Genomic DNA, 113,533 nt, shown 5'->3' with positions numbered 1-113,533 from the left:
CGGACCGTCGCACCGGGGCGTCGCACTGGTCCGTCGCACCGGACCGTCACACCGGGGCGTCGCTCCGGACCGTCACGCGGGCCGGAGCCGTACGCACGCGGTGTCCGTGCCGACCGCCAGGGAACCGTCGGGGAGCACCGCGACCGCCCGCACGGCCGGCCCCGGCCGGAACGGGCGCGCGGCGCGCGCCTCCAGGTCGCGGAGCTCCACCAGCCCGTCCGCCCAGGCGACCGCCAAGGCCGTGCCCCGCGCGTGCAGGGCGGCCACCGGGTGCGGGCGCCGGGCCACGACGGGAGCGTCGCCCGCGGCCCCGTCGGGCCGCCAGGCGCGTACGGTGCCGTCGGCGCCGCCGCTGTAGGCGAGGGGCCCCGCGGTCGCCGCGAGGGCGGTGACCCGGCCGGAGTGGAGCGCCGCCTGGCGCAGCCCGGAGAGGCTGAAGGCGTGCGCGGAGCCCATCCGGTCCCCGGTGAGGACCGTGTCGCCGACGGCCGCGAGCGCGGTGGCCGGGTGGGTCGCGAGGGTCGCCGCCACCGCCTCCACCAGGCGCGGCGCGGGCGCCGCCGGCGTGCGCAGCCGGCCCCGCTCGTCGAGGGTCAGCCGCGTGCCGTCCCCCAGGCAGGCCACCGCCCTGGTGCGCGGGTCGCCGCTCTCGACCGGCCGCCCGCCGCACACGGTCAGCGCCGTCACCCGGCCCTCCCGGACGTCGGCCACCGTCCAGGGCGCGCCCGCGGCGAGGGCGGCCAACTCGGCCCGCAGGGCCGCCGCGGCGTCCCCGGGCAGGGCGGCCAGCAGGGCCAGGGCCCGGTCGGCGGGGGTCTGGCCGTCCCGTACGAGCGCCTGGCCGGCCCGCAGCCACGCGGTGCGCAGCCCTCCGTGCGCGCCGGGCCCGTCCTCGTACGCGCGGGTCACCCGTACGGGGTCGGCGGCGCAGACCGCGCGCGGGTCGGACAGGCGCGGGCGGCCCCGCGGGGCGGCGGGCCGGTGCGGCGCGGGTTCTTCGAGGGCGACTTCGACGTGGCCCAGGACGCGCAGTTCGGCCGCCAGTTCGCGGACGCCGGGCGTGTCGGCGGGCAGGACGACGCGGTCGGGGCGGCGCGGGGCGTCCAGCAGGGCGGTGAGCAGCTCGCCGGGGGTGCCGGCGACCACGCCGAGCGCGTTGGCGACCGTCCATACCGTGGCGCGCACTGCCGTCCCTCTCCGCCGCCCGTCAGCCCCGGGCGCCCGTGAAGTGCTCACTGACCAGCGACTGGACGACCGTCAGGTCCCCGGCGGCCAGCGCGTCGAGGAGCGCGCCGTGCTCCGCGGCGTCCGCGACGAGGTCGGCGCGGCGGGTGGCGGGCGGGCTGACGAGGGGCCACTGCGAGCGGCGGTGCAGCTCGTCGGCGACGGCGACCAGCTGCTCGTTGCCGGCGAGGCGGAGCAGGGCGCGGTGGAAGGCGCGGTCGGCCTCCCCGTAGGTGGCGAGGTCGCCGTGCGCGGCGGCGACCGCGGTGGCCTCGGCCAGGGGGCGCAGCTCCGCCCACCGCTCGGCGGGGACGGTACGGGCGAGGCGCAGCATGACCGGGACCTCGATGAGGGCGCGGACCTCGGCCAGTTCGGCGAGTTCGCGCGGGGTGCGCTCGACGACGCGGAAGCCGCGGTTCGGGACGACCTCGACGGCGCCCTCGACGGCCAGCTGCTGCATCGCCTCCCGCACGGGGGTCGCGGAGACGCCGAGGCGCAGGCCCAGGGCGGGGGCGGAGTACACCCGGCCGGGGACGAGGTCGCCGCCGACGAGCGCGGCGCGCAGCGCGTCGAGGACCTGGCCGCGCACGGAGTGCCGCCGGACCGACCGGGGCGTGCCGGGCGGCGGCGGTTCGCCGTGGTCGTGCGCGCCGCGGACCTGTCCGGGGACGCGGTGGGCGGCGTGCGGGCGCCGCTCCGGCCGCTCCGCCGCCTCCCGGGCCCTGCCCTGCTCCACTCGGGTCCTCCTGCCGCTGTGCGCAAGGGCCCGGCTCGCTGGTGCGGGGGCCCTGTGTGCACGATAGGCGGACGGGGCGGGGGGGTACACATCGATCAGATCGGCTAAGGTAAGGCTAACCTGCAAACGATCGCGATTCGGTGGTCCTGCATGTCTCTCTCCGCACTGCTGCCCTCCGCTCCCGCGTCGCCCGTCGCGGCCTCGTACGCCCGTCTCTCCGAGGTCTTCCCCGGCCTGCGCGTGCACGAGCTCGCGGAGGGCGAGCCGGCGCCGCGCGGCGACGGCTGGGTCCGCGCGGACGAGCTGGCGGCCGGCGGCCCCGCGCTCGACGCGTTCCTCGCCTGGGACGAGGCGCAGGTGCTGCGCGACTACGGCGTGCCGGCCCGCCCGGACGTCGTCGCGAGCTTCGGCCTCCACCGGTACGCCTGGCCCGCCTGCCTGTTGGTGACGGTGCCGTGGTTCCTGCACCGCCGGGTGCCGCGGGTGCCGGTCGCCGACGTGGCGTTCCAGCGGACGCTGGGCCGGATGGCCGTGCGGGTACGGGAGTTCGCGTGCCTGCCGGGCGACCCGGCCGCCGCCCTGCCCGGCGCCCGGGTCGTCCCCGACGAGGAGGCGCTGCGGGCCGAGGTGCGGGCGGCGGTCGCCGAGCACATCGCCCCCGTGCTGGAGGGGTTCGGCCCGCGCATGCGGCGCCGCGGGCGGGCGCTGTGGGGCATGGCGACGGACGAGGTCGTCGAGGGCGTCTGGTACGTCGCGGGCCTGCTCGGCGAGGAGCCGCGCGCCCTGGCCGAGCTGGAGCTGCTGCTGCCGGGGACGGCGAAGCCGTACGTGGGTCCGGCCGGGTTCCGCGCGCTGACGGCACCCGACGGCCGGTCGCTGCCCACCCGCGACCGGGCGAGCTGCTGCCTCTTCTACACCCTCCGCCCCGAGGACACCTGCGTCACCTGCCCCCGCACCTGCGACGCGGACCGCGTCCGCAGGCTGACGTCGACGGCGGGCTGACGGCCGGTCAGGGCAGGCGGCCCGGCGTCACGGCAGGCGGCCCGGCGGCCGGGGGAGGTCCGCCGCCCAGGGCGGGTCGGCGCCGGGGACCGCGCAGGTGCGGGCGGCGACCAGGGCGGCGTACGCGCAACTCGCGGCGGTCTCGTCCAGGGTCAGCCCGTCGAGGCGTCCGCCCAGGCGGCCCAGGCCGGCCAGGGCGTGCAGGAGGCCCGCCGTGAAGGAGTCGCCCGCCCCGACCGTGTCGACGACCTCCGCGGGCGGGGCCGGGACCGTGACGCGGGCGCCGTCCAGCGAGGCGAGCGCCCCGCGCGCGCCGAGGGTGACGACGACGAGCCGGGCGCCCGCGGCGTGCCACCGGTCGCAGGCGTCCTCCGGGGCGACGCCCGGCAGCAGCCGGGCGAGGTCGTCCTCGCTGAGGCGCAGGACGTCGGCGAGCGCGCACCAGCGGTCGATCCGCTCGCGGTACGCGGCCGGGGGCACCAGCAGCGGGCGGACGTTGGGGTCGACGCAGACGGTGGCCCGCTCCCGCACCGAGGCGAGGAACTCCTCGACGCGACGGCCACCCGGCTCCCGGACCAGGGCGAGGGAGCCGGTGTGCAGGCAGACCGTGCCGTCCAGGGGCGCGGCGGCCAGTTCGGCGGCGGTCCACTGCCAGTCGGCGGCGCCCTCCGCGAAGAACGCGTACGAGGCGTGGCCGTGGACGTCCACGTCCGCGACCGCCAGGGTGCTCGGTTCGGCCGCCTCCACACAGCCCGTCAGGTCCACGCCGGAGGCCAGCAGGCGGTCCCGGAACAGCCTGCCGAACACGTCGCCGGAGAGCCGCCCGAGGAACCGGGCGGGCGTGCCGAGCCGGGCGAGGGCGACGGCGGTGTTGGCGGGGCCGCCGCCGGGCAGGACGCGCAGCGACAGGGCGTCGGGCCCGGCCGCGCGGCCGGGATCGGCGAAGGCGTCGGCGACGCACTCGCCGAGCACGGTGATCCGCTGACTGCCCATGTCCTCCGCCCTCGGTGCCCCGCGGCCCCGGAAGTGGCCGCCTCGGGTACCAGCATCACACCGATCGCCCCGATCCGGCGCCCGTCCGTGGCGCGTCCCACACCACCCGTCCGAGTGGCCTCATTCGAACCCTCGACACGTTCTTCGTACTGTCGTTCGATCGCACGGCGCCCGTTCGCGGCACCCGGGGCCCCGATGGCGTGCTCTTGCCCCGAAACCCCCTGCCGCGCCCCACCGTTCGGCCAGGATGGCGCACCAAACGCCCCACTGCGATACGAGGGACACCCCATGAGACTGACCGACATATCGCTGGACTGGCTGCTCCCGGGCGGTGTGGTGCTCGTCGGAGCCGCCGCGGCGGTGGCGGTGCTCGCGCGCGGCAGGCGCGCCGGGGAGAAGGCCGCGGCCGAGGACTCCTGGGAGCGCGGCGAGGAACGCCGCCGGCGGAAGGAGGCCGTCTACGGCATCGCCTCCTACCTGCTCCTCTTCTGTTGCGCGGCCGTCGCCGCCGCACTCTCCTTCCACGGCCTGGTCGGCTTCGGCCGGCAGAACCTGAACCTGTCGGGCGGCTGGGAGTACCTGGTGCCGTTCGGCCTCGACGGCGCCGCCATGTTCTGCTCGGTGCTCGCCGTGCGCGAGGCCAGCCACGGCGACGCGGCGCTCGGCTCCCGGCTGCTGGTCTGGCTGTTCGCCGGGGCCGCCGCCTGGTTCAACTGGGTGCACGCGCCGCGCGGCCTGGGCCACGACGGCGCCCCGCAGTTCTTCGCGGGGATGTCCCTGTCGGCGGCCGTGCTGTTCGACCGGGCGCTCAAGCAGACCCGCCGGGCGGCCCTCCGCGAGCAGGGCCTGGTCCCCCGCCCGCTGCCGCAGATCCGGATCGTCCGCTGGCTGCGGGCGCCCCGCGAGACCTTCGCCGCCTGGTCGCTGATGCTCCTGGAGGGCGTACGGACCCTGGACGAGGCCGTCGAGGAGGTGCGGGAGGACCGGCGCGAGAAGGAGTCGGACCGCCGCCGGCGGCGCGAGCAGCGGAAGCTGGACCGGGCGCGGCTGCGCGCCTTCAACCGGCAGCACCGGGCCTGGGGGGCCGGGCGGGGCGGGCGCCGGGTCGACGTACCGGGCCCGATCGCCTCGCCGGGCTCCGCGCCGGCCGCCGTGGGCGCCTCCGCGGCGGAGCCCGCCATAGCCGAGCCGGGACAGCCGCCGCACCGCTCCCGGCCCTCCCTGCAGGCCGTGAAGGGGGCTGAGCCGCACACGGTCGACCTGACGGCGGAGGACGACACCCAGGCGCTCCCCCGGCTGGACTCCCTGGAGCGGAAGCTCAAGAGCCTGGAGCAGCAGTTCGGCTGAGGTTCCGCCCCGGCACGCCGGTGGGCCCGCCGCGCGGAGCGGCGGGCCCACCGGCGTGTCAGCCGACCGGTTTCACCCCGGTCAGTTCGAACCACACGGACTTGCCGACGCCCTGCGCCCGCACCCCCCACGCGTCGGCGAGCGCCTGCACGAGGAGCAGCCCCCTGCCGTGCGTGCCGTCGTCCGACACGGGCACGTACGGGTCGGGGGGCTCGGGAGCGAAGTCCCGGACCTCCACCCGCAGCACGTCGCCGGCGAGCGTCGCGGTGACGACCGCGCCGTGCGCCGTGTGGACCAGCGCGTTGGTCACGAGCTCACTGGTGAGCAGCTCCGCCGCGTGCGCCGGGTCATCGGCGACCCGGTGGCCCCATAACTCCCGCAGCGCGGCCCTGATCCCGGCGACCGCGGTCAGGTCGCCCGCCCGGACCCGCCGGCGCAGCCACACCGCACCGGGTATGCCCTGGTCCCGCCCGTCCACCATGGGTCCGACCCCTGCCTGACGCCCACTCATAGCCCCCACCCACGTCATCGGCCCTCACATCGAACAGGCACACGGGATCCATGCCCCCGCACCGGTGGTGTCACGCGTCCGGAGCACCGACGGCGGGCGCACGGAGGGGAGCAGTGGGGCACGGCGGGGTGTCAAGGTCGCGGGATGTTCCGCACGTTGGAACGGGCCATCTGGAGCATCCGGCCCACCCCGCCCTCCAGCACGATCTTGCTGGCGGAGAGCGCGAACCCGGTCACCATCTCGGCGCGGATCTTGGGCGGGATGGACAGCGCGTTCGGGTCCGTCACCACGTCCACCAGGGCCGGACCCCGGTGCCGGAACGCGTCCTTGAGGGCGCCCGCGAGCTGTTTCGGCTTCTCCACCCGCACCCCGTAGGCGCCGGCGGCGCGGGCGAGCGCGGCGAAGTCCGGGTTGTGGTTGGTGGTGCCGTGCGAGGGCAGCCCGGAGACCATCATCTCCAGTTCGACCATGCCGAGCGAGGAGTTGTTGAACAGGACCACCTTCACCGGCAGGTCGTACTGGACGAGGGTGAGGAAGTCGCCCATCAGCATGGAGAAGCCGCCGTCGCCCGACAGCGTCACGACCTGGCGGCCGGGGTGGGTGAACTGGGCGCCGATGGCCTGCGGCAGGGCGTTGGCCATCGAGCCGTGGCTGAACGAGCCGATGATCCGGCGCCGCCCGTTGGGGGTGAGGTAGCGGGCCGCCCAGACGTTGCACATCCCGGTGTCGACGGTGAAGATCGCGTCGTCGTCGGCGAGCCCGTCGAGGACGGACGCCACGTACTCGGGGTGCAGCGGGGTGTGCTTCTCCACCTTGCGGGTGTACGCCCGGACGACGCCCTCCAGCGCCTCCGCGTGCTTCTTCAGCATCTTGTCGAGGAACCGCCGGTCCGTCTTGGGGCGGACGCGGGGCACGAGGCAGCGCAGGGTCTCACGGACGTCGCCCCACACGGCGAGGTCCAGCCGGGAGCGCCGCCCGAGTCGCTCGGGCCGCACGTCGACCTGGACGATCCGCACGTCGTCGGGGAGGAAGGCGCTGTACGGGAAGTCCGTGCCGAGCAGGATCAGCAGGTCGCACTCGTGGGTGGCCTCGTAGGCGGCCCCGTACCCCAGCAGCCCGCTCATGCCGACGTCGAAGGGGTTGTCGTACTGGATGAACTCCTTGCCGCGCAGGGCGTGGCCGACCGGGGCCTTGACGCGTTCGGCGAACTCCATGACCTCGGCGTGGGCGCCGGCCGTGCCGCTGCCGCAGAACAGGGTGATCCGGTCGGCCGCGTCGACCATGCGGGCCAGCGCGTCGATCTCGGCGTCGCCGGGGCGCACGGTGGGGCGGGTGGTGACCAGGTCGTGGGCGGTGGTCTTCTCGGGGGCGGGCTCGGCGGCGACGTCGCCGGGCAGGACGACCACGCTCACCCCGCCGCGCCCGACGGCGTGCTGGACCGCGGTGCGCAGCAGCCGGGGCACCTGCTTCGGGTTGGAGATCATTTCGCAGTAGTGGCTGCACCGCTGGAACAGCTGGTCCGGATGGGTCTCCTGGAAGTAGCCGAGGCCGATCTCGCTGGAGGGGATGTGGGAGGCGAGCGCGAGGACCGGGGCCATGGAGCGGTGCGCGTCGTACAGGCCGTTGATGAGGTGGAGGTTGCCGGGGCCGCACGACCCGGCGCAGGCGGCGAGCCGCCCGGACACCTGCGCCTCGGCCCCGGCCGCGAACGCGGCGCTCTCCTCGTGCCGTACCTGGATCCATTCGATGCCGCGGGTGCGCCGGACGGCGTCCACGACCGGGTTGAGGCTGTCGCCGACGACCCCGTACAGCCTCTGGACGCCGGCGCGGACGAGGGTGTCGACGAACTGCTCCGCCACGTTCTGTCTGGCCATGGGTCCATCCACGCACGGCCCGCGCGGTTACGCCTCCCAGAGGGCCACCGCCGTACGGTCATCGGCGTACCCCTCCGCCCCCAGTCGGGTGTCGGTGAGGAACGCGGCGAGCCCGGGCGGCGCGTCCGCGGACGCCCAGCGCGCGGCCAGTTCCCGCGCGAGGGCGGGCTCGTGGCGCAGGGGCTCGGCGAGGCCGCCGCCGGCGAGCAACAGGGTGTCACCCGGGCGGGCGACGGAGGCCCGGAAGCGGAACGGCACGGCGGGCGGCGGCGCCAGGTCCTGCCAGACGCCGCCGCGCAACCGGAACAGGCCGCCCGCGCCGGTGCCGAAGAAGACCCGCGTACGGTGGCCGGGGGTGCCGCCCAGCAGCAGGCAGTGCAGGCCGGCGGGGTGCGTGCCGGGGCCGGCGCCCCGTCCGGCGGCGCGGGCGCGGAGCCCGCCGTACGCGTGGTCGGTGAGCCGGCGCAGCCCCGGTCCGAGGTCCTCGCGGCGGCCGGCGGCGATGTCCCGGGCGAGCCGCTCGTGGTGGCGGCCCACGGCCTCCCCGAGCCGGCGGCAGGCGTCCCCTGCGGCGCGGTGCGCGTCCTCGGCGCCGGCCCGGGCGCCGGTGGCGACGGCCACCATCACCAGCAGGTCCTCCCCCGCGCCGAACCGGGCGGTGAGCAGGGCGTCCCGGCGCGGCTCGCCGCGGGACCGGGCCGCGTCGCCGCGCGTGGAGGCGGCGCGCAGCGTGAACGTGCCGTAGCGGGCGCCGTCCAGCACCGTGTCGGGGACCGGGTCGGCGGGCCCTCCGGGGCGGACCGGGGGCAGGGCGGTCGGCTCGGGGTCGTACGCGGGCGCCCCGCCGCGGGCGTGCGGCGGACGGGGCCCGGCGGGGCGGCCGTCGGGGGCCGGCCCGCCCGGCGCGGGGCGGGCCGAGCGGGGACCGCCGGGGGCGGTGCGGGGGCCCGGGGCGGGGCGGGCCTCCCGGGGAGCGGGGGCGCACGGGGGCGCATCGGACGGGGCGCGCCGGGGCGGCGGGGGCGCGGGGAGCGCGGGGGGTGGGGTGAGGGTGCTGGAGGCGGAGGCGTAGCGGTCGTCGAGGGTGTCGCCCGTCGCGGCCGGGGCCGCCTCCGCGGCCGGATCGCCGTACAGCCGCTCCCACCAGTCGTCGTCGGAGGGCTCGTCCCCCTGTGGGTTCATGGCCTTCATTGTCCTCGGCGGAGGCGTCCCGGGCACGGAACTCCGGCGGGGACACCCCGGAGGGCCCGCCGGGCGCGCCCTCCTTCCCCAATAAAGGAGGGAGCCCGGCGGGCCGCGTGGCCGCGCGCGCCGCGCGCAGAGTCGTGCGGCACGACGCCACGGCGCGGACCACGGTCGAGTGGCCGAGAGGCCGCTGGTGCGGCGGTGGCGTCACCTTGGCAGAGTGGCGGGTGGTGTGGGGATGATGGGCGCGGCGGGTTTGCGCCGTGGCCGTTTCCCGCCACGGCCGAGGGGAGGATGGGTCCGGGTGCTGAGCGCGATTGGGCTCGACGAGCGTCAGGAAGCCGCGTACCGGGCGCTGGTGGCGCTGGGCGCGGCGGAGGTCGCGGACCTGGCGCACCGGTTGGCGCTGCCGGAGCGGGAGACGGAGCGGACGCTGCGGCGACTGGAGGCGCAGGGCCTGGCCGCGCAGTCCTCGTACCGCACGGACCGGTGGGTGGCGGCGCCTCCGGCGGTGGCGCTGGGCGCGCTGCTGACGCAGCAGCGGCACGAACTGGAGCAGGCCGAGCTGGCGGCGGTGGTGCTCGCGGAGGAGTACCGGGCGGAGGCGGCGGCCCAGCCGGCGGTGCACGACCTGGTGGAGGTGGTGACCGGGGCGAGCGCGGTGGCGCACCGGTTCCGGCAGCTCCAGCTCGGCGCGGCGGAGGAGGTGTGCGCCCTGGTGACGGGCCGGCCGGTGGTGGTGACGGGCCCGGAGAACGACGCGGAGGAGCGCGCCGCGGAGCGGGGCGTGGCGTACCGGGTCGTGGTGGAGCGGGAGGTGCTGGAACAGCCGGAGGGGGTGGCGGAGCTGACGTCGGCGCTGCGCCGGGGCGAGCGGGTGCGGGTGGTGGACCGGGTGCCGACGAAGCTGGTCGTCGCGGACCGGTCGCTGGCGATGGTGCCGCTGACGGGCCGGGGCGCGGAGCCGGCGGCGCTGGTGGTGCACGCGAGCGGGCTGCTGGAGTCGCTGGCGGGGCTCTTCGAGGCGGTGTGGCGGGACGCGGTGCCGCTGCGGCTCGGCGCGGTGGACGGCGTTCCGGCGGAGGAGCGGGCGCCGGGGCCGGACGCGACGGACCTGGAGGTCCTGTCGCTGTTGCTGGCGGGCATGACGGACGCGAGCGTGGCGAAGCAGCTCGACCTGGGTCTGCGGACCGTGCAGCGGCGGGTGAGGGGGCTGATGGAGCTGGCGGGCGTGACGACCCGGCTCCAACTGGGCTGGCACGCCTACGAGCGGGGCTGGGTCACCCGCTGACCCGCCCGGACGGTGCCCGCGGCGCACGCTGGGCGGACGGGCGCGCGCCGGCGGCCGTCGGCCGCTTCGGTGGTGCTGTTCGGCCTCCTCGGGCACCGGCGCCGGGCGTTCCCGGGCCGTGGGCCCGCCCACGCGTGTTCGCGGCGTTCCGGCGGGCCGACGGCGAGCTGGGCACGACCGTCGTGATCGTCGCCCACGGCCGGGCGGTCGCCCGCGAGGTCCGCCGCACGGCCGCCCTCCGCGACGGCCGCACGTCCACGGAAGATCCCGCGCCGCACGGGGGTCGACGCGGCCACGGGCGAGGAGGAGGCGGTGGCCCGCGCGTACGCGATGCCCGACCGGGCCGGGCGGCTCCAGTTGCCCGCCGACCGCACGGAGGGCCTCGGGATGCGGGACCGCGCGATGCTCCGCCGGGAGCAGGGCCACGTCGGCGTACGGCCGGACGACGCCGACCCTGACGGGCGCCACACCCCCGACGACGCCCACCCCGGCGCACACCACGCCCCGGACGACGCGTCCCGGCGCACGCCGGCCCCGGCGGGCGGGTGCCGGGGAACCGCCCGCGGGGGGCGGGCGGCTCCCGTGCGGGCCGGGCGTCAGCGGGCCGGGCCGCCGCGCTTGGCCCGCAGGGCGGCACGGCCCTCCGCGCCCTTGCGCTTCCAGTCGCGCCGCAGCTCCGCCCGGACCCGGGCGTCGGTCTTGGCGACGATGTACTGGTTCTCCCGCAGCAGCTTGCGGTAGCTGTCCAGGCGCCGTTCCGGCAGGGTGCCGGCCTCGACGGCGGCGAGGACCGCGCAGCCGGGCTCGGCGCCGTGGGCGCAGTCGTGGAAGCGGCACGAGGAGGCCAGCTCCTCGATCTCGGAGAAGACCTGCCCGACGCCCGCCCCGGCGTCCCACAGGCCCACCCCGCGCAGCCCCGGCGTGTCGATGAGGACGCCGCCGCCCGGCAGGGCGAAGAGGTTGCGGGTGGTGGTCGTGTGGCGGCCCTTGCCGTCGACGTCCCTGATCTCCTGGACGGCCATGGCGTCCGTGCCGAGCAGGGTGTTGGCGAGGGTGGACTTGCCGGTGCCGGAGACGCCGAGCAGGACGCTCGTACCGCCGGCGACGGCCTCGCGGAGCGCGTCGACCCCCTCACCGGTGGCGGCGCTGAGGGCCAGCACCGGCACGCCGGGGGCGGCGGTCTCCACGTCGTGGACGAGGTGGGAGACCCCGGCCGCGTCCGGTACGAGGTCGGCCTTGGTGAGGACGACGAGCGGCTGCGCGCCCGACTCCCAGGCCAGCGCCAGGAACCGCTCGATCCGGCCGAGGTCGAGCTCGGCGGCGAGGGAGACCGCGACGATCGCGTGGTCGACGTTGGCGGCGAGGATCTGCCCCTCGGACCGCTTCGACGACGTGGAGCGCACGAAGGCGGTGCGGCGCGGCAGGTACGCCCGTACGTAGCGGGGCGTGCCGCCGGCCGGGTCGACGGCGGCCCAGTCGCCGGTGCAGACGACCCGCAGGGGGTCGTGGGGCGTCACGAACGCGGTGTCCGCCCGGATGACGCCCTCGGGGGTGATGACGTCGCACTGCCCGCGGTCGACGCGGACGACCCGCCCGGGCAGCAGGCCGCGCTCGGCGTACGGGGTGAACTCCGCCTCCCAGTGGGTGTCCCAGCCGTAGGAGGAGAGCGGGGAGGAGGAGGTGGTGGTGAACGAGGAAGACAAGGGGTGCCCTTCGCAAGGGTGGCCCCGGCGGCGCGCGCCTCGACGGGCGCGGCGGGAAAGGACTCGGGTCAGCCGGAGACCACGGGAGCGGGAATGCTGATCTCCTGAGGCCGGGTCAGCGCCCGGGCGGCGGCAGTCGTCAACGTCCTCACCTCCCTGGTTCGTCGCGTCGGGTCGTCGTCGGCGTTCACGCTAGCCGGGGCGCGTCCGGACGCGCCACCGGTTTTTCCACCGCAGCGCCCGTACGGCAGACGACGTATGACAAGGCCCCCCATTTCGCCGTATCCGGGAGCGGCGCCCGATGGCGATCCGTCGAGGTGTGCGTACGCCGGTCGCAGGATGTGGTCGCCCGCGACGGGCCCGCGCGCCTGGTCCTCGCGCCGGGGCGCGCCCAACGGCGCACCCCAGCCAGCCCACGGAACAACACCTTCCGTTTGCGCGGGATCGGTGCTGGACGCGGAGAACGCTTATGACAACCATTGTCGTTTGATGGCATGCTCGTCCTCCGTCCGTCCCGCCGCCACACTCGGGCCCAGCACGCAGTCCTGCCCAGTTCCACGCCCCGTCCCTTCGAACAGTCCGCTCGAGCAGTCCCTTCGAGACGACCTCACAGAACCTTCGAGAGGACCAGGACCAGACCCGCATGAGTGAACCGCTGTATCTCGCGCCACGCCTGGAGCCGCGGCTCGCGGCGCTGCTGGACTCCCCCGCCTTCCTCCACCCCCTGGTGACCGCCCTGGGCTCGCCCCTCAACATCGTCCTGCCGGACCAGATCGCCGACAACGTCCGCGGCTTCCGCGACGTGTACGCCCGGCACCGGCTCACCGGGCGGATCTTCTTCGCCCACAAGGCGAACCGTTCGAGCGCCCTGGTGCGCCGCCTGGCCGCCACCGGCCCCGAGGCCGCCGTCGGGATCGACGTGGCCTCGCTCGGCGAGCTCCAGCACGCGCTGGGCGGCGGCCTCACCCCGAACCGGATCGTCGCGACCGGCCCCAAGGACCCCGACTACCTGTGGCTCGCAGCCCGTACGCGCACCACCGTCGCCGTCGACTCCCCCGCCGAACTGACCGCCCTCGCCGCGCTGGTGGAGCGGTTCCGGCTGCCGCGCGTGCCCGTCCTGCCGCGGCTCTCGGAGTTCACCGCGCCGGGCACCCGCGTCCTCACCCGGCGCAGCCGCTTCGGCACCCCGGCCGACGACGCCGGCGCGCTGCTCGACCTGGCCGAGAAGCACCAGGGCAGCGTGGAGTTCACCGGGGTCTCGTACCACCTCGACACGATGGGCCTCGCCGAGAAGGCCGTCGCCCTCGAAGGCTGCCTGCGGGTCCTCGACGAGGCCCGCCGGCGCGGGCTGCGGCCCCGGGGCCTCGACATCGGCGGCGGATTCGGCGTCGACTACCTCGCGGACGGCGCCCAGTGGGAGCGGTACACCACCGAGCTGACCCGGGCCCTGCTCGGCCGGCGCGCCCCGCTCACCTGGGAGGGCCACGGCTACGGGCTGCGCGGCGAGAACGGCACCCTGCGCGGCGCCCTCGGCGTCTACCCGGGCCACCGCCCCGTCGCCGGCGCCCGCTACCTCGACGAACTGCTCGCGCAGACCGCCCCGTCGCTGGGCCGCCCGCTGGCCACCCTGCTCCTGGAGAACCTGTACGACCTGCACACCGAACCCGGCCGCGCCCTCACCGACCAGTGCGGACTCACCCTCGCCCGGGTGCTGGAGGTGCGCGTCACGGCGGCCGGCGAGCGGCTGGTGCGGCTCGCGGCGAACGCCCGCGACATCGGCCTGGAGGACCACGGGCTGCTCCTCGACCCCGTCCTCGTACCGGGCGCGCCGGAGGAACCGGGGCGGGGCGGCCCGCCCGTCGGGGTGTACCTCCTGGGCAACCTCTGCCTGGAGTCGGACCTGATCAGCCGCCGCCTGGTGTTCCTGGAGCGCGAGCCGCGCCCCGGCGACCTGCTGGCCTTCGCCAACACCGCCGGGTACTTCATGGACTTCACCGCCGACCACGCCCTGCACCAGCCGATCGCCCGGAAGGTCGCCGTGTACCGGAGCGGCGAGGACGGCCCCTGGAGCTGGTGCCTCGACGAACAGTACTGGCCACACCTCACCGCGGGGGACGACGAATGAGGTACGAGCACATCACCGACGCCATCGGCGACACCCCCCTCGTCCGCATCGACCCCGAGGTCCACGGACTGCGCCACATCGACCTGTACGCGAAGCTGGAGATGCTCAACCCGTTCGGCTCGGTGAAGGACCGGGCCGCCTGGCACATGGCGCGGCCCCACCTGGAGGAGGCCCGGCGGCAGGGCCGTACCGTCGTCGAGCTGTCCAGCGGCAACACCGCCAAGGCCCTCGCCGTCATCGCCGGCATGCACGGGCTGCCGTTCCGCAGCGTCACCAACCGGATGAAGGTCCCCGAGATCAAGGACCTGCTGCTGCTCCTCGGCGCCGAGATCGAGGAGCTGCCCGGCCAGGCCGAGTGCCTCGACCCGACCGCGACCGAGGACCCGCTCACCCGCATCCACCGGATGCTCACCGAGGACGACGGCCGCTACCTCCACACCGACCAGTACTACAACCCGGCCAACGCGGAGGCCCACGCCTCCGGCACCGGCCCGGAGATCGTCAAGGACCTGGGCGGGACGGCCCCCGACTGGTTCGTCGCCTGCGTCGGCACCGCCGGGTCGTCCACCGGCGCCGCCCGCGCCCTGCGCGCCCACGACCCGGCGACGCGCGTGGTCGGGCTCGTCGCGCAGAAGGGCGACTTCGTGCCGGGCATCCGCAACATCGACGAGGTCCACGAGGTCGGCCTGTTCGACCCGGAGACGTACGACGCGCTGGAGGCCGTCTCCGCCGACGAGGCCATCGACGGCATGCTGACGCTGGTCCGCCGCTGCGGCATCCTCGGCGGGCCGACCGGCGGGGCCGCGTACTTCGGCGCCGTACGCCACCTGCGCGAGCGGGACGCCGAACTCGCCGAGGCCGGCGGCGGGCGGCGCGCGACGGCCGTCTTCATCGTCTGCGACCGCGTCGAGAGCTACATGAGCTACGTGCGGCAGCGCCGCCCCGAGCTGCTGCGCCGCCCGCCGCGCCCCAACTCCCCCGCCACGCTCACCCCCCAGGAGCTGGCGGCCGTGCACGTCATCGGGGTCGAGGAGGCCCGGGCGTGGATCGCGACCGAGCGGCCCGTCGTCGTCGACCTGCGCGGCTCGTTCGCGTTCGCGGCGCTGCACATCGAGGGCTCCGTCAACATCGTCGACGAGCTGTTCGAGGAGCTGCTGCACGGCGGGCTGCCGTTCGGCCGGTCGCAACCGGTGCTGCTGGTCTGCCCGGTCGGCGAGCAGTCGGTGACGTACGCGGCGCTGCTCACCCGCATGGGGCACCGCAACGTGCGCAGCCTGGCCGGCGGGGTGATCGCCTGGCGGGACGCGGGCGCGCCGATGGTGCGGGACTGAGGGGGCCGCCGATGCGTACTTCTCCGACCGGCACCGCCCCGGCCGCCGGGCTGCGCGAGTGGCAGCGGCCGCTGCGGGAGCAGTTCCCGATCGTCACCGGGCACCCCGGCCTCGCCTACCTGGACAGCGCGGCCACGGCGCAGAAGCCGAAGGCCGTCCTCGACGCCGCGCAGGCGTACCTGACCGGTTGCAACGCCAACGCCGGGCGCGGCACGTACACGTGGGCCAACCGGACGACGGCGCTGATCGAAGAGGCCCGGGAGCGCGTCAAGGCGTTCCTGGGCGACCCGGACCCGGACCGGTCGACGGTGTGGTTCACCAGCGGGACCACGGAGGGGCTGCGGACCGTCGCCCGCGACTGGCTGGTGCGGGAGCTGGCGGACGGCGACGAGATCGCGGTGCCGTTCGCCGACCACGAGGCCAACCACCTGCCGTGGCTGGAGGCCCGGGACCTGCTCGCCGAGCGGGGCGTGCGGATCACCGTGCACCCCGTGCCGTACCAGCAGGACTCGGGCGACTACGACCTGGAGGCGCTGGCCGCGCTGGCCGCGGCGGCCGGGGAGCGCCTGCGGTTCGTGGCGGTGACGCACGTCCACCACGTGTACGGCGCCGACATGAACGTCCACCGGGTGCGCGAGGTGGTCGGGCCGGACGTGTCGCTCTGCCTGGACGCGGCGCAGAGCGTGGGCCACCTGCCGGTGGACCTGGGGGCCCTGGACGTCGACTTCGTGGTGTTCTCCGGGCACAAGGCGATGGCCCTGCCGGGCACGGGCGTCGTGTGGGCGCGCGGGCGGCGGGGCGGCCCGTTCCGGCCGGGCGGCTGGCAGGGCACGCCCAACACGGCCGGGATAGTCAGCCTGCGGGCCGCGCTGGACTGGCTGGACGCGGCGGGCCTGGCCCGGATCGAGGAGTGGACGGTCGGGCTCGGCGCGCGCCTCACGGACGGGCTGAGCCGCCTGGAGGCGTACGAGGTGCTGGGCTGCGGGCTCAGCCTGGCGGCCGACTCGACGGTGCAGCGCCGCCAGGGCCTGGTGACGTTCCGGCACCGCGCGATAGGCGCCAACGACCTGGGGTTCATCCTCGCCGCGCACGGGCTGCTGGTGCGGGCCGACGGGCTGTGCCAGGCCCGGGCGGGCGAGAGCGAGTCCTCGGTGCGGGTGAGCCTGCACGTCTACAACACGCCCGAGGAGGTCGACCGACTCCTCGGGGTGCTGTCCGACCTGGCCGACGACCGGCCCGGCGGGCGGCGGTAGCAAGGAAAAGAGCAAGGGAGCACAAGGGGACGATGTCTCGAGGATTGATGTCGCGCCGGCTGACGGCCGAGCGGGCGGGCGAGTGGATCCGCCGGTGGGACCTCCAGCAGCAGCGGTACGCCTGCGACCGGGAGGCCCGCTTCACGGTGATCGCCGATGTCGTGGAGACGGCGGTGGCGGGGGTGTCCCGCCCGCTCGTCGCCGACCTCGGGTGCGGCCCCGGCTCGCTGGCGGCCCGGCTGGCCGGGCGGCTGCCGCACGCCGAACTGGTCGGCGTGGACACCGATCCGCTGCTCCTGGCGCTGGGCCGGGCGCACCACGGCACGCACGTGCGGTTCGCGGACGTGACGATCGGCGCGCCCGGCTGGCTGGCCCGGCTGGACCTGGGCCGGCCGATGGACGCGGTGGTGTCGGCGACGGCGTTGCACTACCTGCCGGAGCCGGCGCTGCTGTCGGTGTACGAGCAGGTGCGGGAGTCGCTGCGGCCGGGCGGGGTGCTCGTCAACGGCGACCACCTGTTCCAGGAGCACCCGGCGGTGGCGGCGCTGGCCGAGGTGGTGGGCCGCCGCCACGCCGAGCGGCACGGGGCGGACGCCCACGAGGACTGGCGGGGCTGGTGGGAGGCGGCGGAGTCGGCGCCCGAGCTGGCCGGGCCGCTGGCCGAGCGGGCCCGGCGCGGGCCGGGAGCGGGCGGCGACAACGGGCTGACGCTCCAGCGCCACGTGGAACTGCTCCGCAAGGCGGGCTTCGACGCGGCCGGCCCGGTGTGGCAGTACGGGCCGAGCTGCGTGCTGGTGGCGGTGCGGGGCGGGTGAGGGCGTACCGCCGCGCACCGACACGGCCCCGGAGGCGGCGCCGTCTCCGGGGCCGCGCCGCGGTCAGCCGGCCGCCGGGACCTCGGTGCTCTCGGTGAGTTCCCCGTGCCCGGGCGGCGTGCCCCCGCGGCGGCGCCGTCCGGCGTGGACGACCAGGTCGCGCACCCCGTCGACGGCGGGCTGCGTCCAGCGGGCGGCGAACGGGCCGAGCATGACGAGGATCAGCACGTACGCGGTGGTGAGCGGGCCGATCCCCGGCTCCGCGCCGGCCGCCAGCCCGGCGATGACGACGGAGAACTCGCCGCGGGCGATCAGCGCCCCGCCCGCCCGGAGCCGGCCGCGCCGGCCGACGCGGGCGCGGCCGGCCGCGTACCAACCGGTGGCGATCTTGGTGAGGGCGGTGACGGCGGCGAGGAGCAACGCGGGCAGCAGGACGGGCGGGATGGACGCGGGGACGGTGGACAGGCCGAAGAAGAGGAAGAACACCGCGGCGAACAGGTCGCGCAACGGGGCGAGGATCCTGCGGGCGCCCTCCGCGACCTCCCCGGACAGGGCGATGCCGACGAGGAACGCGCCGACGGCGGCGGAGACCTGGAGCCGCTGGGCGACCCCGGCGACGAGGACCGTCATGCCGAGGACGACGAGGAGCAGCATCTCGGGGTTGTCGGAGGAGACGGCACGGCTGATGTGGCGGCCGTGGCGCAGCGCCAGGTAGAGGACGACGGAGACGGTGCCGAGGGAGATCAGCAGGGTGACGCTGCCGCCGGCGAGACCGACGCCCGCGATCAGGACGGTGAGGACGGGCAGATAGACGGCCATCGACAGGTCCTCCATGACGAGGACACCCAGGATGACGGGGGTCTCGCGGTTGCCCAGCCGTCCGAGGTCGGTGAGGACCTTGGCGATGACGCCGGACGACGAGACCCAGGTGACCCCGGCGAGGGCGACGGCGGCCAGGGGCCCCCAGCCGAGGAGGAGGGCGGCGGCGGCGCCGGGCAGGGCGTTGAGGACGAAGTCGACGGCCCCGGCGGGGTACTGGGTGCGCAGGCTGCTGACGAGTTCGCCGGCGCTGTACTCCAGGCCGAGGAGGAGCAGCAGCAGGATCACACCGATCTCGGCGCCGACCGCGACGAAGTCCCCGCTGGCGTCGAGCGGGACGACGCCGCCCTCGCCGAGGGCGAGTCCGGCGAGGAGGTAGAGCGGGATCGGGGAGAGCCCGACGCGTTCCGCGAACCGGCCGACGAGCCCGAGGGCGAGGATGACCGCCCCCAGTTCGATGAGGAGCGCGGTGGTGTCGTGCACGGTCACTCCCCGCCGATGATCGCGGTGAGCGCGTCGACGCCCTCGCGGGTGCCGACCACGACGAGGGTGTCGCCGATGGCGAGGCGGAAGTCGGGGCCGGGAGCGGGGTGGGCGCTGGTGCGCCGCAGGACGGCGACGACGGACGCGCCGGTGCGGGAGCGAGCCCCGGTGTCGCCGAGCAGCCGCCCCCCGTACGGGGAGCGGCGGGTGACGGGGATGTGCCCGGTGACGAGGTCCAAGCCGTCGGTGCGGATGCCGTCGGCCGGGGCGGGGTCGATGAGCCGGGCGAGAGCGGTGGCGTCCTGGGGGGTGAGGGCGACCGTCGCCTCGCAGGTGTCGGGGTCGTCGGGGCGGTAGAAGCCGAGGAAGCGGCGGCCGTCGTGGTGGACGACGACGGAGAGGTGCCGCCCGTCCTCGGTGGTGAAGTCGTACTGCGTGCCGACACCGGGCAGGGGGGTGCGCCGCGTACCCATGACCGCACCTCCGGGACGGCGGATGACGGGTGGAGCGAGGAGCCTCACCCTATCAACCCACGCCCTTTATGACCCCGTATGTCAGGATCAGTCCCCTCCGGGGCGGTGGGCGGGCGGCGAACCTCCGTGTCCGATCCGTACAAGACCGGGGCGGGCGGCGGCCCGTACGGTGCGGGCATGACCGTGACACCCCGTTTCGACGCGATCGGCCTCGTCGTCTCCGACATGGCCGCCTCCCTCGCCTTCTACCGCCGCCTCGGCCTGGACGTCCCGCCGGAGGCCGACTCCGCGCCGCACGCGGAGGCGACGCTGCCCGGCGGGCTGCGGATCATGTGGGACACCGAGGAGGCGGTCCGCGCCTTCGACCCCGGCCTGGCCGCCGGCGGCGGCGGCGACCGGACGGCGCTCGCCTTCCGCTGCGACGGCCCGGCCGGGGTCGACGCGCTGTACGGGGAGCTGGTGGCGGCCGGGTACCGGGGGCACCTGGCCCCGTGGGACGCCCCGTGGGGACAGCGCTACGCGGTGGTCCTCGACCCGGACGGGCGGGGCGTGGACCTGTTCGCCGACGTCGCGTAGGCCGCCGGGGTCCGGCCCGTCAGGGCGCGCACGTCGCGGGTCAGGTGCGCCTGGTCGGTGTAGCCCGCGGCGGCCGCGACCGCCGCGCACGGGGTTCCGGCACGGATCAGGGCGAGGGCCCGCTGGAGGCGGAGGACGCGGGCGAGGGTCTTCGGCCCGTACCCGAAGGCGTCCAGGGAGCGCCGGTGCAACTGCCGCGCGCCGATCCCCACCGCGTCGGCCGTGGCGGCGACGCTCCAGCCCGCGTCCAGCCGGGCGGCGACGGCGCGGAGCAGCGGATCGGGGCGGGGAGCGGCGGCGGCCACGCTCAGGGCCGCCTCCTCCAGGGCGGTGGCCGGGTCCCCGGGGGCGGCGGCCACGCGGGCGGCGAGCCGGCGGGCGCGGGCGGCGGGCCACAGGTCGGCCAGGTCGACGCGCCGGTCGCGCAGTGCGTGCGCCGGTACGCCGAGCAGGGCGGGCGCGTCGCCGGGCGCGAAGCGGACACCGGCCCAGGCGGCGCCCGCGCCGTCGGGGGCGTACGCGCGGGTGTCGGGGCCCGCGACGAGGAGCCGTCCCTCGGTCCACAGCAGGTCCATGCAGCCGTCCGGCAGGACCGGGTGGACCTCCCCGCCGGAGCGGGCCGCCCCGCCCGGGCGGGCTCCGGTCAGGGTCCACACGACCGCGCCGTCCAGCCGGGAGGGCCGCTCCCGGTAGCGGGGGGTCAGTCCGGCTCCCCGTCGCGGCCCCGCGGGACCGGTCCGCCCTGGGCGGGCCCCTCCTTCGACTGCCGGTCCTTCTCGGCCCTCTCCCGCTGGAGGCGGGCCCTCACGTCGTCCGGAGGGAGGAAGCGGGACCAGCGCTCCGGGAACTCCGACGGCATGTCCGGGTCGCCGTCGCCGGACTGGGCGCGGGCCAGCAGGGCGGCGACCTCCGCGGCGCGGGCCCGTTCGGTCTCGGCGCGGGCGGCGGCCGTGGCGACGGACGGCCAGACCCGGTCGACGGCCGCGTTGACGGCGGCGCCGACGAGGACCGCGAAGGCGGAGATGCCGATCCACAGCAGCACGGCGATGGGCGCCGCGAGGGAGCCGTAGATGGTGGGGCCCTCGACCGTGCTCGTCAGGTAGATGCGCAGCAGGAAGCTGCCCAGCACCCACATGGCGAGCGCCACCAGCGCGCCCGGCACGTCCTCGATCCACGGCGACCTGACCGGTACGGACACGTGGTACAGGGTCGTGAGGAACACGATGGACAGCAGGATCACGACCGGCCAGTACAGGACGGACACCACCTCCGTGCCGAACGGCACCACCGCCACGACCCGGTCCGGGCCGACGACGGCCAGCGGCAGGACGACCGCGCCGATCACCAGGGCGATCAGGTAGAGGAGGAAGGCGAGCAGCCGGGTCGCGACGATGCCGCGGTGCCCGTCGAGGCCGTACATGACGGTGATCGTGTCGATGAAGACGTTCACCGCGCGCGAGCCCGACCAGAGCGCTATGGCGAAGCCGATCGAGATGACGTCGGGCCTGCCGCCCCGGGTGACGTCCTCCAGCAGGGGCCTGGCGATCTCGTTGACGCCCCGGTCGGACAGGACCGTGCCGACCGCGGCGAGGCTGTTCTTCTCGATGGACGCGACGGTGGTGGTGTTCGTCCAGTCGTCGATGTAGCCGAGCAGGCCGAGCAGGCCGAGCATCAGCGGCGGCAGGGACAGGAGCGTGAAGAACGCGGCCTCGGCAGCGAGGCCGAGGATCCGGTACTCGATGCACGAGTTGACGGTGTCCTTCAGGAGGAGCCAGGCCATCTTCCGCTTCGACACGTTGCGGTAGAGGGCGCGGGCCCGGTGGAGCCGGCCCGGGGACGCGTCGGGGGCCGCGCCCTGTCCTGCGGGGCCCGGGGACCCGGCCGGCTCGGGTGTTTCCTTTGCTGCCTGCACCTCCTTACCGTATCCGCATGGCAGCCACCACCCACACCGTGACCAACCAACCCCCGCCCCTGGTCGGGTACGACGTCTTCACCGCGGACCGGGCCCTGGTCGAGGCGGTGGAGCGACACCTTCCGACCGGACTGCGCGAGGAGGCCCGCGAGGAGCTGTCGTCGCTGGGCACCACCGCCGGATCGGCGCAGGCGCAGTCCTGGGGCGCCCTCGCCAACGAGTTCCCGCCCCGGCTCCGCACCCACGACCGGTACGGCAACCGCGTCGACGAGGTCGAGTTCCACCCGGCGTGGCACCGCCTCCTCGGCCACGCCGTCACGTCCGGGCTGACCTCCGCCTGGGGCCGGCCCGGCGGGCACGTGCGGCGCGCGGCCGGGTTCCTGGTGTGGTCGCAGACCGAGGCGGGGCACGGCTGCCCGCTGTCGATGACGCACGCGGCGGTGCCCGCGTTGCGCACGGACCCCGAGCTCGCGGCCGTGTGGGAGCCGAAGCTGACCTCGAAGGTGTACGAGGGCGAGGAGTTGCTGCCGCCGGCCGCGAAGGCGGGCGTGCTGTTCGGGATGGGCATGACGGAGAAGCAGGGCGGCAGCGACGTCCGCGCCAACACGACGGCGGCGAAGCCGCTGGACGCGGCGGGCGAATACGTCCTGACGGGCCACAAGTGGTTCTGCTCGGCGCCCATGTCGGACGGCTTCCTGGTGCTGGCGCAGGCCCCCGGTGGGCTCACCTGCTTCCTGGTGCCGCGGGTCCTGGAGGACGGCACGCGCAACGTGTTCCGGATCCAGCGGCTGAAGGACAAGCTCGGCAACCGGTCGAACGCGTCCGCCGAGGTCGAGTTCGACGGGACGTGGGCGCGCCGGGTCGGCGAGGAGGGGCGGGGGGTGCGGACCATCATCGAGATGGTCGCCGCGACCCGTCTCGACTGCGTGCTCGGCTCGGCCGCGCTGATGCGCCAGGCGGTCGCGCAGGCGGTGCACCACACGGCGTACCGCAGCGCGTTCGGCGGGCCGCTGATCGACAAGCCGCTGATGCGCAACGTCCTGGCCGACCTGGCGCTGGAGTCGGAGGCGGCGACGGTCCTCGGGATGCGGCTGGCGGCGGCGTACGACGCGGTGGAGTCGGGCGCCCCCGCGGCCGGCGGCGGGTCCGCGGAGTCGGAGCGGGCGCTGCTGCGGCTGGCGGTGCCGACCGCGAAGTACTGGGTGACCAAGCGCTGCACGCCGACGGTGGCGGAGGCCCTGGAGTGCCTGGGCGGCAACGGGTACGTGGAGGAGTCGGGCATGCCGCGGCTGCTGCGCGAGTCGCCGCTCAACTCCATCTGGGAGGGCTCCGGGAACGTCCAGGCGCTGGACGTGCTGCGGGCGCTCCAGCGGGAACCGGGCGCGCTCGACGCGTTCCTGCGGGAGGTCGGGCAGGCGCGCGGCGCGGACCACCGGCTGGACGCGGCGGTCAAGGGCCTGCTGACGGAGCTGGCGGACCTGGACGGGATCGAGGCGCGGGCGCGGCGGTTGGTGGAGCGGATGGCGCTGGTGCTGCAGGGCTCGCTGCTGGTGCGGTGGGCGCCGCCGGAGGTCGCGGACGCGTTCTGCGCGTCCCGGCTGGGCGGCGACCGGGGGGCGGCGTTCGGGACGCTGCCGCACACCCTGGACCTCCGCGCCGTCGTGGAGCGGGCCCGGCCCTAGGCGGTGCCGCCGCGCGGTGCCGCCGCGCGGTGCCGGGCGCCGCGGGTGGGGTCCGCCGCCCCGGACCGGCCGGCGCCGGGGACGCGTCCACCAGTCGCCTCGGCCGGGGCGGGGCGGGGCGGCTGGGGCCCGAACGGGATCGTGCGGAGGCCCGGGGCCGGGCCGGGCTGCGGGGCGGGGCGGGGCGGGGCGGGGCGAACGGTTCAACCGTTGACCTGGTCGGCGCCTTTCGTTGTCCCGCCCTTCGGCATGGGATGGGATCGCCTCACGGGCGGAGGCGGAGGAGCCTCCGGCGACGAAGGGGGATCCATGAATACTCAGCGACTTCGCGTGAAGCGGGCTCTGGCCGGCGTGGTGGCGGCCGCCGCCCTGAGCGGCCTGCCGGTGATGACTTCGACCGCCCACGCCGACCCCAGCTGCTCCGTCAGCGCGTCGGGCTCCGTCGCGAACAACAACGCGCTGACGGTGACCGTCAAGAGCAACCCGTGCGGCCGCCAGGTGCGCGCATGGGTCGAGTGCGTCACGGCCACGGGGTACACCAGCCAGAAGACCAGCGGCTCCACGACGGGCACCGGGACGCTGAGGGTGGACTGCGGGACGGCGTACGTGAACCGCTCGGGCCACGAGGTCTACGTCTCCGGTCAGGGGTGGACCCGGTACGTCTACTGACGGCCGGCCGCCAGCGCCGCCGCGGCACGCCGGAGGTGGTCGACGCAGACCGGGAGACCGGCGTCGAGGACCGCCGGGTCCGCGGTGACGCCCAGCGCTCCGACGGCGATCCCGAACCGGAGGACGGGCGCGGCGATCATCCGCGTCCCCCGCACCGGCCCCGGGGAAGCGGCCCATCCCCGCGTGCGGACGCGGTGGCGCTCCTCGGGGCACGGGTGGGGAAGCGCCAGGTGCGCGAGGACGGCCCGGCCCGCGGCATCGGCGTGGAGCGGCCTGGGCCGGCCGACCGCGGACCGCAGGGACACGCCGCGGGGGGCCTCCGCGTAGCCCGTGCACATCTGCATCGGCACGTCGGCCAGGACGGCCGTGTGCAGGCTCACCGTGTGCCCCAGCCGGTCGGCGAGGGCGCGCAGCACGTGGTGGGCGGCGGCGGAGGGCTGCGGCGGGGCGCCGTCCGCGTCGAGCTGTGCGGCGAGCGCGTAGTGGCCGTGCCTGGGCTGCCGGATGACCCCGGCCCGCAGGCCGGAGGTGATGACCCGCTGGACCGTGGAGCGGCTGAGGGCGCTCCGGTGGACGATGCTCCTCAGCGGGTGGGGGCCGCGGCCCATCTCCCGCATGGCTCCCAGGACCCGGAAGGCCCGGTCGGAGACCCGCTCGGGCTCCTTGTCGTGGCGCAGTGCGGTCACCGCCGCCTCCCTCTCGTCACCGCCGCCTCCCCCTCGTCACCGCCGGGCGCCCCGGGGTGTGCCGGGGCTTTTGCGCCCCGAGTGCGCGCCCCCTCCAGGGCGCCCGTGTCCGCGGGCACCGGCCCGCACGGCCGGGCCCGCGCCGCCCGCGCGGCGGGCGAACGCGTCTCCGCCGCCGCGGGGAAGGGCCGCCCTCCCCCGCCGCGCGGGGCCCGTCAGACCGGCGCCGGCCGGCTCAGGGCCTCCCGTACCGCCGCCCGCGCCAGGACGGCCGTGGGGTCGACGACCGGCAGGCCGGCGCTCCGCTCGCCGAGGAGCAGCGGCAGTTCGGTGCAACCCGCCACGAGCAGGTCCGCGCCCCGGACCGCCAGTTCCCCGGTCGCGCGCTCGATCAGGCAGACCCCGGCCGCGCCGAGGTCGCCCGCCTTGACGCGGCGGATGGCGCCCGTCACGGCTTCGCCCTGGGTGAGCTCGCCCGGCACCACGACCCGCAGGCCCGCTGCCTCCAGGGCCCGTTGGTAGAGGCCGGCGCGCACCGTGCCGGTGGTGGCCAGGAGCCCGACCGACACCACCTCCGGGTGGTGGGAGCGGATCTCGGCGACCGTCTCCGCGATCATGTCGAGCATCGGGACGCGCACGCTGGTCCGCACCCCGTCGAGGAAGGCGTGCGCGGTGTTGCACGGGGTCGCGATGAGCCGCGCCCCCATCGCCTCGAGCCGGTGCGCGCCGCGTACCAGCCAGGGCGTCGGGTCGGGCCCGTGCCCGCTCAGCGCCGCCGAGCGGTCCGGGACCGTCGGGTCGGCCCACACGACGACCGGCACGTGCTCCTGGTCGGTACCGGCCGGGGTCGCGTCGATCACCTTCCGGTAGAAGTCGACGGTGGCCAACGGGCCCATTCCGCCCAGAATTCCGATGGACATCTCACGTCCCCCATTGATCGAGTGCGAGCTTGCCGACCAGCACGGTCACGACGACGAGCAACACGGCGCGCACGAAGCCGCTGCCGCGCTTGAGCGCCATGCGCGCGCCCACCGAGGCGCCCGCGAGGTTGAACACCGCCAGGAGCGGCGCGAGGGCCCACAGGACGGTCCCCTGGTACGCGAACATCGCGAGCGCGCCCAGGTTGGTCCCGACGTTGACGACCTTCGCGGTCGCCGACGCCGTGACCATGTCCATGGACAGGACCGCGACCAGGCCGATCACCAGGAAGGTCCCGGTGCCGGGCCCGAGCAGGCCGTCGTAGAAGCCGATGCCCGCGCCGACGACCACGACGGCGGCGAGGACCCGCTGCCGGGTCACGGCGCCCCCGGGCTTCTGCCCGAACTGCGGCCTCAGGACGACGAAGGCGGCGACGGCGAGCAGCAGCACCATGATCACGGGGCGCAGCACCTCGCTCTTCACGCCGGCCGCGAAGAACGCCCCGGCCACCGCCGCCAGGGCCGCGACGGAGCCGAGCCGGACCGCGAGCCGCACGTCGACGGGGGCCCTGCGGGCGTACGTCACCGCCGCCGCCGACGTGCCGACGACACCGACGGCCTTGTTGGTGCCGAGGGCGTACGCGGGGGGCAGGTGCGGGAAGGCGATCAGCAGGGCGGGCACCTGGAGGAGCCCGCCACCGCCGACCACGGCGTCGACCCAGCCCGCCAGCGCGGCGGCGACGCAGAGCAGCACCGCCGTGGTGAGGGTCAGGTCATGCACGGGCGTAGCTGTCCTTGCTGAGCACCCGGCCGCCGGCCCGCACCAGGACGTCGGGGCGCAGCTCGCCGGGGTACGGGTAGAACCGGCGCAGCCAGCGGTCCTCGCCGTCGTAGCGCGGCGTGAAGTCGCTGCGGCCGTGCACCACGATCCGGTTGTCCACCAGGAGCAGGTCGCCCCGGTCGGCCCGCACCGCCCGGTGCACCGTGTGCATGGCCCGGTTGAGGCGCTCCAGGGCCTCCTGTGCCGGGGCGTCCGTGCCGAAGGTGTTGTGCATGTTGAACCGGACCCTCGTACCGGGGGCGTCGGCCGGGCCGTCCGTGAGGACCGGGTGCGGATCGGTCACCGGCCGCTCGTCCTCGGCGAGGCCCCGCGTGAAGGAGAGCGGGAAGCGGCTCCGGTAGCGGTCGGTGCGCAGCAGCTCGCGGTCGGCGGCGGAGAGCAGCGGTTCGGCCTCCCGGACCGAGGCGACCATGGTGGCCGCCCGCCGGTCGTGGTCGGGGCGCAGGCACAGCAGGCCCAAGTGCGAGGGGCGCACCGGGTGGTGGACGTTCTCGGTGTGGAAGTCGAAGAGCGTGGAGCCGGAGTTCAGGGGCTTCGCCGCGTCGGTGGGGACCGGGTACACGTCGTGCACGAGCGCCCCGGACTTCTCGTCCTCGTAGCCGATCAGCCCGCCCAGCGGGTGGGCGAGCAGGGCGACGAGCAGGCTGGAGGAGTGCGTCTCGCCGAGGACGTTGGAGCCGTACACCGCCGGGGTCGCCGGGACGTCCCCGACGGGCAGCCCGCGCACCACGAGCAGGCCGTGGTCCGGCGGGGTGTCGCGGAAGGACTCGACGCCCTCGCGCAGCCGGGTCGGCAGGCGTGCGGCGAGCGCGGCGAAGGCCGCGGTCTGCAGGGTCTGTTCCAGGGGGCCCGGCAGCTTCGCCGCGTCGTGGAGCAGCTCCTCCAGGCGGGCGGTTTCAGCCGGGTCGAGGGTGAGCGCGTCAAGGTCCGCGCGGGGTTCCGCATACGTCGTCATGCCGACGATCCTGTGGCTCCGGCAAGCGCTGCGACCAGGGGTTTCGCCCGTCCGGAAGGGTCCATGACCCACACCGGTCACACCCCGGTCCTGTCCGGTAGGGGACGCGGCCTGAAGCGGACGCCCCCCGGCGCGCCACGGCCCCGTGCGGTACGGCAGCATGTGCGGCGCGGCAACGTCTTCGGGGGAGGTGTCGTGATGTCCGTTGTTCCTCTGTTCTCGTTCATCTGGGGCTGAATCGGTGCGATTGGTGCGGTCGGTACGGTCGGTGTCCTTCTCCGCCGTCAACGCGGGCGTGGTGGCGATGGCGGTCTCCTACGCGGGGCCGCTCGCCCTCGTCCTGGCCGCCGCCGAGGCCGCCGGCCTGAGCGCGGCGCAGACCTCGTCGTGGGTGTGGGCGATCTCCGTCGGCGCGGGCCTGACCTGCGTGGGGCTGAGCTGGTGGAGCCGCACCCCGGTGATCACGGCGTTCTCCACGCCGGGCGCGGCCATCCTGGTCACGGCCCTCGCGCAGCACGACTACGCCGAAGCCGTCGGCGCCTTCCTGTGCGCCGGCGTCGCGGCCACGGTGCTGACCGTCACGGGGGTGTTCACCCGGGTCCTGGCCCGGGTTCCGGAGGGGGTGGTCTCGGCGATGCTCGCCGGGATCCTCTTCTCGTTCGGCACCGCGATCTTCACCTCACTGCGCGCGGCCCCGCTGCTCGCGGGCGCCGTGGTCGTCGGCTACCTGCTCGCCAAGGGCCTGTGGCCGACGTACGCGGTGATGTGCGCGCTCGCCGTCGGGCTCGTCGTCGCCGGGGCGAGCGGCGGCCTCCACCTGGACGTCGCGGGCCCCGGCCTGGCCGTGCCGCACCTCACGGCACCGGACTTCTCGGTGGGCGCGCTCGTCGGCATCGGCGTGCCGCTGCTCGTCGCCACGCTCGCCGGGCAGTACGCGCCGGGGATGGCCGTGCTGCGCGCGGACGGCTACCGGCCGGACGAGCGCGTCGTGTGCGGGACGACCGGGGTCGTGTCGACGCTGCTCGCGCCCTTCGGCTCGCACGCGATCAATCCGGCGGCCATCACCGCCGCGATCTGCACCGGCCCCGAGGCGCACCGCGATCCGGCCAGGCGGTGGGTGGCCGGGGTGAGTTGCGGCGTCGGCTACCTGGTCGTGGGCTGCTTCGGCTCGACGCTCGTGGCCCTGTTCACCGGGTTGCCGGAGGCGCTCGTGGCCACCTTGGCGGGGGTGGCGCTGCTCGGGGCGCTCTCCGGCAGCCTGGCCCGTACGGTCGCCGACGAACGCCACCGCGAGGCGTCCGTCGTCACCTTCCTGGCGACCGCCTCCGGGGTGACGGTCGCCGGCATCGGCTCACCCTTCTGGGGGCTGCTCGCCGGTGTCCTCGCGCACCTCCTGCTCAAGGTCCGCAGGGTCGAGCCAGCCGGCGCGTTCGGCGAGGACCGCGACCTGGAACCGGCTGGTGGCTCCGAGCGCCGACGTCAGGTCGCCGACGATCCGGCGGACCGTGCGGTCCGAGATGCCCAGGCGCCGTCCGACCCCCTCGTCGGTCAGGCCCTCCGCGAGTAGCCGGAGGACCGCCCGCTGCCGCCGGTCGGGCTCGCCCCGCGAGCCGCCCTCCGCCGCGGTGCGCGTCCCCGTGCCGAAGGCGGTGGCCTGTGCCCACGCGTACTCGAACTGGCTGCGGAACACCTCGACCAGGGACGGGTCGTACACGACGACGGCCGCCTGCTGCCCGTCCGTTCCGGTCGCGGGCACGATCGCCAGGTGCTGGTCGACGATGATGAGCCGGTGCGGCAGCGTCACGGCGGTGCGCACCTGACCGCCCGCCTTGCGCAACTCCCGGAGGTAGGCGGCCATGTGGGGCAGCGCGGCGGACGAGGCGAGGTGGACGGTGCGCATCGCGACGCCGCGCCGCAGCGCCCGCCGGTCGCGCGCCAGGCCCTCCTCCACCATGTGCTCGGGTGCTCCGCGGCCCGGGTGCAGCGAGACGACCTCCTCGCGCGCCTGCTGGGCGGCGTCCTCCAGGGCGGTCGCGATGTTGGCCGTGCCCTCCACGAGTTGGGCCTGGGTGCCGGAGATGCGCACGGCGTGGATGGGGTGGAAGTCGGTGAGCATCCGCACCATCGCCTCGCGGGTGCGGGTGGTCTGCTCGATGAGTTCGTCGACGCGGCGGGCGTCGGCGGCGAGGAGGTGGTCGAGCGCGGACTCGGACGACACGCAGGCCCAGCCGCTGGGCGTGGCGGTGGTCCGCACCAACAGGCCGAGTTCGGACAGGACCTGGATGGCAGCGGTGTACTCCTCGCTGCTCCAGCCGAGCCGCCGGCAGACGGCCGCGGGCGTCCAGGCGGCGTCCTGGATGGCGATCGCGTAGAGGCTCTGCGCGAGCTTGTGCTCCAGCGCGGTGGTTCTGGTCAATGGGTCCCCCTTGTCGACGCTGCCCCGGGCGTGACGAAGGGCCGTCCCTCCCACCCGGGGAGTGACGGCCCTCGTCACACAGTACGACTCACCCTACGCCGAACGGCACCGGCCGACCCGCCGCGGCCGAGGCGTCCGCGCGTCCGCGGCATGTGGGGCGGCCCGTACGCGTGCGGTTCCGGCCCGGACCCCGCGCCGGTGCTCGACCGGCCGCCGGCACCGCGTCCTTCGGAGGGCGGAGCGGCGCTCCGACCGGCTCGGGCCGTGGCGCGGCACCGCCGGCGCGGGCGTGGCGTCCGGCGGCGGCTCCCGGGGCGCGGCGCTCGGGGGGCGGACGCTCAGGGGGGCGCGGGAGGCGGGACGTGGAAGGCGCGGGACGCGGGCGCGCGGGGGGACGTGCCGCGGGCGCGGGACGTCGCACGGCGTCCCGCGCCCGGAGCGCGGCCGGGATGGTGCTGCGCCGACACGGCACCATCCCGTCCCGTACCGGCGAACCGGTACCCGGCCACTCTCGTACGGGACGGGGTCCGGGCGCGAGGGTTGCAGGGGGTTGCGGCGGTGGCGCGTTCTGAGCGGCCCCGGGCCGGACGGCCGCCCGGGCGGGGGATGATGGGGGCTGTACGGGAACGGGAGGGCCCGGTGCGGAACGCCACAGTCGACATCACCCGGCTCGCCGCGATGAACGCGCGTGAGGCGACGCTGCTGCTGAAGAACATCAGGGACGCCGCCCTGCGCGGCGGCCGGGCGCCGCTGGCGCCGCGCGCCGAGATAGGGGCGTCGTGGCAGCGGATGCTCCGCGAGGGCGTCGACCCGGACCGCGACCGCCGCTCGGGGCTGCTGTCGCCGGCGGAGTTGGAGGCGCGGCGCGCCGGTTCGCCGCTCGCGGACCTGCTGCCGCTGCTCCGCGAGGGCCTCATGTCGGTGCCGGGCGCGAGCACCGGCGCGGTGCGGCACATCATGGTCGTCGCGGACGCGGACGGGCGGGTGCTGTGGCGGGAGGGCCACCCGTCGGTGCTGCGGATGGCGGACGGGCACGGCTTTGAACCGGGCGCGGACTGGCGGGAGTCGACGGTCGGGACGAACGGCGTGGGGACGGCGCTGGTGGTGCGGCGCCCCGTGCAGGTCCACTCGGCGGAGCACTTCGTCGCCACGCACCACGCGTGGACGTGCGCGGGCGCCCCGATCACGGATCCGCGCGACGGGCGGCTGATGGGCGTCGTCGACGTGAGCGGCCCGGTGACGACGGTGCACCCGGCGACGCTGCTGCTGGTCGGTTCGGTGGCGCGGCTCGCCGAGGCGGAGCTGCGCAACCGGCACCTGGCGGGTCTCGCCCGGCTGCGGGCGGTGGCGGCGCCGATGCTGTGCCGGGTGGGCGGCCGGGCGCTGGCGGTGGACCGGCACGGCTGGACGGCGGCGGTGACGGGGGTCGCCCCCGTGGACCGGGTGCCGGTGCCCCCGTCGCTGGAGGCGGGGCGGGGGTGGCTGCCGACGCTGGGCGAGTGCGACGTGGAGCCGCTGCCGGGCGGCTGGCTGGTGCGGCCGCTGGACGCCGCGGACGCGCGGGCCGGGGGCGTGGCGACCCGGCTGGTGCTCGACGTGAGCCGCCCCCGCGACTGGACGGTGCGGGTGTCGGGCGCGGTCGGCTGCTGGACGCGGGAGTTGAGCCCGCGCCACGCGGAGCTGCTGTACGTGCTGGCCGCGCGCCGGGACGGCCGTACGGCGGCGCAGTTGGCCGAGGACGTGTTCGGCGACCGCACGCGGACGGTGACCGTGCGGGCGGAGATGTCCCGGATGCGGCGCACCCTGGGGGGCGTGCTGGCGCACCGCCCGTACCGGTTCCGCGACGAGGTGGAGGTCGAGGTGGTCGCCCCGGCCGACGCGGGCGACCTGCTGCCGTACTCGACGGCGCCCGCCGTGGTGGCGGCGCGGCACGCGGACGGCGGCGACCGCGCCGAATGAGACGGCCGCCTCCGGCGCCGGTTCCGAGCGGTACGTCCCCCTGACCGGGTCCCGGGGGAGCCGGTTCCGCCCGCCCCCGTGCTCCTGGCCGCGCGGGAGTCGGGGCTGACGCCGCCGGGGCGGGCTCCGGGGCGCCCGCCGCCGCGCCCGTGCGTGTCCGCTCCCGGCCTTCCCCGCCGCCCCGGGCGCGGGACGGCTCCTCGATGCGCGCGCGTGCCGCGGTCGCGCGGGGCGGCTCCTAAGCTGGACTCCTTGTCGGGGCGGGGGAGGTACGGGCGGCCATGCGGGAACCGGGCACGTGGAACAGGGTGGAGGACAGCACGGTGACGGGTCCGCTCATCCAGGCCGGGCACATCGGCCGGGTGACGTTCCAGCAGGTGGCGCCGGAGCCGGAGGCCCCTGCCGCCGGGGACCCCTGGGTGGACCTCGTACGCGACTCGACCGTGTGGCGGCACGTGCCGGACGGGCGGGACCCGGCGCGGTGCCGGGACGCCGCCGCCGCGGTCGCCGCCTCGCTCGCCCGGCTGCGCGACGCGGCGGAGGAGCGGCTGGCCGGCGACCCGTGGCAGGACCCGCGCGGCCCGGAGCGGTTCGCGGAGCACCTGGAGTGGTTGCTGGGCGAACCGGACGGCGGCGCCGGCCTCGACCTGTACCCGGTGGAGGCGGCGCTGTTCGCGCTGGTCCCGCTGCTGGCGCGGGTGCACGACCTGCGGATGGCCGCCGACCGCCTGCACGTCGAGCCGTGGCGCCTCGACCCGACCGGGGACGGGACGCCGCCCTCACCGGAGCGGTCGGCGTTCGAGGCGTACGCGGACGGGCACGGGGTGCTGGTGCAGCGTGCGCTGCTGCGGCCCGGCACGGCGGAGCCGATCGGCTGGTGGCTGTTCCACCGCTGGCTGGTGCGGCACGAGGCGTACGCCGCGCCGGAGGCGGTGCGGGGGCTGCTGGACGCCGTCGGGGAGGCGGACGGCGGGGTGCTGGGCGACGCGCTCGCCCCGGACCGGGTCGGCCGGCTCCTGCACGGGCTGCGGCGCGGCCCCCACGTCTGCAACCCCGAGTTCCTCGGCACCCTCCCGCCCGACGACCTGCTGCGCGGGCCGGGCCGGCAGCGGGTGCGGGACCAGCGGCTGGTCCTGCTCACCTCCCTGGCGTACGCGCTGACCGCCGGGATGACGACGCTGCCCGACGTCGTCGCCGAACACCTGGGCGTCCCCCACCCGGTCGACCTGGCCGCGCTGCGCGCCACGCTGGAGAAGTCGTCGTGGGGCGGGTCCCCGGACCTGCCGGTGCTGCGGGCGGAGTGCTCCCACGAGGCGGTCGTGGAGGGGCTGCGGTCGGCGGTGGGCCGCATGGACGAACTGCTGCACGCGGTGACCCGTACGGTGCGGGAGCGGGTGACGCAGCCGATGCCGCACCTCCCGGTGCGGCTCTCCGCCGACGGCGTGGTCCCCGTCGAGGGCGCCTTCACCGGGTGGGCGAGCTTCCGGCTGGACGAGCGGCGGGTGCGCGACCTGCTGATGGGCGTCCAGCTCTACAAGGACCGGGACCTGGCGATCCGGGAGCTGTACCAGAACGCGCTGGACGCCTGCCGGTACCGGCGGGCCCGCACGGAGTACCTGGACCGCACGCACCCGGCGGCCACCTACGCGTACGAGGGCTCCATCGTCTTCGAGCAGGGCGTCGACGACGACGGCCGCGCGTACGTCGAGTGCCGCGACGACGGCATCGGCATGGGCGAGGCCGAGCTGCGCGGGGTGTTCTCCCACGCGGGCGCGCGGTTCGCGGAGCAACCGGACTTCCGCGAGGAGCGCGCCGACTGGGCCCGTCTCGACCCTCCCGTCCTCTTCTACCCCAACAGCCGCTTCGGCATCGGCGTGCTCAGCTACTTCATGCTCGCCGACGAAATGCGGGTGACGACCTGCCGGATGGACCGGACGGGCATGCCGGGCCCGGTGTTGGAGGCGTCGATCTTCGGGCCGGGGCACCTGTTCCGGATCGCGCGGCGCGCGGACCGGGGCGAGCGCCCGGGGACGACGGTCCGGCTGTACCTGCGGGACGCGGAGCCCGGCTGGTCGTGTCCCCAGGTGCTGGCCCGGCTGCTCGGCGTCGCCGAGTTCCCGACGGTGGCCCGGCACGGCACGGAGGTGGTGCGGTGGGCGCCGGGGTTGTTGCGGGAGCGGTGGCGGGCCGGGGGCCGGTTCGGCCCCAACGCGGACGGCCCCGTGGAGGAGTGGCCCGACGCCCCGCCCGGGGCCCAGGTGTTCTGGTGCCGGCGGGGCGGGGGGCTGCTGGTCGACGGGCTGACGGTGCGGCCGGCCGTCCGCGGGGGCGTGCTGTCCGGTGGGGAGTCGGGGCTCGTCGGCGCGGTGGTGAACCTGTCGGGGCCGCTCGCCCCGGAACGGCTGTCGGCGGACCGGGCCCTGATCCTGGACGACGTGCGCGACACGGTCGGGGAGCTGCTGGCCGGGGCGATGGACCACCTGCTGGGCGGGTCCCTCCTGGACTTCCCGTGGCTGCGCGAGGTGACCGACGCGAGCAAGGCGCTGGCGGACCTCGTCGTGGAGCGCTGCGTCGCGGTGGGCCACGAGATCCCGGGCGGCCCCGCCACCGGGATCTCCCGGGCGGGGTTCTTCCCCGACGACCTCCCCCTCCTCTTCCCGGACCTCCAGTCCCCCACCGCGTGGCGGACGTCCCGCGACGTCAGGGGGGTGCCCGACCACATCCTCCTCTGGCGGTTGATCGCCCACCGGCCCGAGCCGGTGTGGGCGGAGCTGCTGCGGATCTGTCCGGAGCTCGCCGCCGTCGGAGAGGTGGCGCCCGCCCTGCCGTCCGACCTCAGCGTTCTGAAGCTCGCGCGCCTCCCGCAGATCACCGACCCCCGTGTGGCATCCAAGCTCCTCAAGAGCTCCCTGAGGAACGATCAGGTCCTCCAGATCGCCGCCGGTCTGGGCCGCTCTCCCCGGGCGGTCGCCCTGCGCGCCAAGACCCTGGGGCTGTACGACGGGCCGTGTGACGGGTTCTCCGACACGCGTCCCGAGGAGAGGCCGTTCGGCAGGAGGAGACCGGCCGGGAACCGGCACGACAGGCGGGTCACCCCGAGCCTCCTCGTCCGGACGGCCCGCGAGGAGGGACAGTCGCTGGAGGCGCAGGCGGCCCGGTGGCGGCGGGCCGGGGTCGACGTGCCGGACGAGGTCCTGGCCATGGCGCGGGCCGGTGCGGCGGACGGGGTGCTGGGCCCCTACCTGAGTGCCGCGCCGTGCCCGTGGTTCCAGCCCGGCGCGCAGGTCCCGCCCGGTCTGCTGGTCGCCCTCTCCTCCGAGCTCGGCCGGCCCCTGTCCGATCTGTGCGCACGGCTCCGGGCGTGCGGGCTCGCGGTGGAGCCGTCCGTCCTCCCCGACCCGCCCCCGGCCCGTCTCGTGCGCGCCCTGAGCGAGCACCTGAGCGGTGCGTCCCCCTGGCTGGATCCCGAGGAGCCGGTTCCGCCCGCCCACGTGCTCCTGGCCGCACGGGAGCTGGGGCTGACGCCGCCGGAAGCCGCTGCGTGGTTCGAGCGGCTGGGTTTCCGCGCGCCGGAGACGCTCCCCGACGAGACGGAGTCCCACGATCTGGACATCCTGACGCCACCGGTCGAACCCAGGACCCTGCGGTTCTCCCCTCTGCGGCCGGGGAAGCCGGTCCTGTACACCCAGATCCTGGAGGTCGCCGCGCGCGGGGGGCTCAGCCCGGCGGTGGTCGCCTCCCGCATGAGGGCGTACGGACTGGCCGCGCCCCCCTTGCGTTCCGTGTCCCCGTCACAGGGGGACGACAGGCTGCTCGCGGTGGACGGCCCGTTGGGCTGGCGCGGACTGCGGTCGGACCGACCCGTCCCGTTCGCCCGGGTCCTGGAGGCCGCCGGCCACCTGCTGGTCCCACCGGCGGACATCGCGGCCCGGCTGGCGGAGCACGGCATCGCCTGCTCGTGCCCTGACCTGCCCGAGGGGCTGTCGTACGAGCGGGCGTCCAGGCTCGTCGCGGGGACCCTGTCACCGGACAGCGGACGCGTCGGCCTGCAGGAGCTGCTCGACCGGTCGCGCGCGCTCGGCGAGCCCGTCGGCCGGATCCACCACTGGCTCGTCGAGCTCGGCGTCGACGTCGTCGACCCCGCGCAGGCCGTCCGCGAGGCGCTCCCCCGCGTCCCCCGTCCGTAGCCCTCGTCCCCGGCCCGTCGGCCACCGGACCCCCGTCCGTGGCCCGGTGGGCCGGGGACCAGGACCGCGCTGGCCACAGGCGCACGCTCCGTGGTTCCCTGGCCGTCATGAGCATCGCCGTCACCACCTGGTACCTGGAGCAGACCTCCCCGGACGACCTGCGGCCCGCCGCCGCGCCGGAGGGGGACGTGGAGATCGTCCGCGCAGAGGTGCCCTCGCCCGAGTTCAGCCGCTTCCTGTACTGCGCCGTGGGGGGCGACGTCTCCTGGGTGGACCGGCTCGGGCTGACGTACGCGCAGTGGCGGGAGATCCTGGAGCGGCCCGGCGTCGAGACGTGGGTGGCGTACGAGAAGGGGACGCCGGCCGGGTACATCGAGTTGGACCCGCAGGACGAGGGCGTCGTCGAGATCATGTACTTCGGGCTGGTCCCGGCGTTCCGGGGGCGGCGCATCGGCGGGCACCTGCTGTCGTACGGCACGGCCCGCGCCTGGGACCTGGCGGACCGCTGGCCGGGGCGGACGCCCACCAAGCGGGTCGTGCTGAACACCTGCTCCCTCGACGGGGAGCACGCGCTCGCCAACTACCGGCGGCGCGGCTTCCGCCTCTACGACACGCGGGTCGCGCAGAAGCCGGCCGTCGAGACGCCGGGGCCCTGGCCGGGCGCCTCCGCCTGAGCCCGCGGCGCGTCACGGGGCCGCGGAGCGGTCCCGCGGACGTGACCCATACCACACTTGTCCACAATGCGGGACATCTTTGTCCGAGATATGGACAAAGGTGGACTGAGTCCAAACTCGCATGACACGCTTCCGTCATGTCTCGAGCTGGAATTGCCTTGGTGAGTCGGCGGCACGTCGACCTCGGCCGCATGTCCAGCGCCATGTGTCCGGCGCGCTGAGCGAACCAGCCACGCCGCGATCCCCGATCTTCTGAACCCGCCGCGCAATGTCGCGCAGGAGCTCTGCCCTGCGCGACATTGCGCAGGTCAGAGCCGCCCTCCTGCAGTCCCGAAGGACGTATAGCCATGGCCGCCACCCCGGAAAAGCCCGCACCCGCCACGCCACGCCGCAAGGTGGGGCGCCACCGTGGCGAGGGCCAGTGGGCCAGGGGCCACTTCACGCCCCTCAACGGCAATGAGCAGTTCAAGAAGGACGATGACGGTCTCAACGTGCGGACACGCATTGAGACGATCTACTCGAAGGCCGGATTCGACTCCATCGACCCCAACGACCTGCGCGGCCGGATGCGCTGGTGGGGCCTCTACACCCAGCGCAAGCCCGGGATCGACGGCGGCAAGACGGCCGTCCTGGAGCCGGAGGAGCTGGACGACGAGTACTTCATGCTGCGCGTCCGCATCGACGGCGGCCGCCTGACGACCCGGCAGCTACGGGTCGTCGGCGAGATCTCCCAGGAGTTCGCCCGGGGCACCGCCGACATCACCGACCGGCAGAACGTCCAGTACCACTGGATCCGCATCGAGGACGTCCCCGAGATCTGGCGCCGCCTCGAAGAGGTCGGCCTGTCCACGACCGAGGCGTGCGGCGACACCCCGCGCGTCATCATCGGCTCGCCCGTCGCCGGGATCGCCGAGGACGAGATCATCGACGGCACGCCCGCCATCGAGGAGATCCACCGCCGCATCATCGGCAACAAGGAGTTCTCCAACCTGCCCCGCAAGTTCAAGTCCGCGATCTCCGGCTCGCCGCTGCTCGACGTGGCGCACGAGATCAACGACGTGGCGTTCGTGGGCGTGGAGCACCCCGAGCACGGGCCCGGCTTCGACCTGTGGGTCGGCGGCGGGCTGTCCACCAACCCGAAGATCGGTGTCCGCCTCGGCGCCTGGGTTCCCCTCGACGAGGTCCCGGACGTCTACACCGGCGTCATCTCGATCTTCCGTGACTACGGCTACCGGCGGCTGCGCAACCGGGCCCGGCTGAAGTTCCTCGTCGCCGACTGGGGCGCCGAGAGGTTCCGTCAGGTCCTGGAGGACGAGTACCTCCAGCGCAAGCTCGTCGACGGCCCCGCCCCCGCGCAGCCCGTCCAGCAGTGGCGCGACCACGTCGGCGTCCACCGCCAGAAGGACGGCCGCTTCTACGTGGGCTTCGCCCCGCGCGTCGGCCGCGTCGACGGCGCCACCCTCACCAAGATCGCCGAGGTGGCGGAGGCGCACGGCTCCGGCCGCGTCCGCACCACCGTCGAGCAGAAGATGATCGTCCTCGATGTCGAGGAGGCGCAGGTCCCCTCGCTCGTCGCCGCTCTGGAGGCGCTCGACCTGCGGGTGAACCCGTCGCCGTTCCGGCGCGGCACCATGGCCTGCACCGGCATCGAGTTCTGCAAGCTGGCCATCGTCGAGACGAAGGCGCGCGGCTCCTCCCTCATCGACGAGTTGGAGCGCCGCCTGCCCGACTTCGACGAGCCGATCACCATCAACATCAACGGCTGCCCCAACGCCTGCGCCCGCATCCAGGTGGCGGACATCGGCCTCAAGGGCCAGTTGGTCCTCGACGACGAGGGCCGCCAGGTCGAGGGCTACCAGGTGCACCTCGGCGGCGCCCTCGGCCTGGAGGCCGGCTTCGGCCGCAAGGTGCGCGGCCTGAAGGTCAGCTCCGCCGAGCTGCCCGACTACATCGAGCGCGTCCTCACCCGCTACCGGGCGGAGCGCGAGGACGGCGAGCGCTTCGCCACCTGGGCCACCCGCGCGAGCGAGGAGTCCCTTTCGTGAGCGAGAGGGCCGCCCCGTTCTACTGCCCGTACTGCGGCGACGAGGACCTGCGCCCCGCCGAGCAGGGCCACGGCGCCTGGGAGTGCGCGGCCTGCAATCGAGCCTTCCAGCTGAAGTTCCTGGGCCTGCTGGCCCGGGGCCTCCAGCGCCACGACAGCGGAGGGGACCCGACATGACCGTCACGCGGACCGACGAGGAACTGAAGGCGCTCGCCGAGCGCGCCGGCCGCGAGCTGGAGGACGCCCCGGCGCTCGACGTCCTGAAGTGGGCCGCCGACACCTTCGGCGAGCGCTTCTGCGTCACCTCCTCCATGGAGGACGCCGTCGTCGCCCACCTCGCCTCGCGCGTCTTCCCCGGCGTCGACGTGGTGTTCCTCGACACCGGCTACCACTTCCCCGAGACCATCGGGACGCGCGACGCGGTCGACGCCGTGATGGACGTCAACGTCATCACGCTGACGCCGCGCCAGACCGTCGCCGAGCAGGACGCCGAGTACGGGCCGAAGCTGCACGACCGCGACCCGGACCTGTGCTGCGCGCTGCGCAAGGTCAAGCCCCTCGAAGAGGGCCTGACCAAGTACGCCGCGTGGGCGACCGGGCTGCGCCGCGACGAGTCCCCGACCCGGGCGAACACCCCGGTCGTCGGCTGGGACGCCAAGCGGCGGAAGGTCAAGGTGTCCCCGATCGCCCGGTGGACCCAGGACGACGTCGACGCGTACGTCGCCGAGCACGGCGTCCTCACCAACCCGCTGCTGATGGACGGCTACGCCTCCGTCGGCTGCGCCCCCTGCACGCGCCGCGTGCTGGAGGGCGAGGACGCGCGCGCCGGCCGCTGGGCGGGCCGCGCCAAGACGGAGTGCGGGCTGCACGCATGACGAACGACCACTCTTCTCAGGAGAAGCACGTGACTGGGGCCACCATCTGGCTCACCGGTCTGCCGAGCGCCGGCAAGACCACCATCGCGTACGAGCTCGCGGGCCGGCTGCGCGACGAGGGCCACCGCGTGGAGGTGCTCGACGGCGACGAGATCCGCGAGTTCCTGTCGGCGGGCCTCGGCTTCAGCCGCGAGGACCGGCACACCAACGTGCAGCGCATCGGCTTCGTCGCCGAACTGCTCGCGTCGAACGGCGTGAAGGTCCTCGTGCCCGTCATCGCCCCGTACGCCGACAGCCGCGAGGCCGTCCGCAAGCGCCACCAGCGGGAGGGCACCCCGTACGTGGAGGTGCACGTGGCGACGCCGGTCGAGGTGTGCTCCGTACGCGACGTGAAGGGGCTGTACGCCAAGCAGGCCGCCGGCGAGATCAGCGGCCTGACCGGCGTCGACGACCCGTACGAGGAGCCGGAGAGCCCCGACCTGCGGATCGAGTCCCACAACCAGACGGTGCGGGAGTCCGCGCAGGCGCTGCACGCGCTGCTGACCGAGAGGGGCCTGGCGTGACCACGACGCTCAACGTGACGGAGGAGCAGCAGGACAGCCCGTTCGCGCTGTCGCACCTCGACGCGCTGGAGTCCGAGGCCGTCCACATCTTCCGCGAGGTGGCGGGCGAGTTCGAGCGGCCGGTGCTCCTGTTCTCCGGCGGCAAGGACTCCATCGTCATGCTGCACCTGGCGCTGAAGGCGTTCGCGCCCGCCCCGGTGCCGTTCTCGCTGCTCCACGTGGACACCGGGCACAACTTCCCCGAGGTCATCGAGTACCGCGACCGGACCGTGGCCCGGCACCACCTGCGGCTGCACGTGGCGTCCGTCCAGGACTACATCGACCGCGGCGTCCTCAAGGAGCGCCCGGACGGCACCCGCAACCCGCTGCAGACCGTACCGCTGACCGAGGCGATCCAGCAGCACCGCTTCGACGCGGTGTTCGGCGGCGGGCGGCGCGACGAGGAGAAGGCCCGGGCCAAGGAGCGGGTGTTCTCGCTGCGCGACGAGTTCTCCCAGTGGGACCCGCGGCGCCAGCGGCCCGAGCTGTGGCAGCTCTACAACGGCCGGCACGCCCCGGGCGAGCACGTGCGGGTGTTCCCGCTGTCCAACTGGACCGAGTTGGACGTGTGGCAGTACATCGCCCGCGAGGGCATCGAGCTGCCCGAGATCTACTTCGCGCACGAGCGGGAGGTGTTCTCCCGCAACGGCATGTGGCTGACCGCCGGTGAGTGGGGCGGCCCGAAGGACGGCGAGACCGTCGAGAAGCGGCTCATCCGCTACCGCACGGTCGGCGACATGTCCTGCACGGGCGCCGTCGACTCCGACGCCACCACGCTCGACGCCGTGATCGCCGAGATCGCCGCGTCCCGGCTGACCGAGCGGGGCGCCACCCGCGCCGACGACAAGCTGTCCGAGGCCGCGATGGAAGACCGCAAGCGCGAAGGGTACTTCTAGAGATGTCCAGCACCACCGCCGCCGAGCAGCTCTCGGCCACCACCCTGCTGCGTTTCGCGACCGCCGGGTCCGTCGACGACGGCAAGTCCACCCTCGTGGGCCGGCTGCTGCACGACTCCAAGTCGGTCCTCGCCGACCAGTTGGAGGCCGTCGAGCACGCCTCCCGCTCCCGCGGCCAGGAGACCCCCGACCTGGCGCTGTTGACGGACGGCCTGCGGGCCGAGCGCGAGCAGGGCATCACGATCGACGTGGCGTACCGTTACTTCGCCACGGCCCGGCGCCGGTTCATCCTCGCCGACACGCCCGGCCACGTGCAGTACACGCGGAACATGGTCACCGGCGCGTCCACCGCCGAGCTGACCGTGATCCTCGTCGACGCGCGCAACGGCGTGGTCGAGCAGACCCGCCGGCACGCCGCGATCGCCGCACTGCTGCGCGTCCCGCACGTCGTGCTGGCCGTCAACAAGATGGACCTCGTCGGGTACGAGGAGGCCGCCTTCGCGGGGATCGCCGAGGAGTTCACGGCGTACGCGGCGGAGCTGGGCATCCCCGAGGTCACCGCGATCCCGATCTCGGCGCTCGCCGGCGACAACGTGGTGGAGCCGTCCGCGACGATGGACTGGTACGGCGGCCCGACGGTGCTGGAGCACCTGGAGACCGTGCCCGTCAGCCACGACCTGACCGGCTGCCACGCCCGGCTGCCCGTGCAGTACGTGATCCGCCCGCAGACCGCGGAGCACCCGGACTACCGGGGCTACGCGGGGCAGATCGCCGCCGGGACGTTCCGCGTCGGCCAGGAGGTGACCGTGCTGCCCTCGGGCCGTACGTCGCGGGTCTCCGGGATCGACCTGCTGGGCACGCCCGTCGACATCGCGTGGACGCCGCAGTCCGTCACCCTCCTCCTGGAGGACGACATCGACGTCTCGCGCGGCGACCTGATCGTGCCGTCCGGGGACGCCCCGGCGACCAGCCAGGACGTCGAGGCGACGGTCTGCCACGTGGCGGACCAGCCGCTGGCGGTGGGCCAGCGGGTGCTGCTGAAGCACACGACCCGTACGGTCAAGGCGATCGTCAAGGACATCCCGTCCCGGCTCACCCTGGACGACCTGTCCCAGCACCCCGCCCCGGGCCGGCTCGTCGCCAACGACATCGGCACCGTCAAGATCCGCACGGCCGAGCCGATCGCGCTGGACGCGTACGCCGACTCGCGCCGCACCGGCTCGTTCCTCCTGATCGACCCGGCGGACGGCACCACCCTCGCGGCGGGCATGGCGGGCGAGTCGTTCGCCGGGGAGAAGGCCGTGGCCGCCCCCGCCGACGACGACGGCTGGGACTTCTGATGGCGCGCGCCGCCTTCGCGGCCCCCGCCGGGCGGGGCGGTCGCGCCGGCGCGGGCACCGGGGGTGTCGCGCGATGCGCCCGATGACCCGCCACCCGCTCCCCCGCCGCCCCGGACCACCGCCCACCACCGCCCGCCCCACCGCCCCGCCCCTCCCGTACGGGAGGTAGCGGCCGGGCCGACGAGAGGAACCCCTCCCCGTGCCTGCCACCTCCCGCCCGCTGCCCGCGCCGCGCCGCGGCCTCGCCCTCGCCGCGGTCCTGCCGCTGCTGCTCGCGGCGCTGGTCTCGTGCGGGTACGGCTCGCAGGCGGTGGAGAACAAGGCGAAGGTGGTGGCCCAGGGGCCGAAGCTGTCCGCGGACACGGTGCGCGTCGGGTACTTCGCGAACCTCACCCACGGCACGGCCCTCGTCGGTGACCGGGAGGGCTTCCTCCAGAAGGAGCTGCGCGGCACGCGGCTGCGGACCGCGACGTTCAACGCGGGCCCGTCCGCGGTCGAGGCGCTCAACGCCGGCTCCGTCGACATCGCGTTCCTCGGCCCCTCCCCCGCCCTCAACGGCTACACGAGGTCCGGCGGGAAGAACCTGCGGATCGTCGGCGGCGCCGCGTCCGGCGGCGTCCGGCTCGTCGTGAACCCGGACCGGGTGAGGAGCCTCTCGGACGTCAGGGGCAAGCGGATCGCCACCCCGCAGCTCGGCAACACGCAGGACGTGGCGTTCCTCCACTGGGCCGCCGAGCAGGGCTGGAAGGTCGACCCGCAGAGCGGCAAGGGCGACGTGTCGGTCCTGCGCGTCGACAACAAGATCCTCCCCGACGCCTACCGGTCCGGGTCGGTCGACGGCGCGTGGGTGCCCGAACCGACCGCGTCGAAGCTGATCGCCGAGGGGGCGAAGCCGCTCCTCGACGAGGCGTCGCTGTGGCCCGGCGGGAAGTTCGTGATCACCAACATCGTCGCCTCGCAGGGCTTCCTGGAGCGGCACCCGGACGTGGTGGAGGCGGTGCTGCGCGGCTCGCTGAAGGCCAACGCGTGGATCAACGCCCACCCCCGGGAGGCCAAGGCCGCCGCGAACGCCCAGATGAGGGCGCTCACCGGCAAGGCGCTGCCCGACGCGGTCGTCGACTCGGCGTGGCCGACGCTCCGGTTCCTCGACGACCCGCTGGCCGGGACGCTGCGCGAGCAGGCCGGCCACGCCGTGGCCGCCGGGCTGCTGGAGGACCCCCGGCTGGCCGGGATCTACGACCTGCGCCCGCTGAACAGGGTCCTCGCCGCCGCGGGCCGGGCGCCCGTCCCCGACGCCGGGCTCGGTGTCCGTTGAGTCCGCGTCAGACCAGCTCCCAGGAGGTGACGACCATGGCCATCACGATCGGTACGGCGGCCCGCGCCGAGGACCGCAAGGCGGCCGAGTACGCCGCGCGGATCGAGCGCGTCTCGAAGTCCTTCGCCGGCCCCACCGGGCAGCAGCTCGTCCTGGACGACATCAGCCTCGATGTCGCGCCGGGTGAGTTCGTCACCCTCCTCGGGGCCTCCGGCTGCGGCAAGTCGACCCTGCTCAACCTGGTCGCCGGGCTCGACCGGCCGTCGTCGGGGACGATCGCCACGGACGGGCGCCCGGCCCTGATGTTCCAGGAGCACGCGCTGTTCCCGTGGCTGACGGCCGGCAAGAACGTCGAGCTGGCGCTGAGGCTGCGCGGCGTGCCGAAGGCCGACCGCCGCGACGAGGCGGAGCGGCTCCTCGAACTGGTCCGGCTGGGCGGCGCGTACGGCAAGCGCGTCCACGAGCTGTCCGGCGGGATGCGGCAGCGCGTCGCGATGGCCCGGGCACTCGCCCAGGACAGCCGGCTGCTGCTGATGGACGAGCCGTTCGCCGCGCTCGACGCGATCACCCGCGACGTGCTGCACGGCGAGCTGACCCGGATCTGGGCGGAGACGGGCCTGTCGGTGCTGTTCGTCACCCACAACGTGCGCGAGGCCGTACGGCTGGCGCAGCGCGTGGTGCTGCTGTCGTCCCGGCCGGGGCGGATCGCCCGCGAGTGGACGATCGACCTGCCGCAGCCGCGCCGCATCGAGGACGCCGCGGTGGCGGAGCTGTCCCTGGAGATCACGGAACGACTGCGGGGGGAGATCCGCCGACATGGCCAGCACTGACACGAGGGCCGGCGCCGGCAGGACGGACGACCTGGCGGGCCTGGAGGCCGGACTCGACGCGCTCGACGCCGTCGAGACGCGCCGGACGCCGCTGCGCGAGACGCTGGTGGGGAAGGTCCTGCCGCCCGCCGTGGCGGTGGTCCTCGTCCTGGTCGTGTGGCAACTGCTGGTGTGGGCGGAGGTCACCGACGCGTACAAGCTGCCCGCGCCGTCCGCGGTATGGGACAGCCTGTCCGAGATGTGGTTGCAGGGGACGCTGTTCGGCGTCATGTGGACCAGCGTGTCCCGCGCCCTGTTCGGTTTCGTGTTGGCGCTCGCGATCGGTACGCCGCTGGGCCTGCTCGTCGCCCGCGTGAAGGTCGTGCGGGCCGCGATCGGGCCGATCCTGTCGGGCCTGCAGTCGCTGCCGTCCGTCGCGTGGGTGCCGCCCGCGGTGCTGTGGCTGGGCCTCAACGACCGGATGATGTTCGCGGTGATCCTGCTCGGCGCCGTGCCGTCCATCGCCAACGGGCTGGTCGCCGGCGTCGACCAGGTGCCGCCGCTGTTCCTGCGCGCGGGCCGCACGCTCGGCGCGACCGGGTTGCGGGGCGCCTGGCACATCGTCATGCCGGCGGCGCTGCCGGGCTACCTGGCGGGCCTGAAGCAGGGGTGGGCGTTCTCGTGGCGGTCCCTGATGGCCGCCGAGATCATCGCGTCGTCGCCGGACCTGGGCCTCGGTCTGGGCCAGTTGCTGGAGAACGGCCGCAACAACGCGGACATGCCGGGGATCTTCCTGGCGATCCTGCTGATCCTGCTCGTCGGCATCGCCGTCGACCTGCTCGTGTTCAGCCCCGTGGAGCGCGCGGTGCTGCGCCGCCGCGGACTGCTGGGCCGGGGCTGAGCGCCGTGGCCGGCCCCGTGCTGCTCGTCGTCGCCCACGGCAGCCGCGACCCGAGGCACGCCGCGACCGTCCACGCCCTGGTGCGGGTGGTGGCCGCGCTGCGCCCCGGCGTCCGGGTGGAGACCGCGTTCCTCGACTTCAACGTACCGTCCGTGCCGGCCGTCCTGGCGTCCCTCGCGGCCGGCGGCGTACGGGACGTGGTGGCCCTGCCGCTGCTGCTGAACCGGGCGTTCCACGCCAAGGCGGACATCCCGGCCGTGTTGCGGCAGGCGCCGCCGGTACTGCGGATCCGCCAGGCGGAGGTCCTCGGCCCGTCGCCGCTGCTGCTGCGCGCGGCGGAGCGCCGCCTGTACGAGGCGGGCCTCACCCCCGCCGACAAGCCCGCGACCGGGGTCGTCCTGGCCTCGGCGGGCTCCACCGACCCGGAGGCGAGCGCGGTGTTCGCTGAAACGGCGCGGGAGCTGCGGCGTGCCGGTTGGTGCGCCGTGCGGCCCGCGTTCGCCTCCGCGGCCCTTCCCCGCACCGAGGACGCGGTGCGGGAGCTGCGCGCCGCGGGCGTCCGGCGGGTGGCCGTCGCCCCGTACGTGATCGCCCCCGGTCGGCTCCCCGACCGGATCGCCGCAGGCGCGGCGGACGCCGACGTCCTGGCCGACGTGCTCGGCCCGGCCCCGGAACTGGCCCGGCTGCTGCTGGAGCGGTACGACGGGGCGCGGGCGGCCCACCCGCTGGCCGCGGCGGTCTAGGCCCCGCCCGGCGGCCACGCCGACTCCGGCGCCCGGCCGCGCCCCCGCCCGCGGGGGCGGGGGTCCGCGGTGGGCGGGCGGTCCGCGGTTCTCGCGGGCGTCCTCCGACGGCCCGGCGGGCGGGGGCCTTCAGCGGCGTTCCGGGGCGGCCGGCGCGTGGGCCGCCGGGACGCGTTCGAGGACGCCGCCCGCGAACACGTCGTACAGCGGCAGCGTCTCCAGGTGCACGTACCCGATGTGGCAGTCGCAGACCGCCAGCGGGCAGGGGCGCGGGGCGAGCGCGGCACGGTACGAGCCGTCGTAGAGGTTGCCCAGCTCGGTGCGGACGAAGTGGCAGCGGCGGACCGTGCCGTCGCCGTCGACGGAGACGACCGACTCGCCCGTGCGGCACGGCAGTCCGCGCGAGCGGTGCGGGTGCCGGCTGTAGGGGAACAGCGGGTCGATGGCCGTCCAGGCGGCGGCCTCGTCGTCGGTGTAGGTGCGGCCCTCGGCGGCGTTGACCCACAGGTAGACGTGGGCGGGCAGGGCGGCGCGCAGCCGCCGGGCGTCCTCCAGGTGTTCGGGCAGGCCGACGACGCCGACGCTGTGGCGCACGCCCCGGTCGGCGAGGTCGCGGGTCTTCGCGAGGAACCGTTCGTAGGGCGTCTGGCCGGGGTGGTAGGTGCACCACAGGGCGACGGTCTCGGGGTCGGCCTCCGCGAGCCAGTCGGTGCGGCAACTGAGGTTGGTCTGGATGGCGACGCGCCGGACGTGCGGCCGGTGCGACAGCTCGACCAGGGCCCGCCGGTACCAGGAGCGGACCAGGCCCTCCCCCCAGGGCGTGAACAGGACCGACAGCCGGTCACCGGTCGGGGCGCCGGCCCAGCCGGTGAACCGTTCGAGCGCGGCCCGGTCGGCGCGCAACTGCGCGGGGGTGTCGCGGCGCTTGGCGAAGGGGCAGTACGGGCAGTCGTAGTCGCAGGAGGCGAGCGGCCCCCGGTACAGGATCGTCAGGTCCATGGCGGGCTACTTCGGCTCGTACGCGGCCATCGCGGCCCGTACGGCGGGTGAGAACAGCTCGGGGCCCAGCGCGTCGGAGTGGGCCAGGCCCTCCGGGGAGAGCCGCAACCGGGCGCCCGCGCCGCCGGGGTCGCCGCCGGGGCCGTCGTCGAGGAGCCAGCCGCGCTCCGCGAAGGCGGTGAGCTCGGCGGGGAAGTCGTCGTACGGGTCGGTGCCGAACCGGTCGCGGTAGTCGGCGAGCGGCATGCCCTGGGCCTGGAGGAGCGACTGGAGGAGGTGGCGGCGGCGCGCCTCGTCGCCGTCGACGGGCCGGCCGTGGACGGCGCGGCCGAAGTCCTCGGTGGCGGTGTAGTCGTCGATGATCGCCCGTATCTCCCCCATGTCGACGGCGTAGTCGAAGGAGTAGTGGAGCGTGGAGGTGTAGGAGCGGGCGCCGCAGCCGAGGCCGATCATGCCGTCGGTCTGGCAGGCGTGGTCGTCGGGGCCCTGCGGGGCGGCGTCGGCGCGGCGGAACATGCGCATCGACACCTGCTCGTAGCCGTGCGCGAGGAGGTGGTCGCGGCCCTGCCGGTAGAGCGTCAGGCGCTGTTCGTCCCAGGCGCGGTCGGTGTGGGCGGTGCGCCGGGCGAGGCCGGTGAGGGGGCGGACGTACAGCGGGTACAGGTACAGCTCCTCGGGCCGCCAGGCGAGGGCGGCGTCCAGGGAGGTGCGCCAGGTGGCGGGGGTCTGGCCGTCGATGCCGTAGATGAGGTCGATGTTGAGGACGGGGATCCGCGCGTCGCGGACGCGGCCGAGCGCGGCCTCCACGTCGGCGCGGCGCTGCGGCCGTACCGCCGCCCTGGCCTCCTCGTCGACGAAGCTCTGCACCCCGACGCTGAGGCGGGTCGCGCCGCGCTCGGCGAGGACGGCGAGCCGGTCGGCGGTCGCGGTGGCGGGGGACGCCTCGACGGAGAGGGGGACGGCGCGCAGGTCGGCGCCCATGCGCTTCTCCGCGATGTCGCAGAGGCGGTCCAGTTCGCCGGCGGTCAGGAAGGTCGGTGTGCCTCCGCCGAACGCGGCGTTGGCGAAGCGCACGGGGCCCGTGCCCCCGTCGCCCGGCGCGTCGAGGGCGTCGCGGACGGCGGTGGCCTGGCGGTCGAGGGCGTCGAGGTAGCGGCCGGTGAGCCCGTCGGGGGCGCCGATGCGGGTGAAGAGGTTGCAGAAGCCGCAGCGGACCTCGCAGAACGGAACGTGGAGGTAGAGGGAGAGCGCGTCCCTGCGCTCGTCCCGCCACAGGTCGCGCAGGGCGGGCCGGTCGGGCAGCGGCCGGTACGCGGTCTTGTGCGGGTAGGCGTAGACGTACGCCTGGTACGGGCGGACGGGGGTCGCGGCGGGCGCGGTCATGCGGACGGCTCCAGGAAGAAGTGGGCGTACGGCACGGTCCACACGGCCTCGTGGCCGAGGCGGTGGCCGGTGTAGCCGTCGTCGCCGTAGGTCGTGCCGTGGTCGGAGCAGACGACGGCGAAGCAGCGGCGGCGGGAACTCATCGCGGCGAACAGCCGGCCGACGTGCCGGTCGACGTACTCCAGGGCGGCGGCGTGGGTGGCGCGGCTGTCCCCGGCCTCGCGGGTCGCGCCGGGCAGGTGGAACCAGTTGGGCTGGTGCAGTGCCGAGACGTTGAGGAAGAGGAAGAGCCGCTGCCGCGGGGGGAGCGCGGCGACGATCCGCTCGGCCCGGCCGACCTGCGCCTCGAAGGAGGTGGGCGACGCCACGCCGAACTCCGGCTCCCAGTGGCTCTCCTGGAACAGACCGGGCAGTACGCCGCCCAGCGCGCCCCGCTTGTTGAAGAAGCCGACGCCGCCGACGCACACCGTGCGGTACCCGGCGGCGGCGAGCCCGGAGACCAGGTCGGGCGTATCGAAGACGTACGTGCGCCCGGCGGTCGTCTCGCTGCCGGCGAACCGGGCGGCGAACAGCCGCGGGTGCGGCCCCGGTTCGGCCGGTGTCGGCAGGAAACCGGCGAACATCGCCTGGTGGGAGGCGTAGGTGAAGCTGCCCGGCGCGTGCCGCTTCTCCCAGGCCCCGCCGGGGAGGTGGCGGGCCAGGTGGGGGATGCGTCCGGCGGCGGCCAGTTCGGCGGCCACGTCGTAGCGGAGGGTGTCCAGGGTGAGCAGGAGCAGGTCGTCGCGGCCGACGACCTCGTTCATGTCGGGGAGCTGGGTGCTGTCAGAGGGGTGCACGGAGGGTCCTCGTGTGGTGGTGCCGCTGTACGGCCGCGACCTGGGCGGCGTAGGTGTCCAGGCCCTCGGCGCCGCTGCCGGGGAGTCCGGTGAGGCCGGGCAGGAGGTCGCCGAAGGCGTTGACCTCGGCGACGGCGAACCGGCGCCAGCCGACCGCCGGGAGCAGGTCGACGCCGACGCACAGCGTGCCGGGGAAGCAGGCCGCCGCCCGCTCGCACGTCTCCAGGGCGTCGGCCCAGTGCGGCCCCGCGGCGGCGACGGCGGCGGCCAGGTCGCCGCGCCGGCCGCCGAGGTGGAGGTTGGTCATGGGTGAGCGGCTGGAGCGGACGACGGCGTGGGTGGCCCGGCCGGCGACCACGACGACGCGCAGGTCCGTCACCCCGCCGTCCAGGGACGCCTTGGGCCACCACCGCTCGATGTGCAGTCCGTCCGGGGCGAGCGCGTCGACCAGGGCGGCGACCTCCCGCTCGCTCGTGCTGCGGCGGACGCGCAGCGAGTTGTGGAGGCGGCCGTCGCCGGTGCTCTCCACGGAGGTGGTCGCCCTGATCCGGCCGCGGCCGGCCGTCTCGACGGCGACGATGCCGGACGCGGAGGACCCGTGGGCGGGCTTCAGGAACGCGCGCGGCATGCCGCGCGCGTCCATCAGGGCCCGTACGTCGTCCCAGCCGCGCACCGGGGTGCCGCCGCCGGACGTCGGCGACTCGGGGACCGGCACCCCGGCCCGGTCCAGGGCTCGGTGGCAGCGCCGCTTGTCGAAGAGGACGGCCAGCTCGCCGGGGTCGTCGAGGCGCACGCCGCCGGTGAGGGACCGTACGGCGGTGGTGAACCGCGCGTACCAGCGGGCGCCGCCCTCGACGCGGGTCGGGTCGTCCACTCCGCGCAGGAGGCGGTCGACCTCGGCGTTCTCACCGGGCGACTCCAGCCGTACGACCTCGTCGGGGGCGAAGCCGGCGCCGCCGTCCCGCAGGACCTCCGTCCACGGCACGACGCGCGGCGCGGGCAGCCCCGCCTCGCGGACCGCCCGGCCGAACAGGGCGACGCGGCGGTTCTCGGGATTGCCGACGACCGCCCAGCGCGTCGGTGCTTCCTCCGTCACGGCCCGTCCGTCACTCGCCGACGGCGACGTAGCGCCAGACGCGGCCGTCCCACTCGTCCTCGTCGGCGTGGCCGCGGTCCAGGTCGAGGGTGACGCCGGCGCTCTCCAGCGTCTCCCTCAGTCGCTGCCGCAGCGGCTCGCCGAGGTAGTTGTGGTGGAGGTCGAGCTTCTTCAGGTGCGTGAGCGGCTGGCCGCCGAGCAGCGCGGTCGCGCCCTCGTCGGTGAGGACGCCCATCGAGAGGTCGAGGGTCTCCAGCCGGGCGACGACGGGCGCGGACGCCACGGCCGCGGCGATCCCGTCCTGGATGTCGCTGTTGCGCAGCGCCAGGTGGCGCAGGCTCGGCAGGCGGGACCCGTCGAGGATCGGCGCCACGTCCTCGACGGAGCAGTCGCCGCCGTAGCCGTCCGTGCCCAGCCACAGGTCGAGGTGGACCAGCGCGGGCAGGTCGCTCGCGGCGACGCCGCGCACGGCCTCGGCGGGCATGCCGCCGGTCTGGACGGTCAGGGAGCGCAGCCGGCCGTGGGAGACGGCGGGGAAGCGGAGGCCGGTGCCGCCGCGGACGCCGAACTCCTCCAACTCGGGGAAGCCGTCGAGGAGCGGGGTGACGTCGCCCTGGTTGATCCAGGAGATCTCGCACTCCTCGGACTCCATGTCGCCGAGGAACAGGGCGCGCAGGGCGGTGAGTCCGCTCCGCGCGTCGAGGAGCGCGGCGATGACCGGCTCGGGCCCGGTTTCGTACGCCTCCTCCCAGGCGCCGACGACGATCGCGCGGACCCGGCCGAGGTCGACGGCCGCGGCGAACCGGGCGAACGCCTCCGGCCAGCTCTCCTCGCTGTCGTACGTGTCGGACGAGACCCGCCACGCGACGGTGTCCGCCTCGGGCAGCGGCGTCTTCCCGCCGTCCTGCGGGCCCGGGAAGTCGAAGACCGGAAGCCCGTACGACTCCCGCAGATGCGCCACCATGTTCTCCCCGCCGTTCCTCGCCTGTTCGCTGTCGATGTGCCTGCAAGTTGTAGCAAGCGCCACTGACAGCGCCCGGGGCGGGGCCGGTCGGGAGGCGTTGTCAGACCCTCCGCCTACGGTCGGACACGACGCGGCGCACCGGGCGGCGCGGGGGAAGGGGACAGGTATGTACCGGCAGGGGGACGTGCTCGTCGTGCCGCTCGACGAGGCGGCCGTTCCGGCGCACGTCGCGGACGCGCCGGCGGAGCCGCGGGACGGGCGGGGCCGGATGGTGCTGGCGCTGGGCGAGGTGACCGGACACGCGCACGCCGTGGTCGGTCCGGGGCGGCTGGTGCGGGAGCCGGGCGCGTCCGGGCCGCTGCTGCTGCACCTGCCGGACGGGGGGCGGGTGGTGCACGAGGAGCACGCCGCGATTCCCCTGCCGAAGGGCTGGTACCGGGTGGTGCGGCAGCGGGAGTACGTGCCGGGCTCGGTGCGGATCGTGGCGGACTGAGGAACCGGCGGCCGAGGGACGGAGGGGGACGGCGATGAGCGGTGTCGACGCGTGGAGGGCCGTCGCGGCGGCCACGGGCCCGGCGGACCGGGCGGCGGCGGAGGCGGGGGTGCGCCTCGCGTACCGCCGGGCGGGGCTGCGGGAGCCGGAGCGGATCGTGTGGGCGGGCTCGCCGCGGGAGGCGGTGCGGCTGCTGCGGGACGCGCCGGACGGCCCGTGCGGGCCGCGGGCGCGCGGCCGCGGCGTGCGGGACGCGGTGCGCAGCGCGCCGTGGGCGGCCGAGCGGAGCCGGCTGCACGAGCTGATCGGCCCGCGCGGCTGGGGCCGGCGGTGGAACGCGACCGGCGCCCGCCTGTGGGAGGCGACGGAGCGGCTGGTGGACCGTGTCCGGGCCGGGCTGGTCGAGGAGCTGGCGGACGGCCGCGCCGAGGAGGCGGAGATCCGGTTGCTGCTGCTCGACGCGGTGCTGGGCCAGCACGACGCGGCGTGGCTGTGCGCGTTCGGCGCGCAGGAGGGCACTCCGCTCGACGGGCTCGCCGCGGTGGCCCGGTCGGCGGGCTGGTGGTGGCCGTACGAGCGGCTGGCCGTCGTGTGCGAGCGCCCCGTCGAGCTGCACCGGGACGAGGCGGGCCGGCTGGACCGCGGTGACGGCCCGGCGCTCGCCTACCCGGACGGCTTCGCGCTCCACGCGTGGCGCGGCATGCCCGTTCCCGCCGCGTTCCTGGCGGAGCTGCGGACCCTGACGCCGCAGCGGATCCGGGGGGAGGAGAACGCGGAGCTGCGCCGGGTGATGCTGGAGTTCTACGGCTACGACCGCTACCTGCGCGAGTCGGGTGCCGAGCCGGTGCACCGGGACGGGACGGGCGTGCTGTGGCGGATACCCCTGCCGGACGACGAGGACGTCGTCATGGTGGAGGTCGTCAACTCGACGCCGGAGCCCGACGGCACCAGCCGTACGTACTGGTTGCGGGTGCCGCCGGAGACGCGGACCGCGAAGCAGGGGGTGGCCTGGACGTTCGGGTTGGACGCCGAGGTGTACGCGCCGCTGCGGGAGACGTGACGGGCGGGCCGGTCAGTCGTAGTCGAGGCCGCCGGTGCGGGCGCGCTTCAGCTCGAAGAACCCGCTGTGCCCGGCGAGGGTGCGGAAGGCGTCGAAGAGGCGGGCGGCCTCCTCGCCGCGCGGGATCGCGTTGAGGACGGGGCCGAACCAGACGGCGCCGTCGACGTGGAGGGTCGGCGTGCCGACGTAGCCGCCGGCGGCGGGGTCCCTGCCCGCGTCGTGGCTGCGGCGCACCGCCTCGTCGTACGCGGGGTCGTGCGCGGCCTTCGCGAGGTCGGCGGGCAGGCCCAGTTCGGCGAGGGCCTCGGCGACGACCGCGTCGAAGTCGTCGTTCCCCTCGCGGTGGATGCGGGTCCCGAGGGCCGTGTACAGGTCGCGGAGCACGCCTTCGCCGTGGTGGTGCGCGGCGGCGGCCGCGACCCGGACGGGGCCCACGGAGCGGTCGACGAGGTCCCGGTACCAGTCGGGCAGCTCGTTGCCGGTGTTGTGGAGGTGGAGGCTCATCACGTGGAAGCGCACCCGGAGGTCGCGGTGGCGTTCGACCTCCAGGATCCAGCGGGAGGTGATCCAGGCGAAGGGGCAGGCGGGGTCGAACCAGAAGTCGACGGTGGCGGTGGGTTGTCCGGTGTTCATGCTCGTGACGCTAGTCGGCGGGTGGTCCGGGTGAGCGGGCCAATCACGGGACGGGTTCCTGGGCCATTTCGGCGAGCTTGAGGACGGTGTTCCAGTTACGGGTGGTGGCGACGAGGCCCCTGAGGACCGTCGGGCGGGCGAGGGCCTCGGCCAGTTTGGAGCGCCCGAGGCCGTCCGGGACGTACAGGTACAGCGCCCGGTCCCCGAGGCGGAACTCCTCCGGGAGGCGGGCGGCCCGGTCGACGGCGGCGAACCGGTCGACGCTGACGGGCGCGGAGAAGTAGGTGACGTGGAGCTGCCTCGGTTCCAGCTCCGCGGCGGGGAACGGGCAGGCGTCGACGACGGCCCGCAGGTACGGGCCGCCGCGGACGAGGCAGTCGACACGGAACCCGAAGCGCTCCTCCAGCGCCCGCTCGATCGCGGCGGCGAGCGCGTCCTCGTCCGCGTCCGACGCGGTGGTGAAGAAGGCGTTGCCGGACTGGAGGTGGGTCCGCACGGCGGTGTGGCCGAGTCCGGTGAGGACGGCGCGCAGTTCCGCCATGGGGACCTTCCGGGGGCCGCCGACGTTGACGCCGCGCAGCAGGGCTGCGTATCGGGTGGTCGTCATGGCCGCCACTCTAGGCCGCCGCCCTGCCCCGCTGCCCCGCCGTCCCACCGCCGGGCGGGCGCGGCGGTGGGGAAGGCCAGCGGCTCGGGGTGCGCCCCGCCGCGCGGGCGGGCGGCCCGTCCCGTGGGCCCCGGCGGGCGCCGACCGCGCCCGGTCGGGGCACGCGAAAGCGCCCGGGCGGGGCGTACGGGGGCGTGTGCCGGCCGGTCGGGCCCGGTGGTCCTCCCCCGGCGCGGCGCGCCCCGCGCCGGGTGCGAGACTGGCCGGCGACGAGGTCGGCGGCGCGAGCGGCGGACCGGCGAAGGGCGGAGGGCGAGACGGCGGCATGGACGAGGCGAGGGCGCGGGAAATCCTGGACGCGGCCGGGTACGCGGCGGGCGGCGCGGACGCGGCGCTGCTGGCGCTGGGCGAGAACGCGGTGTTCGCCGCCGGGGACCTGGTGGTGAAGGTGGGCCGGGACGCCGGGCTGCTGGACCGGGCGCGGCGCGAGGTGGCGGTCGCCGACTGGCTGGCCGAGGCGGGGGTCCCGGCCGTGCGGGCGGCAAAGCCCGGGGCGCGGCTGGTGGAGGGGCACCCGGTGACCGTGTGGCGGCGGTTGCCCGACGCCGTACGGCCGGCCGAGCCGCGTGATCTGGCCCCGCTGCTGCGCCGGGTGCACGAGCTGCCCGCACCGCCGTTCCCGCTGCCCGGCCGGGACCTGCTGGGCGGGGTGGAGCGGTGGCTGCGGCTCGCCGGGGACGCGATCGACCCGGCGGACGCCGCGTTCCTGCGGGAGCGGCGGGACGGTTTCGCCGAGGCCGCGGCGGCGCTCGTACCGCACCTGGAGCCGGGTCCGATCCACGGCGACGCGCTGCCGCGCAACGTCCACGTGGGCCCGGACGGCCCCGTCCTCGTCGACCTGGAGACGTTCTCCCTGGACCTGCGGGAGCACGACCTGGTGGTGCCGGCCCTGTCGCGGGACCGCTACGGCATGGACCCGGCGGCGTACGACGCGTTCACGGCCGCGTACGGCTGGGACGTGCGGGAGTGGGAGGGCTGCGCCGTGCTGCGCGGGGCGCGGGAGACGGCGAGCTGCGCGTGGGTGGCCCAGCACGCTCCGGCGAACCCGAAGGCGCTGGCCGAGTTCCGCCGCCGGGTGGCGTCGCTGCGGGACGGCGACCCGGGGGTCCGCTGGTACCCGTTCTGACGTGCTGTCATGATGACCGCGTCAGGACGTGTGCGGCCCACCGGACATCGGAGACTCGCGGATGCGTGTGGAACTCACCGAGGTGACCCTGGAAGTCGAGGACAGCGGGGGCTCCGGCCCCGCGGTGCTGCTGGTGCACGGCTTCCCGGACACCCACGACTGCTGGCGCCACCAGGTGCCCGCCCTCAACGCGGCCGGATACCGGACGATCGCCCCGGACCTGCGGGGCTTCGGCGGCTCCGACCGGCCGACGGAGACCGCGGCGTACGCCCCGGCCCGCTCCGCGGCGGACCTGCTGGAGCTGCTCGACCGGCTGGGCGTCGGCCGGGTCCACCTCGTCGGCCACGACTGGGGGTCCGGCATCGCGCAGGGCCTGGCCATGGCCGCGCCGGACCGGGTGGCGAGCCTGTCGCTCCTGTCCGTGGGCCATCGGGGCGCGCTCGCCGACGCGGGCTGGGAGCAGCGCAGCCGCTCCTGGTACATGCTGCTGTTCCAGCACGAGGGCGTCGCCGAGGAGTGGCTGCTGCGGGACGGCGCCGCGCACGCCCGGGAGTTCCTCACCGAGCACCCGGACGCCGACGAGGTCGTGGAGCGGCTGTCGGAGCCGGGCGCGCTCACCGCGGCGCTCGCCGTCTACCGGGCGGGGCTGCCGCCGCGGGCGCTGTTCGGCCCCGAGGTGCCGCTGCCGTCGCTGCCGGGGCCCGTGCTGGGCATGTGGAGCACCGGTGACCGGTTCCTCACCGAGCGGGCGATGACGGGCACGGAGAAGTACGTGGCGGGCTCCTGGCGGTACGAGCGGGTCGAGGGTGCGGGCCACTGGCTCCAGTTGGAGGCGCCCGAGCGGGTGAACGCGTCGCTGCTGGGCTTCTTCGCCGACCACGCCTGAGCGGTCCGGGTCAGCCGGTGGCCACTGTGGACGCGGAGGCCGGATCCGGTTGCCGGAGCGGCCACCGCGGGTCCACGACCGCGTCCGGGCTGCCCTTGCGCCGCAGGAAGTCCTGGAAGTCGGCCGCCCACTGCGCGTACCACTCCACCTGGCGGGCGTGCAGCTCGCGCGGCGCCAGCCGGGCCACCAGCGCGTGCCGCTCGGCTATCGCGCAGGCGACGAGGACGGCGGCCAGCGCGTCGGCAGCCGCCTCGTGCGCCCCGTCGAGCGCCACGCCGTACTCGGCGCAGACCGCCTCCAGGTTCCGCTTGCCGCGCCGGTAGCGGTCGACGGCCCGGTCGATGGTGTACGGGTCGACGACGGGCCCGACCGGCGCGCCGTCCAGCCGCTCGCCGAGCGACGGCAGACCGTGCCGCCGCAGCTCGGCGGCGAGCAGCGTCAGGTCGAACGCGGCGTTGTACGCGACGACGGGCACGCCCCGGGCCCAGTACCCGGCGAGGGCGCCGGCGACCTCGTCGGCGACCTCGCGGGCCGGGCGGCCCTCGGCGGCGGCGCGCTCGCTGCTGATGCCGTGGATCGCGGACGCCTGCGCGGGTATGCGGACGCCGGGGTCGGCGAGCCATTCGCGGCGCGCCAGGGTGCGCCCGTCCCGTACCTCCACGACCGCGGCCGTGACGATCCTCGCCTCGAACGGCTCCGTCCCCGTCGTCTCCAGGTCGAAGCCGACGAGGGTCTCCCCGTGCCAGTGCATCCCGAACCTCCTTCGCGGCGCCGCGGTCCGCGCGGCACCCTCCCCCAGTGGGTCTTCACCCTCGCACGCGGCACTGACAACGCACCCCGGGACCCCCGCAAAGGTATCTTCAGGACACCGGGCGCGAATCCGCCCAGAACGACTCGAACTCCTCGCGGTACGTCTCGAACAGCCCGTGGTCGCCGTCCGGCGCGGAGGCGACGACGGACCGCCGCCCGCCCCGCAGGACCAGGACGGGCGCCTCCATGCCGCGGGCCCGCCGGAGGTAGGACTGGACGACGCCGACGCCGTCGGGACCGTCGCCGTCGACCAGGTAGGCGGTGAAGCGGGGCGTCTCGTCGAACACCTGGATCTCGAAGGCCCCGGGGTCGCGCAGCTTGGAGCGGACCCGCCGCATGTGCAGGATGTTCATCTCCACGGAGCGGCTGAGCTCGCCCTTCTTGATGCCGAGCTCCCGCTCGCGCCGCTTGACGGCGCTGCTGGCGGGGTTGAGGAACAGCAGCCGTATCCGGCAGCCGGACTCGGCGAGCCGGACGAGCCGGCGGCCGGAGAAGTTCTGGACGAGCAGGTTGAGGCCTATGCCGATGGCGTCGAGGCGGCGGGCCCCGCCGAAGAGGTCCTCGGCGGGCAGCTGCCGCTGGAGCCGCACCCGGTCGGGGTGGACGGAGACCACGTCGGCGTACCGGTCCCCCACGAGGTCCTCGACGGCGTCGACCGGCAGCCGGTGCGCGGAGGGCACGCCGGCCCCGCTGCCGAGGATCTCCAGGAGCCGGGCCGAGGCGCGCTCCGACTGGTCGAGGACGGTCCGGGACAGGGCGCGGTTGCGGGAGACGACGTTGCGGGTGACCTCCAGCTCGTCGAGGGCCAGCTCCAGCTCTCGGCGGTCGTCGAAGTACGGCTCGAAGCAGGGCCAGTGCTGGACCATCAGCTCGCGCAGCTGGGGCAGGGTGAGGAAGCTGAGGACGTTGTCGTCGGCGGGGTCGAGGAGGTAACCCTTGCGGCGGGAGACCTCGCGGACGGCGACGGCGCGCTGCACCCACTCCTGGCCGGCCGGTCCGGCCGCCGCGACGACCCAGTCGTCGCCGTGCATGGGTTCGTACACGGGCCGCAGCACGGCGGCGACCACCGCGCGCAGACGCTGTTCGACCAGATTCAGCCAGATATAGGCCCGTCCGGCGCGCTGGGCGCGGGTGCGCACCTCGCTCCAGTCCCGGGCGTCCCAGTCCAGCTCCGCACCGATCTCCATCGGCCGGGCGAGTGAGACCGCGCCGGGCGGGACATCTGCGGAGTCAGTGGAGTCCCCCTCATGACCCGAGTCACCTGGGGGCAGCTCCAGCCCTCCCGAGCTCACCCGCGCACCGCCTTTGGTTCCGAACGCACGTCTCCAACGATCAAGGAAGGGTACTCCGGGAGGGCGACGCGGTGCAGCCGGATGGACAGGCTCGTTCCCCCACCCCCCTTGTTCCCGGCGGCGGTTCCGGGGTCCGGTGCGGGCGGAGCGGGCCGATTCGCGGGGGCGGGCCGCCCGTCACCCGCCCCGGCGCGGACCACCCGTGCGGGTGAGGGGCGGACGGCCCGTGCCGCCCGCTCCGGGGAACGCGGGGGGCGCGGGGTTGACCCGTCCGCCCGTACGGCCGCGCGACGCGGCGGCCGTACGGGGCCGCGAGCGCCGCCGGTCCCGCCGCCGCCGCGCGGCCACGGCACGCCAAGAAGGACGATTTCCGGCCAGACCACCGCACCGGACCCGGCCCCGGTCACCCGGTAGGACCGTCCGGCGTCCTAGGCGGGCGGGCGGATTTCGTGGAGGATCGGATGAAGTGACCCCATCAGCCGGAGAAGTGACCCCATCAGCCGGATCAGAATGGAAGAGTCTTATCTATGCAGGTCTGGCCGGGACAGGCGTATCCCCTCGGTGCCACCTACGACGGCGCCGGTACCAACTTCGCGGTCTTCTCGGAGGCCGCCGACCGTATCGAGCTGTGCCTGCTGCACGACGACGGCTCGGAGACCGCGGTGGAGCTGCGGGAGACCGACGCGTTCGTGCGGCACGCCTACCTGCCCGGGGTGATGCCGGGCCAGCGGTACGGCTTCCGGGTGCACGGGCCGTACGCGCCGGAGCGCGGGCTGCGCTGCAACTCCGCGAAGCTGCTCCTCGACCCGTACGCGCGCGCGGTCGCCGGGACCGTCGACTGGGGCGAGGCGGTGTACGGCTACCACTTCGGCAGGCCGGACTCCCGCAACGACCTCGACTCGGCGCCCCACACCATGTCGTCCGTCGTCGTGAACCCGTACTTCGACTGGGGTGACGACCGGCCGCCGCGCACCGACTACCACCGCACGGTGATCTACGAGGCCCACGTGAAGGGCCTGACGATGCTCCACCCGGCGCTGCCCCAGGAGTTGCGCGGCACGTACGCGGGCCTCGCGCACCCGGCGATCATCGAGCACCTGACCGAGCTGGGCGTGACGGCCATCGAGCTGATGCCCGTCCACCAGTTCGTCCACGACCACCGGCTCGTCGACGCGGGGATGGCGAACTACTGGGGCTACAACACGATCGGCTACTTCGCCCCGCACAACGCCTACGCCTCCTGGGGCGACCGCGGCCAGCAGGTGCTGGAGTTCAAGTCGGCGGTGCGCGCCCTGCACAAGGCGGGCATCGAGGTCATCCTCGACGTGGTGTACAACCACACGGCGGAGGGCAATCACCTGGGCCCGACGCTCTCCTTCCGGGGCCTGGACAACCCCTCGTACTACCGGCTCGTGGAGGACAACCCCCGGTACTACATGGACACGACCGGCACCGGGAACTCGCTGCTCATGCGCTCCCCGCACGTCCTCCAGCTCATCATGGACTCGCTGCGGTACTGGGTGACGGAGATGCACGTCGACGGCTTCCGCTTCGACCTGGCGGCAACGCTGGCCCGCCAGTTCCACGAGGTGGACCGGCTGTCGTCCTTCTTCGACCTGGTGCAGCAGGACCCGGTGGTCAGCCAGGTCAAGCTGATCGCCGAGCCGTGGGACGTGGGCGAGGGCGGCTACCAGGTGGGGAACTTCCCCCCGCTGTGGACCGAGTGGAACGGCAAGTACCGCGACACGGTCCGCGACCTGTGGCGGGGCGAGCCCCGGACGCTCGCGGAATTCGCGTCCCGGCTGACCGGCTCCTCGGACCTGTACCAGGACGACGGGCGGCGGCCGCTCGCCTCGGTGAACTTCGTGACCTGCCACGACGGCTTCACCCTGCGGGACCTCGTCTCGTACAACGAGAAGCACAACGAGGCCAACGGCGAGGGCAACCGCGACGGCGAGAACCACAACCGCTCCTGGAACTGCGGGGTCGAGGGGGAGACCGACGACGCCGGCGTCCGGACGCTGCGGGCGCGCCAGATGCGCAACTTCATCGCCACGCTGCTGCTCTCCCAGGGCGTGCCGATGCTCAGCCACGGCGACGAGTTCGGGCGCACCCAGCACGGCAACAACAACGCCTACTGCCAGGACGGCGAGCTGTCGTGGGTCCACTGGCCCGGCGCGGACGAGGAGGAGGCCAGGTCGCTGCTGGAGTTCACCCGGTCGATGGTGTGGCTCCGCCGGGACCACCCGGTCTTCCGGCGGCGCCGCTTCTTCCACGGCCGGCCGGTGGAGGGCACGCACGACGATCTGTCGGACATCGCGTGGTTCACCCCGGGCGGCCGGGAGATGACCGCGCGGGACTGGCAGGCCGCGCACGCCAAGGCGCTGTCCGTGTTCCTCAACGGCCACGCCATCTCCGAGCCGGGCCCGCGCGGCGAGCGGATCTCCGACGACTCGTTCCTGCTGATGTTCAACGCCGGTGCCGACGACCTGGACTTCGTCGTCCCCGTCAACCACGGCCGCCAGTGGCAGGTCGTCGTGGACACCGCCGTGCCGGAGGGCACCCCGCCGGGCCAGGGCGACAAGGTGGCGGCCGGCGACCGGCTCACCCTGGTCGGCCGGAGCCTGGCCGTACTGCGTCGCCCGGCGTAGCGGCCGGGCCGTGCGTCCACCGAACGAGGTGTTCGGCGGGTGCGAGGGGAGAGGCGCCGCGCGGGCGGGTACGTACGTTCGCATGACGTCTCACGCGCCCGGTGCCCCGCTCGCCACGTACCGGCTCCAGCTCCAGCCGGACTTCCCGTTCGGGGCCGCCGCCGAGGCGGTGCCGTACCTCGCCTCCCTCGGTGTCACCCACCTGCACCTGTCGCCGGTGCTGGAGGCCGTCCCCGGCTCGACGCACGGCTACGACGTGACCGACCACGGCCGGGTGCGGGAGGAGCTCGGCGGCGAGGCGGGGCTGCGGGACCTCGCCCGCACCGCGCGGGCGCACGGCCTCGGGCTCGTCGTCGACCTGGTGCCCAACCACATGGCGGCCGCGCTGCCGCACAACCGGGCGCTGTGGGAGGTGCTGCGCGACGGGCCCTCCTCGCCGTACGCCCGGTGGTTCGACATCGACTGGGAGGCGGGGGGCGGCAAGGTGCTGCTGCCGGTGCTCCCGGCCCGGCTCGGGGACGTGCTGGACGAGCTGCGGGTCGACGCGGACTCCTCCGTCCTGCGGTACGGCGCGCAGGTGTTCCCGTTGCGCGCCGGGACGGCCGGGCTGCCGCTCGCCGAGCTGCTGGACGCCCAGTGGTACCGGCCGGCGTGGTGGCGGCTGGCCCGCACGGAGCTGAACTACCGGCGGTTCTTCACCGTCTCGGACCTCATCGGGGTGCGGGTGGAGGACCCGGAGGTGTTCGAGGCGACCCACGCCAAGATCGTGGAGCTGGTGCGGGACGGGGTCGTCGAGGGGCTGCGGATCGACCACCCGGACGGGCTCGCGGACCCCGAGGCGTACCTGCACGCGCTGGACCGGGCGACGGGCGGGGCGTGCTGGACGGTCGTCGAGAAGATCCTCACCGGTGACGAGCGGCTCCCGGCGGGTTGGCCGGTGGCGGGCACCACCGGGTACGACGCGCTGCGCCGCGTGGACGGGCTGTTCGTCGACGGGGCGGGCGCGGAGGAACTGGGCGGACTGTACCGGCGGTTCGCGGCCCCGCCCGGCGACCGGGGCGGCCACTGGGAGGCGACGGCGCGCCGGGCGGCGTACAAGGTGGTGACGCACGAGCTGGCGGCGGAGGTGGCGTTCCTGACCCGGACGGCCGGGCGGATCTGCGCGGCGGACACGGGGCTGCGCGACCACGCGCCGTGGGCGCTGCGGGCGGCGGTGCGGGAGCTGCTGATCCGGGTGCCGGTCTACCGGCCGTACCGGATCGGTGCGGAGGAGGTGCTGACGGAGGAGGCGGCGGCCGAGGCGCGGGGGACGTTCGCGGTGCCGGAGGAGGCGGCGGCCGTGGACGTCGTCCGGGAGCTGGCGCTGGGGCGGCTCGGGGAGGGGCCCGACGCGGCGGCGTTCCGGACGCGGTTCGCGCAGACGGCGTCGGCGCTGCGGGCGAAGTCGGTGGAGGACACGGCGTTCTACCGGTACGTGCCGCTGCTGTCGGCGAACGAGGTGGGCGGCGACCCGGGCAGGCCGGCGGTGTCCCCGGCGGAGTTCCACGCGTACTGCGCGCGGATCGCCCGGGACTGGCCGACGACCGGGACGGTGCTGTCCACGCACGACACGAAGCGCAGCGCGGACGTGCGGGCGCGGATCGCCGTCCTGTCGGAGTGCCCGGGCCGGTGGGCGAAGCTGCTGGGCGACGTGGCGCGGGTGCCGGCGCCGGACGGGCAGCTGGCGTGGGCGGCGTGGCAGACGGCGCTGGGGCTGGGCCGGCCGTCGCGGGAGCGGCTGGACGGGGCGCTGCTGAAGGCGGCGCGGGAGGCGGGCCTGCACACCGGCTGGACGGAGCAGGACGCGGCGTACGAGCGGGCCGTGGCGGAGTTCGTGGCGGAGGGCCCGGCGGGGCCGGTGTGGCACCCGGTCGCGGAGCTGGCCCGCGAGCTGGAGCCGCACGTGCGGGCCAACGTGCTGGGCGCGGCGCTGCTGCACCTGGCGATGCCGGGCGTGCCGGACCTGTACCAGGGCACGGAGGCGGTGTACGAGGCGCTGGTGGACCCGGACAACCGGGCGCCGTTCCGGGAGGCCCGGCCGGACGAGAAGACGGCGGTGACGCGGGCGGCACTGGGGCTGCGGCGGCGGTACCCGGAGGTGTTCGGCGCCTCGGGGACGTACACGCCGCTGGCGGCCCGGGGCCCGGCGGCGGACCACTGCGTGGCGTTCCTCCGGTCGGACCGGGTGGTCGCGGCGGTGACGCGGCTGTCGCTGCGGCTGGCGGAGGCGGGCGGCTGGGCCGGTACGGCGCTGACGCTGCCCGAGGGCCGGTGGGTGGACGCCCTGGACGGGGCGCGGGTCGTGGACGGGGGGCGCGCGGTCGCGGTGGCGGAGCTGTTCGGGGAGCGGCCCGTGGCGCTGCTGAGCCGCGCGGAGTGAGCGCGCCGCGGCGGGGGCCGGGGCCGGGCGGCCGGGCCCCGGCGGCTCAGCGGGCTCCGGCGGCTCAGCGGGCCGCGAGGCTCAACGGGCCGCGAGGCGGAAGGCCATCCGGCCGAAGGAGACCATGTCGCCCGGCTGGACGACGACCGTGCCGGTCACGCGCCGCCCGTTGACGGTGGTGCCGTTGGTGGAGTTGAGGTCGCGCAGGACCCACGACCCGCCCTGCATGCCGAGTTCGGCGTGCAGCCGGGAGACCGTCTCATGGCTGAGCCGCAGCCCGTTCACCGGGTCGCGCCCTATCCGCAGCGGGTACGGGCCCGGCTCCGGCAGCAGCAGCTTCGGCAGCCGCTCGGCCTGCCAGGCGTGGCCCAGCCGCACCGTGAACGCGGAGATCCGCTCGACGGCGCCGAACAGCCGCCGCGACCAGCCCCCGTCCCGCTCCCGGAGGTCGTCGGTGAGCACCGCCAGCTCCTCGAAGTGGCGGGCGGCCAGGGCGAGCTCCGTGCGCCGCAGGAACGTGTCGTGGGACAGCTTCCCCTGCACCGCGCCCTCGCGGATCAGCTCCAGCGCCCGGTCCCGCTCGGCGTCCGACAGCCGGGCGGGATGCGTCTGGGGATCGAAGGGCGACGTCACGGAGGGATTGTCGGTCGCCGGGGCCCGGGGTGTCCAGACGGGTCGCCACCGGACGGCCCGCCCCGCCCCGGCGGTGAAGTGCCGTGCTTCCCGGCTCCGGTCTTGCCAGGATGGGGCGCGGTGACGGGACCTGGCCGACGACGAGGGGATCGCCAGTGCTGTTCGAAGTGTGGGCGCCGAACGCGCGCGAGCGGGTGGAACTGGAACTGGAGGGTGCCCGGCACCCCATGGAGCGCGATCCGCTGCGCGACGGCTGGTGGACGGCGAAGGCCGGCGGCGACGTACCGGACGGGGCGCGGTACGGGTTCTCGCTGGACGGCGGACCGGTGCTGCCCGACCCGCGGTCGCGGCGCCAGCCCGACGGGCCGGACGGGCGGAGCGCGGTGGTGGACCAGGCGGCGTACGCCTGGCGGAACGAGCCGCCGCGGCGCGGGCTGCGCGGGGCCGTCCTGTACGAGCTGCACGTGGGGACGTACACGCGCGAGGGCACCCTCGACGCGGCGGCGAAGCGGCTGGACCACCTGGTGCGGCTGGGGGTGACGCACGTGGAGCTGATGCCGCTGTGCCCGTTCCCCGGGCGGCACGGCTGGGGGTACGAGGGGGTGTCGCTGTGGGCGGTGCACGAGCCGTACGGCGGGCCGGCGGCGCTGAAGCGGTTCGTGGACACGGCGCACGGGCTGGGCCTGGGCGTGGTGCTGGACGTGGTCCACAACCACCTGGGGCCCTCCGGCAACCACCTGCCGGCCTTCGGCCCGTACTTCACGGACACGCACCACACGCCGTGGGGCGCGGCGGTGAACCTGGACGCGCCGGGCTCGGACGAGGTGCGGGCGTTCCTCCTGGGCAGCGCGCTCGCGTGGCTGCGGGACCACCGGATCGACGGACTGCGGCTGGACGCGGTGCACGCGCTCGCCGACACGCGGGCGCTGACGTTCCTGGAGGAGCTGTCGGCGGCGGTGGACGAGCTCGCCGCGGAGCGGGGGCGGGAGCACTTCCTGATCGCCGAGTCGGACCGGTGCGACCCGTGGACGACGACGCCGCGCGCGGAGGGCGGGCTGGGGCTGCACGCCCAGTGGAACGACGACTTCCACCACGCGCTGCACACGGCGCTGACCGGCGAGTCCCAGGGCTACTACGCGGACTTCGCGCGGGCGCCGCTGGCCGCGCTGGCGAAGGTGCTGGGCGAGGTCTTCTTCCACAACGGCACGTTCTCGACGTTCCGGGGCCGTACGCACGGCCGCCCGGTGGACCCGGAACGGACACGGGCGCACCGCTTCCTCGGGTACGCGCAGACGCACGACCAGGTCGGCAACCGGGCGCAGGGCGACCGGCTGTCGGCGTCCCTCTCCCCCGGCCTGCTGGCGTGCGCGGCGGTGCTCGTCCTGACGGGCCCGTTCACGCCGATGCTGTTCATGGGCGAGGAGTGGGGGGCCCGCACGCCGTGGCAGTTCTTCACCGACCACACGGACCCGGAGCTGGCCGAGGCGGTGCGGCGCGGCCGGCGGCGGGAGTTCGCGGCGCACGGCTGGCGGGAGGAGGACGTCCCGGACCCGCAGGACCCGGCGACGCGCGACCGCTCGTGCCTGGACTGGGAGGAGCCGGCGCGCGAGCCGCACGCGCGGCTGCTGGACTGGCACCGGCGGCTGATCGCACTGCGGGCCGCGCGGCCGGACCTGACCGATCCGGACCTGGCGGCGACGCACGTCGTGTATGACGAGGAGGCCCGCTGGATCGCGTACCGGCGGGGGGACGTGCGGGTGGCGGTGAACCTGGCGGACCGTCCGGCGCGGATCCCGCTGGGCCCGGACGGGGGGCGGGTGCTGGCCGCGTGGGAGCCGGTGGAGGCGCCGGGGGCGGAGGGCGGGGAGCTGGTGGTGCCGGCGGAGTCGTGCGTGGTCCTCTCCCTCTCCTGAGGGCCCCTGAGCGGCTCCTGAAGGCTTTTAAGGGCCCGGGGGCCGGTTCCGGGGCGGGCCGCGCGGCTGCCGCGGCCGGCCCCTCCCCGCCTGCGGCAGTCGCGCGGCGGCCGTGCGCCCCGCCGGCTCACCCGCCGGTGAGCCGGGCGGTCAGCTCCGCGGCGGGGCCGGCTGGTTCGCCCGCGTGGAGCAGTTCGACGCGGTGGACGAGGCGCGGTTCGACGAGGGGGACCGCGGTGGCGGCGGGCGCGGCGGGGACGGTGGCCGGGAGGAGGGCGAGGCCCTGCCCGGCGGCGGCGAGCGCGGTCAGGGTGTGCACGTCGGTGCCCTCGTAGCGCAGGGCGGGGCGGAAGCCGTACGTGCCGTGGGCGGCGCGCAGCTGGTCGAGGGGGAGGCCGGCGGCGGGGGCGTCCAGCCAGCGGGCGGCGGTGAGCTCGCCGATGCGCAGGCCGGGGCGGTGGGCCAGCGGGTGGCCGGCGGGCAGGTGGACGGCGAGCGGCGCCTCGGTGACGCGGAGGGCCGTCAGCGGGGCGGTGCCGCCCGTCGGGGCGGTCCCGGACAGGGGCAGCGGGTCGCCGGTGACGGCCAGACCGTCGACGAGGCCGAGGTCGGCGGTGCCGTCGGCGAGCGCGGCGGCTATCGCGTCGCGGGGCCGGACGCGCAGGGTGACGCGGGCGGTGGCGGCCGGGAGGGCGGCCAGGAGCCGGGGGCCGACGGCGAGCGGGGCGGCGGCGACGGCCAGTTCGCCGGCGGGCGCGGCGACGAGGCGGGCGAGGTCGGCGCGGGCCGCGTCGAGGCGCAGCAGCAGCGGTACGGCGTGCTCCAGGAGACGCGCGCCCGCCACGGTGGGGACGACGGGCCGCCGGGTCAGCAGCGGCAGGCCCAGCTCTCTCTCCAGGGCGGCGACGTGCCGCGCCACGGCGGCCTGGGTGCACCCGAGTTCGCGCGCGGCCGCCGGGAACGAGGCGAGCCGGCTCACCGTCACGAACGTGCGCAGGAGGCGGGGGTCCATGACGCCCAGTCTGGACCGCCGGGCCCGGCCGTGACCGGCGTCCGGCGCAACTGGCGGATCGTCAGTCGACGGGGACGACGAGGTCGGCGCGGGCCCGGCCGGGGGCGATCAGCCTCGCGTTGGCCTCGTCGGAGGCCCGGACCCAGCGCTCGGCGTCGGCGCGGCCCTTGCCGTACCGGACGTGCCGGTCGACGAGGCGCCGGATCCGCAGGTCGTCGTCGGCCTCCACGTACCAGACCTCGTCGAGGAGGGCGCGGACCGGGACCCACGCGGGGTCGTCGTGCAGCAGGTAGTTGCCCTCGGTGACGACGAGCGGCACGTCGGGCGGGACGGGCACGCTGCCGGCGACGGGCTCCTCCAGGGCGCGGTCGAAGGCGGGCGCGTACACGGTGACGCGGGGGTCGGCGGCCCGCAACCGGGCCAGCAGGGCGGCGTACCCGGCGGCGTCGAAGGTGTCGGGGGCGCCCTTGCGGCCGGCCCGGCCGAGGCGGTCGAGCTCGGCCCCCGCGAGGTGGAAGCCGTCCATGGGGACGAGGACGGCGAGCCCACCGAGCCGGTCGACGAGGCGCGCGGCCAGGGTGGACTTGCCCGCGCCGGGTGGGCCGGCGAGGCCGAGGACGCGCCGCGTGCCGGGGGTGGCGAGGCGGCGCGCGCGGGCGGTGAGGGCGTCGAGCTGCTGCGCGTCCATGGTCTCGATTGTCCCTGTCCGGACGGTCTCTCGACTCGTGGCTACCGACCAGTAGAAGGAACGCCTCATTCCGTCCACCATGTGACACGAGCATGGCACCTCACGGCTCGCACCCCCCACAGAGGAGTGACCCCATGCGCGGACGCAGCGCCTCCCGGCACCGCACCCTCACCGTCGCCGCCACCGCGGCCCTGGCCCTGGCCTGGCCCGTCCAGGCGGACGCGGCGGCCCCGGCCGCGGTCCCCGACCGGCCGGCCGCCGCCGTCGCGGCCGGAGCCGCCCGGTCCACGGACGTGGACTACGCGACCTGGCAGCGCGACGTGGCGGCGGCCCTCGCCCCCGCCCGCCCCTACGTCGAGCAGCGCACGGCGAACGCGTCCGGCGAGAAGCTGGCGATCGTGCTGGACGTCGACAACACGTCCCTGGAGACGGACTTCCACTCCTTCTGGGAGTACCCGACCCCCGCCGTCCGCCCCGCCCTCGACCTGGCCCGCTACGCCGACTCCCGCGGCGTGGACGTCTTCTTCGTCACCGCCCGCCCCGGCATCCTGCACGGCCTCACCGCGCGCAACCTGCGGTCCGCGGGCTACCCGGTGGACGGCCTGTACGTCCGCGACCTGCCCGACCTGTTCGGCGAGGTCGCCGCGTACAAGACGGAGAAGCGCGCCGAGATCGAGGCGAAGGGCTACCGGATCATCGCCAACATCGGCAACCGCCCGAGCGACCTGGCGGGCGGTCACGCGGAGCGCGTCTTCAAGCTCCCGGACTACGACGGCGAGCTCTCCTGACCCCGGCGCACCGGCGGAACAGGGGGCGCGGCGGCCCGGCGCCGTGGAGGACGGACCCGCACGGCGAAGGCGCGGGAAACGGCGTCCGGCCCGCGGCTCGCACGACGCCTCCCAGATCGGAGACGTGATCGGCCCGGGGCGCTGACGGCGGCGCCGGCCGCACGGCCGGGGGCGGGTCGAGGACCGCGCGCCGCCCCTTCCTCCGCCCGACGGCGGGGGAAGGGGCGGCCGGGTCGTGCTCAGTCCGCGGCCGGGGCCAGGCGGAGGGAGACGGAGTTGATGCAGTAGCGCTGGTCCGTGGGGGTCGGGTAGCCCTCGCCCTCGAAGACGTGGCCCAGGTGGGAGCCGCAGCGGGCGCAGCGGACCTCGGTGCGGACCATGCCGTGGGAGCGGTCCTCCAGGAGTTCGACGGCGTCGCTGTCCTTCGGGTCGTAGAAGGACGGCCAGCCGCAGTGGGAGGCGAACTTCGTGTCGGACGTGAACAGTTCGGCACCACAGGCCCGGCAGGAGTAGACGCCCTCTGTCCTGGTGTCGGTGTACTCGCCGGTGAAGGGCGGCTCCGTGCCCGCCTCGCGCAGGACGTGGTACTCCTGCGGCGTCAGCTCGGCGCGCCACTGCTCGTCCGGCTTCTCGACCTCGTACGGCATGGTCTGCTTCAGCTCCCTCTGCTCGGTCAGCGCGCCAGGCGGTCGAGGATCCTCGGGCCGAGGTCCGTGACGTCGCCGGCGCCCATGGTGAGAACGAGATCGCCGGGCCGGGCCATTCCCGCGACCAGTTCGGGCACGGCCTCCTGGTCGGGCGCCGGGGTGACGTCGGCGCCCGCCGCGGCGGCCGCGTCGGTGATCAGGGCGCTGGTGACGCCCGGGACCGGGTCCTCGCGGGCGGGGTAGATGTCGAGGACCAGCGACCGGTCGGCGAGGGCGAGGGCCCGGCCCATCTCCGCGCCCAGCTCCTGCGTGCGGGAGAACAGGTGCGGCTGGAACACCACCAGGAGGCGGCGGTCGGTGCCGGCCGCGGCGCGCATCGCCTCCAGGTCGGCGGTCATCTCGGTGGGGTGGTGCGCGTACGAGTCGATGACCTGGACGCCGGCGGCCTCGCCCTTGAGCTGGAGGCGGCGCCCGACGCCGGTGTACGCGGTGAGGGCCCGGGCCAGGTCGGCCGGGTCGACACCGGCGCGCGCGCCGGCGGCGAGGGCGGCGGCGGCGTTGTGGGCGTAGTGGCGGCCGGGCACGGAGACCGTGAAGGTGTGCTCGCGCCCGTCGAGGACGACGGTGACCTCGCTGGTCATGCCCTTCGGGGTGATGCGGCGGATCCACACGTCGGACGACTCCGACTCGCCGACGCGCAGGATGTCCAGGCCCGGCCGGCCGGAGACCCGCGCGGCCAGCTCGCGGGCGCCCGGGTGCTCGCCGACGACGAGGGTGCCGCCGCGGGGGACCTTGGCCACGAACGCCTCGAAGGACTCGTAGATCTCTTCCAGGGAGGCGTAGTTGGCGTGGTGGTCCAGCTCGACGTTGAGGACGAGGGCGACCTCGGGGTCGTACTTCTGGAAGCTGCGGTCGCTCTCGTCGGCCTCGGCGACGAAGAGGTCGCCGCCGCCGTGCCGGGCGTTGGTGCCGGGGCCCGCGAGGTCGCCGCCGATGGCGTACGACGGGTCGAGCCCGAGCTCGGTGAGGGCGACGGCGAGCATCGACGTGGTGGTGGTCTTGCCGTGGGTGCCGGCGACGGCGATGGCGCGCAGGCCCTCCATCAGCGCGGCCAGCGCGTCGGAGCGGTGCACGACGGGGATGCCGAGCTGCTGCGCGCGGGCCAGCTCGGGGTTGTCGGCGCGGATGGCGCTGGAGACGACGACGCAACTGCTGTCGTCGGCGAGGTGGTGCGCGGCGTGGCCGATGTGGACGGTCGCGCCGAGGACGCGCAGCGACGCGGCGGTCTCGGAATCGCGCGCGTCGCTGCCGGCGACCTTGGCCCCGCGCTGGGCGAGGATCTTCGCGATGCCCGACATGCCGGCGCCGCCGATGCCGATGAAGTGCGGCCGTTCCATTGCGGCAGGGATGGCGGGTGCCATGCGGTTCTCTCCCCGGGGTGTGGCGTACGTGCGGGGGCCCAGCCTATTCGTTGTGCGCGAAGAGCTTGAGCACCGGGACGCCGACCTTGTGGCGGGCGCGGGACGCCCAGTCGCGGTGGAAGAACTCCTCCACGTAGTGCGGGGCGGTCAGCACGATCACCTCGTCGGCCTCCGCCTCCTCCACGACGGCCCTCATCTTGTCCAGCGGGTGGTCCTCGACGACCTGGCCGACCGCCTCGCAACCGGCGTCGCGCAGGGCCTGCACCGACTGCTCCAGGGCCACCTCCGCCGGGCGCCGCGCCTCCGCGCCGGACGGCTCCTCGCCTTCCTTGGCCGCGTCCTTCAACGCGCCGACGGCGACGTCGTCGATGGCGCGCAGCAGCGCGTCGGTCTGGTCGCCGCGGGGCTGCATGAGCACGATGAAGGAGACCGTCTCGTCCCCGTGCAGGGTCGTGACGAAGTCCACGTCCACGGACGACAGCGGTTTCTCGATCATCAGAACGCTTGTGAACACCTGGTGAGCCCTTCTGCGGAAACCATCCTGCCCCGTGCCCGCACGGGGTCTGCGAGGGTAAGTCTGCCCAGCGCGAGATAAGCGGAACGACTAATTCCGATCCTTCGCCGGATCGGCGTGTCCCTCCGTGTGTCCGCCATCGGGCCGGTTCACACCGGGAGGGACCGCCGGTACCGCGTGAAGAGGAACCCGTCCTCCTCCAGCACGGACGCCAGGGCGAACCGCGACGGCACCGCCAGGGACGGCCCGCCCGCGATGCGCTGCGCGTCCCCGGCGGTGAGCACCGGGGACACGGTCAGGCACAGCTCGTCCAGCACCCCGGCGGCCACGAACTGGCCCAGCAGCCGCGGCCCGCCCTCGGTGAGCTGCCGGGTCAGCCCGCGCCCGGCCAGCGCCCGCACGGCGCGCTCCGGCTCCACGCCCGGCCCGTCGCCCGCGACGACCACCTCCGCCCCGGCCCGCTCCGCCTCCCGCACCCGGGCGGGCGGCGCGGCGGCGCCCGTGAGGACCAGGGTCGGTACGAGCGGCGAGGTGAACAGCGGCAGCGAGAAGTCCAGGTCCAGCGAGGCGCTCACCACGGCGATGGCGGGCGCGGGCCCCTGCCCGGCCGCCTCCCGGCGCGCGGCGAAGCCCTCGCGCGCGCGGGCCGGGCGGTATCCCTCCAGGCGTACGGTCTCGGCGCCCACGACGACCACGTCGGCGAGCGCCCGCAGCGTGCCGAAGATCCGCATGTCGGCGGCGGAGGAGATCGGCTCCGAGCGCCCGTCGTGCTGGGCGGCGCCGTCCAGGGACGACACCATGTTGGCGCGCAGCCACGCGCCGCGCGGCGTCCCGGCCGCGGCGGGCGGGTAGGCGTACGCGTCGGCCAGCTCGTCGAGGGACCACTCGCGGCTCTCCCCCGCGGTGGGCGCGGCGGGCGCGGCGGAGCCGGCGGGAACGGGCGGTGTCTGGTCGGTCACAGGGAACAGGCGTCGCATGTCGTGCAGTCTGGCACGGCGCTTACAGTGGGGAGCGTGTCGACGAGTGCCCTGACCGAAGCGGTCCCGCTGTCCCTGTGCGCCCGCGAGCCGCACGTCCCCGCCGATCGCCTGGTCGCCGAGATGGTGCCCCCGCCGCGCTTCGACGGCGTGCGCTTCGACACGTACATCCCGGACCCCAACCAGCCCAGCCAGGCCGAGGCCGTCTCGGTGCTGGCCGGTTTCGCCGCCGGCCTCGGCGGGGCGCACGGGGGCGGCACGGGCAGGCGCCGCTGGTTCTCCCGGAAGCCCGCCGCCCCCGTCGGGCCGCGCGGGGTGTACCTGGACGGCGGGTACGGCGTCGGCAAGACGCACCTGCTGGCGTCGCTGTGGCACGCCACCCCGGCCGAGCCCGCGCTCAAGGCGTTCGGCACGTTCGTGGAGCTGACCAACCTGGTGGGCGCGCTCGGCTTCCAGCAGACCGTACGGACCCTCAGCGGGCACCGGCTGCTGTGCATCGACGAGTTCGAGCTGGACGACCCGGGCGACACGGTGCTGGTGTCCACGCTGCTCGGCAAGCTGGTCGAGGCGGGCGTCGCCCTGGCCGCCACGTCGAACACGCTGCCGGGCAAGCTGGGCGAGGGCCGGTTCGCGGCCGCGGACTTCCTGCGCGAGATCCAGGGCCTGTCCGCGCACTTCCGGCCGCTGCGCATCGACGGCGAGGACTACCGCCACCGCGGGCTGCCCGAGGCCCCGGCGCCGTACGCCGACGAGGAGGTCACGAAGGCGGCGCACGCGACACGAGGCGCCTCCCTGGACCACTTCCCGCAGCTCCTGGAGCACCTGGCGCGGGTCCACCCGAGCCGGTACGGGGCGCTGACCGAGGACGTGACGGCGGTCTGCCTGACGGGCGTGAGCGCCGTCCCCGACCAGTCGACGGCGCTGCGCCTGGTGGTCCTCGCCGACCGGCTGTACGACCGGGAGATACCGGTGCTCGCGTCCGGGCTGCCCTTCGACCGGCTGTTCAGCGACGAGATGCTGAACGGCGGGTACCGGAAGAAGTACTTCCGGGCGATCTCGCGGCTCACCGCCCTGGCCCGGGACGCCAAGGGGCTGGTGGCGCAGTAGGTTGGGGGGTCGTAAGCCCCCACCGTCCACCGTCCTGGCGCCGTACGGCGTCGGAAGGGAATTCGGCATGGCCACCACGCGTCACGCGCACACCGTCTGGGAGGGCAACCTCACCGAGGGCACGGGCACCGTGACCCTCGACTCCTCCGGCATCGGCTCCTACCCGGTCTCCTGGCCGGCGCGCGCGGAGGAGCCGGGCGGCAAGACGAGCCCGGAGGAGCTCATCGCGGCCGCCCACTCCAGTTGCTTCTCCATGTTCCTGTCGGCCGTCCTCGGCAAGGCCGGTACGCCGCCGACCCGGCTGACCACGAAGGCCGACGTCACGCTGCAGCCCGGCACGGGCATCACGGGCGTGCACCTCACCGTCGAGGGCGAGGTCCCCGGTCTGGACGAGGCCGCCTTCGTCAAGGCCGCCGAGGAGGCCAAGGCGGGTTGCCCGGTCAGCCAGGCGCTGGCGGGCACGGAGATCACGCTGACCGCGCGTCTCGCGAGCTGAGCGGCACCGCCGCCCGGAGGTCCGGCCGCCACCCCGACGGGGGTGGCGGCCGGACCCGTTCGTACGCCGGCACCGGCACCCGGCGACTCCGGGGACGCCACCGGGCGGGGGCGACGCGGACGAGGGCGATGCGAGCGGAGGTGACACGGGCAGGGGCGACACGGGCGACCGATCGGTGACGCTGGGCAATCGATCGGATACTTTCCGATAGTGAGATTTTCTGTACGCCGCCTGTCGGTGTCGGCTGCCCTGTGCGCCGCCCTGGCCGGCTGCGGGGCTCCCCCCGCGAGCGCCCCGGCCCCGCCCCCCTCCCCCGAGTCGTCCCCCGCGGCGTCGCCCCGGACCGGGGCGGCGGCGTCCCGGCGCACCCCGCCGACGATGGCGCCGGGACCGAACGGCCTGACACCGGTCTTCGAGCGCCGCGCCGACGACGCGGGCGCGGGGGCCGCCGAGAAGACCGTCGCCCTCACCTTCGACGCCGACATGACGGCCGACCAGGGGCCGCGCGCAGCGCGCGGCGAGCGGTTCGACAACCCCGCGCTCATCGCGACGCTCCGCCGGCTGGAGGTCGACGCGACGGTGTTCATGACGGGCCGGTGGGCGGAGGAGTACCCCGACCAGGCCCGGTCGATCGGCACGGACCCGCGCTTCGAGATCGCCAACCACTCGTACAGCCACCACGCCTTCCGCTCCCCCTGCTACGGCCTGCCGGCGCTCTCCCGCCAGGAGATGGCGGCGGACGTGGGGCGGGCGTTCACGGCGTTCCGCGAGGTGGGCGCCCGCAACGTCGTGCCGTACTTCCGCTTCCCTGGCGGCTGTTACGACGACGACGCGCTGCGCGCGCTGGCACCGGCGAAGGTCACCGCCGTGCAGTGGGACGTGGTGAGCGGCGACGCCTTCGCGACGGACGCCGACGCCGTGGCCGAACAGGTGCTGGACGGCGTGCGGCCGGGCTCGGTCGTGGTGCTGCACTGCACGCTGAGCGCGGCGCCGGTCACCGAGCAGGCGGTCCGCCGCATCGTCCCCGAGTTGCGGGCGCGCGGCTACCGCTTCGTGAAGGTGTCGGAACTGTTGGCCGCGGGCTGAGGCGGGACCTCAGCCGGAACAGGCGGTGCGCTGGGCCTCCTGCCACTCGCACACGGGGCACAGCGTGGCGCCCCTGGTCGACTCGGGGTACTCCGTGGGCTCCCCGCAGAGCACGCAGTCCGCGAACGGCCCGGCGCTCCCGGTCCCGGCTTCGGTCCCGGCCGCCGGGGAGGTGCGGGTCGCGTCGTCCGGCGCACCGCGGTGGGCACCCTCGTGACTCTCGTTCATGCATACGACTGTAGTCCCGTGCGCCCGCATCCGGCTCCCGGCGCCCGGGCGGCCCCGCCGGGCTGGCAGACTGGGGCCGTGAGCAGCGAAAACGTCATCGAGACCGACGAGCGGGACGCCGCGCCGCAGTTCGTCCTGCCGCTCGTCGTGCGGATCGAGAAGGCCGCGCCGCCCAGCCGCACCGACGCGCTGGAGACCGCCGCGCGGGCCGTGCTGGTGATGCTGTCGGACGACCGCTCGACGGGCGACGGCGCGTGGGCGCGGGCCGTGCGCGACTGGGAGGACGCCCGCATCCGCAAGGTCGTCCGGCGTGCCCGGGGCGCGGAGTGGCGGCGCGCCGAGCGGCTCCCGGGCATCACGGTCACCGGCGCGGACGCCGAGGTACGGGTCTTCCCGCCCGTCCCGCTCGACGGCTGGCCCAAGGACCTGGCCCGCCTCCAGGTCTCCGGCACCGAACTCGCCGACCCGACCGCCCCTCCGCCCCCCGCGCCCGGCGACGCCGTGCTGTGGCTCAACCCGGGGCTGCGCATGTCGACCGGCAAGGAGATGGCGCAGGTCGGCCACGGGGCACAGTTGCTGTGGTGGGCGCTGGACGACGCCGCCCGCGTCTCGTGGCGGGAGGCGGGCTTTCCCCTCGCGGTCCGCACCGCGAAGCCCGCGCGGTGGGCCGACCTGGCCGTGAGCGGGCGCCCCGTGGTCCGCGACGCGGGTTTCACCGAGATCGCCCCGGGCTCCGCCACGGTCGTCTCCGACTTCTCCCCCGCCGCCTGAACGGGACGGCCGGGGGCCCGAAGCTCAAATGAAGCTCTGAAAGCGGGGCGCGGGGATTCGGCCCCCGGTGGCGGGGCCATGACCCCTCCAGCGGCACGGAGGAGGGGGATTATGGCGGAACTCGGTACGGGCATCGGTTGGCGGCCGGAGATCGCGGACGCGGTGGAGCGGCTGCCCGGCGTCGACTGGGTGGAGGTCGTCGCGGAGAACGTGTGCGCCGACCACGTCCCCGCCCCGCTCCTCCGGCTGCGCGAGCGGGGCGTCACCGTCGTCCCGCACGGCGTGTCCCTCGGTCTCGGCGGTGCCGGCCGCCCCGACGAGGCGCGGCTGGCCCGACTCGCCGCCACCGCGACCGCGCTGGGCGCGCCGCTGGTGACCGAGCACATCGCGTTCGTACGGGCCGGGGGGTCGCTCACCGCGTCGCCCGCGCTGGAGGCCGGGCACCTGCTGCCGGTGCCCCGTACCCGGGAGGCGCTGGACGTGCTGTGCGAGAACGTCCGCGTCGCGCAGGACGCGCTGCCCGTGCCGCTGGCGCTGGAGAACGTGGCGGCGCTGTTCTCCTGGCCGGAGGACGAGATGACGGAGGGCCGGTTCCTGGCGGAGCTGGTCGACCGCACCGGCGTACGGCTCCTCGTCGACGTGGCGAACCTCCACACCAACCGGCTCAACCGCGGCGACGACCCGGTCGAGGCCCTCGCCGGGCTGCCCGCCGGGGCGATCGCGTACGTGCACGTGGCGGGCGGCGTCGAACGCGACGGCGTCTGGCACGACACGCACGCCCACCCCGTACCGCCGCAGGTCCTCGACCTGCTGTCGGAGCTGGTGGAGCGGGCGGCGCCGCCCGGGGTGCTGCTGGAGCGCGACGACGACTTCCCGCCGGAGGAGGAGCTCGCGGCGGAGCTGGCCGCGATCCGGGAGCGGATGACGGGGACGGGGGCGGCGACGGGGGCCCCGAACCGCCCGGCGGGCACGCGGCGAGGCCGGGACACGGCACCGGAGGGGGTACGACGAGTCGGGGGCGCGACACCGGAGGGCGCGCGGCGGGACGGGGACGCGACACCGGAAGGCACACGGCGGGACGGGGACGCGACACCGGAAGGCACACGGCGGGACGGGGACGCGACACCGGAAGGCACGCGGCGGGACGGGGACGCGGCGCCGGAGGGCGCGCGGGAGCGGCTGGGGCTCGCCCAGACCGCGCTGCTGTCGGCGCTCGTCGCGGGGACCCCCGCGCCCGGGGGCTTCGACGGGGCGCGGCTGCGGCTCCAGTCCCTGGCGCTGGCCCGGAAGCGGGCGGGGATCGTCGCGAAGCTCGCGCCCGAGCTGCCGGAGCTGCTCGGGGAGGGTTACCGGGACGCGTTCGCGGCGTACGCGCGGACCCGTCCGATGCCGGGCGGCTACCGGCAGGACGCCCTGGCCTTCGCCCGGTACCTGCTCGACTCGGGCCGGCTCGGGGACGGCCGCGCCCGGCGGCGGCTGTACCTGTGGTGGGCGGAGCGCTCGGGCCCGCGCCCGCCGGGCAGGGCGGCCCGGCTGGTGCACGCGGCGCGCGCCGCGTTGATGCGGTGACGCCGGTGCGGCGCGCAGGGGCCCTGCGCGCCGCACCCGGAGCCGGACCCGGTGTCGCTGGAGCGGCGGACGGGGCGTGCCCGCCGTCTGATCTTCCGGGTCGAGGGGTGGCGGCCGGTCGTGCCGGACGCCACCGGGTCGTCGGGCCGGTGGCCCGCCGTCCGCTAGGCCAGCCCCGCCACCAGGTCCGCCACGTCCTTGCGGCGGCCGGTGAAGAACGGGACCTCCTCGCGGACGTGCATGCGGGCCTCGCTGCCGCGCAGGTGGCGCATGAGGTCGACGATGCGGTGGAGCTCGTCCGCCTCGAAGGCGAGGATCCACTCGTAGTCGCCGAGCGAGAACGAGGCGACCGTGTTGGCGCGGACGTCGGGGAAGCCGCGGGCCATCTTGCCGTGGTCGGCGAGCATGCGGCGGCGGTCCTCGTCGGGCAGCAGGTACCAGTCGTACGAGCGCACGAACGGGTAGACGCTGACGTAGTCGCGCGGCGTCTCGTCCGCGAGGAACGCCGGGATGTGCGACTTGTTGAACTCGGCGGGGCGGTGCAGCGCCATGTTCGACCACACCGGCTCCAGCGCCCGGCCGAGCCGGGTGCGGCGGAAGAGGCTGTACGCCTCCTGGAGCTGGTCCGAGGTCTCGGCGTGCCACCAGATCATCACGTCGGCGTCGGCCCGCAGCCCGGACAGGTCGTAGGTGCCGCGGATCGTGACGTCCTTCGCCGCGAGCTGGTCGAAGAGCTCCTGGACCTCCTCGGCGTAGCCGCTGCGGTCCTGCGGCAGAGCCTCGCGCAGCTTGAAGACGGACCACAGGGTGTAGCGGATGACCTCGTTGAGGTCCTTCGCCTTCTTACCGGCGTTCGGGATCTTTTCGGGCGCACTCATACGGCTATTCTCACTCGTCACTCCGCGTGCTCCGCGCCGGGGTCGGCGTGGCGAGGATCTCGTCCGCCGCCCGCCACCCGTCCGCGACGACCGCGGGGATGCCGACGCCGTCGTAGGCCGCGCCGCACACCCGCAGCGCGGGCAGCTCGGCCACGGCGTCGCGGATGCGGGCGACGCGCGCGGGATGGCCCACCGGGTACTGCGGCAGCCCGTCGGTCCAGCGGGTCACCTCGGCGGCGACGGGCTTCGCGGCGAGCCCCACGGCGTCGCCGAGGTCACGCAGGGAGAGCGCGACGAGGTCGGCGTCGTCCCGCCCCAGGTGCTCCTCCTCGCCGTACCGGCCGAGGGAGGTGCGCAGCACGAACAGGTCGCCGGCGCCGTCGTCGACCCAGCCCCACTTGCGGCTGGAGAACGTGGACGCCTTGATCGCGCGGCCGTCGACGGGCGGCACGAGGAAGCCCGACCCGGCGGGTACGGAGGCGGCGTCGGCGCGCCGGAAGGCGAGCGTGACGAGGGCCATCGAGGCGTACTCGACGGAGGCGAGCTCGGCGGAGGCGGCCGGGGACTCGGGGGCGAGGAGGTCCGCGGCGGGCCGGGCCGGTGTCGCGAGGACCACCGCGTCGGCGTGGAGGACCTCGCGGTCGGTGCGGACCTCCCAGCCGTCGGGGCGGCGGGTCAGGCCGCGGACGGGCGTGTCCGTGCGGATCTCGCCGCCCGCCGCCGTGATCGCCCCGGCGACGGCGAGCGGGAGCCGCCCGATCCCGCCCGCGATGCCCGTGAACGCGGGGCCGGCCGGCGCCTGGGCGGCGGCCTGCACGGCCCGGACGGCGTCGGTGAGCGTCGCGTGGCGGCGGGCGGCCTCGAACAGCTTCGGCACGGCGGCCTTCATCGAGATCCGGTACGAGTCGCCGGCGTAGACCCCGCCGAGGAGGGGTTCGACGAGCCGGTCGACGACCTCGCGGCCCATGCGCCCGGCCACGTACGCGCCGATGGCGACGTCGTCGCCGAGCTCGGCGGGCGGCAGCGCGCGGTCCCGTTCGACGGCGCTCAGGCCCTCGCCGGACAGCAGGCCGGCCAGGGCGCGCGGGTCGCCGGGGACGCCCATGACGTGCCCCTTCGGCATGGGCCGCAGCGCGTCGCGGGTCCAGACGGAGGCCGTGGTCGTGGCGGGCGGCTGGAGGCGGTCGCCGAGCCCCACGGCGCGGGCGAGCTCGACGGCCTCGGGGCGGCGGGCGAGGATCGACTCGGCGCCCAGGTCGACGGGGACCCCGGCGATCTCCCCCGCGCGGAGCTTGCCGCCGATCCGGCCGGTGGCCTCCAGCAGGGTCACGCTCCGGCCCGCCCGGAGCAGGCGGTGCGCGGCGGCGAGTCCGGCGATGCCGCCGCCGACGACGACCACCCGTCCCGGGGCCCCGCCCGCGTTGTCCGTGTTCATGGGTACCACTGTCTCAAATCCCGAGCCGAGTCCCGAACGTGACCCATCCGCAACCGGAGGGCGCAACCGGCACGCCGCCCCCTTACGTCGAACCCCCGTCACGGCACCGAATCCTTGGGGGGAACATCCATGCCGATCCCGACACGCTCGCGCCGCGCGTGCGCGGCCGTCCTGCTCGGCGTCTCGCTGGCGCTCGCCGGCTGCTCCGGTACGGGCGGCTCCCAGGCGAAGGAGGCCGCCGCCGACCGCGGCGCGGCGGCCCCCGAGGCCGCGGCGGGCGCCCAGGGGCCCGACTCCGCCTACGGCAGCGGCTCGTCGCGGGCCGGGCAGGACGGCTCGAAGGCGGCGAAGCCCGACGCCGTACGGCAGCACGTCATCAGGACCGCGGAGCTGTCCGTGGAGGTGGAGGACGTCGACGAGGCGCTGGCGCGCGCCCGCGACGTCGCCGCGGCGGCGGGCGGCCACGTCGCGGACGAGTCGACGACGCGGGAGGACGGCGGCGGCCTGGCCTCCCGGATCTCGCTGCGGGTCCCGCAGGCCGCGTACGAAGAGGTGCTCGGGAAGCTGGCGGGCACGGGGAAGCTGCTGGCGCGGCGGGTCGACGCGAAGGACGTCACCGACCAGGTGGTGGACGTGGAGAGCCGCGTCGCCACCCAGCGGGCGAGCGTCGCGCGGGTCCGGGAGCTGATGGACCGGGCGACGCGGCTGGCCGACGTGGTCGAGCTGGAGCGGGAGCTGAGCTCCCGCCAGGCGAACCTGGAGTCGTTGCTGGCCCAGCAGGCGTCGCTGAAGGACCGCACGTCGCTGGCGACGATCACGCTGGAGCTGAGCGAGCCGGAGGCCGCCGGGGCGCGGGACGACGACGAGCCGGGCGTGGTGGACGCGCTGCGCGGCGGCTGGGACGCGCTGGTGACGTCGCTGACGTGGTTCGTGGTCGTCCTGGCGGCGCTGGCGCCGTGGCTGGCGCTGCTGGCCGCCGGGTACGCGGTGTGGCGGCGGGTGCTGGGGCCGTGGCGGGCGCGCCGCCGTGCGCGCCGGCCGCAGGCTCCGGCGGCGGGCGCCCCCGCGCCGCGGCCCTCGGCGTCCGACGCCCCGGCGGCGGGCGCCCCGGCGGCCGGTGCCCCGGGGGAGGAGCGGGACTGAACGCCGGTGTCCCCGTAGCGTGTCCCCCATGGGACGAGGCGCGAGGCGGGGTACGGGACGGCAGCGGCTGGTGGTGGTCGGCGGTGACGCGGCGGGGATGTCCGCCGCGTCGCAGGCCCGCCGCCTGAAGGGGCCGGACGAGCTGGAGATCGTGGCGTTCGAGCGGGGCCGCTTCACGTCGTACTCGGCGTGCGGCATCCCGTACTGGGTCGGCGGCGAGGTCACCGACCGGGACCGGCTCGTCGCGCGGACGCCCGAGCAGCACCGGGCGCGGGACATCGACGTGCGGCTCCGCACGGAGGTCGTCGAGCTCGACCTCGACCGCGGCCGGGTGCGCACCCGCGACCTGGAGTCGGGCGCCGAGGCGTGGACCGGGTACGACCGGCTGGTCCTGGCGACCGGGGCGCGGCCCGTGCGCCCGCCGCTGCCGGGCATCGACGCGCCGGGCGTGCACGGCGTCCAGACGCTCGACGACGGGCAGGCCCTCATCGACCGGCTGGACGGGTCGCCGGGGCGGCGGGCCGTCGTCGTGGGCGCCGGGTACATCGGCGTGGAGATGGCCGAGGCGCTGCTCGGCCGGGGTTACGAGGTGACCGTCCTGAACCGGGGCGAGCAGCCGATGTCGACCCTCGACCCGGACATGGGGGAGCTGGTGCGCGCGGCGATGGACGGCATGGGCATCACCACCGTCGGCGGCGCCGAGGTGACCGAGGTGCTGACCGGCCCCGACGGGGACGTGCGGGCCGTGGCCGCCGGCGGCGCGGAGTACCCGGCCGACGTCGTGGTCCTCGGGGTCGGCGTCGAGCCCGAGACCACGCTGGCCCGGGCGGCGGGCCTGCCCCTCGGCGCGTACGGCGGGCTGCTCACCGACCTGGCGATGCGCGTGCGCGGCCGGGAGGAGGTGTGGGCGGGCGGCGACTGCGTGGAGGTGCTGGACCTGGTGTCCGGCCGGGAGCGGTACGTCCCGCTCGGCACGCACGCCAACAAGCACGGCCAGGTCATCGGGGCGAACGTGGCCGGCGGCTACGGCACGTTCCCCGGGGTCGTGGGCACGGCCGTGAGCAAGGTCTGCTCGCTGGAGATCGCCCGCACGGGCCTGCGCGAGCGGGACGCCCGCGAGGTCGGCCTGCGGTACGTGGCGGTGACGGCCGAGTCGACGAGCCGGGCCGGGTACTACCCGGGGGCGGCGCCGATGACGGTGAAGATGATCGCCGAGCGGCGGACGGGCCGGCTGCTGGGCACGCAGATCGTCGGCCGGGAGGGCGCGGGCAAGCGCGTGGACATCGCGGCGGTCGCCCTGACGGCGGGCATGACCGTGGAGCGGGTCGCCGCGCTGGACCTGGGGTACGCGCCGCCGTTCTCCCCGGTGTGGGACCCGGTGCAGGTCGCGGCCCGCAAGGCGGTCGCCGCGGTGCGGGAGGCGGACTGACCGGGACGGCGGACTGACCGGGGCGGCGGGCCCGGGGGCCGTGGAGGCGTTCGGCGCGCCGGGCGGCCCGCGGTGGCGGGCCCGGGCCTCGCGGGGACGCCGGTGGACGCCGCGGCCGGGGCGCCGCGCGGGTCCGGCGCCGAGCACGGGGCCGGGGCCGGTCGGGCTTCGACGATCCGCGCGTGGTGGTGGAACAGCCTGCACCCGCGGCCACGGCCGTACGGGACTGCGGCCGTACGGGGCGCAGTGGTACGGGACCGCGGTCGTCGGGGCGGCCCGGGCGCCGGCTCGGCGAACGGCCCGTCGGCGGGCGCGGCGCTCGACGCGACCGGCCGCAGGACCCGGGGGTGACCGCAGGGCCGGGGCCGCAGGCCCCGGGGATGGCCCGGGGCCCGGGCGCTGCCCGGCGGGCCCGGGGGCTAGCGCGCGGTCCGCGTGTGGACGTCCTCGACGAGGCGCGTCAGCGCGTCGGGGTCCGTCGTGGGCAGCACGCCGTGGCCGAGGTTGAAGACGTGGCCCTCCAGTCCGGAGGCGGCGTCGAGGACGCGGCGGGTCTGCTCCTCCACGGCCTCGCGCGGGGCGAACAGGACGGCCGGATCGAGGTTGCCCTGGAGCGCCTTGCCGGGGCCGACGCGGCGGGCGGCCTCGTCGAGCGGGACGCGCCAGTCGACACCGACCACGTCCGCGCCCGCCTCGCCCATGAGGCCGAGCAGCTCGCCCGTGCCGACGCCGAAGTGGATGCGCGGCACGCCGTACCCGGCGACGGCGTCGAAGACCTTCGCCGACGCGGGCATGACGGAGCGGCGGTAGTCGTCCGGGGAGAGGGCGCCGACCCAGGAGTCGAACAGCTGCACGGCGGAGGCGCCGGCCTCGATCTGGACCTTCAGGAAGGCCGCGGTGATGTCGGCGAGCCGGTCCAGCAGGTCGGCCCAGAGCCCGGGGTCCCCGTACATGAGGGCCTTGGTGTTCTCGTGGTTGCGCGACGGGCCGCCCTCGACGAGGTAGCTCGCGAGGGTGAAGGGCGCGCCCGCGAAGCCGATCAGCGGGGTGGCGCCGAGCTCGCCCGTGAGCATGCCGATGGCCTCGGTGACGTACGCGACGTCGTCGGGGGTCAGGTCGCGCAGCCGCGCGAGGTCCTCGCGGCGGCGGATCGGCTCGGCGACGACGGGGCCGACGCCCGGCTTGATGTCGAGGTCGACGCCGATGGCCTTGAGGGGGACGACGATGTCGCTGAAGTAGATCGCCGCGTCGACCTTGTGGCGCCGCACGGGCTGCAGCGTGATCTCGGTGACCAGGTCGGGCCGCATGCAGGACTCCAGCATGGGGACGCCCTCGCGGACCTTCAGGTACTCGGGGAGTGAGCGCCCCGCCTGGCGCATGAACCAGACCGGCGTGTGCGGCACCGGCTCGCGGCGGCACGCCTTGAGGAAGGCGGAGTCGTACGTCTGCGTCGGGGAGCCCGAGGGGCGGGTGTTGGCACTCACGTCCTGCATCTTCGCACGTGCGGGCGCGCGGCCACGCGGGGCGGGCCGCACGGCCCGGGTGTCCCTCCCTGCGCACGGCCCCCGTTCCGCCTACTCTTCCCCGCATGGCTGCGGCTCAGGAACAGTTCTCCGGTCACTCCGACGGCACCGAGGGCACGGGCGGCGGGGAGGACGGTCCCGTCCCGCCCGCCTTCCGGGCCGCGGTCGACGCGCTGCGGGCGGCGCGCGTCCGCCCGGAGATCGAGCTGGAGCCGACGCGGCCGCCCCGGCGGCTCGCCCCGTGGGCGTACGCGGTGGAGGCGACGGCCGTGGAGGACGGCGAGGACCTCGCGGACGGCCGGCTGGTGCTGCTGCACGACCCGGCGGGCCACGAGGCGTGGCGGGGGACGTTCCGGCTGGTGACGCTGGTGCGGGCGGAACTGGAGCCGGAGATGGCGGCGGACCCGCTGCTGCCCGAGGTGTGCTGGTCCTGGCTGACGGGCGCGCTGGAGGCGCGGGGCCTGTCGTACGGGGAGGCGAGCGGGACGGTCACGCGGGCGGGGTCGTACTACTTCGGCGGGCTGGCGGAGCGCCGGCCCGCGACGCAGATCGAGATCCGGGCGTCCTGGACGCCCGGGGAGGACCGGGGCGGGGTGCCGGAGACCGCGGCGCACCTGGCCGCGTGGGGAGACCTGCTGTGCCAGGTGGCGGGGCTGCCGCCGTCGGGCCCCGGCCTCCCGGAGGGCGGCGGGGCGGGCGTCGTGTCGCTGCCGCAGCGGCGCGGGCCGCACCGGCCGTAGCACCCTCGCTCACGCGTCCGAATTGCCCCAATTGTTACCCAGTAATCCGTGATCTCCCCCTAAAGGAGGACGCGATTGCTGCCGAAGAGGTCTGTGACCCTATCTGCACGGTTCGCCCCGGCTACTTCCCCGAGCCGGCAGTGTCCCGCACCTTCCCAGGAGGCCTGGTGTCCGTTCTCCTCGAGCAGCCCGCAAGCCTGGTCGCCTACCGCCCGAACAAACCGACGGCCATGGTCGTCGTGGCCGACCCGCGCGTCCGCTCCACCGTGACCCGCCACCTGTGGGCGCTCGGAGTGCGTGACGTCATCGAGGCGTCGTCCATCGCGGAGGCCCGCCCCCGTATCGGCAACCCGCGCGACATCTGCGTCGCCGACGTCCACCTGCCCGACGGCTCCGGCCTCACCCTGCTGTCGGAGACCCGCGCCGCCGGCTGGCCCAACGGGCTGGCCCTCTCCGCCGCCGACGACATCGGCGCGGTGCGCAACGCGCTCGCCGGCGGCGTCAAGGGCTACGTCGTCACCGGCACCCGTACGAACATCGGGCACCCCACCCGCCCGGGCGCCGCCCCGATCGGCGCCGCCGCGGCCCGCCTCCACCGCCGCCCCCCGGGTGCCCCGAGCCACCCGGGCGGCTACCGCGAGCTGTCCGGCCGCGAGGTCGAGGTCCTCCGGCTGGTGGCGGAGGGCCAGTCGAACAAGGCCATCGGCGTCTCCATGGGGCTGTCCGCCCTGACCGTCAAGTCCCATCTGGCCCGGATCGCCCGCAAGCTGGGCACCGGCGACCGGGCGGGCATGGTCGCGGTCGCGCTGCGCACCGGCATCATCCACTGACCTCCCGCACCCTGCCCGCCCGTCGACGGAACGTTCCGTCGGCGGGCGCCTCCCGTTCACCGATACCCTTGACAGGTGACCGACGCCCAAGACACCGCAGCAGAGACACCACTGCGAACCCCCGGGGGCGGCCCTCCGGACGACGGCGTCGCAGCCGACGGGGCGGCGGCCCCGGAACCGATCCCCCTGCTGGAGCCCCGCGAGGGGGTCCCTCCCGTCGTCGCCGACGCCGAGGCGCTGGCGCGGGTCGTCGAGGCGTTCGCCGCCGGCACCGGCCCGGTGGCCGTCGACGCCGAACGGGCCTCCGGCTACCGCTACGGGCAGCGGGCCTACCTGGTCCAGTTGCGCCGCGAGGGCGCGGGTACGGCGCTGATCGACCCGGTCGGCTGCCCCGACCTGTCGGCCCTCGGGGAGGCCCTGGACGGCACGGAGTGGATCCTCCACGCCGCCACGCAGGACCTGCCGTGCCTGCGGGAGATAGGGATGGTGCCGTCCGAGCTGTTCGACACGGAGCTGGCCGGCCGCCTCGCGGGCTTCCCGCGCGTCGGGCTCGGCGCGATGGTCGAGTCCGTCCTCGGGTACGTGCTGGAGAAGGGCCACTCCGCGGTGGACTGGTCGACCCGTCCGCTGCCCGAGCCGTGGCTCCGGTACGCCGCGCTCGACGTCGAGCTGCTCGTCGACCTGCGGGACGCGCTGGAGAAGGAGCTCGACCGGCAGGGCAAGCTGGAGTGGGCCCGCCAGGAGTTCGCCGCGATCGCCGCCGCCCCTCCCCCGCCGCCCCGCAAGGACCCGTGGCGCCGCACGTCCGGGATGCACAAGGTGCGCCGGCGCCGCCAGATGGCCGTCGTACGGGAGCTGTGGATCGCCCGGGACCGGATCGCGCAGCGCCGCGACGTGTCGCCCGGCAAGGTGCTCAGCGACGCGGCGATCGTCGAGGCCGCGCTCGCCCTGCCGCCGAACGTGCAGGCGCTGACCGCGCTGCCCGGCTACGGGGCGCGCATGGGACGCCGTCAGTTGGAGCAGTGGCAGGCCGCCGTCGACCGGGCCAGGGCCCTGCCCGAGGCGCAGCTCCCGCAGCCCGGCCAGACCGTCGCCGGACCGCCCCCGCCGCGGGCCTGGGCGGACAAGGACCCGGCGGCGGCGGCCCGGCTGTCGGCGGCGCGTACGGCGATCTCGGCGCTGGCCGAGTCGCTGAACCTGCCGCAGGAGAACCTGATCACCCCGGACACGGTCCGCCGGGTCTGCTGGGAGCCCCCGCAGGAGCCGACCGCGGAGTCGGTGGCCGAGGCGCTGGCGGGCCACGGCGCCCGCCCGTGGCAGATCGAGCAGGTGACCCCCGCCCTGGTCGCCGCCCTGCGCACCCCGCAGCCCTGACGCGGCGCCGCCCCTGACGGGTCCCGCCCGGAAGGCCGCCCCTGACGGGCCCCCGGACGGGGCCCGTCAGGGAGCGCCGGTCAGAGGGTCGCCGGGAAGCGGTCCCAGACCCGGTGGGCGGGCAGGAGCGCCAGGACCTCCGCGAGCGCCCGCTTGCCGGACTCCGCCACGGCCACGCCCGGCGCGTCCAGCGGCACCCCCGCCGCCTGGAGCGCGCCGTCCGCCCCGGCCCAGGCGGCGATGGCCTTCGCGTGGCGGAACGCCTCCGAGACCATCAGCAGCACCCGGGGGTCGACGCCCCGCGCCGCGGTCGCCGCGTCGCCCGCCTTCGCGTCGCGGGCCCCGTTCGCGTCGGCGCCCCGCCCCGGCACACCCGCCAGCAGCAGCGCGTCGAACTCCGTCGACCGCGCCGTGACGAAGGTGCGCTGCACGGTGATCGGCTCGCCGTCCGCGTCCAGGACGCCGCCCACCGGGGCGACGACCAGCGGCACCAGGCCGGCCTCCAGCGCGGCGCGGCGGACGGCCCGTACGCCGTCCAGGTCGCCGTCCGGCGCGGTGACGATGCCCACGATCCGCCCCTGGACCGGCCATGTCCGGCCGACCTGCGACAGCGCGGGGCTCGGCGTCACGTCCGCGAGCGGCACGGTCGGCTCCGGCGCCGGCAGGCCCAGCCCCTCGGCGACCCGGCGGCACAGCTCGGGGTCGATGTTGGCGAGGACCCGCAGCCCGCGCTCCTTGATCGCCTGCTCGTAGCACTTGCCGAGTTCGAAGGTGTACGCGCCGACGATGTGCTCCCGCTCGACCGGCGACATGCTCAGCCAGAAGCGGCGCGGCTGGCTGAAGTGGTCGGCGAAGGTCTCGGGCGCCTCGCGGACCTTCGCCGCCGCCGGCACCCGCACGGGCGTCTCGACGTACGCGCCGGTGTCCGCGCCCGCCAGGAAGGGGCAGCCGCCGTCGAGGGAGTTGGGGTGGTACGGCGCGACGCCCCGGTGGACCGCCGTCTGGTGCATGCCGTCGCGGAACATGTCGTTGACGGGGGCGTGCGGGCGGTTGATCGGGAGCTGCGCGAAGTTCGGGCCGCCGAGCCGGGTGATCTGGGTGTCGAGGTACGAGAAGAGGCGCCCGCCGAGCAGCGGGTCGTCGGTGATGTCGATGCCCGGCACCAGGTGGCCGGGGTGGAAGGCGACCTGCTCGGTCTCGGCGAAGAAGTTCGAGGGGTTGGCGTCGAGGGTGAGCAGCCCGACGGGCTGTACGGGCGCCAGCTCCTCCGGGACGATGTTGGTGGGGTCCAGCAGGTCGATGCCCTCGAAGGTCTGCTCGGGGGTGTCGGGGAAGGTCTGGATGCCCAGCTCCCACTGGGGGTACGCGCCGGCCTCGATGGCGTCGGCGAGGTCGCGGCGGTGGAAGTCGGGGTCCACGCCGTTGACGATCTGGGCCTCCTCCCACACGAGCGAGTGGACGCCCAGCCTCGGCTTCCAGTGGAACTTCGCCAGGGTCGTGCCGCCGTCGGCGTCGACGAGGCGGAAGGTGTGGACGCCGAAGCCCTCCATCATCCGGTAGGAGCGCGGAACGCCCCGGTCCGACATGTTCCACAGCGTGTGGTGGGTGGCCTCGGTGTGCAGGGTGACGAAGTCCCAGAACGTGTCGTGGGCGCTCTGCGCCTGCGGGATCTCCCGGTCGGGGTGCGGCTTGCCCGCGTGGATGACGTCGGGGAACTTGACCGCGTCCTGGATGAAGAAGACCGGGATGTTGTTGCCGACCAGGTCGAAGGTGCCCTCGCTCGTGTAGAACTTCGTCGCGAAGCCGCGCGTGTCGCGCACCGCGTCGGCCGAGCCGCGCGAGCCGAGGACGGTGGAGAAGCGGACGAAGACCGGTGTCTCGACGTCCTTGCCGAGGAACGCCGCCCGGCACACCCCGGCCGCCGTGCCGTATCCGCGGAAGACTCCGTGGGCGGCGGCGCCGCGGGCGTGGACGACCCGCTCGGGGATGCGCTCGTGGTCGAAGTGGGTGATCTTCTCGCGCAGGTGGTGGTCCTGGAGCAGGACCGGGCCGCGCGCGCCCGCCTTCAGGGAGTGGTCCGTGTCGTACAGGCGCGCGCCCTGCGCGGTGGTCAGGTACGCGCCGGACTGGGCGACCCGCGCCCGGTCGGCGCCGGTGGGCTGCCCGGTGGGGCCGACGGTCTCGGGACCGGTCTGGTCGGGTTTGGGCGGCAGTGGCTCGCGCACCGCGGTCGGCTCGTCCAGGGACGGGGGCTCGGGGGCGGGTGCGCCGGGGATCGGGGGGGTCGTCATGGGGCCTCCTGCTTCGCGACGGGGACGCCTGAGCCTTGACCGCCGAGGTGGCCGGGATAACGCCGATCCCGCGGACGTCCGCCCATCGGCACACACGGCGGTGGCGTCCGGCCGGGTGCCCGCCCCGCCCGCCTCCCGACCGCCCTTCGCGCCGGGGGCGGGCGGCTCAGCCGTCGATCAGGTCCAGGAGCAGCACGGCCGTGACGACCAGGACGGCGACCAGGCGCAGCGCGACCACGCCGTCCACGGCGTGCCGGGTCACGTGCCCGGGAACGAGCCGGAGCAGCCAGGTGACGGCCACCGACCCGAGGACCCCGCAGGCGCCCCAGGCGAGTCCCCCGTGCCCTTCCGACCCCGGGGCTCCGGGAGCGGGGTCGTACGACTCCGGGCGCGTCGCGAGGGACAGCGCCAGCCAGCCCAGCGCCAGCGCCGTGGTGACGACGGTCTCCACCACGACGAAGAGGAACGGAGCCGATCCGCGCTGTCGTGCCCGCGCGGGGTTCTGCACGCCGGTGTCGTCTGCCATGTGAGGCATCCTGCCGCCTCCCGCGCCCCGCCGTGGGGCCTTCGTACGGATCACGCGGGGGCACGCCCGTGCACCGGGCCGTTTCCCGGCACGGGGAACGAGCGGTCCTCCGAGGCGGGGTCCCCGTCGCCGACGGCGGGAACGCCCGCGGTGTCGCCGGTGGGCGGCCCCACCCGGCACGGCGCCGGGGTCCGCCGCCGGGAGGCGCGGGCGTCGGGGCTCTCCGTACGGCAGGAGGCGCCGGGCGGTCGGGGGCGCCGGGCGGTCGGGGGCCGCGCGCCGTCCCCCAGGTCCCGCACCGGCCGGGACCACGCGCTGTCCCGCGGGTCCCGCACCGGCCGCGCCCCGGCGGACGCCCGCCCGGCGGGGCCGCGCGGACGGCCCCCGGGCCCGGTGCGGCGCGTTCCGGGCGGGGCGGTTCGCGCCCCGGCGCGCGGAGGTTCCCTCCGGGCACCCGGTGTGACCTTCGACGCTCCGGGCGGGGGGACTGTGCAGCCTGGTTACCCGTAAGTAGCATGGGGGAGAGCAAGCGCGCGCTTAGCCGCGTGCGCCGCAGCAGTGCCATCCCGCACCCTGGAGGAGAGCCATCGTGCCTCGTACCGTCAGGGACGTCGTCTTCGTCGACGGCGTCCGCACCCCGTTCGGCAAGGCGGGCCCGAAGGGCATCTACCACGAGACCCGCGCCGACGACCTCGTCGTGAAGGCCATCCGGGAGCTGCTGCGCCGCAACCCCGGTCTCGACCCGCACAAGGTCGACGAGGTCGCCGTCGCGGCGACCACGCAGATCGGTGACCAGGGCCTGACCATCGGCCGCATGGCCGGCATCCTCGCCGGTCTGCCGCAGTCGGTGCCCGGCTACGCCATCGACCGGATGTGCGCGGGCGCCCTGACGGCCGTGACGACGACCGCCGGCTCCATCGCCTTCGGCGCGTACGACGTCGCCATCGCGGGCGGTGTCGAGCACATGGGCCGCCACCCGATGGGCGAGGGCGCCGACCCGAACCCGCGCTTCGTGTCGGAGAAGCTGGTCGACGAGTCCGCCCTGTTCATGGGCATGACGGCGGAGAACCTGCACGACCGGTTCCCGCACATCACCAAGCAGCGCGCCGACGAGTACGCCGTGCGCTCCCAGGAGAAGGCCGCCAAGGCGTACGCCGACGGCAAGATCCAGCAGGACCTGGTGCCGATCTCCGTGCGCCGCACCAACGCCGAGGCGGGCGAGACCGGCTGGGGCCTGGTCACCGCCGACGAGCCGATGCGCCCGGGCACCACGCTGGAGAACCTGGCCAACCTGAAGACGCCGTTCCGTGTCCACGGCCGGGTCACCGCCGGCAACGCCGCGGGCCTCAACGACGGCGCCACCGCGTCGATCATCGCCTCCGAGGACTTCGCGCGCGAGAACGGCCTGCCGGTCAAGATGCGCCTCGTGTCGTACGCCTTCGCCGGTGTCGAGCCGGAGGTCATGGGCTACGGCCCGATCCCGGCCACCGAGAAGGCCCTCGCCAAGGCGGGCCTGTCCATCGACGACATCGGCCTGTTCGAGATCAACGAGGCGTTCGCCGTCCAGGTCCTGGCGTTCCTGGACCACTACGGCATCGCCGACGACGACGCCCGCGTCAACCAGTACGGCGGCGCCATCGCCTTCGGCCACCCGCTGGCCTCCTCCGGTGTCCGGCTGATGACCCAGCTGGCCCGGCAGTTCGAGGACCAGCCGGAGGTCCGCTACGGCATCACGACCATGTGCGTCGGCTTCGGCATGGGCGCCACGGTCATCTGGGAGAACCCGAACCACAAGGACGCCGGAGGCAGCAAGTGAGCACCACCGCCGAGCTTTTGAAGGGTGCGGCCGAGCTGTTCCCCGACGAGGTCGTCACCACGGCGCACGTGCGCCACTTCGACCTGCCGCTGGGTGCGGGCCGGTTCGCGCTGATCACGCTGGACAACGGCTTCGACCACACCAAGCCGACCACGTTCGGCCCGCAGTCGCTCGCCAACCTGAACGCGGCGATCGACCAGGTCGAGAAGGAGGCAGCCGAGGGCGGGATCGTCGGTGTCGGCATCACCGGCAAGCCGTTCATCTTCGCGGTCGGCGCCGACCTCAAGGGCGTCGAGCTGCTGAAGAGGCGCGAGGATGCCCTGGCCATCGGCAAGGGCGGCCACGACGTCTTCAAGCGGCTGTCCGCCCTGGCCGTCCCCACCTTCGCGTACTACAACGGCGCGGCGATGGGCGGCGGTGTCGAGGTCGGCCTGCACTGCACGTACCGCACCGTGTCGAAGGCCCTGCCGGCCTTCTCCCTCCCCGAGGTGTTCCTGGGCCTGGTCCCGGGCTGGGGCGGCTGCACGATCCTGCCGAACCTGATCGGCGCGGACCGCGCGGTCTCGGTGATCATCGAGAACTCGCTCAACCAGAACAAGCAGCTCAAGGGCGCGCAGGTCTACGAGCTGGGGATCGCCGACGCGATCTTCGAGGGCGCGGACTTCCTGGAGCAGTCGCTGCTGTGGACCGCGTCCGTCCTCAAGGGCGAGATCGTGGTCGAGCGCGCCGGCGTCGACCGCGGCGAGGCGTGGGACGCCGCCGTGGCCCGCGGCCGGTTCATCGCGGACGCCAAGGTCCACGGCGCGGCCCCGGCCGCGTACCGGGCCCTCGACATCATCGAGGCGGCCAAGGACGGCGACCTGCAGAAGGGCTTCGACGCCGAGGACGCCGCCCTCGCCGACCTGATCATGGGTGGCGAGCTGCGCGCCGGCATCTACGCCTTCAACCTGGTCCAGAAGCGCGCCAAGCGCCCGGCCGGCGCCCCGGACAAGGGCCTGGCCCGCCCGGTCACCAAGGTCGGCGTCGTCGGCGCCGGACTGATGGCCTCGCAGTTGGCGCTGCTGTTCCTGCGCCGCCTGGAGGTCCCGGTCGTCCTCACCGACATCGACCAGGAGCGCGTCGACAAGGGCGTGGGCTACGTCCACGCCGAGATCGACAAGCTGCTCGGCAAGGGCCGGATCCACCAGGACAAGGCCAACCGCCTCAAGGCGCTGGTCACCGGCGTCCTGGACAAGGCCGAGGGCTTCGCGGACGCGGACTTCGTCATCGAGGCCGTGTTCGAGGAGATGTCCGTCAAGCAGAAGGTGTTCGCGGAGGTCGAGGCGGTCGCCCCGGCGCACGCGATCCTCGCGACCAACACCTCGTCGCTGTCGGTCTCCGAGATGGCCTCCAAGCTCCGGCACCCGGAGCGCGTGGTCGGCTTCCACTTCTTCAACCCGGTCGCGATCCTCCCGCTGCTGGAGATCGTCCGCGGCGAGCAGACCGACGACGCGTCGCTGGCCACGGCCTTCGCCGTCGCCAAGAAGCTGAAGAAGACCGCGGTGCTGGTGAAGGACGCCCCGGCGTTCGTCGTCAACCGCATCCTGACCCGCTTCATGGGCGAGATCCAGAACGTCATCGACGAGGGCACCCCGGTCGAGACGGCGGAGAAGGCGGTCGAGCCCCTCGGCCTGCCGATGTCGCCGCTGGTCCTGCTGGAGCTGGTCGGCCCCGCCATCGGCCTGCACGTGTCGGAGACCCTCAACGGCGCCTTCCCGGACCGTTTCACGGTGTCCCCGAACCTGAAGGCGGTCGTGGAGGCCGGCAAGCGCGGCTTCTACGTCTACGACTCGGGCAGGCCGGAGCTGGACCCGGAGGTCGCCGCGCTGCTGAAGCAGGGCGACGTCGTCCTCACCGAGGAGCAGGTCCGCGACCGCGTCCTGGACGCCGTGGCGCAGGAGATCGGCCTGATGCTGGAGGAGGGTGTCGTCGCCGAGGCGCAGGACATCGACCTGTGCCTGATCACCGGCGCCGGCTGGCCCTTCCACCTGGGCGGCATCACGCCGTACCTGGACCGCGAGGGCGTGTCGGAGCGCGTGAACGGCAAGCGGTTCCTGCCGCAGGGCGTCGCGAGCGTCCCGGCGTGACGGACCGGTGAGACGGCGGACGGGCCGTACGGGAGGGCATCCCGTACGGCCCGTCCGGCGTTTCCGCCGCCGCCTCCGCGCCGTCCCCGTCCACCGCCCCGGCCCGTCCGGGGCCGGGGCGGGTGGGGCGGACCGGGGGGCGCCGGTGGCGGCTTCAGTCCTCGGCCAGGGCGTCCAGGAGCGCCTGCCCGTACTTGGCGAGCTTGTTCTCACCGACGCCGCTGACGCCGCCGAGGTCGGCGAGGGTCGCGGGCGGGGCGGCGGCGATCTCCCGCAGCGTCGCGTCGTGGAAGATCACGTACGCCGGGACGCCCTGCTCCTTGGCCGTGGCCGCCCGCCAGGCGCGCAGCCGCTCGAAGACGGGCAGCGCCTCCTCCGGCAGGTCCACGGGCGCGGCCTTCTTCCTGCCGCCGCCGGACTTCGCGGAGGTGCGGGAGGGCTTCTCCGGCTCGGCGCGCAGCAGCACTTGGCGGCGGCCGGCCAGCACGTCGGCGGATTCGTCGGTGAGGGCGAGCGTGTTGAACTCGCCCTGCACGGCGAGGAGCCGCTGGGCGAGCAGCTGCCGTACCACGCCCCGCCACTGGGCCTCCGTCAGGTCCGTGCCGATCCCGAAGACGCTGAGCGCGTCGTGGTCGAAGCGGATGACCTTGTCGGTCTTGCGGCCGAGGAGGATGTCGACGATCTGGCCGACGCCGAACGACTGGTTGCGCTCCCGCTTCAGCCGTACGACCGTCGACAGGACCTTCTGGGCGGCGATGGTGCCGTCCCACGACTTGGGCGGCGTCAGGCACGTGTCGCAGTTGCCGCAGGGGCCGCTCTCCTGACCGAAGTAGGCGAGGAGCTGGACGCGGCGGCACTCGACGGTCTCGCACAGCGCCAGCATCGCGTCGAGGTGCGCGGCGAGCCGGCGGCGGTGCTCCTCGTCGCCCTCACCGGTGTCGATCATGCGGCGCTGCTGCACCACGTCGTTCAGCCCGTACGCCAGCCAGGCCGTGGACGGCAGGCCGTCGCGGCCGGCGCGGCCGGTCTCCTGGTAGTACCCCTCCACGGACTTCGGCAGGTCGAGGTGGGCGACGAACCGGACGTCCGGCTTGTCGATGCCCATGCCGAACGCGATGGTCGCGACGACGACGAGGCCGTCCTCCCGGAGGAACCGCGCCTGGTTCTCGGCGCGGGTCCTCGCGTCGAGGCCCGCGTGGTACGGGACGGCGTCGATGCCGTGCTCGACGAGGAACGCGGCGGTCTTCTCGACGGACGCGCGGGACAGGCAGTAGACGATGCCGGCGTCGCCCTCGTGCTCCTCCCGGAGCAGGGCGAGGAGCTGCTTGCGCGGCTCGTTCTTCGGGGCGATGCGGTACTGGATGTTGGGCCGGTCGAAGCTGGCGACGAAGTGCCGGGCGTCCCCCAGGTTCAGCCGGGCGGCGATCTCCGCGTGCGTCGCCCGCGTCGCGGTCGCGGTCAGGGCGATGCGCGGCACGTCGGGCCAGCGCTCGTGCAGCTGGGAGAGCTGGAGGTAGTCCGGCCGGAAGTCGTGGCCCCACTGGGCGACGCAGTGCGCCTCGTCGATGGCGAACAGCGAGATCGTGCCGCGCTCCAGCAGCCGCAGCGTCGACTCGACGCGCAGCCGCTCGGGTGCCAGGTACAGCAGGTCCAGCTCGCCCGCGGCGAACTCGGCCTCCACCAGCCGGCGCTCGTCCAGGTCCTGCGTCGAGTTGAGGAACCCGGCGCGCACCCCGGCCGCGCGCAGCGCGTCGACCTGGTCCTGCATGAGGGCGATCAGCGGGGAGACGACCACGCCGACGCCGGGGCGGACCAGCGCGGGGATCTGGTAGCAGAGCGACTTGCCGCCGCCGGTCGGCATGAGGACGAGCGCGTCACCGCCGCCTATGACGTGCTCGATGATCTCCCGCTGCTGTCCGCGGAACGAGTCGTAGCCGAAGACCCGGCCGAGGACCCGCAGGGCCTCGTCCGCGTCGGGTGCGTGCGGGGAAGTCATTCGGCAATAGTACGAGCGCCGCGCGCGACCCGGAGCGGACCGCCCGGAGTCTGTGGATAACGTGGACGGCATGACCTCTCCCCTGCTGATCGTCGACGCGGCGAACGTCGTCGGCTCCGTGCCGGACGGCTGGTGGCGCGACCGCCGGGCCGCCGCCGAGCGGCTGCGGGACCACCTCGTCCGGTACGCCGCAGACGGCGTGCCCGGACTGCTGCCCGGCCCGCTGGACGTCGTCCTGGTCGTCGAGGGCCGGGCCCGCGGCGTGGAGCCGGTGGACGGCGTGCGGGTCGTGGCCGCGCCGGGCGACGGCGACGACGCGGTCGTCGGCCTCGTCCGGGCGACGGCGGGGCGGCGCTGCGTGGTGGTCACCGCCGACCGCGAGCTGCGCCGCCGCGTCGGCGAGCTCGGCGCCGAGTGCGCCGGGCCCCGCACGGTGCGACCCGGGTAGGCGCGGGCGGGCCGAGGACGCCGGCGGGGGCGCCGCCGCCCCCTTGGCGCGGCCCGGGTGGCGCGGTGGGTCAGGGGGCCCCGGGGCCGGCGCCCGTGCGCCCGGCGCGGGGGGCGGGTTCGGTGGCCAGGCGGCTGTGGCTCCGGCCGTACAGGAAGTACACGACGACCCCCAGCGCCATCCAGACGGCGAACCGGAGCCACGTCTCGGCGGGCAGGTTCAGCATCAGCCACAGCGAGGCGGCCACCGACGCCGCGGGCAGCCACGGCACCAGCGGCGTGCGGAAGGCGCGCGGCAGGTCGGGGCGGGTGCGGCGGAGGATGACGACACCGGCGGCGACGACGACGAACGCGAACAGCGTCCCGATGTTCACCAGGGTCGCCAGCTCCTCGATGCTGGTCAGCCCCGCGATGACGGCGATCACCACCCCCAGCAGGACCGTCGCCCGGTACGGCGTGGAGAACACCGGGTGGGTGCGGGAGAAGAACCGGGGCAGGAGCCCGTCGCGGCTCATCGCGAAGAAGACCCGCGTCTGGCCGAGCAGCAGGATCATGCAGACGGTGATGAGGCCGACGGCGGCGCCGAAGCTGATGAACCCGGCGTACCAGGGGTGCCCGGTGGCCTTGAAGGCGTCGGCGAGGGGCGCGTCCACGGACAGCCGGCTGTAGTGCTGCATGCCGGTGACGACGATCGACACGGCCACGTACAGGGCGGTGCAGATGAACAGCGACCCGAGGATGCCGCGCGGCATGTCCCGCTGCGGGACCCGGGTCTCCTCGGCGGCGGTCGCGACCACGTCGAAGCCGATGAAGGCGAAGAAGACGATGGACGCGGCGGTGAAGATGCCCATGACGCCGAAGTTCGTCGGCTCGTATCCGAAGAGGACCTGGACGAGTGGCGCGTCGAGGCCGCCGCCGCCCGTCTGCTGCTGGGCCTTCGGGATGAAGGGCCGGTAGTTCGCGGCCTTGACGAAGAAGGCGCCCGCGACGATCACGACGAGGACCACCGTGACCTTGATGACGACGATCACCGTGGTGAGCCGGGCGGAGAGCTTCATGCCCAGCACCAGGACACCGGTCAACAGCAGCACCAGCAGGAACGCCAGCAGGTCGAAGCCGAAGCCGTGCGCCTCGTCCGTCCCGGACAGGGCCTGCGGGAGGTGCCAGCCGACGTTGTCGAGCAGCGACCGCACGTACCCGGACCAGCCGACCGCGACGACCGCCGTGCCCAGCGCGAACTCCAGGACCAGGTCCCAGCCGATGAACCAGGCGGGCAGCTCGCCCAGCGACGCGTACGCGAAGGTGTACGCCGATCCGGCGACCGGGACGGTCGAGGCGAACTCGGCGTAGCAGAGGGCGGCCAGCGCGCAGACGATGCCGGCGACGACGAAGGCGAAGGCCGTGGCGGGACCGGCCGTCTCCTTGGCGACCTTGCCGGTGAGGACGAAGATCCCGGTGCCGATGATGACGCCGACGCCGAAGACCGTCAGGTCGAGCGCGGACAGCGTCCTGCGCAGCGCGTGCTCGGGCTCCTCGGTGTCCTGGATGGACCGCTCGACCGTCTTGGTGCGGAACAGTCCGCCGCTCCGGCGTGCCGCCGGGTCGCTCTGTGGGGTCACCCCGTCATGATCCGGACATCCGGCGGGCCCCGCGCGCCCGCGGGGGGTGGTGTTCACACGAACGGGCCGGTGGGACCACCCGAACAGGTGTCCCGCCGGCCCGTCCGCGGCGGCGTCAGTCGCGGGCCGGTTCCGTGGCCTTCCCGGTACGGGCCGCGGCCCCGGCGGGGGTCTCGCCGTCCGCGTGGACCCGCCCCTGGTCCAGGCCGTCGAGCTTCGAGACGAGGCCGGTGACCTGGCGGGCGATGTCCGGGGCGGTCAGCCCGATCTCGGCGAGGACCTCCGCGCGGGAGGCGTGGTCGAGGAACCTCGGGGGGATGCCGAAGTCGCGCAGCGGCACGTCGACGCCCGCGTCGCGCAGCGCCTGGGCGACGGCGCTGCCGACACCGCCGGCACGGCCGTTGTCCTCGACGGTGACGACGACGCGGTGCCGGTCGGCGAGCGGCGCCATGGCCTCGTCGACGGGCTTGACCCAGCGGGGGTCGACGACGGTCGTGGAGATGCCCTGCTTGTCGAGGAGGTCGGCGATCTCCAGGCACATCGGGGCGAGCGCGCCGATGGACACCAGCAGGACGTCCGGCCGGTCGGTGCCCGGCTCACGCAGGACGTCCATGCCTCCGACGCGGCCCACGGCCTCGACGGCGGGGCCGACGGCGCCCTTGGAGTACCGGACGACGGTCGGGGCGTCCTCGACCGCGACGGCCTCGCGGAGCTGGGCGCGGACCTGGTCGGCGTCGCGGGGCGCCGCGATCCGCAGGTTGGGGACGACCTGGAGGATCGACATGTCCCACATGCCGTTGTGGGAGGCCCCGTCCGTGCCGGTGACGCCGGCCCGGTCCAGGACGAACGTCACGCCGCAGTCGTGGAGGGCGACGTCCATGAGGACCTGGTCGAAGGCGCGGTTGAGGAAGGTCGCGTAGACGGCGACGACCGGGTGGAGGCCGCCGGCGGCGAGTCCGGCCGCGGAGACGGCGGCGTGCTGCTCGGCGATGCCGACGTCGTACACGCGGTCGGGGAAGGCCTTGGCGAACTTGTCGAGGCCGACCGGCTGGAGCATGGCCGCGGTGATCGCGACGATGTCCTCGCGCTCCTTGCCCAGGGCGACCATCTCGTCGGCGAAGACGGAGGTCCAGTCGGCGCCGGAGGAGGCGATCGGCAGGCCCGTGTCGGGGTGGATCTTGCCGACGGCGTGGAAGCGGTCGGCCTCGTCCTGGAGGGCGGGCTGGTAGCCGCGGCCCTTCTCGGTGAGGCAGTGGACGATGACCGGGCCGTTGAACCGCTTGGCGCGCTGGAGGGCGGACTCGACGGCGGCGATGTCGTGGCCGTCGATGGGGCCGACGTACTTCAGGCCGAGGTCCTCGAAGAGGCCCTGCGGGGCGATGAAGTCCTTCAGGCCCTTCTTGGCGCCGTGCAGCGTTTCGTACAGCGGCTTCCCGACGACCGGGGTGCGGTCGAGGATGTCCTTGGTGCGGGCCAGGAACCGCTCGTACCCGTCGGTGGTGCGCAGAGTCGCCAGATGGTTGGCGAGGCCGCCGATGGTGGGCGCGTAGGAGCGCTCGTTGTCGTTGACGACGATGACGAGGGGGCGGTCCTTGGCGTCGGCGATGTTGTTGAGCGCCTCCCAGGCCATGCCGCCGGTGAGGGCGCCGTCGCCGATGACGGCGACCACGTGGTCGTCCCTGCCGAGCAGCTCGTTCGCCTTGGCGAGGCCGTCCGCCCAGCCCAGGACGGTGGACGCGTGCGAGTTCTCGATGAGGTCGTGCTCGGACTCGGCGCGCGCCGGGTAGCCGGAGAGGCCGCCCTTCATCTTCAGCCTGGAGAAGTCCTGGCGGCCGGTGAGCAGCTTGTGCACGTACGACTGGTGGCCGGTGTCCCAGAGGATCTTGTCCTTCGGGGACTCGAAGACCCGGTGCAGGGCGATGGTCAGCTCCACGACGCCGAGGTTCGGGCCGAGGTGGCCGCCGGTCTTGGAGACCGCGTCGACGAGGAAGGTGCGGATCTCCGAGGCCAGCCGGTCAAGCTGCTCCGGGGAGAGCCGGTCGAGGTCGCGCGGTCCCCTGATACGGGTCAGCAATGCCACCCGTGCCTCCTTGCGTGTTGGGCTGGTCGAGGTTGAGCCGGTCGAGCGTGCCGATCCGCCGAGTCTAATGTTCCGTCCCGGACTGTGGACATCGGGCCATGCTCCGGGAGGCGCTCCGAGGGTCGCACCGAACGGCCGACACGGCGGGGCGCCGGTGCACCCGGGCGGGACCGGCGAGGCGGTGGCGCCGGCCACGTTCCTCCAGACGCGGCGGTGCCCGGCGCCGGTTGCTCGACGCCGGGCACTGCGGGGGTGATCTGCGCCGCTACGCGCGGCCCGCGTCCTTCTGGGTGCGGCGGGAGATCGAGTCGATCACGACGGCGGCGAGGAGCACCGCGCCGGTGATCATGTACTGGATCTCGCTGGCCATGCCGAGCATGTTGAGGCCCTGCTGGATCGACTGGATGACGATCATGCCGAGCAGGGCCGACCAGACCTTGCCGCGCCCGCCGAAGAGGCTGGTGCCGCCGATGACGGCCGCCGCGATGACGAGCATCAGGGTGTTGCCGCCGCCCAGGCTCTTGGTGGCGCCGCCGGAGAGGCTGGCGACGAAGAGGCCGCCGAACGCGGCGAGCAGGCCGGAGAGGCCGAACACGGTGATGCGGACGCGGTCCACGTTGATGCCGGCGCGGCGGGCCGCCTCGGCGCTGCCGCCGACCGCGAAGACCTGGCGGCCGAAGGTGGTGCGGCGGGCGACGAAGTCGGCGACGACCAGGACGGCCAGGAACAGGACCAGGGCCAGCGGCAGGCCGCGGGCGCCGGCGGGCTCGTTCAGGACGTACGCGACGGCGAAGCAGAGGACGGCGACGGCGCCGGCGCGCAGCAGGATCTCGCTGGTCGGGCGGGACGGCAGGGCCGCGGCACGGCGGCGCTTGACGTCCAGCAGGAGCGATCCCGCGTAGAGGAGGACGGCGAAGAGGGCGAGGCCGTAGGCGGCGGCCTTGTCCTCGAAGTAGTAGCCGGTGAGGTTCTCGACGATGCTGCCGGTCGGCGTGTTGATGGAGCCTTCCTTGCCCATCAGCCAGATCTGCAGGCCGCTCCAGCCGAGGAAGCCGGCGAGGGTGACGACGAAGGCGGGCACGCCGACCTTCGCGAAGAAGAAGCCGTGCAGCAGGCCGAGGGCGAGGCCGGCGAGGACGGAGAGCAGGACGGCGAGCCAGTCGTTGAGGCCGTTGCTGACGCTGAGGACGGCCCACACGGCCGCGCCGACGCCCGCGACGGAGCCGACGGACAGGTCGATCTCGCCCAGGATGAGGACGAAGACGATGCCGACGGCCATGATGCCGAGGCCGGAGCTGTAGACCGCGATGTTCGCGACGGAGCTGGCCGACAGGAAGTTGCCGTTCTGCGACTGGAAGACGATCGCGATGACGATCAGGCCGACGAGGACCGGCAGGGAGCCCAGCTCACCGCCGCGCACCTTGCGGGTGAACTCGCTCCAGTAGCCCTTGAGGCCCTCCTCGCGGACGAGGAGGCGCGGGTCGACGGCCGGGGCCGGCGCGGCCGGCCGATCGGCGCCGTCCGCGGCCCGGGGGTCGCGGCCGGGGGTCTTGGTGAGGTCGCTCACTTCGCGTCCTCCTTCGAGGCCGTACGGGCCTGGCGGCGCGTGACGGCGTTGTCCGTGGCGCCGGTGATCGCGGCGATGATCTCTTCGTGCGAGGTGTCCTTGACGCGGAAGACACCGTTGTTGCGGCCGAGGCGCAGGATCGCGGCGCGGTCGGCGACGGCCCTGACGTCGGCCATGTTGTGGGTGATGAGGATGACGCCGTGGCCGTTCTCGCGGAGGCGCTCGACGAGGTCGAGGACCTGCGCGGTCTGCTCGACGCCGAGGGCGGCGGTCGGCTCGTCCAGGATGACGATCTTCGGGTCGCCGATCAGGGCGCGGGCGATGGCCACGACCTGGCGCTGGCCGCCGGAGAGGGAGGCGACCGGGATCCGCACGCTGGGGATGCGGATGGAGAGGGTGTCGAGGAGTTCCTTGGCGCGCTTCTCCATCGCGATCTCGTCGAGGACGGAGGCGCGGCGCACCTCGGTGCCGAGGAAGAGGTTGGCGACCACGTCGAGGTTGTCGCAGAGCGCGAGGTCCTGGTAGACGGTCGCGATGCCGAGTTCCTGGGCGTCGTTCGGCCGGGTGACCCGGACCGGGCGGCCCTGCCACTCGATGGCGCCCTCGTCGATCGGGTGGACGCCCGAGATCGTCTTGACGAGGGTCGACTTGCCGGCGCCGTTGTCGCCGAGGAGGGCGACGACCTCACCGGCGTGGATCTCCAGGTCTACGTCGGTGAGCGCCTGGACGGCGCCGAACCGCTTGGAGACTCCGCGCAACGCCAGCACGGGCGTAGCGGACACGTGAATCATCTCCTTCACCCGCCCGCGGGCGGGGATGGTGGTGCGTGGGCACAGGGGTGCGAGGGGAGTCCGGCGCCCGCCCGCCGCTGCGGGGCGTGTGGCGCGGGGTGGGCGCCGGACCGGCTGCGGGGGCCCGGGTCGAACGGGCCTCACCCGAGGGCCCGGAGCGAGGGGCCCTGTGCGCGGTGGGGGGGGAGGGGAGGGACCGGCTACTTGATGCCGGCGGCCTCGCACGCGGCCTTGTACTCGGCCGTGCAGATGTCGGCGGCCTTGTAGACCTTGTCCATGACGACCGTGTCGGCGATGTTGTCCTTGGTCACGATCTGCGCGTCGTACAGCTTCGCCGGGATGTTCGTGAACTCGCCGGTGAGGCTGGTGACCTTGGTCGGCGTGAGGTGGTCGAACTTCTCGCCCTTGAGGAGCGCCACGGCGATCTCGGCGGTGGTCTCGGCCTCCGGCTTGATCTGCTTGTAGATCGTGAAGGACTGCTCGCCCTTCAGGATGCGCTGGAGACCGGCGAGCTCGGCGTCCTGGCCGCCGACCGGGACCTTGACGCCCTGCTTGTTGAGGGCGGTGATGATGCCGCCGGCCATGCCGTCGTTGGCGGAGTAGACGCCCTGGAAGCCGTCCTTGCCGAGGGAGTCGATGGCGGCGCCCATCTTCTTGTTCGCCTCGTCCGGGGACCAGTCCGGGATGTCCTGCTCGTAGACGATCTTCCCGACCTGCTTGTCGAGGACGCTGTGCGCGCCCTTCTTGAAGAGGGGGGCGTTCGGGTCGGTCGGCGAGCCGTTGATCATGACGACGTTGGCGTCCTTCGCCTTGTCGCCCAGGGCCTTGACGAGGCCCTCGCCCTGGAGGCGGCCGATCTTCTCGTTGTCGTAGCTGACGTACGCGGCGATCGGGCCCTCGGCGAGCCGGTCGTACGCGACGACCTTGACGCCCTTCTTCTCGGCCTGCTGCACCCAGGACTTGGTGGCCTTGTAGTCGACCGCGTCGAGGATGATCACCTTGACGCCCTGCGTGACGAGCGCGTCGAACTGCTTCTTCTGGGTCTCGGTGTCCTGCGCGGCGTTGTTGTACTTGACCTCGCAGTCGGAGCACAGCTCCTTGATCTTCGCCTCGATGATCGGGCGGTCGAAGGTCTCGTAACGCGTGGTCTTGTTCTCCGGAAGGAGCAGACCGATCGTCTTGCTGTCGCCGCCGGCGGCGGCGTCGCCGTCTCCCGCCTTGCCGCAGGCGGTGAGGGACACGGCCATGGAGACCGCGGCCGTACCTATGACGACGCGACGCGTCATTGCGTTCATTGGGGTTGCCTCCCTGACGAGGCCGCGACACTGCGGCCGAGGTGGACGTGAGTCAACTCGGCCGCCACGCTGTCGTCAAGGAGTAAATTCTTAACGAGATGACAACGGTGCCATGCGTTATCTAAATGAACGCAGGCGTAGTCACCCGGCCGTGCGCCGGGGAAGCGTTGTCCAGAAGGGTCGAATCGCCCATTTCGCTCAGTACGAGGGCGAGGGCGCCCAGCACCTCGGCGCGTCCGCCGAGGGCGCCCGGAGCCACCGCGAGGTGGCGGGCCGCGCTGGGGATCGCGTACCGCGACACGGATTCGCGGATCGGCGCCAGGACCAGCTCGCCGGCCTCCGCGAGGTCGCCGCCGAGGACGACCCGGCTGGGATTGAGCAGGTTGCAGAGGTTGGCGACGCCGCTGCCGATGTGGCGGCCCACGTCGGCGACGACGCGGCGGCAGCCGGGGTCGCCCTCGCGGGCGAGCTGGACGACCCGCTCCATGGTCAGGTCGGGGCCGTGCCCGGGCCGGAGCAGCGGCAGGACGTACCGCGCGGCCGTGAAGGTCTCCAGGCAGCCGCGGTTGCCGCAGCGGCAGACGGGGCCCGACTCGTCGAGGGTGATGTGCCCGATCTCCCCGGCGGTGCCGCCGGGCCCCCGGTAGATCTGCCCGTCGATGACGAGGCCGGCGCCGACGCCGCTGGCGACCTTGATGTACGCGAGGTCGCGCACGCCCCGGCCCGCCCCCCACACGAGCTCGCCGAGGGCCCCGAGGTTGGCGTCGTTGTCGACGTAGACGGGGACGCCGAGGCGGGCGGAGAGCTCCCGGCTGGGGTTGATGCCGGTCCAGCCCGGCAGGATCGACGTGGAGCCGAGCGTGCCGGAGGAGACGTCGATCGGGCCGGGGACGCCGAGGCCGACGCCGATCACCTTCCCGGGTCCGATGCCGGTGGTCTCGATCAGCCGCTTGACCAGCTGCTCCGCCCGGTCGAAGCCCTCGGCGGACGAGGCGTCGACGTCGAGCGGCTCGGACTCCTCGGCGAGCACCTGGTGGGCGAGGTTGCCGACGGCGACCCGCAGGTGGGTGTGGCCGAAGTCGACGCCGATGACGATCCCGGCGTCGCCGCTGAGCGAGACGCTGCGGGCCCGGCGCCCGCCCGCGGAGGTCGGGGTGACCTCGACCGTGCCGCCGTCCTTCAGCTCCCGCACGATGTTGGAGACCGTGGCGGCGGACAGCCCGGTGGCCCTGGCGATCTCCGCCTGGGTGAGCGAACCGGCCATGCGGACGGCGCGCACGACCCGCTCGAGGTTGGCGCGATGCAGAGACGTCTGCGACCCCGGAGTCTCCATCGACTCTCTCACTCCTGCCGTTTTCTCCAACATGTGAACTCTAAGCTGAGCGTTTCGCGTTGGCCTCCGTCAAGACCTTGAGCATCACGAAGCTCCGATGAGCGGCTAATGTCGCTGGAAATCCGATATGTCGGAAACCTGGCACAAAGAAACCGCCCGCCGGGGCCGCTGCGTCCCGGCGGGCGGTTCACGATCCGTAGCTACTTCAGGGCGCCGGCCGTCAGCCCCGCCTGCACCTGCCGCTGGAAGACCGCGTACACCACCAGCACGGGCAGCATCGCGATCACCATCCCGGCCATCAGCGCGCCCCAGTCGTTCTCGTACCCCTGCTGGAGCGCGATCATCGCCAGGCCCTGGGTGAGGACGTACATGTCCTCCTGCTGGTTCAGCACCATCGGCAGCAGGTACTGGTTCCACTGCCCCAGGAAGTTGAAGATCCCGATGCTGATCAGTCCGGGCTTGGCCATCGGCAGCATGACCTGGAAGAACGTCCGGGTGTGCGAGGCCCCGTCGATCATCGCCGCCTCGGCCACCGAGGTCGGCAGGGTCCGGAAGAACGCCGTCATGAAGAAGACGGTGAACGGCAGCGAGTACGCGATGTAGACGAGGATCAGCCCGTGGTACGTCGCGAGGAGCGAGCTGCCCGGGAAGTCCCGCATGACGAAGAACAGCGGGATCACCAGCATGAACACCGGGAAGGACATGCCGGCGACGAACAGGTAGTAGACGAGCCGGTTGCCGGGGAAGGTGAAGCGGGCCAGGACGTACGCCGCCATCGAGCCCAGCACCATCGTCCCGACGACCGAACCGCCCACCACGATCGCGGTGTTCACGAAGTACCGGCCCATGTTCGCCTCGTTCCAGGCGTTCGACCAGTTCTCCCAGTGCAGGACGGTCGGCAGCCCCCACGGGTCGGTGAGGATGCCGTTGCTGTCCTTGAAGGCGCTCCACATCACCCACAGCAGCGGCACGCCGACCATCAGCGCCCACAGCACGAGGATGCCGTGCGAGAAGACGTTGAGGACCCCGCCCTCGGAGGAGCGCGCGGCGGCCGGCCGCGGCGCCCCGCCGCGAACGCGCGGGCCCCGCCCCCCGTCGACCGGCCCGTCCGCCTTCACGATCTCGTCGGTGGCCATGGGCCTCCCCCTTCAGTACTCGATCCGCTCACGCCGCGCGAAGCGCAGCGTGAGGACGGCGAAGGCCATCGTGACGACGAGCATCGCGACGCCCATCGCCGCTGCGTAGCCGTACTGGCTGTCGCGGAACGCCGTCAGGTAGAGCCTGAGCGGCATGACGTCGGTCGCCCCGTCCGGGCCGCCCATGTTCACGGACATGATCTGGACCAGCGCGAAGGCGTCCAGGGCGATGATGCCCATGTACACCCAGCCCGTCTGGACGGTGTCCCACAGGAGGGGCAGCGTGATCCGGAAGAAGGTGTGGAAGCGGCCGGCGCCGTCGAGCAGGGCCGCCTCGTAGATGTCGCGCGGGATGGACGCCATGGCGGCGGAGAACAGCACGACGTAGAAGCCGACGTGGCCCCAGACCATGACCGCGCTGATGCACCACAGCGCGAGGCTCTTCTCCCCCAGCCAGGCGTTCTGCAGCCCGTCCAGGCCGACCGCGCCGAGCAGGGAGTTCAGCATGCCGTCGTCGGGGTCCGGGTTGTAGATGTTGAACCAGATGACGGCGATGATCGTGATGGAGATGACCTGCGGGAAGAAGAAGACGAACTTGTAGAAGCGCGACCCGGTGACCCCCGTGACCACCTCGTTCTTCCGCCGCTTGCCGCCCACGTTCAGCATGAAGGCGAAGAACAGGCCCAGGGCGAGGGTGACGAGGGGGACGAACACCAGCATGGAGACGTTGTGCCGCAGCGCGTTCCAGAACTCGTCGCTCTGCCACAGCCGGACGAAGTTGTCGACGCCGACGAACCGGGCCGTGCCCACCAGCCCCGACCAGTCCGTCATCGAGATCTGGAAGGCCTGGACGAAGGGCGAGACGACGAAGACGGCGTAGATGAGCAGGGGCGGGGCCAGGAAGCCCGCGATGAATCGGTACTTGCCGTGCTGCATGGGGCTTCCGGCCCTTCCCCTCGTTCCGTCGTTCCGTCGGTGCCTCGGTGCCTCGGCGGTCGTGCGGCCGGCCCGGTCAGGCGGTGCGCTTGAACTTGGTGACGGAGCTGTCCTTCGCCACCTTGTCGGCCTCCGCCTGGGTCTTCTTGATCCAGTCGGCGGCCTTCAGCTCACCCGCGAGCAACTGCCCGGTGAGGCCGCCGATCTTCTCGTCGGTGAGCGCGGGGTACCACTCCTGGAGCTGAAGGCTGATCAGGTTCTCCCCCGCCTCCTTGAAGACCTTGCTGGCGGAGGCGAGGCCCGGTGAGAGGGTCATGCCCTCCGTGGCGTCCACGACACAGGTCAGCGACTTCACCTTCGTCGCGAAGTTCTGCGCGTGCTTCTTCGACAGCATGATGCGCAGCAGTTCCATGCCGCCGATCGGGTTTCGGCCCTTGGCCGCGACGATGTACGGCTCGCTCGGCTCGGCGCGCAGGGTGCCGTGCGGCAGCTTGTCGCCGCCACCGCCGTCGAAGAGGGCGCCCACCGACATGCCGAAGCCGTCCGGGGTGGTCGGCGCGGACTCGTTCTCCACCCAGGAGCCGTTGGGGAGGAAGACCGCCTTGCCCTTGGTCCAGGCGGTCTGCGACTGGATGTGGGTGAGGCCCTGGCTGCCCTCCAGGAAGTACTTCTTCGCGGCCAGTTCCTCGTAGTGCTCGACGACCTGGCGGACCCCGTCGTTCGACGTCCAGGCGTTCGGCTCCAGGTTGTCGATGGCGATCCACTTCTCCATGCCGCCGATCTTGGCGATCTGGGCGAAGAGGTTGAAGTGCACGTAGTACGGATACTTGCCCGCGTACGTCCAGGGCGCGAGGCCGGCCTTCTTGATCTCGCCGCAGAGCGCGACCATCTCGTCGAGGGTCTTCGGGTACGTCCAGCCCCTGGAGTCGAGGAGCTTCTGCGAGTACCAGGTGCCGTAGATGGTGAAGGCGTAGTAGAGCACGTCGAACGTGTCGCCGTGCTTGCCCTTCTCGATGGTGCTCGGGTGGATCGTGTCCCGCACCTTCTTCGCCGGGTCGTCGAGGGACGGGGCGTCGAGCAGCGCGGCGAGGTCCTGGAGCTGGCCCTGCGTGGACAGCTTGTTCATGTCCAGGTGGTCGGCGCCGGAGTTGTCGATGACGTCGGGCGGGTTGCCGCCGGCGAAGCGCGGGGTGAGCTTGGGGCCGACCTGCTGGGTGCCGGTGTGCTTCACCTCGGCCTTGTACGTGGCCTTGTAGTCGGCCTCGGCGTCCTTCGCGTACTGGTCGCCGAGCCCGCCCTTGAAGATGAACGCCTCCAGCGGGGCGCCCTCCTTCACTCCGAGCGGGTTCTTGTCGGTCTTCTCGCCGGCGGCGGCCGTCGTGCCGTCGCTCGCGCCGCCACCGCCACTGGTGGCGCAGGCGGACAGGAAGCCCATCGCGGGGACGGCGACCAGGCCGAGGGCGGCGGACCGCCTGATCAGATCGCGGCGGCCGGGGCCCGCGTGGCCCCCGGTGCCTTCGGGGGTGGAACCGTCGTCGCGGGCGGAGGTGGATCCCATGCTCACGTCCTCGCCTTCTCCAGGACTCGGGCGGTGCGCCGGTCGCCCGTACCGCTCGCCTCAGGCGAAGGGCCCCGCCACCGCGGTCTGTCGCAGCTGGGTCTTACCGGTTCGTGCAGGAGGGTCGCGCACCCGCACCGCAGCTCGGGCGAGCGGCCGTGTGGGTGCCGACAGGTATAGTCCACTTCCGGTCGGCGGGGCAAGATCGGCAACAGCATTCGGCGGGAGTCTTTCCCTAGTTGAGACCTCGGGGGAAACACCCGGGACAGGGGGCTTCTCGAAGGCGGGCCGGGTCCACGGGGACGTACGCGTAAACACGGTGGCCGGACGGGGCGCGGGGCGGGCATCCTGGCGCCGTGCAGGAACCCCACCAGCGCGTCCGCGCGCTCCACACGGACTCGACCGTCACCGTCTACCAGGCGTACTCCCCCGCCATCGGTCTGCCCGCCGCCCGCGACGGGCGGTTCCCGGCCTCCTGGAAGCGGGACCGGATGACGTGGATCAAGCCGTCGTTCCTGTGGATGATGTACCGCTGCGGCTGGGCGGAGAAGGAGGGCCAGGAGACCGTGCTGGCGGTCGAGATCAGCCGCGCGGGCTTCGAGTGGGCGCTGCGCCGCGCCTGCCTGTCGCACTACGAACCCCGCCTGCACGCCGACCGGGAGAGCTGGCGGCGGGAGTTGCGGGAGGCGCCGGCGCGCGTGCAGTGGGACCCCGAGCGCGACCTGCGCCTGCGTCCGCTGCCGTACCGCTCGCTCCAACTGGGGCTCGCCGGTGAGGCGGCGCGGCGGTACGCGGACGAGTGGACGGTCTCCCTCACGGACGTCACCCCGCTCGCCCGCGAGGTCCACGCCCTGGTGCGCGCCGGAGACCTGGACGCGGCGCGGCGGCTGCTGCCGCGGGAGGAGCCGTACCCGGTCGCGGACGGGTTGCTGGACCGGGTGACGACGGCCGGCTGAGCACCCGGCCCGGTGGGGCGCGCTCAGGCCGGACGGCTCCGGGACCGAGGGCGACCCGAGCAGGGGCGCGCAAGGCCAAGCAGGCCGAGCAGGGCCGAGCAAAGCCGTTCGGGACCGAGCAAGATCGTGCGGGAATGAGCAGGGGCGTGCGGGACCGAGTAGGACCGTGGTACGGCCGCCCCCGCGCCCTTCCACCCCCACCGGCCCCCGGCACCCGCGCGTCCCGCCGCGGTCCGGGCCCGAAGGGCCGGGGAACCACGCCTGCCCATACGGAAAACGGCGGACGGACCTCCCCGCCGGGCGGACGGTCGCCGCGCCGAAGCCACTGTGCCCCGGTAGGGTCGTCACCCACCTACCCGGGAGGGAGTCTTCATGGGCAGCGAGATCGTGATCGCTCAGACGACCATCGACGACGAGGCGCAGGCGAAGGCCCTCGCCCGCGGCGCGGTCGAGCAGCGGCTGGCCGCCTGCGCACACATCGACCCGCCCTTCACCGCGGTCTACTGGTGGAAGAACGCCATCGAGACCGCCCAGGAATGGCGCATCTCCTACAAGACGACCACGACACGACTCCCCGAACTGCAATCCTGGGTCGCCGACCAGCACAGCTACGACGTCCCCGAATGGATCACCATCCCGGTGACCGGCGGCTCCGACGCCTACCTGTCATGGGTCCACGCGGAAACCGCGTAACCATCAGGCCGCCAACTGCTGGAGATGTTGCGCGAGCTCGCGTTCCTTGGCCGGGAGCCGGGGAGCAGCGGCCTGAACGCGGGCCCGTCCCACGGTGACGGGACGGGCCTCGCCGGACGACTGGCGGACTCTCTCGGGCCCGCTGGTCTCGCACATTCACGAGCGCGCTCGTCCATGCCTTGGTCAAATAAACGGAGAGCACTTCTGACCTGCAACGACGGGACTTGCCTAGGGTCCTGTTGGCTGTATGGGAGGAAGCACTCTCCAGGTGAGTAGGCGTGTCGGGTTGCACCCGCGTGTCCCCGTCGAGGGCGGCGGTCGCGGAGTGGTCGCACAGGCCGTGCGGTGCTGCTGGTCGAGACGGTCCGCAAGACCGGTCTGGATGCGGTGGTATCCGACCTCGGGGCCAATCGAGCAATCATTGGCGATAACGATGGTTCCGCTTATCCGCCGGACGATCCCCGACAGTACGTCCCTTGGCATGGAAGGCGAGGAAAGGCTTCCGCCTCTGTCACCTGCCGGAAAACGGGCCTTTCGGTCTCGGGGAGCAGTGGGCGGCATGTGGTGGCACGTCAGCCACGCGGTCGGTCTCCTGACGTGACTGACGCGTCGCTCGCGCGTTTGTGCGTCAAGCCGACTACCGCATGGTGTGACCGAGGTGTATGAGGGTCGTTGGGCGGCACGAAGTCACGGAGCCGACCGAAGGAGACATCAGGTGCACCGAACCGTACGTTCCTCGCTGACAGCCACGGCGCTCGCCGCCGCTGCTCTGGGGGCGACCGCAGGCCATGCGTACGCAGGGGGCATCGGAGCCGGCCTCGGGCCGTCCGGAGGCAACACCTGTGTCAACCACGACGACTCCCGTGCGACCGGCGCAACGTCGAGTGCACCCGGCCTCGCCGTGGGCAACCTCGTCGCAGTGCCTGCCTCCCGCCCCTACAGCTGGTGCGGCGGCACAGACCTTCCGATGATGTAGACCGCTCGGCGGTGACCCGGCCAGCCGGACAAACCGAAGACGTGGGCGGCCCTGTTCCCGGACGCCCGGGGAGGGGCCACTCATCACCGAACCGGGCGAGCAACTGTCCCGTACGGCCTGCCGGATAGCTGTGCCCGTGCGGCCCCGCGCGTCCTGCGGTGCCGCCCGTCAGTTCGCCGCATTCCGCTCCGCGCCCTGATGGGGCCGCGCCACGCCGGTACAGCCTTCCCGCCGTCCGGTCACGGCGGACACGCCCCGATCCGCCCATGGGTACGGCTGTACGAGGACGGCCCGCCTCCCCGGATATGGGCTGGGGAAAGCGGGCCGTCCTACGTTTTGCTCGCGTCAGATACCGAACTCACCGTCTCGTGCACCCGAGATGAAACCAGAGAACGAGGCAGAGCCGACGAGCAGAACAGAGGCTTCTGATGGCCCGGAGCGAGTGCTTGAAGGTCAGGATCGTGCTGGCGGGCACGCCGAAACATGACACGGCCGCCGCCAGAGGTCGGGAGCCGCCCTGTTCAGCGAAGGTTCCTCAGCATCGTGGCGTAGACCGGGGCGTCGGGGAAAGGCTGCTGGTCGCCAATGTGGCGATATCCCCAACGCTCGTACAGCGCCTTGACCTTGGGGTGTCCGGGTTCCACGAGGAGGGTCACCCGTTCCTCCCGACGGCCGGTGAGCAGTTCTTCATGGATGCGCTGGGCGAGGCCGGTCTTCCGCCACGGAGCGCGCACCATCAGTTCGAACAGGGCCAGGGTCCGCGTCCCGTCCTCGCGGATCTCCTCGTCCGGTAGCGGTGTGAGCATGTGCGACCACCAGCCCGTGCGCTCCGGAAGGGGGGCCGCGTACGCGTACCCGGCCGCCTCGCCGCCGTCATAGGCGACGACGGCTTCCCATCCGGGCCGGGAGGAGTGGCCCTGGAGGCGTTGCTCGAACCGCTCGACGGAGAAGAACGGGTCCTCGGTGATCTCCTTCTCGTACACCTCGCCGTACAGGCTGACCAGCGTAGGACGGATGGAGGGCAACTGCTCGATGCCGTAGCGGACAAGTGTGACGGCCGGGGTCTGGCTCACAGGTACAGGCTCCTCGGATGTGTGGTTACGGGTGCTGGGTGCCGCGGACCCGCCTGTTCCAGTCGCGGGTGACGCGCGCGTCGGGGGCCTTCATGTTGAGCGCGGACGTGAACGTGCCGAGCAGGTGTGGGATCCGGCCTGATGCGGCATCGGCAGGCGGAATGACGCGTGCGGCAGTGTCGACTGCCTGCTCTAGGTCTCCCTGCGCAGCTTGGAACAAGGCGGCCTGAGCGGTGTAGTACGCCCGGTTGCGGTGCTGGTCCTGGCGGAGTTCCGCCAGGCACTGATGAACGTGATATTCGGCCAGCTCCGGATCACCGAGCCGGTAGTGAACGATGCCGGTCAGGCCGTGCAGCTCGGCGCGCGTGTAGTAGGCCACGCTCGCCGAACGTCCTGTCTCGGGATCGGCACGGTCGAATGCCGCGATGGCCCTGTCCAGCGCTCGTTTGGCGCGTGTCTGTTCGCCGGCATTGGCAGCGGACAGAGCAAGTCGGCTGTGTGAGATCGACTTGTACAGGTGATCGGCACGGTGCGCCTGTGTACTTATGGCGGCTTCCGAGGCGGCCATCGCCTCGGTGTAATCACCGCGTTGGGTCGCGAGCATCGCTGCATAGCGCCAGGTCTGGTGCTGGACCTCACCGTCACCGGACAGACCAGCCAGCTTCACCGCCTCATCGAGGTAGCGCTGGGCGTCGCGCATCCGTCGAGAATCGACCGCCGCCCACATGGCGGTGGCGGTGAACGCAGCCGCGAGGGCGTAGAGCCGGGAGCGAATGCGTTGATGGGCGCTGCCGTTGCGTTGAAGGCCGAGCGTCCGCTGCGCCAGAGAAGCGGCCTTTGCCTCCAAAGTGACGCTGCCGCCGTGCTGGTCGTCCAGCCGCCAGAGCTTCATCAACTCAGCACGTAGATACTCGACATCGCGCAGTCCCACCGTCGGACGACTTGCAACCGAAGGACCAGCAGCTCCGAGAGCAAGTGCGGTACCGGTGGCGACTCCGAAGAAGTGACGACGGTACATGGGGTCCTCCTGCCGTGCTGCGGCCGCGATCGACTCACGGCGACTTGTAGGGACGAACCCTAAGTCGGTGATGGACAACCCCGTGACCTGCTCCAATGCCTTGCGAAAGCGCGCTTGCGGCCATCGGTTCTCGCCTGACAACCACCGGAAGACGGTTCTCTCCGTGGCCTTCCCCGGTTGGCCGCTGAACACTCGGATCGCCTCATTGACCTGCTCCGCCAACTCATAAGCGCGTAGGTCCTGATCAGACAACCAGCTGTGCAGGCGGTCGTTCTTCTCACGCTCCACCCGCTCACCGTAGAGGCGAGGAGGCAGACCCCAAAAGTAAAGAAACGGTCAATTCGTCAGTTTGGTGCGGAGTTGAGTCCAGGTAATTCGTCATGGCGACCGGCACGCCACAACGGTTAGCTCTCTGTGTCGCTCCTCACACGCCGGAGCGACGGATCCGTCGACCGGGCCTGAAACGGCCCTGGTTCGGAACGGCCAATCTGCTCCGTACGCGTTCTTGGAGGCTTTTTTGTTAGCTAAGGGTTGTCCCGTAAATGATCTGCGGGTCGCCTCGGGCATGGTTGGCTGCCGTGCGGCCCACTGGCCTATCCGGCGAGGGCGAGGTTGTGCA

At 74.5% G+C, this 113,533-nt stretch carries 98 protein-coding genes and 2 pseudogenes; 50 read left to right on the top strand and 50 right to left on the bottom strand.

From position 1 onward, the window contains the following. Positions 1-72: 72 nt before the first annotated feature. Both AC07D6_RS23055 and AC07D6_RS23050 read right to left on the bottom strand, forming a co-directional pair. Positions 73-1,185: a hypothetical protein gene (locus AC07D6_RS23055; protein WP_479047092.1), complete on the bottom strand. Its 1,113-nt coding sequence runs from the start codon at positions 1,183-1,185 to the stop codon at positions 73-75. A 22-nt stretch (positions 1,186-1,207) separates the two neighbouring features. Next, on the bottom strand, positions 1,208-1,960 hold the full coding sequence (locus AC07D6_RS23050; protein ID WP_479047090.1) for a GntR family transcriptional regulator: 753 nt from the start codon (positions 1,958-1,960) through the stop codon (positions 1,208-1,210). A gap of 150 nt (positions 1,961-2,110) precedes the next feature. Between AC07D6_RS23050 and AC07D6_RS23045 the strand changes: the two genes are divergently transcribed. Continuing rightward, positions 2,111-2,962 (top strand): (2Fe-2S)-binding protein, encoded by an 852-nt coding sequence (locus AC07D6_RS23045; RefSeq protein WP_479047088.1) that lies wholly within the window; start codon positions 2,111-2,113, stop codon positions 2,960-2,962. 27 nt (positions 2,963-2,989) lie between these two features. On the opposite strand, the gene AC07D6_RS23040 is transcribed toward AC07D6_RS23045, so the two are convergent. Beyond that, positions 2,990-3,955, bottom strand: coding sequence for a carbohydrate kinase family protein (locus AC07D6_RS23040; protein ID WP_315880438.1), 966 nt, complete (start codon positions 3,953-3,955; stop codon positions 2,990-2,992). A gap of 288 nt (positions 3,956-4,243) precedes the next feature. Here AC07D6_RS23040 and AC07D6_RS23035 point away from each other — a divergent pair, with 288 nt between their 5' ends. After that, complete coding sequence (locus tag AC07D6_RS23035; RefSeq protein WP_315880439.1) at positions 4,244-5,302, top strand: DUF2637 domain-containing protein; 1,059 nt, start codon at positions 4,244-4,246, stop codon at positions 5,300-5,302. Positions 5,303-5,360: 58 nt separating this feature from the next. Here the strand turns inward: AC07D6_RS23035 and AC07D6_RS23030 are convergent, their stop codons facing one another. From AC07D6_RS23030 to AC07D6_RS23020, 3 genes are all read right to left on the bottom strand, one after another. Next, positions 5,361-5,783: an ATP-binding protein gene (locus tag AC07D6_RS23030; protein WP_479047085.1), complete on the bottom strand. Its 423-nt coding sequence runs from the start codon at positions 5,781-5,783 to the stop codon at positions 5,361-5,363. A gap of 161 nt (positions 5,784-5,944) precedes the next feature. Next, the gene (locus AC07D6_RS23025) at positions 5,945-7,687 is read right to left on the bottom strand and encodes a pyruvate dehydrogenase (protein ID WP_315880441.1); all 1,743 of its coding nucleotides are present in this window, start codon (positions 7,685-7,687) and stop codon (positions 5,945-5,947) included. A gap of 27 nt (positions 7,688-7,714) precedes the next feature. Further along, complete coding sequence (locus AC07D6_RS23020) at positions 7,715-8,869, bottom strand: protein phosphatase 2C domain-containing protein (RefSeq protein WP_479047083.1); 1,155 nt, start codon at positions 8,867-8,869, stop codon at positions 7,715-7,717. A 307-nt stretch (positions 8,870-9,176) separates the two neighbouring features. On the opposite strand from AC07D6_RS23020, the gene AC07D6_RS23015 reads away from it, so the two are divergent. Both AC07D6_RS23015 and AC07D6_RS23010 read left to right on the top strand, forming a co-directional pair. After that, a complete protein-coding gene (locus AC07D6_RS23015) occupies positions 9,177-10,163 on the top strand; it encodes a helix-turn-helix domain-containing protein (protein WP_315880443.1) in 987 nt (328 codons plus the stop codon). A gap of 131 nt (positions 10,164-10,294) precedes the next feature. Next, a pseudogene (locus AC07D6_RS23010) lies at positions 10,295-10,610 on the top strand (ABC transporter ATP-binding protein); the annotation flags it as partial. 149 nt (positions 10,611-10,759) lie between these two features. Here the strand turns inward: AC07D6_RS23010 and rsgA are convergent. Further along, on the bottom strand, positions 10,760-11,866 hold the full coding sequence (gene rsgA, locus AC07D6_RS23005) for a ribosome small subunit-dependent GTPase A (protein WP_315877261.1): 1,107 nt from the start codon (positions 11,864-11,866) through the stop codon (positions 10,760-10,762). Positions 11,867-12,509: 643 nt separating this feature from the next. Here rsgA and AC07D6_RS23000 point away from each other — a divergent pair. Genes AC07D6_RS23000 through AC07D6_RS22985 form a run of 4 tightly spaced genes read left to right on the top strand, consistent with a single transcriptional unit; the run spans position 12,510 to position 17,390 of the window. Beyond that, positions 12,510-13,991 carry an alanine racemase gene (locus AC07D6_RS23000; protein WP_479047080.1) on the top strand — a complete coding sequence of 494 codons (1,482 nt, stop codon included), beginning with the start codon at positions 12,510-12,512 and terminating at the stop codon, positions 13,989-13,991. After that, entirely contained in the window at positions 13,988-15,322 is a 1,335-nt protein-coding gene (locus AC07D6_RS22995) for a pyridoxal-phosphate dependent enzyme (protein ID WP_315877263.1), read from the top strand. Before AC07D6_RS23000 ends, AC07D6_RS22995 begins: the two co-directional genes overlap by 4 nt. A gap of 11 nt (positions 15,323-15,333) precedes the next feature. Continuing rightward, positions 15,334-16,575 (top strand): aminotransferase class V-fold PLP-dependent enzyme, encoded by a 1,242-nt coding sequence (locus AC07D6_RS22990; protein ID WP_479047078.1) that lies wholly within the window; start codon positions 15,334-15,336, stop codon positions 16,573-16,575. A gap of 32 nt (positions 16,576-16,607) precedes the next feature. Then, positions 16,608-17,390, top strand: coding sequence for a class I SAM-dependent methyltransferase (locus AC07D6_RS22985; protein WP_315877265.1), 783 nt, complete (start codon positions 16,608-16,610; stop codon positions 17,388-17,390). Positions 17,391-17,453: 63 nt separating this feature from the next. Here AC07D6_RS22985 and AC07D6_RS22980 read toward each other — a convergent pair whose 3' ends face one another. Both AC07D6_RS22980 and AC07D6_RS22975 read right to left on the bottom strand, forming a co-directional pair. Continuing rightward, a complete protein-coding gene (locus AC07D6_RS22980) occupies positions 17,454-18,692 on the bottom strand; it encodes a cation:proton antiporter (protein ID WP_479047075.1) in 1,239 nt (412 codons plus the stop codon). Between the two features lie 2 nt (positions 18,693-18,694). Then, positions 18,695-19,165, bottom strand: coding sequence for a cation:proton antiporter regulatory subunit (locus AC07D6_RS22975; RefSeq protein WP_479047072.1), 471 nt, complete (start codon positions 19,163-19,165; stop codon positions 18,695-18,697). Between the two features lie 177 nt (positions 19,166-19,342). On the opposite strand from AC07D6_RS22975, the gene AC07D6_RS22970 reads away from it, so the two are divergent. Beyond that, positions 19,343-19,741, top strand: a complete 399-nt coding sequence (locus AC07D6_RS22970) for a VOC family protein (protein ID WP_479047069.1) — start codon at positions 19,343-19,345, stop codon at positions 19,739-19,741. Here the strand turns inward: AC07D6_RS22970 and AC07D6_RS22965 are convergent. Further along, positions 19,681-20,445 (bottom strand): helix-turn-helix domain-containing protein, encoded by a 765-nt coding sequence (locus tag AC07D6_RS22965; protein ID WP_479047312.1) that lies wholly within the window; start codon positions 20,443-20,445, stop codon positions 19,681-19,683. The two genes, AC07D6_RS22970 and AC07D6_RS22965, sit on opposite strands and share 61 nt — an antisense overlap. Further along, positions 20,442-21,653: a YihY/virulence factor BrkB family protein gene (locus tag AC07D6_RS22960; RefSeq protein WP_391653117.1), complete on the bottom strand. Its 1,212-nt coding sequence runs from the start codon at positions 21,651-21,653 to the stop codon at positions 20,442-20,444. The genes AC07D6_RS22965 and AC07D6_RS22960 overlap by 4 nt, the downstream gene beginning before the upstream one ends. A 17-nt stretch (positions 21,654-21,670) precedes the next feature. Between AC07D6_RS22960 and AC07D6_RS22955 the strand changes: the two genes are divergently transcribed. Together AC07D6_RS22955 and AC07D6_RS22950 are read left to right on the top strand one after the other, a co-directional pair. Next, positions 21,671-23,335, top strand: a complete 1,665-nt coding sequence (locus AC07D6_RS22955) for an acyl-CoA dehydrogenase family protein (protein WP_479047066.1) — start codon at positions 21,671-21,673, stop codon at positions 23,333-23,335. Between the two features lie 309 nt (positions 23,336-23,644). Further along, positions 23,645-24,004, top strand: coding sequence for a hypothetical protein (locus AC07D6_RS22950; protein WP_479047065.1), 360 nt, complete (start codon positions 23,645-23,647; stop codon positions 24,002-24,004). On the opposite strand, the gene AC07D6_RS22945 is transcribed toward AC07D6_RS22950, so the two are convergent. The 4 genes from AC07D6_RS22945 to AC07D6_RS22930 all read right to left on the bottom strand — a co-directional run bounded on the left by AC07D6_RS22945 (position 23,998) and on the right by AC07D6_RS22930 (position 27,403). Continuing rightward, the gene (locus AC07D6_RS22945) at positions 23,998-24,690 is read right to left on the bottom strand and encodes a helix-turn-helix domain-containing protein (protein ID WP_315877272.1); all 693 of its coding nucleotides are present in this window, start codon (positions 24,688-24,690) and stop codon (positions 23,998-24,000) included. The genes AC07D6_RS22950 and AC07D6_RS22945 overlap by 7 nt on opposite strands. A gap of 215 nt (positions 24,691-24,905) precedes the next feature. After that, a complete protein-coding gene (gene cuyB / locus AC07D6_RS22940) occupies positions 24,906-25,610 on the bottom strand; it encodes a cysteate racemase (RefSeq protein ID WP_315877273.1) in 705 nt (234 codons plus the stop codon). Between the two features lies 1 nt (position 25,611). Continuing rightward, positions 25,612-26,388 (bottom strand): sulfite exporter TauE/SafE family protein, encoded by a 777-nt coding sequence (locus AC07D6_RS22935; protein ID WP_315877274.1) that lies wholly within the window; start codon positions 26,386-26,388, stop codon positions 25,612-25,614. Beyond that, positions 26,381-27,403, bottom strand: a complete 1,023-nt coding sequence (locus AC07D6_RS22930; protein WP_479047061.1) for a TauD/TfdA family dioxygenase — start codon at positions 27,401-27,403, stop codon at positions 26,381-26,383. Before AC07D6_RS22930 ends, AC07D6_RS22935 begins: the two co-directional genes overlap by 8 nt. Positions 27,404-27,671: 268 nt before the next feature. Between AC07D6_RS22930 and AC07D6_RS22925 the strand changes: the two genes are divergently transcribed. After that, positions 27,672-28,970 (top strand): benzoate/H(+) symporter BenE family transporter, encoded by a 1,299-nt coding sequence (locus AC07D6_RS22925; RefSeq protein WP_479047058.1) that lies wholly within the window; start codon positions 27,672-27,674, stop codon positions 28,968-28,970. Here AC07D6_RS22925 and AC07D6_RS22920 read toward each other — a convergent pair. Then, positions 28,896-29,261: pseudogene (locus AC07D6_RS22920) on the bottom strand (helix-turn-helix domain-containing protein); the annotation flags it as partial. The gene AC07D6_RS22925 and the pseudogene AC07D6_RS22920 overlap by 75 nt on opposite strands. Positions 29,262-30,458: 1,197 nt before the next feature. Here AC07D6_RS22920 and AC07D6_RS22915 point away from each other — a divergent pair. The 14 genes from AC07D6_RS22915 (at position 30,459) to AC07D6_RS22850 (ending at position 46,164) form a co-directional block, all read left to right on the top strand. Continuing rightward, the gene (locus AC07D6_RS22915; RefSeq protein ID WP_315877277.1) at positions 30,459-31,778 is read left to right on the top strand and encodes a helix-turn-helix domain-containing protein; all 1,320 of its coding nucleotides are present in this window, start codon (positions 30,459-30,461) and stop codon (positions 31,776-31,778) included. 281 nt (positions 31,779-32,059) lie between these two features. After that, the gene (locus AC07D6_RS22910) at positions 32,060-35,965 is read left to right on the top strand and encodes a wHTH domain-containing protein (protein ID WP_479047055.1); all 3,906 of its coding nucleotides are present in this window, start codon (positions 32,060-32,062) and stop codon (positions 35,963-35,965) included. A gap of 107 nt (positions 35,966-36,072) precedes the next feature. Continuing rightward, the gene (locus AC07D6_RS22905) at positions 36,073-36,639 is read left to right on the top strand and encodes a GNAT family N-acetyltransferase (RefSeq protein ID WP_315877279.1); all 567 of its coding nucleotides are present in this window, start codon (positions 36,073-36,075) and stop codon (positions 36,637-36,639) included. 137 nt (positions 36,640-36,776) lie between these two features. Next, complete coding sequence (locus tag AC07D6_RS22900) at positions 36,777-36,860, top strand: putative leader peptide (protein WP_315877410.1); 84 nt, start codon at positions 36,777-36,779, stop codon at positions 36,858-36,860. A gap of 126 nt (positions 36,861-36,986) precedes the next feature. Further along, positions 36,987-38,684, top strand: coding sequence for a nitrite/sulfite reductase (locus tag AC07D6_RS22895; RefSeq protein WP_479047052.1), 1,698 nt, complete (start codon positions 36,987-36,989; stop codon positions 38,682-38,684). After that, positions 38,681-38,860, top strand: coding sequence for a hypothetical protein (locus AC07D6_RS22890; RefSeq protein WP_315877281.1), 180 nt, complete (start codon positions 38,681-38,683; stop codon positions 38,858-38,860). The genes AC07D6_RS22895 and AC07D6_RS22890 overlap by 4 nt, the downstream gene beginning before the upstream one ends. After that, positions 38,857-39,558, top strand: coding sequence for a phosphoadenylyl-sulfate reductase (locus AC07D6_RS22885; RefSeq protein ID WP_315877282.1), 702 nt, complete (start codon positions 38,857-38,859; stop codon positions 39,556-39,558). Before AC07D6_RS22890 ends, AC07D6_RS22885 begins: the two co-directional genes overlap by 4 nt. Further along, positions 39,555-40,121: an adenylyl-sulfate kinase gene (cysC, locus tag AC07D6_RS22880; protein WP_315877283.1), complete on the top strand. Its 567-nt coding sequence runs from the start codon at positions 39,555-39,557 to the stop codon at positions 40,119-40,121. Before AC07D6_RS22885 ends, cysC begins: the two co-directional genes overlap by 4 nt. Continuing rightward, complete coding sequence (gene cysD, locus AC07D6_RS22875; protein ID WP_315877284.1) at positions 40,118-41,056, top strand: sulfate adenylyltransferase subunit CysD; 939 nt, start codon at positions 40,118-40,120, stop codon at positions 41,054-41,056. The genes cysC and cysD overlap by 4 nt, the downstream gene beginning before the upstream one ends. Before the next feature lie 2 nt (positions 41,057-41,058). After that, entirely contained in the window at positions 41,059-42,396 is a 1,338-nt protein-coding gene (locus tag AC07D6_RS22870; protein ID WP_479047049.1) for a sulfate adenylyltransferase subunit 1, read from the top strand. Between the two features lie 199 nt (positions 42,397-42,595). Continuing rightward, positions 42,596-43,711 (top strand): ABC transporter substrate-binding protein, encoded by a 1,116-nt coding sequence (locus AC07D6_RS22865; protein ID WP_479047046.1) that lies wholly within the window; start codon positions 42,596-42,598, stop codon positions 43,709-43,711. Between the two features lie 35 nt (positions 43,712-43,746). Further along, positions 43,747-44,541 carry an ABC transporter ATP-binding protein gene (locus tag AC07D6_RS22860; protein ID WP_479047044.1) on the top strand — a complete coding sequence of 265 codons (795 nt, stop codon included), beginning with the start codon at positions 43,747-43,749 and terminating at the stop codon, positions 44,539-44,541. Then, complete coding sequence (locus tag AC07D6_RS22855; RefSeq protein WP_315877288.1) at positions 44,528-45,421, top strand: ABC transporter permease; 894 nt, start codon at positions 44,528-44,530, stop codon at positions 45,419-45,421. Before AC07D6_RS22860 ends, AC07D6_RS22855 begins: the two co-directional genes overlap by 14 nt. Positions 45,422-45,426: 5 nt before the next feature. Continuing rightward, positions 45,427-46,164, top strand: a complete 738-nt coding sequence (locus AC07D6_RS22850; RefSeq protein WP_315877289.1) for a sirohydrochlorin chelatase — start codon at positions 45,427-45,429, stop codon at positions 46,162-46,164. 129 nt (positions 46,165-46,293) lie between these two features. On the opposite strand, the gene AC07D6_RS22845 is transcribed toward AC07D6_RS22850, so the two are convergent. Genes AC07D6_RS22845 through AC07D6_RS22825 form a run of 5 tightly spaced genes read right to left on the bottom strand, consistent with a single transcriptional unit; the run spans position 46,294 to position 51,442 of the window. Continuing rightward, on the bottom strand, positions 46,294-47,163 hold the full coding sequence (locus tag AC07D6_RS22845) for an STM4011 family radical SAM protein (RefSeq protein WP_315877290.1): 870 nt from the start codon (positions 47,161-47,163) through the stop codon (positions 46,294-46,296). Positions 47,164-47,169: 6 nt separating this feature from the next. Further along, positions 47,170-48,546, bottom strand: coding sequence for an STM4012 family radical SAM protein (locus tag AC07D6_RS22840; RefSeq protein WP_479047041.1), 1,377 nt, complete (start codon positions 48,544-48,546; stop codon positions 47,170-47,172). Next, on the bottom strand, positions 48,543-49,349 hold the full coding sequence (locus AC07D6_RS22835; protein ID WP_315877411.1) for an STM4013/SEN3800 family hydrolase: 807 nt from the start codon (positions 49,347-49,349) through the stop codon (positions 48,543-48,545). The genes AC07D6_RS22840 and AC07D6_RS22835 overlap by 4 nt, the downstream gene beginning before the upstream one ends. 19 nt (positions 49,350-49,368) lie before the next feature. Further along, positions 49,369-50,478: an STM4014 family protein gene (locus AC07D6_RS22830; RefSeq protein WP_479047039.1), complete on the bottom strand. Its 1,110-nt coding sequence runs from the start codon at positions 50,476-50,478 to the stop codon at positions 49,369-49,371. A gap of 10 nt (positions 50,479-50,488) precedes the next feature. Continuing rightward, positions 50,489-51,442 carry an STM4015 family protein gene (locus AC07D6_RS22825; protein ID WP_479047037.1) on the bottom strand — a complete coding sequence of 318 codons (954 nt, stop codon included), beginning with the start codon at positions 51,440-51,442 and terminating at the stop codon, positions 50,489-50,491. Between the two features lie 166 nt (positions 51,443-51,608). Between AC07D6_RS22825 and AC07D6_RS22820 the strand changes: the two genes are divergently transcribed. Then, the gene (locus tag AC07D6_RS22820) at positions 51,609-51,935 is read left to right on the top strand and encodes a hypothetical protein (RefSeq protein ID WP_479047035.1); all 327 of its coding nucleotides are present in this window, start codon (positions 51,609-51,611) and stop codon (positions 51,933-51,935) included. A gap of 34 nt (positions 51,936-51,969) precedes the next feature. After that, positions 51,970-52,995 carry a DUF6745 domain-containing protein gene (locus AC07D6_RS22815; protein ID WP_479047034.1) on the top strand — a complete coding sequence of 342 codons (1,026 nt, stop codon included), beginning with the start codon at positions 51,970-51,972 and terminating at the stop codon, positions 52,993-52,995. Between the two features lie 12 nt (positions 52,996-53,007). Here AC07D6_RS22815 and AC07D6_RS22810 read toward each other — a convergent pair whose 3' ends face one another. Both AC07D6_RS22810 and AC07D6_RS22805 read right to left on the bottom strand, forming a co-directional pair. After that, entirely contained in the window at positions 53,008-53,628 is a 621-nt protein-coding gene (locus AC07D6_RS22810; protein ID WP_479047032.1) for a mycothiol-dependent nitroreductase Rv2466c family protein, read from the bottom strand. Between the two features lie 43 nt (positions 53,629-53,671). Next, complete coding sequence (locus AC07D6_RS22805; RefSeq protein ID WP_315877297.1) at positions 53,672-54,235, bottom strand: DUF1697 domain-containing protein; 564 nt, start codon at positions 54,233-54,235, stop codon at positions 53,672-53,674. 325 nt (positions 54,236-54,560) lie between these two features. Here AC07D6_RS22805 and AC07D6_RS22800 point away from each other — a divergent pair, with 325 nt between their 5' ends. Both AC07D6_RS22800 and AC07D6_RS22795 read left to right on the top strand, forming a co-directional pair. After that, positions 54,561-55,421 carry a phosphotransferase enzyme family protein gene (locus AC07D6_RS22800; protein ID WP_479047029.1) on the top strand — a complete coding sequence of 287 codons (861 nt, stop codon included), beginning with the start codon at positions 54,561-54,563 and terminating at the stop codon, positions 55,419-55,421. 61 nt (positions 55,422-55,482) lie between these two features. After that, the gene (locus tag AC07D6_RS22795) at positions 55,483-56,307 is read left to right on the top strand and encodes an alpha/beta fold hydrolase (protein ID WP_479047026.1); all 825 of its coding nucleotides are present in this window, start codon (positions 55,483-55,485) and stop codon (positions 56,305-56,307) included. Positions 56,308-56,317: 10 nt separating this feature from the next. Here the strand turns inward: AC07D6_RS22795 and AC07D6_RS22790 are convergent, their stop codons facing one another. Continuing rightward, positions 56,318-57,058 carry an exonuclease domain-containing protein gene (locus AC07D6_RS22790; protein WP_479047024.1) on the bottom strand — a complete coding sequence of 247 codons (741 nt, stop codon included), beginning with the start codon at positions 57,056-57,058 and terminating at the stop codon, positions 56,318-56,320. Between the two features lie 109 nt (positions 57,059-57,167). After that, complete coding sequence (locus tag AC07D6_RS22785; RefSeq protein WP_315877301.1) at positions 57,168-58,409, bottom strand: SAV2148 family HEPN domain-containing protein; 1,242 nt, start codon at positions 58,407-58,409, stop codon at positions 57,168-57,170. A 527-nt stretch (positions 58,410-58,936) separates the two neighbouring features. On the opposite strand from AC07D6_RS22785, the gene glgX reads away from it, so the two are divergent. Then, positions 58,937-61,060, top strand: coding sequence for a glycogen debranching protein GlgX (gene glgX / locus AC07D6_RS22780; RefSeq protein ID WP_315877302.1), 2,124 nt, complete (start codon positions 58,937-58,939; stop codon positions 61,058-61,060). An 82-nt stretch (positions 61,061-61,142) separates the two neighbouring features. Further along, the gene (gene treY / locus AC07D6_RS22775) at positions 61,143-63,479 is read left to right on the top strand and encodes a malto-oligosyltrehalose synthase (protein ID WP_479047020.1); all 2,337 of its coding nucleotides are present in this window, start codon (positions 61,143-61,145) and stop codon (positions 63,477-63,479) included. Between the two features lie 81 nt (positions 63,480-63,560). Here the strand turns inward: treY and AC07D6_RS22770 are convergent, their stop codons facing one another. Further along, positions 63,561-64,112, bottom strand: a complete 552-nt coding sequence (locus tag AC07D6_RS22770; protein ID WP_479047017.1) for a DUF1707 and FHA domain-containing protein — start codon at positions 64,110-64,112, stop codon at positions 63,561-63,563. Positions 64,113-64,267: 155 nt separating this feature from the next. Here AC07D6_RS22770 and treZ point away from each other — a divergent pair, with 155 nt between their 5' ends. Continuing rightward, positions 64,268-66,025 carry a malto-oligosyltrehalose trehalohydrolase gene (gene treZ, locus AC07D6_RS22765; protein ID WP_315877305.1) on the top strand — a complete coding sequence of 586 codons (1,758 nt, stop codon included), beginning with the start codon at positions 64,268-64,270 and terminating at the stop codon, positions 66,023-66,025. A 127-nt stretch (positions 66,026-66,152) separates the two neighbouring features. Here treZ and AC07D6_RS22760 read toward each other — a convergent pair whose 3' ends face one another. Together AC07D6_RS22760 and AC07D6_RS22755 are read right to left on the bottom strand one after the other, a co-directional pair. Continuing rightward, positions 66,153-67,037 (bottom strand): LysR family transcriptional regulator, encoded by an 885-nt coding sequence (locus AC07D6_RS22760; RefSeq protein WP_479047015.1) that lies wholly within the window; start codon positions 67,035-67,037, stop codon positions 66,153-66,155. A 61-nt stretch (positions 67,038-67,098) separates the two neighbouring features. Then, positions 67,099-67,725, bottom strand: coding sequence for a nucleoside/nucleotide kinase family protein (locus tag AC07D6_RS22755; protein WP_479047013.1), 627 nt, complete (start codon positions 67,723-67,725; stop codon positions 67,099-67,101). 134 nt (positions 67,726-67,859) lie between these two features. Between AC07D6_RS22755 and AC07D6_RS22750 the strand changes: the two genes are divergently transcribed. Further along, a complete protein-coding gene (locus tag AC07D6_RS22750) occupies positions 67,860-68,513 on the top strand; it encodes an HAD family acid phosphatase (RefSeq protein ID WP_479047011.1) in 654 nt (217 codons plus the stop codon). 239 nt (positions 68,514-68,752) lie between these two features. Here the strand turns inward: AC07D6_RS22750 and msrB are convergent, their stop codons facing one another. From msrB to AC07D6_RS22730, 4 genes are all read right to left on the bottom strand, one after another. Then, positions 68,753-69,160, bottom strand: a complete 408-nt coding sequence (msrB, locus tag AC07D6_RS22745; protein ID WP_315877309.1) for a peptide-methionine (R)-S-oxide reductase MsrB — start codon at positions 69,158-69,160, stop codon at positions 68,753-68,755. A gap of 26 nt (positions 69,161-69,186) precedes the next feature. Continuing rightward, positions 69,187-70,581, bottom strand: a complete 1,395-nt coding sequence (murC, locus tag AC07D6_RS22740; protein WP_479047008.1) for a UDP-N-acetylmuramate--L-alanine ligase — start codon at positions 70,579-70,581, stop codon at positions 69,187-69,189. 43 nt (positions 70,582-70,624) lie between these two features. Then, the gene (locus AC07D6_RS22735; RefSeq protein ID WP_315877311.1) at positions 70,625-71,095 is read right to left on the bottom strand and encodes an indole-3-glycerol phosphate synthase; all 471 of its coding nucleotides are present in this window, start codon (positions 71,093-71,095) and stop codon (positions 70,625-70,627) included. Positions 71,096-71,244: 149 nt separating this feature from the next. Beyond that, positions 71,245-72,072, bottom strand: coding sequence for a pyrimidine reductase family protein (locus AC07D6_RS22730; RefSeq protein WP_479047005.1), 828 nt, complete (start codon positions 72,070-72,072; stop codon positions 71,245-71,247). Between the two features lie 36 nt (positions 72,073-72,108). Here AC07D6_RS22730 and zapE point away from each other — a divergent pair, with 36 nt between their 5' ends. From zapE to AC07D6_RS22715, 3 genes are all read left to right on the top strand, one after another. Beyond that, positions 72,109-73,179, top strand: coding sequence for a cell division protein ZapE (gene zapE / locus AC07D6_RS22725; RefSeq protein ID WP_315877313.1), 1,071 nt, complete (start codon positions 72,109-72,111; stop codon positions 73,177-73,179). A 67-nt stretch (positions 73,180-73,246) separates the two neighbouring features. Further along, complete coding sequence (locus AC07D6_RS22720; protein WP_315877314.1) at positions 73,247-73,675, top strand: OsmC family protein; 429 nt, start codon at positions 73,247-73,249, stop codon at positions 73,673-73,675. Positions 73,676-73,906: 231 nt separating this feature from the next. Continuing rightward, on the top strand, positions 73,907-74,761 hold the full coding sequence (locus AC07D6_RS22715; protein ID WP_479047309.1) for a polysaccharide deacetylase family protein: 855 nt from the start codon (positions 73,907-73,909) through the stop codon (positions 74,759-74,761). A 9-nt stretch (positions 74,762-74,770) separates the two neighbouring features. Here AC07D6_RS22715 and AC07D6_RS22710 read toward each other — a convergent pair whose 3' ends face one another. Continuing rightward, a complete protein-coding gene (locus AC07D6_RS22710; protein ID WP_479047001.1) occupies positions 74,771-74,989 on the bottom strand; it encodes a hypothetical protein in 219 nt (72 codons plus the stop codon). A 78-nt stretch (positions 74,990-75,067) separates the two neighbouring features. Here AC07D6_RS22710 and AC07D6_RS22705 point away from each other — a divergent pair, with 78 nt between their 5' ends. After that, positions 75,068-75,760, top strand: a complete 693-nt coding sequence (locus AC07D6_RS22705; protein WP_479046998.1) for a peptidyl-tRNA hydrolase — start codon at positions 75,068-75,070, stop codon at positions 75,758-75,760. A gap of 111 nt (positions 75,761-75,871) precedes the next feature. Next, positions 75,872-77,329: an MbnB/TglH/ChrH family RiPP precursor modification enzyme gene (locus AC07D6_RS22700; RefSeq protein WP_479046996.1), complete on the top strand. Its 1,458-nt coding sequence runs from the start codon at positions 75,872-75,874 to the stop codon at positions 77,327-77,329. Between the two features lie 164 nt (positions 77,330-77,493). Here AC07D6_RS22700 and hemQ read toward each other — a convergent pair whose 3' ends face one another. Both hemQ and hemG read right to left on the bottom strand, forming a co-directional pair. Continuing rightward, positions 77,494-78,207: a hydrogen peroxide-dependent heme synthase gene (gene hemQ / locus AC07D6_RS22695; RefSeq protein WP_315877318.1), complete on the bottom strand. Its 714-nt coding sequence runs from the start codon at positions 78,205-78,207 to the stop codon at positions 77,494-77,496. Between the two features lie 10 nt (positions 78,208-78,217). After that, positions 78,218-79,642 (bottom strand): protoporphyrinogen oxidase, encoded by a 1,425-nt coding sequence (gene hemG, locus AC07D6_RS22690; protein WP_479046993.1) that lies wholly within the window; start codon positions 79,640-79,642, stop codon positions 78,218-78,220. 129 nt (positions 79,643-79,771) lie between these two features. Here hemG and AC07D6_RS22685 point away from each other — a divergent pair, with 129 nt between their 5' ends. Then, complete coding sequence (locus AC07D6_RS22685; protein WP_479046991.1) at positions 79,772-80,785, top strand: DUF4349 domain-containing protein; 1,014 nt, start codon at positions 79,772-79,774, stop codon at positions 80,783-80,785. A 28-nt stretch (positions 80,786-80,813) separates the two neighbouring features. Continuing rightward, positions 80,814-82,214, top strand: a complete 1,401-nt coding sequence (locus tag AC07D6_RS22680; RefSeq protein WP_315877321.1) for an FAD-dependent oxidoreductase — start codon at positions 80,814-80,816, stop codon at positions 82,212-82,214. A 419-nt stretch (positions 82,215-82,633) separates the two neighbouring features. Here the strand turns inward: AC07D6_RS22680 and hemE are convergent, their stop codons facing one another. Beyond that, positions 82,634-83,698 (bottom strand): uroporphyrinogen decarboxylase, encoded by a 1,065-nt coding sequence (hemE, locus tag AC07D6_RS22675; RefSeq protein ID WP_479046989.1) that lies wholly within the window; start codon positions 83,696-83,698, stop codon positions 82,634-82,636. A gap of 104 nt (positions 83,699-83,802) precedes the next feature. On the opposite strand from hemE, the gene AC07D6_RS22670 reads away from it, so the two are divergent. The 3 genes from AC07D6_RS22670 to AC07D6_RS22660 all read left to right on the top strand — a co-directional run bounded on the left by AC07D6_RS22670 (position 83,803) and on the right by AC07D6_RS22660 (position 86,681). Beyond that, positions 83,803-84,477, top strand: a complete 675-nt coding sequence (locus AC07D6_RS22670) for a DUF3000 domain-containing protein (protein ID WP_479046987.1) — start codon at positions 83,803-83,805, stop codon at positions 84,475-84,477. 167 nt (positions 84,478-84,644) lie between these two features. Continuing rightward, positions 84,645-85,307 (top strand): response regulator transcription factor, encoded by a 663-nt coding sequence (locus AC07D6_RS22665; protein ID WP_031131797.1) that lies wholly within the window; start codon positions 84,645-84,647, stop codon positions 85,305-85,307. A gap of 75 nt (positions 85,308-85,382) precedes the next feature. Further along, a complete protein-coding gene (locus tag AC07D6_RS22660) occupies positions 85,383-86,681 on the top strand; it encodes an HRDC domain-containing protein (RefSeq protein WP_315877324.1) in 1,299 nt (432 codons plus the stop codon). Positions 86,682-86,761: 80 nt separating this feature from the next. On the opposite strand, the gene AC07D6_RS22655 is transcribed toward AC07D6_RS22660, so the two are convergent. Continuing rightward, a complete protein-coding gene (locus AC07D6_RS22655; RefSeq protein WP_479046983.1) occupies positions 86,762-88,972 on the bottom strand; it encodes a catalase in 2,211 nt (736 codons plus the stop codon). Between the two features lie 166 nt (positions 88,973-89,138). After that, complete coding sequence (locus AC07D6_RS22650) at positions 89,139-89,498, bottom strand: hypothetical protein (RefSeq protein WP_479046981.1); 360 nt, start codon at positions 89,496-89,498, stop codon at positions 89,139-89,141. A gap of 589 nt (positions 89,499-90,087) precedes the next feature. Between AC07D6_RS22650 and AC07D6_RS22645 the strand changes: the two genes are divergently transcribed. Beyond that, positions 90,088-91,314 carry a thiolase family protein gene (locus AC07D6_RS22645; RefSeq protein ID WP_315877327.1) on the top strand — a complete coding sequence of 409 codons (1,227 nt, stop codon included), beginning with the start codon at positions 90,088-90,090 and terminating at the stop codon, positions 91,312-91,314. Then, positions 91,311-93,440 carry a 3-hydroxyacyl-CoA dehydrogenase NAD-binding domain-containing protein gene (locus tag AC07D6_RS22640; protein WP_315877328.1) on the top strand — a complete coding sequence of 710 codons (2,130 nt, stop codon included), beginning with the start codon at positions 91,311-91,313 and terminating at the stop codon, positions 93,438-93,440. The genes AC07D6_RS22645 and AC07D6_RS22640 overlap by 4 nt, the downstream gene beginning before the upstream one ends. Before the next feature lie 154 nt (positions 93,441-93,594). On the opposite strand, the gene recQ is transcribed toward AC07D6_RS22640, so the two are convergent. Next, positions 93,595-95,436 (bottom strand): DNA helicase RecQ, encoded by a 1,842-nt coding sequence (gene recQ, locus AC07D6_RS22635; RefSeq protein WP_479046978.1) that lies wholly within the window; start codon positions 95,434-95,436, stop codon positions 93,595-93,597. A gap of 70 nt (positions 95,437-95,506) precedes the next feature. Here recQ and AC07D6_RS22630 point away from each other — a divergent pair, with 70 nt between their 5' ends. Continuing rightward, positions 95,507-95,884, top strand: a complete 378-nt coding sequence (locus AC07D6_RS22630; RefSeq protein ID WP_479046976.1) for a PIN domain-containing protein — start codon at positions 95,507-95,509, stop codon at positions 95,882-95,884. 70 nt (positions 95,885-95,954) lie between these two features. Here the strand turns inward: AC07D6_RS22630 and AC07D6_RS22625 are convergent, their stop codons facing one another. From AC07D6_RS22625 to ngcE, 9 genes are all read right to left on the bottom strand, one after another. Beyond that, positions 95,955-97,502 carry an amino acid permease gene (locus AC07D6_RS22625; RefSeq protein WP_479046974.1) on the bottom strand — a complete coding sequence of 516 codons (1,548 nt, stop codon included), beginning with the start codon at positions 97,500-97,502 and terminating at the stop codon, positions 95,955-95,957. Positions 97,503-97,617: 115 nt separating this feature from the next. After that, positions 97,618-99,582: a 1-deoxy-D-xylulose-5-phosphate synthase gene (gene dxs, locus AC07D6_RS22620; protein ID WP_479046972.1), complete on the bottom strand. Its 1,965-nt coding sequence runs from the start codon at positions 99,580-99,582 to the stop codon at positions 97,618-97,620. 265 nt (positions 99,583-99,847) lie between these two features. Next, positions 99,848-101,149 (bottom strand): sugar ABC transporter permease, encoded by a 1,302-nt coding sequence (locus AC07D6_RS22615; protein WP_315877333.1) that lies wholly within the window; start codon positions 101,147-101,149, stop codon positions 99,848-99,850. Next, on the bottom strand, positions 101,146-101,940 hold the full coding sequence (locus AC07D6_RS22610) for an ATP-binding cassette domain-containing protein (RefSeq protein WP_315877334.1): 795 nt from the start codon (positions 101,938-101,940) through the stop codon (positions 101,146-101,148). Before AC07D6_RS22610 ends, AC07D6_RS22615 begins: the two co-directional genes overlap by 4 nt. Before the next feature lie 200 nt (positions 101,941-102,140). Further along, positions 102,141-103,235 carry a substrate-binding domain-containing protein gene (locus tag AC07D6_RS22605; RefSeq protein WP_391653143.1) on the bottom strand — a complete coding sequence of 365 codons (1,095 nt, stop codon included), beginning with the start codon at positions 103,233-103,235 and terminating at the stop codon, positions 102,141-102,143. Between the two features lie 121 nt (positions 103,236-103,356). Continuing rightward, positions 103,357-104,568: an ROK family transcriptional regulator gene (locus AC07D6_RS22600; RefSeq protein ID WP_315877335.1), complete on the bottom strand. Its 1,212-nt coding sequence runs from the start codon at positions 104,566-104,568 to the stop codon at positions 103,357-103,359. A 200-nt stretch (positions 104,569-104,768) separates the two neighbouring features. Further along, positions 104,769-105,704 (bottom strand): carbohydrate ABC transporter permease, encoded by a 936-nt coding sequence (locus tag AC07D6_RS22595; RefSeq protein ID WP_315877336.1) that lies wholly within the window; start codon positions 105,702-105,704, stop codon positions 104,769-104,771. A gap of 12 nt (positions 105,705-105,716) precedes the next feature. Beyond that, the gene (locus AC07D6_RS22590; protein ID WP_479046968.1) at positions 105,717-106,640 is read right to left on the bottom strand and encodes a carbohydrate ABC transporter permease; all 924 of its coding nucleotides are present in this window, start codon (positions 106,638-106,640) and stop codon (positions 105,717-105,719) included. Positions 106,641-106,716: 76 nt separating this feature from the next. Continuing rightward, on the bottom strand, positions 106,717-108,198 hold the full coding sequence (ngcE, locus tag AC07D6_RS22585; RefSeq protein ID WP_479046966.1) for an N-acetylglucosamine/diacetylchitobiose ABC transporter substrate-binding protein: 1,482 nt from the start codon (positions 108,196-108,198) through the stop codon (positions 106,717-106,719). 356 nt (positions 108,199-108,554) lie between these two features. On the opposite strand from ngcE, the gene AC07D6_RS22580 reads away from it, so the two are divergent. From AC07D6_RS22580 to AC07D6_RS22570, 3 genes are all read left to right on the top strand, one after another. Next, positions 108,555-109,154: a DUF4291 domain-containing protein gene (locus AC07D6_RS22580; RefSeq protein ID WP_315877339.1), complete on the top strand. Its 600-nt coding sequence runs from the start codon at positions 108,555-108,557 to the stop codon at positions 109,152-109,154. Positions 109,155-109,526: 372 nt separating this feature from the next. Next, complete coding sequence (gene cutA / locus AC07D6_RS22575; protein WP_479046964.1) at positions 109,527-109,847, top strand: divalent-cation tolerance protein CutA; 321 nt, start codon at positions 109,527-109,529, stop codon at positions 109,845-109,847. A 649-nt stretch (positions 109,848-110,496) separates the two neighbouring features. After that, complete coding sequence (locus AC07D6_RS22570) at positions 110,497-110,823, top strand: chaplin family protein (protein ID WP_479046963.1); 327 nt, start codon at positions 110,497-110,499, stop codon at positions 110,821-110,823. 521 nt (positions 110,824-111,344) lie between these two features. Here AC07D6_RS22570 and AC07D6_RS22565 read toward each other — a convergent pair. After that, complete coding sequence (locus AC07D6_RS22565; RefSeq protein WP_479046961.1) at positions 111,345-111,896, bottom strand: GNAT family N-acetyltransferase; 552 nt, start codon at positions 111,894-111,896, stop codon at positions 111,345-111,347. A gap of 25 nt (positions 111,897-111,921) precedes the next feature. Next, complete coding sequence (locus AC07D6_RS22560) at positions 111,922-113,202, bottom strand: Tat pathway signal protein (protein WP_479046960.1); 1,281 nt, start codon at positions 113,200-113,202, stop codon at positions 111,922-111,924. Between the last annotated feature and the right edge of the window lie 331 nt (positions 113,203-113,533).

It is taken from the genome of Streptomyces sp. NPDC045287, from assembly GCF_056432325.1.
Note: the sequence above shows the minus strand (reverse complement) of the source record. Positions and strands in the feature narration are given on the sequence as shown.

Excerpts from the sequence above, each read along its gene's own strand:
- ngcE (WP_479046966.1), bottom strand. The coding sequence starts at position 108,198 with ATGGGATCCACCTCCGCCCGCGACGACGGTTCCACCCCCGAAGGCACC.
- AC07D6_RS22885 (WP_315877282.1), top strand. The coding sequence starts at position 38,857 with ATGACCGTCACGCGGACCGACGAGGAACTGAAGGCGCTCGCCGAGCGC.
- AC07D6_RS22655 (WP_479046983.1), bottom strand. The coding sequence starts at position 88,972 with ATGACGACCCCCCCGATCCCCGGCGCACCCGCCCCCGAGCCCCCGTCC.
- AC07D6_RS22930 (WP_479047061.1), bottom strand. The coding sequence starts at position 27,403 with ATGACGACGTATGCGGAACCCCGCGCGGACCTTGACGCGCTCACCCTC.
- AC07D6_RS22755 (WP_479047013.1), bottom strand. The coding sequence starts at position 67,725 with ATGGACGCGCAGCAGCTCGACGCCCTCACCGCCCGCGCGCGCCGCCTC.
- AC07D6_RS22710 (WP_479047001.1), bottom strand. The coding sequence starts at position 74,989 with ATGAACGAGAGTCACGAGGGTGCCCACCGCGGTGCGCCGGACGACGCG.
- AC07D6_RS22610 (WP_315877334.1), bottom strand. The coding sequence starts at position 101,940 with ATGATTCACGTGTCCGCTACGCCCGTGCTGGCGTTGCGCGGAGTCTCC.
- AC07D6_RS22760 (WP_479047015.1), bottom strand. The coding sequence starts at position 67,037 with ATGGACCCCCGCCTCCTGCGCACGTTCGTGACGGTGAGCCGGCTCGCC.
- AC07D6_RS22815 (WP_479047034.1), top strand. The coding sequence starts at position 51,970 with ATGAGCGGTGTCGACGCGTGGAGGGCCGTCGCGGCGGCCACGGGCCCG.
- AC07D6_RS22985 (WP_315877265.1), top strand. The coding sequence starts at position 16,608 with ATGTCTCGAGGATTGATGTCGCGCCGGCTGACGGCCGAGCGGGCGGGC.
- AC07D6_RS22630 (WP_479046976.1), top strand. The coding sequence starts at position 95,507 with ATGACCTCTCCCCTGCTGATCGTCGACGCGGCGAACGTCGTCGGCTCC.
- AC07D6_RS22720 (WP_315877314.1), top strand. The coding sequence starts at position 73,247 with ATGGCCACCACGCGTCACGCGCACACCGTCTGGGAGGGCAACCTCACC.
- AC07D6_RS23025 (WP_315880441.1), bottom strand. The coding sequence starts at position 7,687 with ATGGCCAGACAGAACGTGGCGGAGCAGTTCGTCGACACCCTCGTCCGC.
- cutA (WP_479046964.1), top strand. The coding sequence starts at position 109,527 with ATGGGCAGCGAGATCGTGATCGCTCAGACGACCATCGACGACGAGGCG.
- glgX (WP_315877302.1), top strand. The coding sequence starts at position 58,937 with ATGCAGGTCTGGCCGGGACAGGCGTATCCCCTCGGTGCCACCTACGAC.
- hemQ (WP_315877318.1), bottom strand. The coding sequence starts at position 78,207 with ATGAGTGCGCCCGAAAAGATCCCGAACGCCGGTAAGAAGGCGAAGGAC.
- murC (WP_479047008.1), bottom strand. The coding sequence starts at position 70,581 with ATGGCACCCGCCATCCCTGCCGCAATGGAACGGCCGCACTTCATCGGC.
- AC07D6_RS22970 (WP_479047069.1), top strand. The coding sequence starts at position 19,343 with ATGACCGTGACACCCCGTTTCGACGCGATCGGCCTCGTCGTCTCCGAC.
- AC07D6_RS23030 (WP_479047085.1), bottom strand. The coding sequence starts at position 5,783 with ATGGTGGACGGGCGGGACCAGGGCATACCCGGTGCGGTGTGGCTGCGC.
- AC07D6_RS22860 (WP_479047044.1), top strand. The coding sequence starts at position 43,747 with ATGGCCATCACGATCGGTACGGCGGCCCGCGCCGAGGACCGCAAGGCG.
- msrB (WP_315877309.1), bottom strand. The coding sequence starts at position 69,160 with ATGCCGTACGAGGTCGAGAAGCCGGACGAGCAGTGGCGCGCCGAGCTG.
- cuyB (WP_315877273.1), bottom strand. The coding sequence starts at position 25,610 with ATGTCCATCGGAATTCTGGGCGGAATGGGCCCGTTGGCCACCGTCGAC.
- AC07D6_RS22700 (WP_479046996.1), top strand. The coding sequence starts at position 75,872 with ATGGCGGAACTCGGTACGGGCATCGGTTGGCGGCCGGAGATCGCGGAC.
- AC07D6_RS23000 (WP_479047080.1), top strand. The coding sequence starts at position 12,510 with ATGAGTGAACCGCTGTATCTCGCGCCACGCCTGGAGCCGCGGCTCGCG.
- AC07D6_RS22900 (WP_315877410.1), top strand. The coding sequence starts at position 36,777 with ATGTCTCGAGCTGGAATTGCCTTGGTGAGTCGGCGGCACGTCGACCTC.
- AC07D6_RS22805 (WP_315877297.1), bottom strand. The coding sequence starts at position 54,235 with ATGACGACCACCCGATACGCAGCCCTGCTGCGCGGCGTCAACGTCGGC.
- AC07D6_RS22685 (WP_479046991.1), top strand. The coding sequence starts at position 79,772 with ATGCCGATCCCGACACGCTCGCGCCGCGCGTGCGCGGCCGTCCTGCTC.
- AC07D6_RS23045 (WP_479047088.1), top strand. The coding sequence starts at position 2,111 with ATGTCTCTCTCCGCACTGCTGCCCTCCGCTCCCGCGTCGCCCGTCGCG.
- AC07D6_RS22810 (WP_479047032.1), bottom strand. The coding sequence starts at position 53,628 with ATGAACACCGGACAACCCACCGCCACCGTCGACTTCTGGTTCGACCCC.
- AC07D6_RS22825 (WP_479047037.1), bottom strand. The coding sequence starts at position 51,442 with ATGGTGGCGCATCTGCGGGAGTCGTACGGGCTTCCGGTCTTCGACTTC.
- AC07D6_RS22795 (WP_479047026.1), top strand. The coding sequence starts at position 55,483 with ATGCGTGTGGAACTCACCGAGGTGACCCTGGAAGTCGAGGACAGCGGG.
- AC07D6_RS22835 (WP_315877411.1), bottom strand. The coding sequence starts at position 49,349 with ATGAACGAGGTCGTCGGCCGCGACGACCTGCTCCTGCTCACCCTGGAC.
- AC07D6_RS22895 (WP_479047052.1), top strand. The coding sequence starts at position 36,987 with ATGGCCGCCACCCCGGAAAAGCCCGCACCCGCCACGCCACGCCGCAAG.
- AC07D6_RS22590 (WP_479046968.1), bottom strand. The coding sequence starts at position 106,640 with ATGCAGCACGGCAAGTACCGATTCATCGCGGGCTTCCTGGCCCCGCCC.
- AC07D6_RS23040 (WP_315880438.1), bottom strand. The coding sequence starts at position 3,955 with ATGGGCAGTCAGCGGATCACCGTGCTCGGCGAGTGCGTCGCCGACGCC.
- AC07D6_RS22750 (WP_479047011.1), top strand. The coding sequence starts at position 67,860 with ATGCGCGGACGCAGCGCCTCCCGGCACCGCACCCTCACCGTCGCCGCC.
- AC07D6_RS22990 (WP_479047078.1), top strand. The coding sequence starts at position 15,334 with ATGCGTACTTCTCCGACCGGCACCGCCCCGGCCGCCGGGCTGCGCGAG.
- treY (WP_479047020.1), top strand. The coding sequence starts at position 61,143 with ATGACGTCTCACGCGCCCGGTGCCCCGCTCGCCACGTACCGGCTCCAG.
- AC07D6_RS22950 (WP_479047065.1), top strand. The coding sequence starts at position 23,645 with ATGAATACTCAGCGACTTCGCGTGAAGCGGGCTCTGGCCGGCGTGGTG.
- AC07D6_RS22650 (WP_479046981.1), bottom strand. The coding sequence starts at position 89,498 with ATGGCAGACGACACCGGCGTGCAGAACCCCGCGCGGGCACGACAGCGC.
- AC07D6_RS22955 (WP_479047066.1), top strand. The coding sequence starts at position 21,671 with ATGGCAGCCACCACCCACACCGTGACCAACCAACCCCCGCCCCTGGTC.
- AC07D6_RS22910 (WP_479047055.1), top strand. The coding sequence starts at position 32,060 with ATGCGGGAACCGGGCACGTGGAACAGGGTGGAGGACAGCACGGTGACG.
- AC07D6_RS22605 (WP_391653143.1), bottom strand. The coding sequence starts at position 103,235 with ATGAACGCAATGACGCGTCGCGTCGTCATAGGTACGGCCGCGGTCTCC.
- AC07D6_RS23035 (WP_315880439.1), top strand. The coding sequence starts at position 4,244 with ATGAGACTGACCGACATATCGCTGGACTGGCTGCTCCCGGGCGGTGTG.
- cysC (WP_315877283.1), top strand. The coding sequence starts at position 39,555 with ATGACGAACGACCACTCTTCTCAGGAGAAGCACGTGACTGGGGCCACC.
- AC07D6_RS22845 (WP_315877290.1), bottom strand. The coding sequence starts at position 47,163 with ATGGACCTGACGATCCTGTACCGGGGGCCGCTCGCCTCCTGCGACTAC.
- AC07D6_RS22600 (WP_315877335.1), bottom strand. The coding sequence starts at position 104,568 with ATGGAGACTCCGGGGTCGCAGACGTCTCTGCATCGCGCCAACCTCGAG.
- hemG (WP_479046993.1), bottom strand. The coding sequence starts at position 79,642 with ATGAACACGGACAACGCGGGCGGGGCCCCGGGACGGGTGGTCGTCGTC.
- AC07D6_RS22840 (WP_479047041.1), bottom strand. The coding sequence starts at position 48,546 with ATGACCGCGCCCGCCGCGACCCCCGTCCGCCCGTACCAGGCGTACGTC.
- recQ (WP_479046978.1), bottom strand. The coding sequence starts at position 95,436 with ATGACTTCCCCGCACGCACCCGACGCGGACGAGGCCCTGCGGGTCCTC.
- AC07D6_RS22855 (WP_315877288.1), top strand. The coding sequence starts at position 44,528 with ATGGCCAGCACTGACACGAGGGCCGGCGCCGGCAGGACGGACGACCTG.
- AC07D6_RS22975 (WP_479047072.1), bottom strand. The coding sequence starts at position 19,165 with ATGGGTACGCGGCGCACCCCCCTGCCCGGTGTCGGCACGCAGTACGAC.
- AC07D6_RS22820 (WP_479047035.1), top strand. The coding sequence starts at position 51,609 with ATGTACCGGCAGGGGGACGTGCTCGTCGTGCCGCTCGACGAGGCGGCC.
- AC07D6_RS22870 (WP_479047049.1), top strand. The coding sequence starts at position 41,059 with ATGTCCAGCACCACCGCCGCCGAGCAGCTCTCGGCCACCACCCTGCTG.
- AC07D6_RS22730 (WP_479047005.1), bottom strand. The coding sequence starts at position 72,072 with ATGCGACGCCTGTTCCCTGTGACCGACCAGACACCGCCCGTTCCCGCC.
- AC07D6_RS23020 (WP_479047083.1), bottom strand. The coding sequence starts at position 8,869 with ATGAACCCACAGGGGGACGAGCCCTCCGACGACGACTGGTGGGAGCGG.
- AC07D6_RS22800 (WP_479047029.1), top strand. The coding sequence starts at position 54,561 with ATGGACGAGGCGAGGGCGCGGGAAATCCTGGACGCGGCCGGGTACGCG.
- AC07D6_RS22595 (WP_315877336.1), bottom strand. The coding sequence starts at position 105,704 with ATGGCCACCGACGAGATCGTGAAGGCGGACGGGCCGGTCGACGGGGGG.
- AC07D6_RS22670 (WP_479046987.1), top strand. The coding sequence starts at position 83,803 with ATGGCTGCGGCTCAGGAACAGTTCTCCGGTCACTCCGACGGCACCGAG.
- AC07D6_RS22905 (WP_315877279.1), top strand. The coding sequence starts at position 36,073 with ATGAGCATCGCCGTCACCACCTGGTACCTGGAGCAGACCTCCCCGGAC.
- AC07D6_RS22995 (WP_315877263.1), top strand. The coding sequence starts at position 13,988 with ATGAGGTACGAGCACATCACCGACGCCATCGGCGACACCCCCCTCGTC.
- AC07D6_RS22790 (WP_479047024.1), bottom strand. The coding sequence starts at position 57,058 with ATGCACTGGCACGGGGAGACCCTCGTCGGCTTCGACCTGGAGACGACG.
- AC07D6_RS22680 (WP_315877321.1), top strand. The coding sequence starts at position 80,814 with ATGGGACGAGGCGCGAGGCGGGGTACGGGACGGCAGCGGCTGGTGGTG.